88 protein-coding genes, 1 tRNA gene and 1 pseudogene (1 of these 90 only partly in view) are annotated in these 100,267 nt (G+C 70.0%); 50 read left to right on the top strand and 40 right to left on the bottom strand.

Annotated elements, in window-relative coordinates; all coding sequences use genetic code 11:
* The first annotated feature begins 184 nt into the window (after positions 1-184).
* Positions 185-520, top strand: coding sequence for a DUF1491 family protein (locus ABE438_RS09455; protein WP_346502341.1), 336 nt, complete (start codon positions 185-187; stop codon positions 518-520).
* A gap of 39 nt (positions 521-559) precedes the next feature.
* Here the strand turns inward: ABE438_RS09455 and ABE438_RS09450 are convergent, their stop codons facing one another.
* Complete coding sequence (locus tag ABE438_RS09450) at positions 560-1,690, bottom strand: DUF2336 domain-containing protein (RefSeq protein ID WP_346502340.1); 1,131 nt, start codon at positions 1,688-1,690, stop codon at positions 560-562.
* 373 nt (positions 1,691-2,063) lie between these two features.
* On the opposite strand from ABE438_RS09450, the gene ABE438_RS09445 reads away from it, so the two are divergent.
* On the top strand, positions 2,064-2,825 hold the full coding sequence (locus ABE438_RS09445; RefSeq protein ID WP_346502339.1) for a hypothetical protein: 762 nt from the start codon (positions 2,064-2,066) through the stop codon (positions 2,823-2,825).
* Between the two features lie 7 nt (positions 2,826-2,832).
* Here ABE438_RS09445 and ABE438_RS09440 read toward each other — a convergent pair whose 3' ends face one another.
* The 7 genes from ABE438_RS09440 to ABE438_RS09410 form a co-directional block, all read right to left on the bottom strand.
* Positions 2,833-3,480, bottom strand: a complete 648-nt coding sequence (locus ABE438_RS09440) for a DUF1254 domain-containing protein (protein WP_346502338.1) — start codon at positions 3,478-3,480, stop codon at positions 2,833-2,835.
* Positions 3,477-4,052 (bottom strand): DUF1214 domain-containing protein, encoded by a 576-nt coding sequence (locus tag ABE438_RS09435; RefSeq protein WP_346502337.1) that lies wholly within the window; start codon positions 4,050-4,052, stop codon positions 3,477-3,479. Before ABE438_RS09435 ends, ABE438_RS09440 begins: the two co-directional genes overlap by 4 nt.
* A 75-nt stretch (positions 4,053-4,127) precedes the next feature.
* Positions 4,128-6,359 (bottom strand): transglycosylase domain-containing protein, encoded by a 2,232-nt coding sequence (locus tag ABE438_RS09430; RefSeq protein WP_465248590.1) that lies wholly within the window; start codon positions 6,357-6,359, stop codon positions 4,128-4,130.
* A gap of 176 nt (positions 6,360-6,535) precedes the next feature.
* A complete protein-coding gene (locus tag ABE438_RS09425) occupies positions 6,536-7,312 on the bottom strand; it encodes a class I SAM-dependent methyltransferase (RefSeq protein WP_346502335.1) in 777 nt (258 codons plus the stop codon).
* A 55-nt stretch (positions 7,313-7,367) separates the two neighbouring features.
* Entirely contained in the window at positions 7,368-8,162 is a 795-nt protein-coding gene (locus ABE438_RS09420; protein ID WP_346502356.1) for an ABC transporter ATP-binding protein, read from the bottom strand.
* Entirely contained in the window at positions 8,159-9,235 is a 1,077-nt protein-coding gene (locus ABE438_RS09415; protein WP_346502334.1) for a FecCD family ABC transporter permease, read from the bottom strand. Before ABE438_RS09415 ends, ABE438_RS09420 begins: the two co-directional genes overlap by 4 nt.
* Positions 9,232-10,374, bottom strand: a complete 1,143-nt coding sequence (locus ABE438_RS09410; protein WP_346502333.1) for an ABC transporter substrate-binding protein — start codon at positions 10,372-10,374, stop codon at positions 9,232-9,234. The genes ABE438_RS09415 and ABE438_RS09410 overlap by 4 nt, the downstream gene beginning before the upstream one ends.
* A 180-nt stretch (positions 10,375-10,554) precedes the next feature.
* Here ABE438_RS09410 and ABE438_RS09405 point away from each other — a divergent pair, with 180 nt between their 5' ends.
* Both ABE438_RS09405 and ppdK read left to right on the top strand, forming a co-directional pair.
* On the top strand, positions 10,555-11,049 hold the full coding sequence (locus ABE438_RS09405; RefSeq protein ID WP_346502332.1) for a YcgN family cysteine cluster protein: 495 nt from the start codon (positions 10,555-10,557) through the stop codon (positions 11,047-11,049).
* Between the two features lie 154 nt (positions 11,050-11,203).
* Positions 11,204-13,888: a pyruvate, phosphate dikinase gene (gene ppdK, locus ABE438_RS09400; RefSeq protein ID WP_346502331.1), complete on the top strand. Its 2,685-nt coding sequence runs from the start codon at positions 11,204-11,206 to the stop codon at positions 13,886-13,888.
* Positions 13,889-13,906: 18 nt separating this feature from the next.
* Here the strand turns inward: ppdK and ABE438_RS09395 are convergent, their stop codons facing one another.
* Positions 13,907-16,654: a bifunctional diguanylate cyclase/phosphodiesterase gene (locus ABE438_RS09395; protein WP_346502330.1), complete on the bottom strand. Its 2,748-nt coding sequence runs from the start codon at positions 16,652-16,654 to the stop codon at positions 13,907-13,909.
* Between the two features lie 304 nt (positions 16,655-16,958).
* Here ABE438_RS09395 and ABE438_RS09390 point away from each other — a divergent pair, with 304 nt between their 5' ends.
* The 4 genes from ABE438_RS09390 (at position 16,959) to ABE438_RS09375 (ending at position 19,416) form a co-directional block, all read left to right on the top strand.
* Positions 16,959-17,168 (top strand): cold-shock protein, encoded by a 210-nt coding sequence (locus ABE438_RS09390; protein WP_346502329.1) that lies wholly within the window; start codon positions 16,959-16,961, stop codon positions 17,166-17,168.
* A 191-nt stretch (positions 17,169-17,359) separates the two neighbouring features.
* Complete coding sequence (locus ABE438_RS09385) at positions 17,360-18,787, top strand: DEAD/DEAH box helicase (protein ID WP_346502328.1); 1,428 nt, start codon at positions 17,360-17,362, stop codon at positions 18,785-18,787.
* An 83-nt stretch (positions 18,788-18,870) separates the two neighbouring features.
* Positions 18,871-19,140, top strand: a complete 270-nt coding sequence (infA, locus tag ABE438_RS09380) for a translation initiation factor IF-1 (RefSeq protein ID WP_346502327.1) — start codon at positions 18,871-18,873, stop codon at positions 19,138-19,140.
* Between the two features lie 6 nt (positions 19,141-19,146).
* Positions 19,147-19,416 (top strand): hypothetical protein, encoded by a 270-nt coding sequence (locus tag ABE438_RS09375; protein ID WP_346502326.1) that lies wholly within the window; start codon positions 19,147-19,149, stop codon positions 19,414-19,416.
* A 111-nt stretch (positions 19,417-19,527) separates the two neighbouring features.
* Here ABE438_RS09375 and ABE438_RS09370 read toward each other — a convergent pair whose 3' ends face one another.
* Both ABE438_RS09370 and ABE438_RS09365 read right to left on the bottom strand, forming a co-directional pair.
* Positions 19,528-20,109, bottom strand: coding sequence for a hypothetical protein (locus tag ABE438_RS09370; protein WP_346502325.1), 582 nt, complete (start codon positions 20,107-20,109; stop codon positions 19,528-19,530).
* A 288-nt stretch (positions 20,110-20,397) separates the two neighbouring features.
* A complete protein-coding gene (locus ABE438_RS09365; protein WP_346502324.1) occupies positions 20,398-20,826 on the bottom strand; it encodes a hypothetical protein in 429 nt (142 codons plus the stop codon).
* A gap of 649 nt (positions 20,827-21,475) precedes the next feature.
* Here ABE438_RS09365 and ABE438_RS09360 point away from each other — a divergent pair.
* Positions 21,476-21,760, top strand: a complete 285-nt coding sequence (locus ABE438_RS09360; RefSeq protein ID WP_346502323.1) for a hypothetical protein — start codon at positions 21,476-21,478, stop codon at positions 21,758-21,760.
* 62 nt (positions 21,761-21,822) lie between these two features.
* On the opposite strand, the gene ABE438_RS09355 is transcribed toward ABE438_RS09360, so the two are convergent.
* Positions 21,823-23,094 carry a cell wall hydrolase gene (locus tag ABE438_RS09355; RefSeq protein WP_346502322.1) on the bottom strand — a complete coding sequence of 424 codons (1,272 nt, stop codon included), beginning with the start codon at positions 23,092-23,094 and terminating at the stop codon, positions 21,823-21,825.
* A gap of 238 nt (positions 23,095-23,332) precedes the next feature.
* On the opposite strand from ABE438_RS09355, the gene ABE438_RS09350 reads away from it, so the two are divergent.
* Both ABE438_RS09350 and acuI read left to right on the top strand, forming a co-directional pair.
* Positions 23,333-24,571, top strand: a complete 1,239-nt coding sequence (locus ABE438_RS09350) for an MFS transporter (RefSeq protein ID WP_346502321.1) — start codon at positions 23,333-23,335, stop codon at positions 24,569-24,571.
* 106 nt (positions 24,572-24,677) lie between these two features.
* Positions 24,678-25,663, top strand: a pseudogene (gene acuI, locus ABE438_RS09345) (acrylyl-CoA reductase (NADPH)).
* Between the two features lie 4 nt (positions 25,664-25,667).
* Here acuI and ABE438_RS09340 read toward each other — a convergent pair.
* From ABE438_RS09340 to ABE438_RS09320, 5 genes are all read right to left on the bottom strand, one after another.
* Complete coding sequence (locus tag ABE438_RS09340) at positions 25,668-26,696, bottom strand: amino acid ABC transporter substrate-binding protein (protein ID WP_346502320.1); 1,029 nt, start codon at positions 26,694-26,696, stop codon at positions 25,668-25,670.
* A 20-nt stretch (positions 26,697-26,716) separates the two neighbouring features.
* Complete coding sequence (locus ABE438_RS09335; RefSeq protein WP_346502319.1) at positions 26,717-27,346, bottom strand: L,D-transpeptidase; 630 nt, start codon at positions 27,344-27,346, stop codon at positions 26,717-26,719.
* A 17-nt stretch (positions 27,347-27,363) separates the two neighbouring features.
* On the bottom strand, positions 27,364-27,873 hold the full coding sequence (locus tag ABE438_RS09330) for a hypothetical protein (RefSeq protein ID WP_346502318.1): 510 nt from the start codon (positions 27,871-27,873) through the stop codon (positions 27,364-27,366).
* A 246-nt stretch (positions 27,874-28,119) separates the two neighbouring features.
* A complete protein-coding gene (locus ABE438_RS09325; RefSeq protein WP_346502317.1) occupies positions 28,120-29,454 on the bottom strand; it encodes a sensor histidine kinase in 1,335 nt (444 codons plus the stop codon).
* Complete coding sequence (locus ABE438_RS09320; RefSeq protein ID WP_346502316.1) at positions 29,451-30,113, bottom strand: response regulator transcription factor; 663 nt, start codon at positions 30,111-30,113, stop codon at positions 29,451-29,453. Before ABE438_RS09320 ends, ABE438_RS09325 begins: the two co-directional genes overlap by 4 nt.
* 152 nt (positions 30,114-30,265) lie before the next feature.
* Between ABE438_RS09320 and ABE438_RS09315 the strand changes: the two genes are divergently transcribed.
* The 7 genes from ABE438_RS09315 (at position 30,266) to ABE438_RS09285 (ending at position 34,931) form a co-directional block, all read left to right on the top strand.
* Positions 30,266-30,892: a DsbA family protein gene (locus tag ABE438_RS09315; RefSeq protein WP_346502315.1), complete on the top strand. Its 627-nt coding sequence runs from the start codon at positions 30,266-30,268 to the stop codon at positions 30,890-30,892.
* Positions 30,889-31,566 (top strand): L,D-transpeptidase, encoded by a 678-nt coding sequence (locus tag ABE438_RS09310; protein WP_346502314.1) that lies wholly within the window; start codon positions 30,889-30,891, stop codon positions 31,564-31,566. The genes ABE438_RS09315 and ABE438_RS09310 overlap by 4 nt, the downstream gene beginning before the upstream one ends.
* A gap of 120 nt (positions 31,567-31,686) precedes the next feature.
* Complete coding sequence (gene blh, locus ABE438_RS09305) at positions 31,687-32,982, top strand: bifunctional sulfur transferase/dioxygenase Blh (RefSeq protein WP_346502313.1); 1,296 nt, start codon at positions 31,687-31,689, stop codon at positions 32,980-32,982.
* Positions 32,976-33,314, top strand: coding sequence for a sulfite-sensing transcriptional repressor BigR (gene bigR, locus ABE438_RS09300; RefSeq protein WP_346502312.1), 339 nt, complete (start codon positions 32,976-32,978; stop codon positions 33,312-33,314). Before blh ends, bigR begins: the two co-directional genes overlap by 7 nt.
* Positions 33,311-33,715: a YeeE/YedE family protein gene (locus tag ABE438_RS09295; protein WP_346502311.1), complete on the top strand. Its 405-nt coding sequence runs from the start codon at positions 33,311-33,313 to the stop codon at positions 33,713-33,715. Before bigR ends, ABE438_RS09295 begins: the two co-directional genes overlap by 4 nt.
* Positions 33,715-34,155 (top strand): YeeE/YedE family protein, encoded by a 441-nt coding sequence (locus ABE438_RS09290; protein WP_346502310.1) that lies wholly within the window; start codon positions 33,715-33,717, stop codon positions 34,153-34,155. Before ABE438_RS09295 ends, ABE438_RS09290 begins: the two co-directional genes overlap by 1 nt.
* A complete protein-coding gene (locus tag ABE438_RS09285; RefSeq protein ID WP_346502355.1) occupies positions 34,152-34,931 on the top strand; it encodes a sulfite exporter TauE/SafE family protein in 780 nt (259 codons plus the stop codon). The genes ABE438_RS09290 and ABE438_RS09285 overlap by 4 nt, the downstream gene beginning before the upstream one ends.
* Before the next feature lie 33 nt (positions 34,932-34,964).
* Here the strand turns inward: ABE438_RS09285 and ABE438_RS09280 are convergent, their stop codons facing one another.
* Entirely contained in the window at positions 34,965-35,603 is a 639-nt protein-coding gene (locus ABE438_RS09280; protein ID WP_346502354.1) for a TetR/AcrR family transcriptional regulator, read from the bottom strand.
* A 347-nt stretch (positions 35,604-35,950) separates the two neighbouring features.
* On the opposite strand from ABE438_RS09280, the gene ABE438_RS09275 reads away from it, so the two are divergent.
* The 9 genes from ABE438_RS09275 to ABE438_RS09235 are packed head-to-tail and all read left to right on the top strand — an operon-like array spanning position 35,951 to position 44,782.
* The gene (locus ABE438_RS09275) at positions 35,951-36,814 is read left to right on the top strand and encodes an FAD binding domain-containing protein (RefSeq protein WP_346502309.1); all 864 of its coding nucleotides are present in this window, start codon (positions 35,951-35,953) and stop codon (positions 36,812-36,814) included.
* Entirely contained in the window at positions 36,811-37,302 is a 492-nt protein-coding gene (locus tag ABE438_RS09270; RefSeq protein ID WP_346502308.1) for a (2Fe-2S)-binding protein, read from the top strand. The genes ABE438_RS09275 and ABE438_RS09270 overlap by 4 nt, the downstream gene beginning before the upstream one ends.
* Positions 37,299-39,671 carry a xanthine dehydrogenase family protein molybdopterin-binding subunit gene (locus ABE438_RS09265; RefSeq protein ID WP_346502307.1) on the top strand — a complete coding sequence of 791 codons (2,373 nt, stop codon included), beginning with the start codon at positions 37,299-37,301 and terminating at the stop codon, positions 39,669-39,671. The genes ABE438_RS09270 and ABE438_RS09265 overlap by 4 nt, the downstream gene beginning before the upstream one ends.
* 38 nt (positions 39,672-39,709) lie before the next feature.
* On the top strand, positions 39,710-40,954 hold the full coding sequence (locus tag ABE438_RS09260; protein ID WP_346502306.1) for an ABC transporter substrate-binding protein: 1,245 nt from the start codon (positions 39,710-39,712) through the stop codon (positions 40,952-40,954).
* Between the two features lie 34 nt (positions 40,955-40,988).
* Complete coding sequence (locus ABE438_RS09255) at positions 40,989-41,861, top strand: branched-chain amino acid ABC transporter permease (protein ID WP_346502305.1); 873 nt, start codon at positions 40,989-40,991, stop codon at positions 41,859-41,861.
* Between the two features lie 10 nt (positions 41,862-41,871).
* Positions 41,872-42,870, top strand: coding sequence for a branched-chain amino acid ABC transporter permease (locus ABE438_RS09250; RefSeq protein ID WP_465248589.1), 999 nt, complete (start codon positions 41,872-41,874; stop codon positions 42,868-42,870).
* Positions 42,867-43,622 carry an ABC transporter ATP-binding protein gene (locus ABE438_RS09245; protein ID WP_346502304.1) on the top strand — a complete coding sequence of 252 codons (756 nt, stop codon included), beginning with the start codon at positions 42,867-42,869 and terminating at the stop codon, positions 43,620-43,622. Before ABE438_RS09250 ends, ABE438_RS09245 begins: the two co-directional genes overlap by 4 nt.
* Positions 43,615-44,319 (top strand): ABC transporter ATP-binding protein, encoded by a 705-nt coding sequence (locus ABE438_RS09240; protein ID WP_346502352.1) that lies wholly within the window; start codon positions 43,615-43,617, stop codon positions 44,317-44,319. The genes ABE438_RS09245 and ABE438_RS09240 overlap by 8 nt, the downstream gene beginning before the upstream one ends.
* A gap of 22 nt (positions 44,320-44,341) precedes the next feature.
* The gene (locus ABE438_RS09235; protein ID WP_346502303.1) at positions 44,342-44,782 is read left to right on the top strand and encodes a CoxG family protein; all 441 of its coding nucleotides are present in this window, start codon (positions 44,342-44,344) and stop codon (positions 44,780-44,782) included.
* Positions 44,783-45,224: 442 nt separating this feature from the next.
* On the opposite strand, the gene ABE438_RS09230 is transcribed toward ABE438_RS09235, so the two are convergent.
* Positions 45,225-45,299 (bottom strand) — tRNA-Val (locus ABE438_RS09230).
* Between the two features lie 137 nt (positions 45,300-45,436).
* Complete coding sequence (cpdR, locus tag ABE438_RS09225; RefSeq protein ID WP_038363805.1) at positions 45,437-45,796, bottom strand: cell cycle two-component system response regulator CpdR; 360 nt, start codon at positions 45,794-45,796, stop codon at positions 45,437-45,439.
* 286 nt (positions 45,797-46,082) lie between these two features.
* Here cpdR and ABE438_RS09220 point away from each other — a divergent pair, with 286 nt between their 5' ends.
* Positions 46,083-47,003: an N-formylglutamate amidohydrolase gene (locus ABE438_RS09220; RefSeq protein WP_346502302.1), complete on the top strand. Its 921-nt coding sequence runs from the start codon at positions 46,083-46,085 to the stop codon at positions 47,001-47,003.
* 325 nt (positions 47,004-47,328) lie between these two features.
* On the top strand, positions 47,329-48,114 hold the full coding sequence (hisN, locus tag ABE438_RS09215) for a histidinol-phosphatase (protein WP_346502301.1): 786 nt from the start codon (positions 47,329-47,331) through the stop codon (positions 48,112-48,114).
* Here hisN and ABE438_RS09210 read toward each other — a convergent pair.
* A complete protein-coding gene (locus ABE438_RS09210) occupies positions 48,016-49,074 on the bottom strand; it encodes an alpha/beta hydrolase (protein WP_346502300.1) in 1,059 nt (352 codons plus the stop codon). The genes hisN and ABE438_RS09210 overlap by 99 nt on opposite strands.
* A 175-nt stretch (positions 49,075-49,249) precedes the next feature.
* Here ABE438_RS09210 and ABE438_RS09205 point away from each other — a divergent pair, with 175 nt between their 5' ends.
* Complete coding sequence (locus ABE438_RS09205; RefSeq protein WP_346502299.1) at positions 49,250-49,726, top strand: Hsp20 family protein; 477 nt, start codon at positions 49,250-49,252, stop codon at positions 49,724-49,726.
* A 125-nt stretch (positions 49,727-49,851) separates the two neighbouring features.
* Here ABE438_RS09205 and ABE438_RS09200 read toward each other — a convergent pair whose 3' ends face one another.
* Entirely contained in the window at positions 49,852-50,727 is an 876-nt protein-coding gene (locus ABE438_RS09200; RefSeq protein ID WP_346502298.1) for a hypothetical protein, read from the bottom strand.
* A 642-nt stretch (positions 50,728-51,369) separates the two neighbouring features.
* Here ABE438_RS09200 and gltB point away from each other — a divergent pair.
* Positions 51,370-56,097 (top strand): glutamate synthase large subunit, encoded by a 4,728-nt coding sequence (gltB, locus tag ABE438_RS09195; RefSeq protein ID WP_465248588.1) that lies wholly within the window; start codon positions 51,370-51,372, stop codon positions 56,095-56,097.
* Between the two features lie 4 nt (positions 56,098-56,101).
* Complete coding sequence (locus tag ABE438_RS09190; protein ID WP_346502296.1) at positions 56,102-57,526, top strand: glutamate synthase subunit beta; 1,425 nt, start codon at positions 56,102-56,104, stop codon at positions 57,524-57,526.
* Positions 57,527-57,774: 248 nt separating this feature from the next.
* Here the strand turns inward: ABE438_RS09190 and mutT are convergent, their stop codons facing one another.
* The 4 genes from mutT to ABE438_RS09170 all read right to left on the bottom strand — a co-directional run bounded on the left by mutT (position 57,775) and on the right by ABE438_RS09170 (position 61,017).
* Positions 57,775-58,179 (bottom strand): 8-oxo-dGTP diphosphatase MutT, encoded by a 405-nt coding sequence (gene mutT, locus ABE438_RS09185; RefSeq protein ID WP_346502295.1) that lies wholly within the window; start codon positions 58,177-58,179, stop codon positions 57,775-57,777.
* Between the two features lie 13 nt (positions 58,180-58,192).
* Positions 58,193-58,717 (bottom strand): carboxypeptidase-like regulatory domain-containing protein, encoded by a 525-nt coding sequence (locus tag ABE438_RS09180; protein ID WP_346502294.1) that lies wholly within the window; start codon positions 58,715-58,717, stop codon positions 58,193-58,195.
* Positions 58,718-58,805: 88 nt separating this feature from the next.
* Positions 58,806-60,056: a bifunctional glutamate N-acetyltransferase/amino-acid acetyltransferase ArgJ gene (gene argJ, locus ABE438_RS09175; RefSeq protein ID WP_346502293.1), complete on the bottom strand. Its 1,251-nt coding sequence runs from the start codon at positions 60,054-60,056 to the stop codon at positions 58,806-58,808.
* A 97-nt stretch (positions 60,057-60,153) separates the two neighbouring features.
* A complete protein-coding gene (locus ABE438_RS09170; protein WP_346502292.1) occupies positions 60,154-61,017 on the bottom strand; it encodes a peptidylprolyl isomerase in 864 nt (287 codons plus the stop codon).
* 378 nt (positions 61,018-61,395) lie between these two features.
* Here ABE438_RS09170 and secA point away from each other — a divergent pair, with 378 nt between their 5' ends.
* Both secA and ABE438_RS09160 read left to right on the top strand, forming a co-directional pair.
* Entirely contained in the window at positions 61,396-64,236 is a 2,841-nt protein-coding gene (secA, locus tag ABE438_RS09165; protein WP_346502291.1) for a preprotein translocase subunit SecA, read from the top strand.
* Positions 64,237-64,308: 72 nt separating this feature from the next.
* Positions 64,309-64,560, top strand: a complete 252-nt coding sequence (locus ABE438_RS09160; RefSeq protein ID WP_346502290.1) for a hypothetical protein — start codon at positions 64,309-64,311, stop codon at positions 64,558-64,560.
* Between the two features lie 37 nt (positions 64,561-64,597).
* On the opposite strand, the gene ABE438_RS09155 is transcribed toward ABE438_RS09160, so the two are convergent.
* The 9 genes from ABE438_RS09155 to ABE438_RS09115 all read right to left on the bottom strand — a co-directional run bounded on the left by ABE438_RS09155 (position 64,598) and on the right by ABE438_RS09115 (position 74,882).
* A complete protein-coding gene (locus ABE438_RS09155; protein ID WP_346502289.1) occupies positions 64,598-65,125 on the bottom strand; it encodes an acyloxyacyl hydrolase in 528 nt (175 codons plus the stop codon).
* 173 nt (positions 65,126-65,298) lie between these two features.
* The gene (locus ABE438_RS09150) at positions 65,299-65,487 is read right to left on the bottom strand and encodes a twin transmembrane helix small protein (RefSeq protein WP_346502288.1); all 189 of its coding nucleotides are present in this window, start codon (positions 65,485-65,487) and stop codon (positions 65,299-65,301) included.
* Between the two features lie 90 nt (positions 65,488-65,577).
* Positions 65,578-66,861, bottom strand: coding sequence for a glycosyltransferase family protein (locus ABE438_RS09145; RefSeq protein ID WP_346502287.1), 1,284 nt, complete (start codon positions 66,859-66,861; stop codon positions 65,578-65,580).
* Positions 66,836-67,744 (bottom strand): polysaccharide deacetylase family protein, encoded by a 909-nt coding sequence (locus tag ABE438_RS09140; RefSeq protein WP_346502286.1) that lies wholly within the window; start codon positions 67,742-67,744, stop codon positions 66,836-66,838. The genes ABE438_RS09145 and ABE438_RS09140 overlap by 26 nt, the downstream gene beginning before the upstream one ends.
* Positions 67,741-68,871 (bottom strand): glycosyltransferase family 4 protein, encoded by a 1,131-nt coding sequence (locus tag ABE438_RS09135; RefSeq protein ID WP_346502285.1) that lies wholly within the window; start codon positions 68,869-68,871, stop codon positions 67,741-67,743. The genes ABE438_RS09140 and ABE438_RS09135 overlap by 4 nt, the downstream gene beginning before the upstream one ends.
* A 10-nt stretch (positions 68,872-68,881) precedes the next feature.
* On the bottom strand, positions 68,882-70,060 hold the full coding sequence (locus ABE438_RS09130) for an ABC transporter permease (RefSeq protein ID WP_465248587.1): 1,179 nt from the start codon (positions 70,058-70,060) through the stop codon (positions 68,882-68,884).
* Positions 70,057-71,055, bottom strand: a complete 999-nt coding sequence (locus tag ABE438_RS09125) for an ABC transporter permease (protein ID WP_346502350.1) — start codon at positions 71,053-71,055, stop codon at positions 70,057-70,059. Before ABE438_RS09125 ends, ABE438_RS09130 begins: the two co-directional genes overlap by 4 nt.
* Positions 71,056-71,061: 6 nt before the next feature.
* Positions 71,062-72,996, bottom strand: a complete 1,935-nt coding sequence (locus tag ABE438_RS09120) for an ABC transporter substrate-binding protein (RefSeq protein ID WP_346502284.1) — start codon at positions 72,994-72,996, stop codon at positions 71,062-71,064.
* Complete coding sequence (locus tag ABE438_RS09115; protein ID WP_346502283.1) at positions 72,996-74,882, bottom strand: ABC transporter ATP-binding protein; 1,887 nt, start codon at positions 74,880-74,882, stop codon at positions 72,996-72,998. The genes ABE438_RS09120 and ABE438_RS09115 overlap by 1 nt, the downstream gene beginning before the upstream one ends.
* A gap of 229 nt (positions 74,883-75,111) precedes the next feature.
* Here ABE438_RS09115 and ABE438_RS09110 point away from each other — a divergent pair, with 229 nt between their 5' ends.
* The 3 genes from ABE438_RS09110 to ABE438_RS09100 are packed head-to-tail and all read left to right on the top strand — an operon-like array spanning position 75,112 to position 80,161.
* Positions 75,112-77,853, top strand: coding sequence for an ABC transporter ATP-binding protein/permease (locus ABE438_RS09110; RefSeq protein ID WP_346502282.1), 2,742 nt, complete (start codon positions 75,112-75,114; stop codon positions 77,851-77,853).
* Positions 77,850-78,365 (top strand): cyclic nucleotide-binding domain-containing protein, encoded by a 516-nt coding sequence (locus ABE438_RS09105; protein WP_346502281.1) that lies wholly within the window; start codon positions 77,850-77,852, stop codon positions 78,363-78,365. The genes ABE438_RS09110 and ABE438_RS09105 overlap by 4 nt, the downstream gene beginning before the upstream one ends.
* Before the next feature lie 41 nt (positions 78,366-78,406).
* The gene (locus tag ABE438_RS09100; RefSeq protein WP_346502280.1) at positions 78,407-80,161 is read left to right on the top strand and encodes an adenylate/guanylate cyclase domain-containing protein; all 1,755 of its coding nucleotides are present in this window, start codon (positions 78,407-78,409) and stop codon (positions 80,159-80,161) included.
* Between the two features lie 21 nt (positions 80,162-80,182).
* On the opposite strand, the gene ABE438_RS09095 is transcribed toward ABE438_RS09100, so the two are convergent.
* On the bottom strand, positions 80,183-80,785 hold the full coding sequence (locus ABE438_RS09095; RefSeq protein ID WP_346502279.1) for a hypothetical protein: 603 nt from the start codon (positions 80,783-80,785) through the stop codon (positions 80,183-80,185).
* A gap of 25 nt (positions 80,786-80,810) precedes the next feature.
* Here ABE438_RS09095 and ABE438_RS09090 point away from each other — a divergent pair, with 25 nt between their 5' ends.
* The 7 genes from ABE438_RS09090 (at position 80,811) to ABE438_RS09060 (ending at position 88,412) form a co-directional block, all read left to right on the top strand.
* Positions 80,811-81,467, top strand: a complete 657-nt coding sequence (locus tag ABE438_RS09090) for a class I SAM-dependent methyltransferase (RefSeq protein WP_346502278.1) — start codon at positions 80,811-80,813, stop codon at positions 81,465-81,467.
* Positions 81,464-82,732, top strand: coding sequence for a glycosyltransferase (locus ABE438_RS09085; protein ID WP_346502277.1), 1,269 nt, complete (start codon positions 81,464-81,466; stop codon positions 82,730-82,732). The genes ABE438_RS09090 and ABE438_RS09085 overlap by 4 nt, the downstream gene beginning before the upstream one ends.
* Positions 82,729-83,877, top strand: coding sequence for a glycosyltransferase family protein (locus ABE438_RS09080; RefSeq protein ID WP_346502276.1), 1,149 nt, complete (start codon positions 82,729-82,731; stop codon positions 83,875-83,877). Before ABE438_RS09085 ends, ABE438_RS09080 begins: the two co-directional genes overlap by 4 nt.
* A 132-nt stretch (positions 83,878-84,009) precedes the next feature.
* Entirely contained in the window at positions 84,010-84,999 is a 990-nt protein-coding gene (cobS, locus tag ABE438_RS09075; RefSeq protein ID WP_346502275.1) for a cobaltochelatase subunit CobS, read from the top strand.
* A gap of 13 nt (positions 85,000-85,012) precedes the next feature.
* Entirely contained in the window at positions 85,013-85,318 is a 306-nt protein-coding gene (locus tag ABE438_RS09070; RefSeq protein ID WP_346502274.1) for a GFA family protein, read from the top strand.
* 78 nt (positions 85,319-85,396) lie between these two features.
* Complete coding sequence (gene cobT / locus ABE438_RS09065; protein ID WP_346502273.1) at positions 85,397-87,292, top strand: cobaltochelatase subunit CobT; 1,896 nt, start codon at positions 85,397-85,399, stop codon at positions 87,290-87,292.
* A 103-nt stretch (positions 87,293-87,395) separates the two neighbouring features.
* Positions 87,396-88,412 carry an esterase-like activity of phytase family protein gene (locus ABE438_RS09060; RefSeq protein WP_346502272.1) on the top strand — a complete coding sequence of 339 codons (1,017 nt, stop codon included), beginning with the start codon at positions 87,396-87,398 and terminating at the stop codon, positions 88,410-88,412.
* Positions 88,413-88,802: 390 nt separating this feature from the next.
* Here the strand turns inward: ABE438_RS09060 and rpmB are convergent, their stop codons facing one another.
* A complete protein-coding gene (gene rpmB / locus ABE438_RS09055) occupies positions 88,803-89,090 on the bottom strand; it encodes a 50S ribosomal protein L28 (protein ID WP_346502271.1) in 288 nt (95 codons plus the stop codon).
* Positions 89,091-89,348: 258 nt separating this feature from the next.
* On the opposite strand from rpmB, the gene ABE438_RS09050 reads away from it, so the two are divergent.
* The 6 genes from ABE438_RS09050 (at position 89,349) to ABE438_RS09025 (ending at position 96,605) form a co-directional block, all read left to right on the top strand.
* A complete protein-coding gene (locus ABE438_RS09050; protein WP_346502270.1) occupies positions 89,349-90,176 on the top strand; it encodes a DUF3108 domain-containing protein in 828 nt (275 codons plus the stop codon).
* A gap of 94 nt (positions 90,177-90,270) precedes the next feature.
* On the top strand, positions 90,271-91,158 hold the full coding sequence (locus tag ABE438_RS09045) for an alpha/beta fold hydrolase (RefSeq protein WP_346502269.1): 888 nt from the start codon (positions 90,271-90,273) through the stop codon (positions 91,156-91,158).
* A gap of 300 nt (positions 91,159-91,458) precedes the next feature.
* Positions 91,459-94,773 carry a helicase-related protein gene (locus ABE438_RS09040; protein ID WP_346502349.1) on the top strand — a complete coding sequence of 1,105 codons (3,315 nt, stop codon included), beginning with the start codon at positions 91,459-91,461 and terminating at the stop codon, positions 94,771-94,773.
* 30 nt (positions 94,774-94,803) lie between these two features.
* Entirely contained in the window at positions 94,804-95,115 is a 312-nt protein-coding gene (locus ABE438_RS09035; RefSeq protein ID WP_346502268.1) for an RNA-binding S4 domain-containing protein, read from the top strand.
* A gap of 154 nt (positions 95,116-95,269) precedes the next feature.
* Positions 95,270-95,605: a ferredoxin FdxA gene (fdxA, locus tag ABE438_RS09030; RefSeq protein WP_346502267.1), complete on the top strand. Its 336-nt coding sequence runs from the start codon at positions 95,270-95,272 to the stop codon at positions 95,603-95,605.
* A gap of 406 nt (positions 95,606-96,011) precedes the next feature.
* Positions 96,012-96,605, top strand: a complete 594-nt coding sequence (locus ABE438_RS09025; RefSeq protein WP_346502266.1) for a CarD family transcriptional regulator — start codon at positions 96,012-96,014, stop codon at positions 96,603-96,605.
* A 132-nt stretch (positions 96,606-96,737) separates the two neighbouring features.
* Here ABE438_RS09025 and ABE438_RS09020 read toward each other — a convergent pair whose 3' ends face one another.
* The 3 genes from ABE438_RS09020 to ABE438_RS09010 all read right to left on the bottom strand — a co-directional run.
* Complete coding sequence (locus ABE438_RS09020; protein WP_346502265.1) at positions 96,738-98,162, bottom strand: M48 family metalloprotease; 1,425 nt, start codon at positions 98,160-98,162, stop codon at positions 96,738-96,740.
* Positions 98,163-98,216: 54 nt separating this feature from the next.
* Positions 98,217-99,017 (bottom strand): hypothetical protein, encoded by an 801-nt coding sequence (locus ABE438_RS09015; RefSeq protein WP_346502264.1) that lies wholly within the window; start codon positions 99,015-99,017, stop codon positions 98,217-98,219.
* A 150-nt stretch (positions 99,018-99,167) separates the two neighbouring features.
* A protein-coding gene (locus ABE438_RS09010) for a type I restriction endonuclease (protein ID WP_346502263.1) crosses the window boundary here: on the bottom strand, positions 99,168-100,267 show its 3' portion. The gene runs 16 nt beyond the window's last position; only the last 1,100 of its 1,116 coding nucleotides appear in the window; the start codon falls outside the window, past its right edge; the stop codon is at positions 99,168-99,170.

The raw sequence follows: 100,267 nt of genomic DNA, 5'->3' as shown, positions 1-100,267 counted from the left end.
ATGCCGCCCCGCGCGAGGCGGCGCCGCGCCCGGCCGCCGCGATCCCGGCGCGTCAGGTCCAGCCGGCGGCTGCGCCGTCGCGGCCGGCGCCAGCCCGCGATCCGATCGCCGATCTGATCAACGGCACCGACTTCCGCCCGCCGGCCGAGATCCGCGGCCGCGCTCCGGGCCGCTGAGCCCGATCTTGGCCCGCCTGACCAGCGATTTCTGGGTGTCGGCCTGGCTGCGCCAGGCGGCGCATGACGGCCTCGTCGCGGTGCTGCGCCGCCGCGGCGCGCAGGAGGCCGGCGCGATCTTCGTCAAGCTCGACAGGCTGGACGGCACGGCGCGGCTCTACGGCCCCGCGCCGCAGGCGCTGGCCGAGGACGATGGCGAGCGGCGCTTCCAGATGCTTCTCGAGGCCGATCCGCTGACGGTCGAGGATCGCGTCGCGACGGAAGTGCGCTTCGACGGCGATCTCTGGCTGGTCGAGATCGAGAACCGCGCCGGCGATCCGCGCATCCCGCTCGCCGCGGATTGAGCGGGCGCAGTCGCGGCGCCTAGCCTCGAAAATCCGCTCTCAGCCGCGCCCGCCGAGCCGGCGCGAGATCTCCGGGCCGGCGCTGCGCGCAGCAGCGCGCTCGCCGCTGGCGCGCGCCGGGGTGCCGCTCGGGTCCATTGCCGGCTGGAGGGCAGGGCGCTGGGTCTCCTCCTCGCTCAGCCCGCCGATCTGGAGCGCCAGACGCCGCGCCACGCCCGGCGTCAGCATGCGCATCAGCTCCACCAGCCCGTAGATGCGGTTGACCGAGCGCGCGGTGTCGTCGCCAAGGCCGATCAGGAAGCGCGTCGCGGCCTCGGGGCTGGCGCCGCAGGCGATCAGCGTCAGGGCCGAAAGCTGGCGGGTCTGGTCCTGCGCCAGCCTTTCGGCGAAGGCGGGGCCGGCGCCGAACAGGGCGGCCAGCCGGGCGAAGCCCTCGGCCTGATCGGTCATCGCCGCCGCCGCAAGTTCGGTCAGCTCCTCGGCCGAGGCGGCCGAGGCGGCCGGGCGGCGGGGCGCCGGGCTGACGCCCTCGATCGCGGCCGTGGCATCGACCATCGCCAGCCGGCGTGCCAGGCTCGCCTGGAGGAAGAGCGGCGTGAGCGCGTTGGCCGGCAGGTCGACCCGGCCCAGGATCGCGGCGCCGAGCGCGGGGCGTCCTGTGGCGCGCGGCACCAGCAGGTCGAGCGCCGCCCGCGGCAGCTCGACGGCCGTGTTCGCCACCAGCGTCTGGTCGATCAAATCGTCATCGGCCCCGGCGAGCAGGGCGCAGGCGGCCGCGGTCAGGTCGGGCCGTGCGGCGAGCGCGCGCCTGGCGTCGAGATTGCCGTCGGCCGCGATCTCCTCGATCTCGGCCGGGGCCAGCGGCATACCGTGGCGGATCAGCATGGCGAAGACCGCGCCGCCATGGGCGCGCAGCGCGCACAGCACCTCGGGCGGCACGGCCGGCCAGCCCGCCAGCCTGCGGGCGAGCACCAGCGCGCTCGCCTCGTCGAGGCCGGGAATCAGCGCCGCCGCCATGTCGCGGAACACGGCGATGTCGGCCGGCGGCGGATTGGCGGTCGACATCAGCAGGTCGGCCTTCACCCGCAGCGCGACATGGCGCAGATCCGGGCCGCCATCGCTGGCGAGCCGGGCGAGCTGCGCGAGATCGGCTGCAATTTTCGACGGCATGGCGAGCCCCGGGGCGGGAAACGAGCGAACTTTCTGCTGATTAGACCGGATCCGTTAGCACTGCGTTAACCATCGACCCCTCCAGATGGTTTTGCGGATGGCGATGCGGGTTGGCGCAGACGAGCCCGGCCCCGACGCTTTCGCGATATCGACGCAGGCGCCAACAGGGGAGGCGCATCATGGCAGACGTGATTCCTTTCGCGCAGCGCAGGCGCTTTTCCCGGTCCGTGAGGCCCGGCGACGGGGTGACCGGCCAGATTCTCTTCTTCACCGGCGTGCGCTACGAGCGGCAGGCCGAGGCGCCCGCGCAGAAGCCCGGCCGGCGGCCGCGGCCGGCGGGCGGCCGGAGCGAGACGCGCAGCAGGCGGCCGGGGTGAGACGCGCCGGCCTACCGGCGGTCCTGACCGGATTCCTTCTCGCCGGCTGCAGCACGGCCGGCGATTTCGGCCGGCCGGCGCCCAGCGTCTTCGACGACCTGCTGTCGAGCGCGGGAACGGTCTCGGCCGCCGCGCGTGGCGAGGCCGCCTCCTGGTTCCACCTCACCGACGACGAGCAGCGCCTGCGGGACCGGGCCTGGCGGCTGGTCATGCCCTCGCACGAGCGCAACCATGTCGAGCGGCTGATCTCCGATTTCGCCCATCGGCGCATTCTGCCGGCCGAGGCCCAGTCCGGCGCCGTCGCCGATTATCATCGGGCGCTGGTCGGCGGCTCCTTCGCCTCGCAGGCTTCGCGCTACAACCGCCTCGCCGACGACGCGCTCTCCGACCGCGAGCTGATCGGCGAGTTCCATGCAACCGCGCTGCGCGTCATCGCCGCCGACCGGGCAAGGCTGCGCACCATGGAAGCCTCGCCCCGCATCGCGCCCGAGCGGCGCGACCCGGCTTATGACCGCGTCGTCGAGAACGAGGGCATAATGCTCTGGGTCTGCGAGCGCATGGGCTTCCGGCTGGCGAGCTATCGCTATGCGCTCGACAATCTCGTGGTCGAGATGCCGTCGCGCGATGCGGTTCGCGCTGAGCGGGCTATCATGGCGCTGGAGGCGGCGATCGGCCCGGCCTGCCGGCTGCCGCTGATCGGCGTGTTCCGCGACGGTGGCGCCGGGCGCTCGGAGCGCCCGGTCAGCTACAAGGGCTGAAGCCTGCTCAGTCGGCGAGGCCGCAGGCCACCGCCGTCGCCAGCGCTTCCGCCTCGCCGCGATCATAGGGATGGCGGGCCATCACGCGGGCCACGACCAGCCCCTGCGTCGCGTCGGAGACGATGCGCAGTTCGCGTGCGGTCTCGCCGTCCTCGTCGCGGGCGAGGCGCTCGTCATATTGCTCCTGCGTCATCACCACGAATTCGAGCACGCCGCGAATGGCGGCCCGGTCGGTCACGGCGTAGATCACGCCGCCGCCGTCGCGGTGGAGCGTCAGCCCGAGCGGCAGCGTGCCGGCGCGGGCGGCCACCCGCAGCGGCCCGTGCGACAGGTCGAAGGCGCAGACCGCGGTGGCGCTGTTGGGGTCGGCGTCGCGCATCGCCGGCAGGCCTTCGGGAGGCGGGGTCACCAGCGTCGCGTGCCCGTCCTGGCCGAGCCCGGCATAGCGCGTCGCCGCGTCGTGCACGGCGAGGCGCGGGATCAGCAGGACGGTGACGATGTGCACGATGCCGGCCAGCACCAGCCCCATCAGCGTCAGCAGCACGAGGCGCTTCACGCCGAGGCCGAGCCAGGCCAGCCAGCCGGGGCGCGGCAGCCGCCAGGGCTGGCGCGCCTGCGCCGGGGCGCGGCCGGGCGTGGCGGGCGCGGCGCTCATCGGCAGTCGATCCGGGCGATGCGTGGCAGCGCCTCGCGCCGCAATTCGGCGGCGTGGCTCGAAATCGGCGTGTCGTAGAGGCGCAGCCGCAGCCGGAAGCCGCCGGAGGCGGGCAGGGGCAGCCAGTTGCCCGGCTCGGCACCCGTCGCCGCGACGATCGACAGCGCGCCGTCCTCGCCCCGGACGATCTCGGCATCGGTGAAGCCGCCGCGCGGCACCGCGGTGGCGAGCGTCTGCCCGGCTGCGTCGGTCGCGATCAGCGACCAGCCGCGGGCCGGCGGCGTCGTGCCGGTGATCGCATAGCGGCAGCGCGCGTCGAGCGCGCGCCCGTCATCGTCACGCTCGGCCAGCAGGTCGAGCCCCTCGCCGGCGCCGAGCGGCAGATGCGGCCCGCGGGCGAGATAGGCGCGCATATAGGGATCGCTGTCGCGGGCGCCGCTCTTGGGCCACACCGACCAGGCGCCGATCTCGGCCCGGCCGATCCACGGCCGCCCGGCTACGGCGTAATGCGCCGAGGCGAAGCCGAGCCCGGCGCCGAGCGCGATCACATAGGCCAGTTCGAGAACGCGCATGGCGGCTGGTTCGGTCGCTTCCTGATGCTTCGCGGCTATCTTAGGCCGAGACGGGCGCTGGCGGAACCGTCGCCCTCAGCGGATGCGGGCGCTGGGCGGCGGCATCTCGGTGATTCCGGCCTGGCGCGGCGCGCGCGGTGCCTCGCCGGCCTCGACCGCCTTGAACATCGAGCCGACCGCCGAAAGCACCTCGAAGGACTGGCGCGGCATGTGCGCGGAGGCGCCGGCCGGCCGCGCCGGCCCGGCCGCCCTGGCGATGGTCGCCTTCGGATCGCTGGCTGGCGTCAGCCCCGGCAGCGGCCGGATCTCCAGCCCCTGATGCGCCACGCTCATGATCTCCTTCCAGACCATGGCGGGCAGGGCGCCGCCGGTGAGGTTGGCCGTCTCGGAGGAGTCGTCGTTGCCGAACCAGACCGCGCCGACGAGGTTGCCGGTGTAGCCGACATACCAGGCGTCCTTGTAGCCGTTGGTGGTGCCTGTCTTGCCGGCGCTGACGATGCCGTCCAGCGCCGCGCGCCGGCCGGTGCCGGAGGTCGGCACGGTGGAGAGCATCTGGTTCATCTCCATCGCGACCTGGGCGCTCAGCACCTGCGCCGGCGGCGGCTCGTCGCGGTCGTGGCGATATATCACCTCGCCCTGCGAGTTGCGGATCTCGATCGCCGCATAGGGCGCCGCCCGCCGCCCGCCATTGGCGAACACCGAATAGGCCGCCGCCTGGTCGATCACCGTGACCTCGGCCGCGCCGATTGGCAGCGAGACCGTGTCGTTGAGCGGCGTGGTCAGGCCCATGGCGCGCGCGGTCTCGACGATCTTCATGCGGCCGATGCGGGCGGCCCGCGCCTGGTGCGTCTCGCCGGTGGCGCGCCCGATCGCGATCGACATCTGCACCGGGATCGTATTGATAGACTTCGCCAGCGCCACAGTCAGCGGCATCGAGCCGGAGAAGGAGCGCCCGTAATTGTTCGGGCACCAGTTGCCGATGCAGACCGGGCGGTCGGTGACGATGGTCGAAGGCTTGTAGAGCCCGGCGCTCATCGCCGCCGCGTAGACATAGGGCTTGAAGGACGAGCCCGGCTGGCGAAGGCTCGCGGTGGCGCGGTTGAACTGGCTCGTGCCGTAGTCGCGCCCGCCGACGATGGCGCGCACCGCCCCGTCGGGGTCCATGACCACGGTCGCCGCCTGCCGGACGCGATAGGCCTGACCATGCTGGCGCAGCAGGGATTCGATCGTCTCGTCGGCCTGTTTCTGGATCACCGGATCGTGCGGCGTCTTCACGGTGAGGACGCGCTCGGGGCCGATGCGGCCCTCGTCGGCCAGCTTGCGGATCTCGTCGAAGGCCCAGTCGAGATAATAGTCCGGGCTGCTCTCGCGCCGCCGGTCGACCGGCTTTGCCGGGTTGCGCCGGGCGGAATCGATCTGGCCCGCGGTCATGAAGCCGGCATCGACCATGGCGCCGAGCACGTCGTTGGCGCGGGCGCGCGCCGCCGGCAGGTTGACGTGCGGGGCGAACCGCGTCGGCGCCTTGAACAGCCCGGCCAGCATCGCCGCCTCAGCCAGGGTGATGTCCTTGGCCGACTTGCCGAAATAATACTCCGCCGCCGCCGCCACGCCGAAGGTGCCGCCGCCCATATAGGCGCGGTCGAGATAGAGCTTGAGGATCTCGTTCTTGGTCAGCCGGTATTCCAGCCAGAGCGCCAGGAAGGCTTCCTTGATCTTGCGGTCGAGCGAGCGCTCGTTGCTGAGGAAGAGGTTCTTGGCGAGCTGCTGGGTCAGTGAGGAGCCGCCCTGGACGACGCCGGAGGCGCGCGCATTCACCGTCACCGCCCGGAAGGTGCCGATCACGTCGATGCCGAAATGCTCGTAGAAGCGCCGATCCTCGGTGGCGAGCACCGCCTTGATCAGATGGTCCGGCAATTCCTCCAGCTTCAGCGAGTCGTCATGGCGCGCGCCGCGATGGCCGAGCTCGGAGCCGTAGCGGTCGAGGAAGGTGACCGCGAAGACCTGGTTGCGCAGCAGCTCCTCGCGCCCTTCGCGGAAGGCGGGGATGGCGAGCAGCAGCAGCAGGATCGCGCCGGCGATGCCGACGTTCAGCCCCTCGCTGGCAAATTCGGTGGCGAGCCGGCGCGGACCCGAGACGGTCAGCCGGTCGGTGATGCTGCGCAGGCGCTCATAGGCGTCGGAGAGGCGCCGCCCGGCGGCGTAGAGCGTGTCGTCCAGCCAGGAATCCGCCGCCAGCGCGGCGCGCTTCAGCCTGACGGTCCAGCGAGGCTTTCCGAACTCGATCACCGACGCAGACACCCCGCCCATGCCGGACCGGCGGTCACGGCGTCGGGCTGGCCCGATCACGGCCGCCCGCTGTTCCAGATAAGCCCCGCTTCATCCTAACGAAAGATGAGGCGGGGGGACAGCGGGCGTCCGAGCAGCATTTCGGGCCAGCGGCACCTGTGCCGTTCCGGGACGGCAAGGGTGCACGGCCGGCCGGTTCAGCCCTTGGTCGCCAGCAGCGCGAAGCGGGTCGCGGCCCCGATCCTGAGCGCGTCGGCCAGCGGCGCGTTGCGCTGCATCGCGCGCAGCACCGGCGTGTAGTTCGCCGTCTCGATCCGCGCGAAGCCGGCCTCACGCAGCATGGCGGCGAGGCGTTCGAAGGTCAGCCCGTCGCGGAAGTGGAAGCGTCGCGCGATCGAGTCGAAGCTCTCGCGGTCGCGGACATGCTCGTCCCCCTTCGGCGCCAGCAGGCTGCCGGCCTTGTGCATCAGCCGCTGCAGCCAGGTCCGTGTCATCCAGTTGCCGTCGACGATCAGCAGCCGGCCGCCGGGCTTCAGCACCCGGAACCATTCGGCGAAGGCGGCCTGCGGGTCGGTCAGCGTCCAGACGAGATGGCGGGTGACCAGCGCGTCATAGCTCGCATCGTCCTCGAGCAGGCGCTCGGCGTCGCAGGCGACGAAACGCGCCTGCCGGCCGAGCTTGGCGCGGGCCAGCGCCAGCATGTCGTCGGAGAAGTCGATGCCGGTGACGCGGTGGCCCAGCCCGAGCAGGGCGCGCGAGATCTCGCCGGTGCCGCAGGCGAGGTCGAGGACGGTCAGAGGCTCAGCGCCGAGCGAGCGGCGCAGGAAGGCCTGCATCGCGGTGAGCTCGGCCGGCGAGCGGAAGGCGTGGCCGACCTGGCTGTCGAAGTTCGCCGCCCGCTTCGACCAGTAGGCGCGGATCTCGTCCTTCAGGGTGTAGTTCGCGCCATGGGCGCGCGTCGCGTCGTCATTCATGCCGTGCCGCCCGTGACATCCCGCCGTCCTGCGAGCGGCTCCAGAACCACGCCGCTCAGCCGGCCGCAAGCGCCGGGGCGAGGGCGGCGTCGCTCCGCGGCCGCCGCGCCGAGCCCTGCACCACCACGAAGGGCGCCTCGGCGTCGCTGACGTCGACGCGGGCGACGACGCCGTAGACTTCCTCCAGCAGCGCCGGGGTGATGATCTCGCGCGGTTCGCCGAAGGCGACGAGACGCCCGCCGGCCAGCACCAGCACCTTGTCGGCGATACGCAGCGCCTGGTTCAGGTCGTGGATGGCGATCAGCACGCAGATCGACTGCTCGCGGGCGAGTCGCGTCACCAGGCTCAGCACCTCGAACTGGCGGTGCAGGTCGAGCGCGCTGGTCGGCTCGTCGAGCAGCATGATCTCGGGCCGGCGCACCAGCGTCTGGGCGATCGAGACCAGCTGGCGCTGGCCGCCGCTGAGCTCGCCGAGGCCGCGGAAGGCCAGCTCTGCGATATCGAGATCTGCCAGCGCCTTGTCGATCGCCTCCAGCTCCTCGTCGCCGACGCCCCAGGCGCCGCCCTGCTTGCGGGCGAGTAGGATCGACTCGTAGACGGTCAGCACCGCGTTCACCGCGCTGTCCTGCGGCAGGTAGCACGGCGCCTTGCCGGTCTCGCTGGCGACATGGACCGTACCGGTGCCGGCGATCAGCCCGGCGATGCGACGGAACAGGCTCGACTTGCCGGCGGCGTTCGGCCCGATCACGGCGATGACCTCGCCGCCCTTCATCTCCGGCGTGGTGATGCCGGCGAGGATGGCGCGCTTGCCATAGGCGATGCCGACATCCTCGAGCGCGAGGCGCTTCACCATGACCGTCTCCTGTTGGTGAGGATCAGGCTGAAGAAGAACGGCACCCCGACCAGCGCCGTCACGATGCTGATCGGGAAGATCAGCCCCGGGATCAGTGTCTTGCTGACCACGGAGGAGGCCGAGAGCAGGGCAGCGCCCGCCAGCGCCGAGGCCGGCATGAAGAAGCGCTGGTCCTCGCCGATCACCATGCGGGCGATATGCGGGCCGACCAGGCCGATGAAGCCGATCGTGCCGACGAAGGCGACCGGCACGGAGGCGAGCAGCGCCACCAGCAGCATGGTCTCGAGGCGCAGCCGCTTCACGTCGATGCCGAAGCTCGCCGCCTTCTCGTCGCCGAGGCGCAGCGTTGTCAGCGCCCAGGCGCGCCGCATGAACAGCGGCAGGCAGACCGCCAGCACCACGGTGGTGATCGCGAGCTTGTGCCAGTTCGCCTTGGTCAGCGAACCCATGGTCCAGAACACCACCGCGCCCAGCGCCTGCTCGGAGGCGAAGAACTGCAACAGCGAGAGCAGCGCGTTGAAGGTGAAGACCAGGGCGATGCCGAGCAGCACCACCGTCTCGGTGGTGACGCCGCGGCGCTGGCTGAGCAGGTGGATCAGCAGCGAGGCGCCCATCGCCATGACGAAGGCGTTGAGCGGCACGACATAGTCGATCGCCAGCGGCACGATCGCCACGCCGAAGACCAGCGCCAGAGCGGCGCCGAAGCTGGCGGCCGCCGAGATGCCGAGCGTGAACGGGCTCGCCAGCGGGTTGTTGAGCACGGTCTGCATCTGCGCCCCGGCGATGGCCAGCGATGCGCCCGTCACCGCCGCCATCAGCGCGACCGGCAGGCGGATGTCCCAGATCACCACGCGCAGCGCCGCCGGCACCGTCGACGGCGAGAGCAGCGCCGAGAGGACCTCGCCCGCGCTGTAGCGCGCCGGGCCGAGCATCAGGTCGACCACGAGGCAGACCACCAGCGCGACGGCGAGGCCGGCGAGGATCAGCTTGCGGCGGAAGGCGAGCGCGCGGTAGGCGCTCGCGCCGCGCTCCTGCGTCGCCGCGGCGGGCGCGGCCGAGACCAGCGTCATTTTCCGGCCCCGAGCGAGACCCACAGGCCGGGGCGATAGGGCAGCGGCAGGAAGCGCTCGTGCAGCGTCTTCATCGTCGCGTCGGGGTCGAGATCCTTGAACAGCTCCGGATGCAGCCAGGTCGCGATGCGCTGGATCGCCACGAACTGGTAGGGGCTGTTGTAGAACTGGTGCCAGATCGCGTGGACGCGGCCGTCTTTCACCGCCTGGGTCTGGGCGAAGGCCGGGCGCTTCGTCAGGTTGACCAGCTTGCGACGCGCCTCCGTCATGTCGGCGCCCTCGCCGAGCCCGACCCAGTTGCCGCCCGGCACATAGGCGTCCCAGTTGCCGCCGGTGACGATGACGACGTCGGGATTGGCGGCAACGATCTGCTCGGGATTGACCGTGCCGAAGGTGCCCGGGATCAGCGGCGTCGCCAGGTTGCGGCCGCCGGCGATCGCCGTCATCCGGCCGAAGTTCTCGTCGCCAAAGGACATGCAGCAATCGTCGGAATAGCCGCCGGCACGCTCGACCATCACCAGCGGGCGCTTCACATCGCCGGCCTTGGCGAGCACGTCGGTGACGCGGGCGATCTGCTCGGCGCGGAAGCGGATGAAGTCCTCGGCGATCTGCTCCTTGCCGAACAGCTTGCCGATCAGCCGCATCGACGGCTCGGTGTGCTCGAAGGGCTTCTCGCGGAAGTCGACATAGACCACCGGGATGCCGACCGAGGCGAGCTTCTCGACCAGCTTGGCCTCGTCGGAGGCGACCTTGGCCTCGATGTTGAGGAATAGCACGTCGGGCTTGAGCGAGATCGCCTGCTCGACGTCGAAGGCGCCTTCCTTCATGCCGCCGAAGGTCGGCAGCTTGGCGATTTCGGGATAGCGGGCGAGATAGGCCTTGTAGCTGTCCGGGTCGGCCTTGCCGAGATCGTCGCGCCAGCCGACGACGCGCTTGAACGGCGCATCGCGATCGAGCGCCGCGACGAAGTAGATCTGCCGGCCTTCGCCCAGGATGATTCGCTTCACCGGCGCCTCGACCTTGACCGTGCGGCCGATGATGTCGGTCACCGTGATCGTCTCGGCGGCGGCGGGAAGGGCGAGGCCGACGAGCCCGGCAAGGGCCGCGACGGCGCGCAGGAAGAGGCGACGTGTGTGCATCGGGAGTACTCGTCGATGATGAGGTCGCTTTCCGGATAGTAGGATATAAGTAGAGGGTCAATTTATACAGATTTGAATAAGTCTAATGAGAGAACAGATGTGTCCCTGCGTCAGTTGCGGGTGTCGGGCCGGCTCCGCGCGGGCCTTTGCCTAAGGCGTCGCCGCCGGGCATAAGCGGCCATGGCCACCGACACTCCCGACGCGATGCCGTTCTGGCGCGCCAAGACGCTCGAGCAGATGAACGCTGCCGAATGGGAGTCGCTCTGCGACGGCTGCGGGCGCTGCTGCCTCGTCAAGCTCGAGGACGAGGATAGCGGGCGCATCTTCGCGACCGATGTCGGCTGCCGCCTGTTCGACGCCGGCACCTGCCGCTGCCGCGACTATCCCAACCGCTCGACCATCGTGCCCGACTGCGTGACGCTGACGCCGCAGGAGGTGCGCAGCCTGCCCTGGCTGCCGCCGACCTGTGGCTATCGGCTCGTCGCCGAGGGCCGGGACCTGCCCTGGTGGCATCCGCTGGTCTCCGGCGATCCCGAGACGGTGGTCGCGGCCGGGATCTCGGTGCGCGGCCGCGTCCATGCCGCCGAGGACGAGATCGACGAGGAGGATCTGGTCGAGCGCGTGGTCAACTGGCCGCTGCGCTGGCCGAAGGCGGCGCGTACACCGCGCGGATGAGCGGGCGGCAATCGCTGCGTGCTCATTGATTGTTCATCCGCTTTTCGGCATGACCTCCCGGCACTGGTGCGGCGCAGCAGATGGCGCCCGCAGGTGCGAACCATTCCGGCGCGAGGGCGTTTCCGCCGTCGACGACATGGGAAGAGGCTGGGCCATGGCAGGCGAGAAGTGGGTCTACACCTTCGGTGACGGCAAGGCCGAGGGCGAGGCGGGGATGAAGAACCTCCTCGGCGGCAAGGGGGCGAACCTCGCCGAGATGAGCAATCTGGGCCTGCCCGTGCCGCCCGGCTTCACGATCACCACCGAGGTCTGCACCTGGTATTACGACAACGGCAAGAGCTTCCCGCCGGCGCTGGAGGCGCAGGTCAAGGCCGCGCTCGCCGAGATGGGGCGCCTCACCGGCAAGACCTTCGGCGACGCCGCCAACCCGCTGCTGGTCTCGGTGCGCTCGGGCGCCCGCGCCTCGATGCCGGGCATGATGGACACCGTCCTCAATCTCGGCCTGAACGACGAGACGGTCGCGGCGGTGGCGGCGGCCTCCGGTGACGCCCGCTTCGCCTGGGACAGCTATCGTCGCTTCATCACCATGTACGCGAACGTCGTGCTCGACATCGATCACGGACTCTTCGAGGAGGCGCTCGAGGACTACAAGGAGCGCAAGGGCCACCATCTCGACACCGATCTCTCGGCCGACGACTGGAAGGTGCTGGTCGGGCGCTACAAGGAGATCGTCGGCAAGCAGCTCGGCAGGGACTTCCCGCAGGATCCGCAGGAGCAGCTCTGGGGTGCGGTCGGGGCGGTGTTCTCCTCCTGGATGAACGCCCGCGCCATCAAGTATCGCGAGCTGAACGCCATTCCCGCCTCCTGGGGCACGGCGGTCAACGTCCAGTCGATGGTCTTCGGCAACATGGGCGAGACCTCGGCGACCGGCGTCGCCTTCACCCGCAATCCCTCGACCGGCGAGAACGCGCTCTATGGCGAGTTCCTGATCAACGCACAGGGCGAGGACGTCGTCGCCGGCATCCGCACCCCGCAGGATATCACCGAGGTGGCCCGCATCGCCGCCGGCTCCGACAAGCCTTCGATGGAGAAGGCGATGCCGGAGGCCTATGCCGAGCTGGTCCGGATCTACGGCATCCTGGAGAAGCACTATCGCGACATGCAGGACATGGAGTTCACCATCCAGGAGGGCAAGCTCTGGATGCTGCAGACCCGGTCCGGCAAGCGCACCGCCAAGGCGGCGCTGCGCATCGCGGTCGATCTCGCCCGCGAAGGCCTGATCAGCGAGAAGGAAGCCGTCGGCCGTGTCGAGCCCGGCGCGCTCGACCAGCTGCTGCATCCGACCATCGACACCAAGGCCGAGCGCAAGGTGCTGACCACCGGCCTGCCGGCCTCGCCCGGCGCCGCCGCCGGCGAGATCGTCTTCACCTCCGAGGCCGCCGAGGCGGCGAAGAAGGCCGGCCGGAAGGTCATCCTCGTCCGGGTCGAGACCAGCCCCGAGGACATTCACGGCATGCACGCCGCCGAGGGCATCCTCACCACCCGCGGCGGCATGACCTCGCATGCGGCGGTGGTGGCGCGCGGCATGGGCAAGCCCTGCGTCTCCGGCGCCGGCCAGATCCGGGTCGACTACGCCAACGGCACGATGAGCGTCGGCCAGACCGTGCTCAAGGGCGGCGACGTCATCACCATCGACGGCGGCAACGGCCAGGTGCTGCTCGGCGAGGTCAAGATGCAGCAGCCGGAATTCTCCGACGAGTTCCGCACGCTGATGGGCTGGGCCGACGGCCTGCGCCGCCTCAAGGTCCGCGCCAATGCCGAGACCCCGCGCGACGCCAAGGTGGCGCGCGAATTCGGCGCCGAGGGCATCGGCCTGTGCCGGACCGAGCACATGTTCTTCGACGCCGGCCGTATCCTGGCGGTGCGCGAGATGATCCTCTCCGAGGACGAGGCCGGCCGCCGCGCTGCGCTGGCCAAGCTGCTGCCGATGCAGCGGCAGGATTTCGTCGAGCTCTTCACCATCATGCACGGCCTGCCGGTGACGATCCGCCTGCTCGATCCGCCGCTGCACGAGTTCCTGCCGCAGAGCGAGGAGGAGATCGCGGAGGTCGCGGCCGCGATGGGCACCAGCCCGGAGAAGCTGCGCCGCCGGGCGGCCGAGCTGCACGAGTTCAACCCGATGCTCGGCTTCCGCGGCGTGCGCCTCGCCGTCGCCTATCCCGAGATCGCCGAGATGCAGGCCCGCGCTATCTTCGAGGCGGCGATCGCCGCCGCCAAGGAGACCGGCAAGCCGGTCATCCCGGAGGTGATGGTACCGCTCGTGATGGGCTCGCCCGAGCTCGACCTCGTCAAGGCGCGCATCGACGCCATGGCCGAGGCGGTGCGCCAGGAGACCGGCGCCGCGCTGACCTACCAGGTCGGCACCATGATCGAGCTGCCGCGCGCCGCGCTGCGGGCGGCCGAGATCGCGGCCAGCGCCGAATTCTTCTCCTTCGGCACCAACGACCTGACCCAGACCACGCTGGGCATCAGCCGCGACGACGCCGGCTCCTTCCTGGGCTCCTACACGGCGCGCGGCCTGCTCGAGGCCGATCCCTTCGTGACGATCGACCAGGAAGGCGTCGGCGAGCTGGTGCGGCTGGCGGCGGAGCGCGGCCGCAAGGCCCGGCCCGGCATCAAGCTCGGCATTTGCGGCGAGCATGGTGGCGACCCGGCCTCGATCGGCTTCTGCGAGAGCGTCGGGCTCGACTACGTCTCGTGCTCGCCCTTCCGCGTGCCGATCGCCCGCCTCGCCGCCGCCCAGGCGGCGCTCGGCGCGATCAAGGCCAAGGACGCCTGACGGCGTCCGGCGCTTTCCTCACTTGGCGATGTGAAGGGGCGGGCGCGGCAGCGCCTGACCCGTCCCGGCCGCGAGAAGCTGCGGCACCTGCGACGCCGGCTGCGGCTCGCTGAACAGGAAGCCCTGCATCTCGGTGCAGCGCTCCGCCGTCAGGAAGTCGCGCTGCGCCGCGGTCTCGACCCCCTCGGCGGTCGTCGCGATGCCGAGGCTGTCGCACAGCCCGGTTACCGCGCGGATGATGGCGCGGCTTTCCTCCTCCTCGCCGAGGCTGCGCACGAAGGAGGCGTCGATCTTGATCTTGTCGAACGGGAAGCTGCGCAGGTAGCCGATCGACGAATAGCCCGTGCCGAAATCGTCCATGGTGACGCGCACGCCCATGGATTTCAGCCGGAACAGGGTCGCGGACACCGCTTCGAGATCGGCGGTGAGCGCGTTCTCGGTGATCTCGATCTCCAGCCGCGACGGCTCGAGGCCCGAGGCCTTGAGCGCGCGGGCGGCGGCGTCCGGCAGGCCGCGCTGCGTCAGCTGGGACGGCGCGACATTGACCGCGACCTTGATGCGGTCCGGCCATTTCGCGGCGTCGGCGCAGGCGCGCGCCAGCACCCATTCGCCGATCGGCAGGATCAGCCCGATCTCCTCGGCCAGCGGGATGAACTCCGCCGGGGCGAGCAGGCCGCGCTCCGGATGGCGCCAGCGCAGCAGCGCCTCGAAACCGGTGATCTCGCGGGTCTGCGTCCGCACCTGCGGTTGGTAGAGCAGATCGAACTGCTCCTCTGCGAGCCCGCGCCGCAGCGCCAGCTCCATGGCGCGACGCGCCTGCATGCGCGCATCCATCGCCGGCTCGAAGAAGAAGAAGCGGCCGCGGCCCTCCTCCTTGGCGCGGTAGAGCGCGATGTCGGCGTTCTTCAGCCCGGTGTCCGGCTGGTCGCCCGGGCCGATCAGCGCGATGCCGATGCTCGCTCCGATCACCACCTGGTGCCCGTCGAGGTCGAAGGGCTGCGCCAGCACCTCGACCAGCCGGGCAGCCAGTGCCGCGGCGCCGTCCGGCTGCGGCACGGCACCCTGCGCGATCGCGAACTCGTCGCCGCCGAGCCGGGCGACCACGTCGCCGTCGCGGACCTGGCCGCACAACCGCTCGGTGACGGCGCGCAAGAGCGCGTCGCCGGCCGGGTGGCCGAGCGTGTCGTTGACCTCCTTGAAGCGGTCGAGGTCGATGCAGAGCACCGCCTCCGCCGGGCCGCGCCCGGTGCCGGCCGCGGCGAGCTCCAGCCGCTCGCGGAAGCTCAGCCTGTTGGGCAGACCGGTGAGGCCGTCGTGATGCGCCATATGGGCGATGCGGGCCTGCGCTTGCCGTCGCGCGTCGATATCCTCGAAGACGCCGACCCATTCGGTGATGGTGCCGCCATCGACCATCGGCGTGCCGCGGGCCCGCACCCAGCGCCACTGCCCGTCGCCGCCGGCGATCCGGAACTCGATGTCGAGCGGCAGCTGGTGCGAGCGGGCTTCCGCGAGCACAGCCGTCACCATCGGCCGGTCGGCCGGGTGAACGCTCGCTGTCCAGCCCGAGCCGAGTGCCGCCGCCTCGGGCTTGCCGGTCAGCTCGGACCAGCCGCCGGCCTCGGTCACGGCGCCGTCGCCGGTGCTGCGCCAGAACACCAGCGCGCCGAGTTTGGCGAGCGCGCGGTAGCGTCGCTCGCTCGCCGCCAGCGTCTCGGCGGCGCGCCTTTCGACCTCGGCGCTGCCGACCAGCGCGCTCTCCGCGGCGTCGAGGCTGTGCCGCAGCGCCTCGAACTCGGCGATGGGGGAGGGCGGGATCGCGCTGGCGGGGCCGGATGCGCGGCCGGCGGCGACCGCGGCGGCATGGGCCGCGAGCGCGCGGACCGGCGCCAGGATCAGCCGGGCGATCCGGCCGGCGACGAGCAGTGCGAGCAGGATGGCGAGCCCGGCGCCGACCGCCAGGCCCAGAAGCGGCTTCTGCCAGCGTGCGTCGAAGGCGGCGGAGTGTTCGCCGGCGACGACGACCCAGCCCGGCGTGCCGCGCACCTCCTGGAAGGCGAAGACGATCGGCTCGCCCTCCTTGGTCAGCGCCCGGAAGGTGCCGGAGGAGGTGCCGAGCGCCTTGAGCTTCGCCCATTCGGGCACGGGCTGGCCGATATGGCGCTCGGGATCGACGGAGCGGGCGATGACCTGGCCGGCCCCGTCGGTCACCGCGAAGAGCAGGCCGGGCGAGGCCTGCGTCCGGCTCTGCAGCGAGGTGATCAGACTGGCGGGCTCGATCGTCAGCATGGCGACGCGGGCGCGGTCGCGCTCCTGCGGGTGGGGCACCGCGATCGCGACCCGGACGCGCCCGCCGGGTTGGTGGCTGAACAGGTTGGAGACGAGCGGACGGTCCGCCCGCGCCGCCGCCCCGGCGAGATCGCCCTCCGCCGGCTCGGCGACGGCGCCGCTGCGCGGCCGGTCCTCGATCGAGATCTGCCCGTCGATCGGCAAAGGCGGCGTGGCGTTGCCGGCGGGCGCGCTGCGCGCCGTGACCCGCAGCAGCGTGACCATGCGGTTGACCTCGCCCTCGACCGCGCGCGACAGCGCCTGGGCGGTGTCGAGCAACTGGTCGGCCGAGGCGTCGCGGAAGGCGGAGCCGGCGCGCCAGACCGCTACGCAGGCCGAGACGATCACCGGCAGCAGCGCCACCAGCACGAGCGCTGTCAGGTAACGGCGCAGGGGCCGCCGGGCCGTCCGGGCCGCGGGGGCGGGCTGCTGCATGCTCATGCGTCTTCTGCTTCTCGGCTGTGTCGGGCGGCCGCAGCATCCCGACGAAAGATGTAGATTCGCCCAAGTCGGATGCTGCAATCCAGCCCGTCCGGCCGAACTGGACCCGGCTCTGGATTTCTGTTATCAAGAGGCCTGTAAGACGAGATGCGGCCGGGTTCTGGCCAATCCTCCGCGCGGTGAAACCGGTCGGCGGGCCAATTCAGATCCACCACACATCGCTACAAGATCATGGCAGGGCGTCCGCGCGCCGTGGCGTGAGTCTCACCGATACGCGGATCTGTACAAGCAGGATCGACCTTCCATGAACAAGGGCATCGTCAAGTGGTTCAACACCACCAAGGGCTACGGCTTCATCACGCCGGACGCCGGTGGCCAGGACGTGTTCGTCCACATCAGCGCTGTCGAGCGCGCCGGCCTGCGTGAGCTGCGCGAAGGCCAGAGCGTCGGCTACGAGCTGATCGCGGACCGCAAGACCGGCAAGTCTTCCGCCGGCAACCTCGTCGTCAGCTGAGGCGGACGACCTTCGGGCGGACCGCTACGGCCCGCCCGCTCACTCCGGCGGACCATGCGTCCGCCCCGTCCTCCGGTGCAGTGGCTAGCGGTTCACCGGAACGACAGATTCAGATCGACCCGATCCGGCAGGGTGCGGCGCTTCCGTTCTCCACGTGCGCCCCCTGCGGTCCGGTCCAGGAAAACCAGATTTTGACCACATTCAACGACCTCGGCCTGGCCGAGCCCCTTCTCAAGGCGCTCGCTGCCGAAGGTTACGAGACGCCCACGCCGATCCAGGCCCGGGCGATTCCCTCGATTCGCGACGGGCGTGACCTGCTCGGCGCCGCCCAGACCGGTACCGGCAAGACCGCGGCCTTCGCGCTGCCGATGCTGAACCGCCTGCTGTCCCAGCCGCGGCGGACCGCGACGCGCAGCGTGCGCGCCCTGATCCTGTCGCCGACCCGCGAGCTCGCGGCCCAGATCGAGGCGAGCATCCGCAGCTACGCCCAGTTCACCACGGTGAAGTCGCTGGTGATCTTCGGCGGCGTGCCTGTCGGCAAGCAGGTGCGCGCGCTCGGCCAGCCGGTCGACATCCTCGTCGCCACGCCCGGCCGCCTGCTCGACCTCGTCGACCAGCGCGCCGTCTCGCTGCGCGAGATTGAGTTCCTCGTTCTCGACGAGGCGGACCAGATGCTCGACCTCGGCTTCATCCACGCGCTGCGCCGCATCGCCAAGCTGATCCCCGAGAAGCGGCAGACCCTGCTGTTCTCTGCGACCATGCCGAAGCAGATCCGCGAGATCGCCGACGCCTACCTGACCGACCCGGTCGAGGTGGCGGTGACTCCGGTCGCCAGCACGGCCGAGAAGATCGAGCAGCGCGTCGTCTTCACCGAGCAGGGCCTGAAGCCGGCGCTGCTGGCCAAGACGCTCTCGGTGCCCGAGCTCGAGCGCGCCATCGTCTTCACCCGCACCAAGCACGGGGCCGACCGCGTCGTGCGCCAGCTCGGCCAGTCGGGCATTGAGGCGGCGGCGATCCACGGCAACAAGAGCCAGGGCCAGCGCGAGCGCGCACTCGGCGCCTTCCGCGACGGCTCGCTGCGCATCCTGGTGGCGACCGACATCGCCGCGCGCGGCATCGATGTCGACGGCGTCAGCCATGTCGTCAATTTCGACCTGCCGAACGTGCCCGAGACCTATGTCCACCGCATCGGCCGCACCGCGCGCGCCGGCGCATCGGGCCTGGCGATCGCCTTCTGCACGCCGGAGGAGCGGGGTGACCTCGCCGCGATCGAGAAGCTGACCAAGGTCGCGCTGACCCCGGTGGGCGACGTGCCCTATTGGGACGGCCGCACCCCGAAGAAGCAGCCCAATGGCGGCAACCGCGGCGGCCAGCAGCCCTCCGGGCAGAAGCCGCGCCGCGACGGCCGGCCGGCCGCACAGAACCGCGACCCGCGCCGCGAGCGCCCGCAGCAGGAGCGTCCGCGCGATGGTCAGGCCCAGCAGGGCCAGCCCCGCCAGACGGCCGCAACCGCGCGAAAAGACTCGCCTTCCGGCAAGGAAGGACTTGGCGGCGTCGCCTTCTTGCAGCAAAGAACGGGTCAACGACGCAGCGACAGTCACAAGCGCCGCGCGAACTGACGCGTGACGCCCGCGGGACCGGGACATCGGCGGGGGCCGAGCGGCCCGGTCCAGCAGCCGCATAGAGAATGAAGGATCGGCGAATGGCGAAGGAAGAACTGCTCGAGTTCGACGGGACGGTGATCGAAGTCCTGCCCGACGGCAACTATCGCGTGAAGCTCGACAATGATCATCTCATCCTGGCCTACGCGGCCGGTAAGATGAAGAAGAACCGCATCCGCACCATCGCGGGCGACCGCGTGGTGGTCGAGATGTCTCCCTACGATCTCGATCGCGGCCGCATCAACTTCCGCCAGAAGACCGCGGGGCCGGGCCCGATGCCGCCGCGGCCGCAGAACTTCCGCAGGCGCTGAGCGGCGATGCGCTTCAGCCGCGCCGAGCAGGTCTTCGTGGCGGCCGGCATCGGGCTGGGCGCGCTCGCCTCGCTCGCGACCAATGCGGGCTGGATCGCGCGGGGCGGGAATTTCCCGCCCTTCATCTTCGTGCTGCTGGCGCTGGCCGTCGTCGAGATCGTGGCCAGCCTGGTCGCCCGCCAGCCGCCCGGCGCGCTGTTCTCGATGCCGGCGCGCATCCTCGCCTTCGTGCTCGGCGTCGGCGTGCTGGCGCTCCTGACCGGCGGCTTGGCCTGAGCGCCGCGCGCCCGCTGTCCCAGCGCCCCTATCCCACATAAAAAAGTCCCGGCCGAAGCCGGGGCGCAGGTGGCTGTCCGTGACGACAGGAACGTTCGGAAGGGGCGTGCCTCAGTAGCCCGCCCAGTACTGCTTGCCGGGGCTGACCATCACCTGGCGATGGCGCGTGGCGTATTGCGCCGGCACGGTCTCGTGCACGACCTGCGTGGCGCGGACCATGACGCGGCGGCTGCGCTCGCCATAGACGGCGGGCACCACGTCATAGGCGACGCCGCCGGGCGAGACCTCGACGGTGCGCTGCTGCCAGCCATAGCGCGCCGGCACTTCGACCCAGCAGCCGCTCACATTGCCATAGGCGTCGCGGCTGACCTCCCAGCGCTTGCTCGCCGGCGAAATCAGAACCTTCTCCGACACGGTCTTGTAGCGCGCCGGGATATGGCGGGCGATGCGGCGCTCCGGGCGCAGCATCACGCGCTCGGACACGGTCTCGTATTCCGCCGGGACGACCCGCGAGAAGGTGCGCTCCGGGCGCACGACATAGCTCTCGGCGACGGTCTCGTAGACCGGCGGCTTCTCGACCAGCCGGTAGCAGGCGGAGCCGTTGCAGTTGCGCCCGCCGGCCTGGGCGAGGCCGGCCGTGGCGACGACGGAGGCGGCGGCGAGCGCCGCGACGGTGAGGACCCTGGATGTCATGTCTGGCGCAAACCCTGTTGCCGCGGCTCTACGGCCGCATCCATGGCGAAAGGAAGCACCAAACCCATTCGTGAACGCAAGGTTAACAACAAAACAAGGTAAAATTAACTATGCCGGGGAAGCTGCGAGACCTTGGGTGATCGCCTAGTGATCGCGCTCCTGGATGGCCGGTGTCGGCCAGTTGTTGATGTTGGGCAGGGCTTTGACGAGGTCGTCGGGATCACTGAAGTAATACAGGATATGCGACGGGCGATAATCTCCCGTGAGAAGTGCCGCCCGTCGGGAACCTCAGCGAGGAGCAGCCAGGCCGGGGCGCACATATCCCTCCGGGCCATACATGTCAGCGAGCTTGGCGCATGCACCCTTCCGCCTTTCGGCATGCGGCACACCCGCTTGAGCCGCGACGCCATCCATCACCTTCATGGTCTTCATCTGATCGATGACGCGCGCCTTGAATGCGGTGTCGGCCTTCATGTCGGCTTCCCGCAAGCCTTCAGCCTTCATCGCCCGCAGAAACGCAGCGTTCGGCATCGGCGCTATCCCGCAGCGCTCGACCAGTCCGATTACCGATCCGATTTGTCCTGCGAGTTTGAGCTGGGTTTCGGTGTAGCGCGATTGGGACTGCGCATGTGTGGCGGCGGCCAAACAGCAGAACAGCGCAAGCCCGACGACGATCGGCTTGCTCGAGCGATCTACAGACCTCACGCCCAGCATCATATCGTCCCCCGCTGAAAAATTTCCGTCTGCAGTCGGCTAGTTTCAGCCATTCTTCCGTCAGACAGCCAAATACATCCGCTCATTCTCACCGATCAGCACTATAAGCCTTCTCATCCTCTACCAGATCCTCTGGGTACGGAACCGCGGTGAGTGGCCCTGCCTGTATCAGGCAGTCCGAAGCGCGATACTGTGCGTGTGGGCCTCTGCCGGAGTCTGGGGAGCATGCGTCGGTGGCGGCATCCGTCGTTGAGACCGGCGGCAGCGCTCTTCGGGCGTGCCCACTTCGCCGAGTGCAGCGCCGCTTTACAGGCCCTTCAAGGCCGCTTCATCCTGTATTTGAACAACGAGCCCGCGGTGCGCGCGCTGTTCGCATGGGCCTCGATCAAGACAGTCGAGCTTAGTTGCGAGGCGGTAGAGCTAGAAAGATAGTGCGGGTTCAGGAAGTCAGGTCCGACGAAAGGACATAACGTGGACGGCAGCTCACTGTTTGGCCCAGCCATCGGTGCCCTGATCGCGATCGGCGGCATCCTGGTCAACAATCATCTGTCTCATAGGCGAGAGCGTGCAGTGCGCCTCTGGGACGTTCGCCGCGTCGCCTATTCAACCATCTTGCACAACCTCAAGCAGTTGCGGCACGTGTACGCCAAGCATGCTGGATTATGCGATCGAAGATGAACAGCGGTGCACCTACGGATCTGCGTATACGGACTTAGAGAAGAAGGCGTTGGAATTACGAGCTTCCCTTTCGCAAACATATGGAGAAAGCGTCCTGATTATCTCCCGTGAATTCAGTTCCGCCTTCGAGCGGTTCGACAACAACGCGGCGCGCGGTGACGACCGGACGCTGAACGACCGATTACTGCACCTTGTCGAAGCATGCGATCGGGGCGCTGCTGAACTCCGGGCTGCCGCCTTATCCGACCTTGAGGTTTAACCTTTCCGCGTGGGCTTGCAGCCTCCGCACCTGCTGCCATTTGATCTTTCGCGCTACACCCCTCACGTCTGCCCGGGGCGGAGCTTGTAGAAGACGTGGCGGCCGATCGTGTCCATTTTCTTCAGCTTGCGGGACCACTGAGGCCGCACATAGTCGGCGTGGTAATGGGTCGAGGCTCCGACATCGGCGAGGTAGGTCGTGCCCTCGTAGACCTCGCGGGCGATGCGCACCGCGTCGCGCCAGGGGCCAGGCTCGGTGATGCGCAGCGCCTTGCCTTCGCAGGCGAATGTGAACTGGCAGGCGAGATGGCGGTTGCGGTTCTGGTAGACCGTGCCGCAGACGGTGTTGGGATAGAGCCCGCTCTTCACCCGGTTGAGCACGACCTGCGCCACGGCGGCGCGGCCCTTGTCGGATTCCGAGCGCGCCTCGAAATAGACCGCCTCGGCGAGGCAGCGCTGCTCCTTGGCCATCGCGGCCGGCGCGATCAGCCCGGCATAGCTCTGGCGCTCGCCCGGCGCGGCGAGGCGCAGATCGGTCGGGCGCGGCGCCGGCACCTTGGCGACGAGGCTGCCGTTCGGCGCCGGCGGCTCGGCTCCGAAGGGCGAGGGCGTCAGCGAGGCGAGGGTGGCGTTCGCCCCGCCGCTCGCAGGCGTCGTCGAGGACTGCGCGCTGCGGTCGGAGACGAAGGGCGTCGAGCCGTCCATGCTCTCCAGAGTGAGCTCGGCCTGTCGTGCGGTGCTGAAGACGTGGGGCACGGCGGCCGGTGAAGCGTCGGACAGCGCCGGATCGGTCAGCCCCTGGTCGGGCACGATCGGCTCGAAGCCGACCTGCGGGCCGTCATAGCCCTCGGCCGCCTCCATCGAGAAACCGCCGGAGATCAGCCCGTCCTGCGGCGCGCCGAAGACGACGCTCGCCAGCTCGGTCGGCGGCGTGGCGCGGCTTAACGAAGGGCGCAGCGCCGGGAGCTGGTCGCCCTTGCCGGCGCGCTCGACGCGCGGGAAGCCGGCGGCGGTGCGCTTCATGTCCTCGCGGGGCGGGAAGGGGTTGGCCAGTGCGGCATCGCTGCGCGGCGGCTGCGAGGCGCGGCGGAACACCTCCTGCGGCAGATGGAAGGCGCTCGCGGCGACCAGGACGGACGGTCCTTCGGCGAGGGCGGAGAGCGGGCCGGGCGCCAGGCGCGCGATCGGCGAGGCAGGCACGCCGGGGTCGTCGTGGTTCTGGCCGGCGGAGGCGGTGAACGAGATCAGCATGCCGGCCGAGAGCGCCCAGGGGGCGACGGTCGACAGCGCCCAGCGCAGGCCGGGGCCACGGTTTCGCTTCGATCGCCGACGCAACTGACTCAAGGCACTCGTACCCGCAACAACCGGAGCCCTGCGCGAACCGCCTGATGCAAATTCGCGACAATCGAATCATCTCTCGTCAGGGTTGAGCGGCGGTTAACGGCGACGCTTTCGGGGCGCGGCCAGGCGCGCCCATGCATCCGCGTGATGCGCCGCTTCACCCGAACGCGATGGCGCGCGGCGTGGCGCGCGCTATAGTGCAGACACACGATTTTCTCCGGAGACCGTCGTCATGTCCGCACCCGCGAGGCGCAGCTACGCGCCGGAGATCATCGTCGCCGCCGGCTGTCTGATCGCGCTGATCAGCTTCGGCCCGCGCGCCAGTGCCGGGCTGTTCCAGATCCCGATGACGATGCAGTTCGGCTGGGGGCGCGATACCTTCGGCCTGGCGCTGGCCATTCAGAACCTGCTCTGGGGGCTGGGCGCGCCTTTCGCGGGCGCGATCGCCGACCGGTTCGGGCTGGTGCGCGTGCTCTGCGTCGGCGCGCTGCTCTACGCGGCGGGGCTGGTGACCATGGCCTATGCCTCGACGCCGATGCAACTGCATCTCGGCGCCGGCGTGCTGATCGGCTTCGGCCTCTCCGCCTGCTCGTTCAACCTGATCCTCGCCGCCTTCGGCAAGCTGCTGCCCGAGAGCTGGCGCCCGCTCGCCTTCGGCGCCGGCACGGCGGCCGGCTCCTTCGGCCAGTTCCTCTTCCCGCCGATCGGCAACATCCTGATCGAGACGCTGGGCTGGCAGCAGGCGCTGACGGTGTTCGCGCTGACGCTGCTGCCCGTGCTGCCGCTCTCGGTGATGCTGGCGACGCGCGGCACCGCGTCGCCGGCCACGACCACCAGCGCCGCCGCGCCGGTGCCGGGGCAGACGATCATGCAGGCGCTGCGCGAGGCGCTCGGCCATCGCAGCTATGTGCTGCTGGTGCTCGGTTTCTTCACCTGCGGCTTCCAGCTCGCCTTCATCACCGTGCACATGCCGGCCTATCTCAAGGATGCCGGCATGCCGGCCTGGGTCGGCGGCTGGACGCTGGCCGCGATCGGGCTCGCCAACGCGGTCGGCTCGCTCGGTTCCGGCTGGCTCTCGGCGCGCATGCCGAAGCGACATCTGCTCGCCTGGATCTATCTCGGCCGTGCGGTCGCGATTGCGGTCTTCATCATGCTGCCGCCGAGCCCTGCCTCGGCCATCGTCTTCGGCGTCGTCATCGGCATGTTCTGGCTCTCGACAGTGCCGCCGACCTCCGGGCTGGTGATGCTGATGTTCGGCACGAAGTACATGGCGATGCTCTATGGTTTCGCCTTCTTCTCGCACCAGGTCGGCGGCTTCCTCGGCGTGCTGCTCGGCGGCGTGCTCTATGAGCGCTTCGGCTCCTATGACGTGGTCTGGTGGCTCTCGGTGCTGCTCGGCGTCGCGTCGGCGGTGATCAACCTGCCGATCGTCGAGAAGCCGGTGGCCCGCCCGGTGGCGCAGCCCGCCTGAGGCGGACGAGGCCCCCCGCTCTTGCGATCGCGGCCGGGGCGAGGTCATCTGCCCTTCGGGCGCCATCGCACGGCGCCGGACCGATCCAAGGCTCAGGGAGAGACGCATGTCGAGCTTCAAGGCGCTGATCGCCACCAAGGGCGAGACGGGCACGCAGACCGCGCTCGGCAGCTTCGACGAGGCCGATCTGATGGAGGGCGACGTCACCGTCCGGGTGACCCACTCCACCGTGAACTACAAGGACGGGCTCGCGGTGACAGGCCGTGCCCCGGTGGTGCGGCGCTGGCCGATGATCCCCGGCATCGACTTCGCCGGGCGGGTCGAGACCTCCTCCCACCCCGATTTCAAGCCGGGCGACCTCGTCATCCTCAACGGCTGGGGGACTGGCGAGACCCATCTCGGTGCCTATGCCCAGAAGAGCCGCGTGAAGGGCGACTGGCTGGTGCCGCTGCCCGAGGGCATGACGCCGGCCGAGGCGATGGCGATCGGCACCGCCGGCTACACCGCCATGCTCTCGGTGATGGCGCTGGAGCGGCACGGGCTGAAGCCCTCCGACGGCCCGGCCGTGGTGACGGCGCCGCCGGCGGGGTCGGCTCGGTCGCGATCGCGCTCCTCGCCCGCGCCGGCTGGCACGTCGTCGCCTCGACCGGCCGCGCCGAGGAGGCGGAATATCTGACGAGCCTCGGTGCTGCCGAGATCATCGACCGCGCCGAGCTCTCGGCCCCGGGACGCCCGCTCGGCAAGGAGCGCTGGGCCGCCGGCGTCGACGCGGTCGGCTCGCACACGCTCGCCAATCTGCTGTCGATGACGCGCTATGGCGGTGCCGTCGCCGCCTGCGGGCTGGCTCAGGGCATGGACCTGCCGGCCTCGGTCGCGCCCTTCATCCTGCGCGGCGTCGCGCTGCTCGGCATCGATTCGGTGATGTGCCCCAAGCCGCGCCGGCTCGAGGCGTGGTCGCGGCTGGCGCGCGACCTCGATCGCGACAGGCTGGCGGCGATGACCACGACGATCCCGCTGGAGGACGTGGTCGAGACCGGCCGCGCCATCCTTGACGGCAAGGTGCGCGGCCGCGTCGTGGTCGAGATCGGCTGAGGTCTCAGCGCATGGGCGGCGCGTAGAGCACGCCGCCCATGTTCCAGAGCTGGTTCAGCCCGCGCGGGATTGAAAGCCGCGAGCCCGTGCCGAGATTGCGCTCGTAGATCTCGGCATAGTTGCCGGTCGCCTTGACCGCGCGCAGCGCCCAGTCCGGCGCCAGGCCGAGCGACTTGCCGAAATCGCCCTCGGCCCCGGTGAAGCGGCGCACGTCCGGCTTCTGCGAGGCCTGGGCCTCCTCCACCGTTTCCCTGGATATTCCGAGCTCCTCGGCGTTGATCAGCGCGAAGTTCACCCATTTCACGATGGTGAACCAGCGGAAGTCGTCGGCCCGCACCACCGGGCCGAGCGGCTCCTTCGAGATCACGTCCGGCAGCACCACGGCCTCGCCCGGCCGCGTCAGGCGCAGCCGCTCGCCATGCAGGGCCGACTGGTCGCGGGTCAGCACGTCGCACTGGCCCGACTGGAAGGCGGAAAACGCTTCGGCGGCCGTCTTGAATGGTTTCTCTTCGTAGCTCATCGCATTGGCCTTGAAGAAGTCCGCGAGGTTGAGCTGCGTCGTCGTGCCGGTCTCGACGCAGATCTTCGCCTTGTCGAGTTCGAGCGCGCCATCGACGCCCAGTGTGCGCTTGGCGAGGAAGCCCTGGCCGTCATGATAGGTGATGCCGGCGAAGGCGAGGCCGAGCCCGGCCTCGCGCGACAGTGTCCAGGTCGAGTTGCGGGCGAGCAGGTCGACCTTGCCGGAGGTCAGCGCCTCGAAGCGCTGGCCGGCCGCCAGCGGCGTGAAGGCGACCTTCTCCGGATCGCCGAGCACGGCGGCGGCGACCGCGCGGCAGAAATCGACGTCGAAGCCGAACCATCGCCCTTGGGCATCCTGGTCGGAGAAGCCGCTCAGCCCTTCGCTGACGCCGCAGTTCAGCGTACCGCGCTCGCTGACGCTCTCCAGCGTGCCGGCCTGCGCCGGGGCGAGTGCGACCAACGCGAGCAGGCCGGCCGCGGCGAGGCGCAGGGACCGGCGGGCGAAAACGGTCATGGAATCCACTCCTGTCGCGCTCACAGCGCGGTCTTGTGCCGGATGATCACCTTGGTGCCGACCGGGATGCGATCGTACAAATCGATCACGTCGCCATTGGCGAGGCGGAAGCAGCCCGACGAGATCGCCTGGCCGATGGTCTCGGGCTGGTTGGTGCCGTGGATGCGGAACACGGTCGAGCCGAGATAGAGCGCGCGGGCGCCCATCGGATTGCCCGGTCCGCCGGCCATGAAGCGCGGCAGATAGGGCTGGCGCTGCAGCATGTCCGGGGGCGGGCGCCAGTCCGGCCACTCCGCCTTGCGGCTGACCTTGACCTGGCCCGACCAGGTGAAGCCGTCGCGCCCGACGCCGATGCCGTAGCGCAGCGCCCGGCCATTGCCCTGAACCACATAGAGGAAGCGCTCGGCGCTGTGGATCACCACGGTGCCCGGCGGCTCGCTGGAGCGGAACAGCACCATCTGCCGAGCATAGGGGCCGTCAGTGATGCGCACCTCTTCCGTCGAGATGCGGCCGGGCTCGTCGCCGGGATCGGTATCGCCGCCCGCGCCGATCGCGGCGGGCGGGCGCGGCTGGGCCGGCGCCGGCCCTGCCAGGGCCAGGAAAGCGGCGGCGAGGCCGGCGAGCGCGGCCGTTGCGGGGCGTGGGCGCATATCCGTCCTCCCCCGCATCAGCCGCAGCGCGCGAAGATGAAGGTGCCGTAGCGCCGGTGCGCGTCGGGATCGACGAAGCGCGTCACCAGCATGGTCTTCGAGACCGAGAGCAGCTCGCGATCCTGCGGATCGCCCGCCGGCGCCTCGAAACCGAGATAGGTCTTGCCGCCGGAGCCCGCCTTGAGCCGCAGCTCGTAGCGCTTCGGGTCGTCAGCGACATGCATCATCACGCCCTCGTTCGGGCCGGCGGTGATGGCGTAGGGCTGGCCGCATTGCGCCTTGGCCTGCGCCTCGGTGCGCTTGCGGTCCTTCTCGGTGTGGAAGGAGGCGATGCCCCAGCGGCCGATCAGCGCTTCGCGGCTGACATCTGCCGGGGCGGGCGCCCGCGCCGTGGCGCCGGGCGCGCCCGACGAACCACCGCCGGCGCAGCCGGCGAGCAGCAGGGCGGCCGCGGCGGCTGCGAGCAGGGGCAGACGGTGCACGGGCCGGGCGCAGGCGGCAGCGCGATAGAGCATCAATTCAGTCATCCGTCCTCCCGCCGACCGGCCGTTCCGCGTCTCGTGGCGCGAAGCTATAGCATCGGATGAATCGGGCGCCAGCGCCAAGCCCGCCGCGCCCGCGAGCGATCTGCCGGGCGCCGGGCCAGCATAGCGACGCGTACAACACCGGGCGCTGGCCACGATGATCCTGCCTCGTCATGGCGCGGGCGCCATGGTCGCGGCTGCAAAGCCGGTCGTCTTGGTCCACGACCTGGCGAAATCTCGTCGCGCCGCTCAGCTGCGGCTCTCGCCGGCCGCGTTCCAGCCGAGGCGGCAGCGCAGCCCGCTGCGGTCGCTCCGGTTCTCGAGCGACAGCACCGCGCCGATCCGCCCCGCCGCCATCTCGGCGATGGTGAGCCCGAGCCCGGTCCCGCTGGTGCCGCGCGTGCTGCCGCGGAAGAAGCGCTGCGTCACCTGCGGCAGTTCCGGGGCGGGAATGCCCGGCCCTTCATCCTCCAGCAGCAGGCCCGCGCCATCGGGTGCGAGCCGCCAGCAGATCCGGCCCGGCCCCGTCATATGGCCGAGCGCATTCTCATGCAGGTTGCGCAGGATCAGGCTCAGGCTGAGCGGCTCGGTCGTCAGCATGCACCCGTCCAGCGCCGGGTCGATCGCGACGACGACACCGTCGCGCTTCGGAGCCGCCTCGTCGACCTCGCGCAGCGCCGCGCCGAGATCGACCGGCTCGCGCGCCGCCGCGTCCGGCATCGCCTCCAGCCGCGCCAGCGCCAGCAATTGCCGGGCGAGGCGGTTGGTGCGGTCGACAGAGACCAGCGTCTGGCGCAGCGCCTTGTCGCGCACGGCCGGGTCGCTGGCGGCGAGCGCGACCTGCACCTGCGTCTTCAGCCCGGCGAGCGGCGTGCGCAGCTCGTGCGCGGCGAAGGCGGTGATCTCGCGCTCATGGCGGCGCGCCGCCTCGACCTTGCCGAACAGCCCGTTCAGCGCCGCGATCAGCGGGCGGACCTCGGAGGGGGCCTCGCCATCGGCTATGGCGCTCATGTCGTCGCCCCGGCGCAGGGCGATCTCGCCGGCTATGGCATTGAGCGGCTTGAGGCCCCGTCCGAGGCTCAGCCAGATCATCAGCCCGAGCAGCGGCACGATCAGCAGCGCCGGCGCGACCAGCCCGGCGACGAGGTCGCGCACCAGCTGGTTGCGCAGGCCGACCCGGTCGCCGACCGAGACGCGCACGTCCTTGGCCTTGTCGACGATGGTGTAGACCCGCCAGATCTCGCCGGCGACCATGTGCTCGACGAAGCCCTCGCCGTCGCGCGCGAGGTTCTGCATCGGCGCGCCGCTGGAGCGCGCGAGCAGGCGCCCGCCCAGCGACCAGATCTGGCAGGAGAGCTGGCGCGAATAGCTCGTTTCCTCGAAGGCCGGTGCGTCTGCCGCCGTCGCCATGTTGCCGGCCGCGACCAGCGAATGGACCATGCGCGCCGCCTCCTGCAGGCGGGTGTCGAGCACGCGCTCCAGCTCGGCGCGGCTGCAGATGAAGGTCCAGGCGACGGCGCAGAGCCAGATCGCGCCGGTGGCGGCGGCGAGCAGCAGGAAGAGGCGGCGGCGCAGCGAGCTCATGACGGCCGCCGCATGCGGTAGCCGACGCCGCGCACCGTCTCGATCGCTGCGCGGCCGATCTTGGCGCGCAGATTGTGGATGTGCACCTCCACCGCGTTGCTTTCGACCTCTTCCTGCCAGCCATAGAGCCGGTCCTCCAGCTCGGCGCGCGAGCGGATCACGTCCGGCCGCTCCATCAGCGCCGAGAGCAGCGCGAATTCGCGGCGCGACAGCGAGACCGGCCGCCCGTCGAGCGAAGCGCCGAGCGTCGCCGGGTGCAGCACCAGCCCGCCGAGGCTGAGACTGGCCTCCGAGCGGCCGGCGCCGCGCCGCGACAGGGCGCGCAGCCGGGCCGCCAACTCGTCGAGGTCGAACGGCTTGCCGAGATAGTCGTCGGCACCGGCGTCGAGCCCGCGGATGCGGTCCGGCGTCTCGTCGAGCGCGGTGAGCAGCAGCACCGGCGTCGCGTCCCTGGCACGGCGCATCTCGGCCAGCAGGTCGAGGCCGGAGCCGTCCGGCAGCATCAGGTCGAGCACCAGCGCGTCGAAGCCGCCCACGGCGATGGCGGCGCGGGCCTGCTCGCAATCGCCGACCTGGTCGACGGTCCAGCCGGCGAGGCCGAGACCGGTCTTCAAGCCTTCGGCCAGTATGGGGTCGTCCTCGACCACCAGTATGCGCATCGTCGCGTCCGTTCCCGGTTCGGTTCGCGCCTGATCCTGCGGCCCGAGCTTAAGGCTGGCTTAAGCTGGGCGGCGAGGCTGGCGCTCATGGCTTACCACCGAACCGCGCCGCCCCGCAGGGCCGGCCACCGTGCTCGACAAGGACGAACCCGATGAATCGCAGGAGCTTTCTCGCCGCGGCCGCGGCCGCGGCCGCGCCGCTCTCCGTCATGGCGGCGCGCAGTGCGCAGGCGCAGGGCGTCGACGTGCAGGGCATCCTCAACGATCCCGAGGCGCCGACCGGCGGCAACCCGAAGGGCGACGTCACGGTCGTCGCCTTCTTCGATTACAACTGCCCTTACTGCAAGGTCGCCGCGCCCGTGCTCGCCCGCGTGGTGAAGGAGGATGGCAGGGTCCGGCTCGTCTACAAGGACTGGCCGATCCTCTCGGAGGCGTCGGTCTATGGCGCGCAGCTCGCGCTCGCCGCGAAGCGCCAGCGCCAGTACGAGCGCGCCCACCACGCGTTGATGGGCATCACCGGCCGCCGCGCCACCAAGGAGGCGATGCTGGCCGCGGTGCAGGCCTCCGGCATCGACATGGCCAGGCTCCAGAGCGACCTCACCGCCGGGGCCGACGCCACCCTGACGCTGCTGCGCCGCAACCATGCCCAGGCGGATTCGCTCGGCCTGCAGGGCACGCCGACCTATCTCGTCGGGCCGTTCCGCACCTCGACGCTGGACGAGGCCGGCTTCCGGCAGGCCATCGCCGATGCGCGCGAGAAGCAGGCGGCCGGCCAGTGACGGAACGCCTCCTGCCGCGACGCGCCGTCCTCGGGCTCGCGCTGTCCACCTCCCTGCTCGCCGCCTGCGCCACCATGCCGGTCCAGCCTCCGCCACCGCCCGCGCCGCCGCCGGATCCGCGCTACGGCGCCATCGAGGGCGAGCCCTTCAATATGCCGGCGGTCTCGCTCGACGATCTGCAGCCGCGCTTCCGGCGCCAGCTCGTCGCCGATCCGACGGGTGAAAAGCCCGGCACCATCGTCGTCGATCCGGCCAACCACTTCCTCTATCTCGTGCAGGAGAACGGCATGGCGCTGCGCTATGGCGTCGGCGTCGGCCGCGAGGGGCTGGCCTGGTCCGGCACCGCCAATGTCGCCTACAAGCGCGCATGGCCGCGCTGGACGCCGACGCGCGACATGATCCGGCGCGAACCCGAGAAATATGCGCGCTGGGCCGGTGGCATGGACGGCGGCGAGAGCAATCCGCTAGGTGCCCGCGCGCTCTATCTGTTCCAGGGCGGCAGGGACACGCTCTACCGCATCCACGGCACCAACGAGCCCGAGACGATCGGCGAATCGGTCTCGTCCGGCTGCATCCGCATGACCAATCAGGACGTGATCGACCTGCATCGGCGCGTCGCCGCCGGGGCCAGGGTCGTGGTCCTCCCGGCCGGGCCGGACAGCGCCGGCGGGTGAGGGGAGGCAGGCTCCGCCCGCCCCGCGCTGCGGCGACCTGCCGCGCGGGGGCGGGGCTGGTCGTCCATCAATATACAATATAATAAAACGTATATTGATCGAGCGCGAGAGGAGCCTCCGATGACCAGCGTCAAGATCAGCGATCGCCTGACGGTCGCCAGCCAGCCGACCCTGGATGCCATCCCGGCCCTGGCGGATAACGGCTTCGCCGCCGTGCTGAACAACCGGCCGGGCGGCGAGGAGCGCGACCAGCCCGACAGCGCCGGCGAGAAGGCTGCCGTCGAGCGCGCCGGCCTGGTCTATGGCTTCGTCCCCGTCACCGGCGCGACCATCACCGAAGCCGATGTGCGCGCCTTCCAGCGCTTCGTCGCCGCCGCGCCCGGGCCGGTCTACGCCCATTGCCGCAGCGGCACCCGCTCGACCACGCTCCATGTGATCGGCGAGGTGCTCGACGGCCGGATGAAAGCCGACGAGGTCGAGGCCTTCGGGAGGGCACGCGGCTTCGACCTCTCCGGCGCGGTGCGCTGGCTGGCGCGTCACGCCGCGCAGTCGCCGCGCGTCACGGGCTTCCACGATCCGCGCACCGGCAGCATGCAGTACGTCGTCGCCGATCCCGCGACGAAGCAGTGCGCTATCATCGATCCCGTCTACGATTTCGACGAGAAATCGGGCGCGACCGGCACGGCGCATGCCGACGAACTGCTGGCCTATGTGGCGCGCGAAGGGCTGAGCGTCGCCTGGATCCTCGACACCCATCCCCATGCCGACCATTTCTCGGCCGCGCATTATCTCAAGCAGAAGACCGGCGCCCCAACCGCGATCGGCGCCCATGTCGTAGACGTCCAGAGGCTCTGGCAGGGCTTCTACAACTGGCCCGAGCTCAAGACGGACGGCTCGCAATGGGACCGGCTCTTCGCGGACGGGGACAGCTTCGCGATCGGCGGATTGACCGGGCGGGTGATGTTCTCGCCCGGCCATACCCTGGCCTCGGTCACCTATCTGATCGGCGACGCCGCCTTCGTCCACGACACCATCTTCATGCCGGATTCCGGCACGGCCCGCGCCGATTTCCCCGGCGGCAGCGCCGACGCGCTCTGGTCCTCGATTTCGGCCATCCTCGCTCTGCCCGACGAGACGCGGCTCTTCACCGGCCATGACTACGAGCCGGGCGGCCGCGCGGCGAAATGGGAGAGCACGGTCGGCGAGCAGAAGCGCGCCAACCCGCACCTCGCCGGCATGACGCGCGAGCGCTTCATCGCCCTGCGCGAGGCGCGCGACCGCACCCTGCCGATGCCGAAGCTGATCCTGCACGCGCTACAGGTGAACATTCGCGGCGGGCGCCTGCCGGAGCCCGAGGCCAACGGCAAGCGCTACCTCAAATTCCCGCTCGACGTGCTGGAGGGCGCGACATGGTGAGCGTCGCCGAGGCGGCGCGCGCTCTGCCGCCGGCCGAGATGGAGGCGCGGGCCGGCGAGGTCGCCGGCCTGCTCAAGACGCTGGCGCATCCGGCGCGGCTGATGCTCGCCTGCACGCTGGCGGAGGGCGAATATGCGGTCGGCGAGCTGGAGGAGCGGCTGGGCATCCACCAGCCGACCCTGTCGCAGCAGCTCGGCGTGCTGCGCGAGGCCGGCATCGTCCAGACGCGCCGAGAGGCCAAGCAGATCTTCTATCGCCTGAGCGAGGAGAAGGCCGCGCGGCTGATCGAGGCGCTCTACATCATCTTCTGCGCCCCGGAGGCGTCGTCATGAACTCCTACTGGCCATCCCTCGCAGGCGGCATGCTGCTCGGCCTCTCCGCCGGCCTGCTGCTTCTGCTCAACGGCCGCATCGCCGGTATCAGCGGCATCGTCGGGCGCCTGCTCGGCGGCGACCGGCTCGCCCTGAACGGCGCCTTCGTCCTCGGGCTCCTCTGTGGGCCGCTGCTCTATCGTCTCGCCTTCGGCGGGCCGCCCGCGGTGACGATATCGACCTCCTGGCCGGTGATCGCGCTGGCCGGCCTGCTCGTCGGCATCGGCACGCGCATGGGCTCGGGCTGCACCTCGGGTCACGGCATCCTCGGCTTGGCCCGCTTTTCGAAACGCTCCTTCGCCGCGACGGCGAGCTTCCTGCTCGCCGGCATGGCGACGGCCACGCTGGCGGGGCTGCTCTGATGAATACGCGCGCCATGATGCGGATCGTCGTCGCGCTGGGCTGTGGCGCGCTATTCGGCTTTGGCCTCGCGCTTTCGGGCATGGCCGATCCCGCCCGCGTGCTCGGCTTCCTCAACCTCGCCGGCGACTGGGACCCGAGCTTGATCTTCGTGCTTGGCGGGGCGGTGGGCGTCGCCTTGCCCTGCGTGCTGCTGCAGCGCCGGCTGCGCCGCCCGCTGCTCGATGCCGGCTTCCATCTGCCGGAGAAGACCGGGATCGACCGCCGCCTCGTCGCCGGTTCGGCACTGTTCGGCGTCGGCTGGGGCCTAGCGGGCTTCTGCCCCGGTCCCGCGATCGCGACGCTCTCGCTCGGCCTCGCCCCGGTCGTCCTGTTCGTCGCCACCATGGCGGCCGGCATGGTCCTGTTCGACCGGGTGATCGCGCCGAGGCTGCCGTGCTGAGCGCCACGCTGCTGCCGGCACTCGGCTCGGGCGGGCTGGTCGGCTTCAGCCTCGGCCTCGTCGGCGGCGGCGGCTCGATCCTGGCGACGCCGCTCCTGCTCTATGTCGTCGGCGTCGCCGATCCGCATGTCGCGATCGGCACCAGCGCGCTTGCGGTCTCGGTCAATGCCTATGCCAACCTGATCGCCCATGCCCGCAAGGGCCATGTGCGGTGGCGCTGCGCCGCGGTCTTCGCCCTGGCCGGCACGCTCGGCGCGCTGCTCGGCTCCAGCCTCGGCCTCGCGGTGGACGGGCGGCGCCTGCTGCTGCTCTTCGGCGGGCTGATGGTCGTGGTCGGCCTGCTGATGCTGAAGCCGCGCGCCGCCGGCGCCGTGGCCGAACGGCCGGCCGATGCGCGCACCTGCGCCGTCACCGGCGGCGCGGCGCTGCTCACCGGTATGGCCTCGGGCTTCTTCGGCATCGGCGGCGGCTTCCTGATCGTCCCGGCGCTGGTCCTCGCCACCGGCATGCCGATGATCAACGCGATCGGCTCGTCGCTGCTGGCGGTCGGCACCTTCGGCTTGGCGACGGCGCTGAACTATGCCCGCAGCGGCCTGGTCGACTGGGGCATTGCGGCGCAGTTCATCGCCGGCGGCGTGGCCGGGGGCATTCTCGGCATGATGCTGGCGACGAGGCTCTCGACCGGCAAGGCGACGCTCAACCGGATCTTCTCGGCCCCGATCCTGACGGTGGCCGCCTATGTCATCGTCCGCAACCTGCCCGCCGCGCTGGGCTGAGGGCAGGGGCGGGGAGGGCGGTGTGGTGAGGGCTCAGGGCGTCGCGGCCGGCAGGCGCCCGGCCACCAGCTCGCGCGAGAGTTCGCGCGCGCCGATGAAGAAGCCGCGCACCGCGTCGCCGACCACGTCGTCGAGTTCGGCCGGCGTCGCCGTCTGGTACACGAAGCGCCGGATCGCGATGTAGAAGATGCGCCCGTGCAGGCCCCAGAACATCTCGGTCTCGCGCTCGGTCAGCGGCAGGATCGCGATGTCCGGCAGGCCGAGCTCCTGGCGCAGCTCCGCGCAGGCCGGCTCGATCACCTCGCGCCGCACGATGTCGAGATAGCGCCCGGTGATGTCGAAGGAGCGCAGCCCCGAGAACACGAAGATGCGCACCCAGTCATGGTCGAAGACCTGGGCGGCGTACTCCCGGTAGAACTGGCCTAGCCTGGCTTCCAGCGGGCGCGAGCGATCCTGAATCAGCGGCCCCCAGCCCGGCTGCCAGCGGCTGAGATAGACCTGCTCGTAGACGCGCTCGATCAGCGCCTCCTTGCTGGGGAAATGCCGGTAGATCGCCGAATGGGTGATGCCGAGGCGCTTGGCGAGCTCGCGCGTCTGCCCCTCGAAGCCGTGCTCGGCGAAGAAGCGGATCGCCTCGGCGAGGATGGACTGCTCGCGATCCGTCGCCCGCATGTTGCGCCGGCGCGGCCGCGTCTCGCCATCGTCGGATGTGGGCATGCCTCGTCCTGTCCCCCAGGTCGCGTCGCACCGTCGCGAGTCGCGCCCGAATTTGCGACCGATCGGTCATTTTGGCTAGACCGCCTGCACCTCTCCCGGCACGCCATGCCATCGTCTAGGCCGCTTCTTGGCGAAACGCCGGGTCCTTCGTTATTCCCATTTGGATATAACCTTCTGATGGTTCAGCGCAATTTTGTGACCAGTTGGTCATTTTATCTTGACGCCCGAGCGAGTGCGTGCACTTAGTTTGAGACCAGATGGTCACAAAATCTGGTCGGGAAACGCACACGGAGTTCGGCGCCTTGAAAGCCCGGGCCTTCAGCTATCTCCGCCCCGCCTCCGTGGCGGAGGCGCTCGCCGCCTTCGCGGCGGCGGATGGCGACGCCAGCTACATCGCCGGCGGGCAGAGCCTCGTGCCGGCGCTGGCGCTGCGCCTGCAGGCGCCCGAGCGGCTGATCGACATCGCCCATATTCCCGAGCTGCGCGGCATCGCGCTGGCGGACGGAGTGCTGCGCCTCGGCGCGCTGACAAGGCATGTCGAGGCCCATGACAACCCGCTGATCGCGGCGCATGCGCCGCTGCTCGCGCTGGCCGCGCCTTTCGTCGCCCATCCGGCGATCCGCAATCGCGGCACGCTGGGCGGCAGCGTCGCGCTGGCCGACCCGGCCTCCGAGTTTCCGGCGATGATGCTCGCGCTCGAGGCCGAAATGGAGATCGCCGGCCCGGACGGAACGCGCCGGGTGCCCGCCGCCGCCTTCTTCCAGGACCTCTACCAGACGGCGATCGAGCCCGGCGAATTGCTGGTCGCCTTCCATATCCCCGTCGCCGGCCCGCATCATCGCTGCGCCTTCGACGAGCTGGCCCGCCGCCGCGGCGACTATGCGCTGGTCGGCTGCGGCGTGATGCTCGGCTTCGACGATGCCATCGTCGCGGAGGCGCGCATCGCCTTCCTCTCCGTCGGCCCGGTGCCGCAGCGCGCGGCCGCCGCCGAGGCGGCGCTCACCGGCCGCGCCCTCGATGCCGAGGCCATCCGCGCGGCGCAGGCGGCGCTCGCCGACGATCTCGATCCGCAGGACGACGAGCAGGTTCCGGCGGCGATGCGGCTGCATCTGGCGCGCGTCCTGCTCGGCCGCCTGCTCGGCCGCATCGCGGGAGACGCCGCATGACGACCGTGCCCGTGACCCTGACCGTCAATGGTGAGACGCTGACGCGGGCTGTCGAGCCGCGCGAGACGCTCGCCGATTTCCTGCGCCGCGATCTCGGCCTCACCGGCACCCATACCGGCTGCGAGATGGGCGTCTGCGGCGCGTGCCTCGTCATGCTCGACGGCGTGCCGGTCCATGCCTGCCTGACCTTCGCGGTGCAGGCCGGCGGCGCCAGGGTCGAGACCGTCGAGGGGCTGAGCGAGAGCGCAGCCATCGCCGAACTGCAGCGCGCCTTCCACGAGCGCAACGCGCTGCAATGCGGCTTCTGTACCCCGGGCATGCTGGTCACCGCGCACGGGCTGTTGCAGCGCGCGTCGCTGCCGAGCCGCGAGGAGATCCGCGACGCGCTCTCCGGCAACTACTGCCGCTGCACCGGCTACGAGGCGATCGTCGACGCCATCGAGCAGGTCGCCCGCAGCCGTGCCGTCGCCGAGGAGGAGCCGGCATGAACGCGCCGCTGGGCAGCCTCGATCGCCCGAACTCCTATATCGGCCGCTCGGTCCCGCGCCCGAACGCCAAGCGCCTGCTCGCCGGGCGCGGACGCTACGTCACCGATCTGGTGCTGCCGCGGATGCTGCACGCCGCCTTCCTGCGTAGCCCGCACGCCCATGCCCGCATCGTGTCGATCGATGCCACCGAGGCGCTGGCCATGCCGGGCGTGCGCCTGGTCGCGACCGGCGCTGACCTCGCCCGGATCTGCACGCCCTGGACCGGCACGCTCGAGCATTTCCGCGGCATGAAATCGGCCCCGCAGCTGCCGCTGCCGGTCGACGAGGTGCTGTGGGCGGGGCAGGCGGTCGTCGCGATCGTCGCCGAGACCCGCGCCCAGGCCGAGGACGCGGCGGAAGCGATCCTCGTCACCTTCGAGGACCTGCCCGGCGTCGTCGACATCGACGCGGCGCGCGCGCCGGGCGCGGTACCGGCCGCAGGCGAGGCGGGCGACAATCTCTGCTTCTCGGCGAAGCTCGACACCGGCGGCATCGACGCGATCTTCGCCGGCGCCGCCCATGTCGTGGAGGAGGAGTTCGTCTTCGGCCGGCACACCGCCGTGACGCTGGAGCCGCGCGCCATCGTCGCCGACTGGGACGAGAGCGAGGGCAAGCTCACCGTCCATCACGCCACGCAGACGCCCTACCAGTTCCAGGACCTGTATTCGCGCCATTACGGCATTCCGGAAGCCAGCGTGCGCGTGATCGCCCCGGATATCGGCGGCTCCTTCGGCATGAAGCTGCACGTCTATCACGAGGACATGGCGGTCGTCGGCCTCAGCCTGCTCTGCGGCCGCCCGGTCAAGTTCGTGGCGGACAGGATCGAGGCCTTCGTCTCCGATATCCATGCCCGCGACCACCGGGTGCGGGCGCGCATGGCGGTCGACGCGGCCGGGACCATCCTCGCCATGGACGTCGACGACGTCACCGCGATCGGGGCGTTCTCGAGCTATCCGCGCACCAGCGCCGTCGAGGGCAACCAGGTCATCCGGCTGATGGGCGCGCCCTATCGCTTCCGCGACTATCGCGCGGGGCTCTCGGTCGTCTTCCAGAACAAGGTGCAGACCAGCCAGTATCGCGCGGTCGGCCATCCGATCGCCTGCGCGGTCACCGAGCGGCTGGTCGACATGGCGGCGGACAAGCTGGGCCTCGATCCGGTCCGCATGCGCGAGAAGAACCTCATCCCCGACGACGCCTATCCGTGCGAATCGCCGACCGGCTACAAGTTCGAGGCGCTGTCGCATTGCGAGAGCCTGGCCCGGCTCAAGGCGCTGATGGACTATGACGGGCTGCGGGCCGAGCAGGCGCGGCTGCGGGCGCAGGGCATCCATCGCGGCATCGGCATCGCCAGCTTCGTCGAGATCTCCAATCCGAGCCCGGCCTTCTACGGCATCGGCGGCGCGCGCATCTCGGCGCAGGACGGCGCGGTGCTGGCGGTGACGCCGTCGGGCGAGATCCGCTGCCAGATCTCGGTCACCGAGCAGGGGCAGGGCACCGAGACGATCATCGGGCAGGTCGTCGCCGACCAGCTCGGCATCGCCCGCGAGCGTGTCCGCGTCATCACCGGCGACACCGAGACGACGCCGCATGGCGGCGCGACCTGGGCCTGCCGCGGCGCCGGCATCGGCGGCGAGACGGCGCTGCAGGCGGCGCGCAAGCTGCGCGGCAACATCCTCTCGCTGGCGGCACAGGTGCTGCAGGCGCGTGCCGAGGACCTCGCCATGCGCGACGGCGTGGTCGTCGACGCCGCGGGCGCCGAGCGCATCAGCCTGGCCGAGATCGCCCGTATCGCCTATTTCCGCTCCGACACCCTGCCGAAGGAGGCGAGCGCGCAGCTCACCGTGGCGCATCATCATGCGCCGCAGGGCTATCCCTTCGCCTTCACCAACGGCGTGCAGGGCTGCCTCGTCGAGCTCGACGTCGAGACCGGCTTCGTCAAGATCCTGAAGCACTGGGTCGTCGAGGATTGCGGCCGCATCATCAACCCGCTGCTGGTGGACGAGCAGGTCCGCGGCGGCGTGGTGCAGGGCCTGGGCGCCGCCTTCTTCGAGGAATGCCTCTACGACGACAACGGCCAGCTGACCAACGGCTCGCTCGCCGACTATCTCGTGCCGATGGCCGGCGAGATGCCGGACATCGTCGTCGCCCATGTCGAGACGCCGACCGCCGACACCGTGCTCGGCGCCAAGGGCTGCGGCGAGGCCGGGACGGCGGCGGCATCGGCTGCGGCCCTCAACGCCGTCAACGACGCCATGGCGCCCTTCGGCGCCACGATCGCCCAAATCCCCATGACGCCCACGCGCCTGCTCAGGGCGCTGGGAACGATATGAACAACGACAACAACAAAGACCACGCGGAGGAGACGACCATGACAGACGAGAGCAAGGGCCTGCCTTTCCTCACCCGCCGCGCCGCGCTGGCCGGCATCGCCGCCGGCGGCGCCACGCTGGCGATGCCCGGCATCCTGCGCGCGCAGGGCGAGACCATCCGCATCGGCTTCCCGACGCCGCTGACCGGCCCCTTCGCCGCCGAGGCCAAGGACCAGGTCAAGAGCGCCGAGCTCGCCGTCAAGCTGGTCAACGACAGGGGCGGCGTCGCCGGCCGCAAGGTCGAGCTGCTGGTCCGCGACGACAAGCTCAACGCCGGCGAGGCAGCGACGCGCACGCTCGAGCTGATCGAGAAGGACAAGGTCCACGCCATCGTCGGTGCGCTCTCCAGCGCGGTGCAGCTCGCGGTCAACGAGGTGACGCGGGCACGCGGCGTGATCTACGTCTCGATCAGCCAGTCGGACACCATCAACGAGAGCAAGGATTTCAGCCGCTTCACCTTCCACGAGGCGCTCAACCCGCACATGACGACCGCCGCGGTCGCCAAGCACACCTTCACGAAGGACTCCAAGGTCGCCTATCTCGTCGCCGACTACGCCTATGGCCACGAGATGCTGCGCGGCTTCAAGCGCGCCCAGGCGGCCATCGGCGCCACCAGCGTCGGCGAAAGCCTGCATCCCTTCGGTGCGGCCGACTACTCGACCTTCATGCCGCGCCTGCGGTCGATGCGCCCCGACATCCTCTGCATCTGCAATTTCGGCCGCGACCAGGCCAATGCGGTCAAGCAGGCGGTCGATTTCGGCATGAACCGCCAGGCGAAGATCGTCGTGCCGGTGCTGCTGCACAACCAGCGCCTCGCCATCGGCCCCGACGCCTTCGAGGGCGTGGTCGGCGGCGCCAATTACTACTGGGGCCTCGAGGACACGGTGCCGAGCGCCAAAGCCTTCAACGACGCCTTCAAGGCGGCCAATGGCGGCGCCTATCCCACCGATTACGGCGCCTATGGCTTCACCGGCGTCTCGTCGCTGCTGCTCGCCATGGAGAAGGCCGGCGGCACCGACACAGACAAGGTGATCGCCGCGCTCGAAGCCCTGAAATACGACGTCGCCAAGGGCCCGCAGCACTACCGCGCCTGCGATCACCAGTCGGTGCAGTCGGTGCTGGTGCTCGAATCGAAGAAGAAGGCCGAGATGAAGAACGAGGCCGACCTCTTCAAGGTGCTGGCCAGCGAGCCGGCCTCCGAGACGATCCTGCGCAGCTGCTCCGAGCTCGGCTTCCCGGCCTGAGCCACGACGAACCACGCCTCGGGGAGGGGCCTTGATGGACGCCGAACTCATCGCGATGCAGCTCTTCTCGGGCGTCGCGCTCGGTGCGATCCTGATCATGGTCGCACTCGGCCTGTCGATCATCTTCGGCATGCTGGGCGTGGTGAACTTCGCCCATGGCGCGCTGTTCATGATCGGGGCTTATGCCGGCCTGTGGGTCGCATCGCTGACCGGCAGCTTCTGGTGGGGGCTGCTGATCGCCCCCATCGCCATCGGCGCCTTCGGCATGCTGATCGAGCGCGTCCTGATCAGGCCGCTCTACAAGCGCTCGGTCGACGATCCGCTGCTGCTGACCTTCGGCCTCGGCTATGTGCTGGTCGAGGCGGTGCGGATCGTCTTCGGCAGCGACGGCATCCCCTTCCAGACGCCGCCGCAGCTGGCCGGTGTCGCCGATCTCGGCATCGGCTTCTTCCCGGTCTACCGGCTCTTCGTGGTCGGCGTCGTCGCGGTGGTGCTCGTGCTGCTCTGGCTCGGGTTGGAGAAGACCCGCTTCGGCCTGATCGTGCGTGCCGGCGCCAAGGACCCGCAGATCATGCGCGTGCTCGGCGTCGATATTGCCACGGTCTGGCTGCTGGTCTTCGGCCTCGGCATCGGCCTGACCGCGCTCGGCGGCGTGCTCGCCGCCCCCATGCGCAACGTCAATCCCGAGAGGGGCTCGCTGGTGCTGGCCGAGGCCTTCGTCGTCACGGTGATCGGCGGCATGGGCTCGCTGATCGGCGCGGTGGTCGCCGGCCTGCTGGTCGGCGTGGCGATCAGCATGACCGCGCTGTTCGCGCCGGAAATGGCGACGATCGTGATGTTCGCCCTGATGGCGCTGGTGCTGCTGGTGCGGCCGCACGGGCTGTTCGGCAAGCCGGTGCGCGGCTGAGGAGATGACGATGACCGCCTCCACCTCCTCCGTCGCCGACGTGATGGGCGGCCCGGCCGGGCAGCGCGGCTGGCGCGCGCGCCTGACGGCCTGGCGCGTGCCGCTCTCCATCCTGGCGCTGTGCCTGCTGCCCTGGGTCCTGCCCTCGCAGGCGCTCGCGGTGAACGTGCTGATCTACGGGCTCGTCGCCGTCGGCTACAACCTGCTCTTCGGCTATACCGGCCTGCTCTCCTTCGGCCACGCCGCCTTCTTCGGCGCCGGCGCCTATGTCACCGGCATCGCCATCGGCCAGTTCGGCGTGCCCTGGTACGCGGCGGTGGCGCTCGGCATCCTCGCCGGCGGGGCGCTCGCCTTCGTCATCGGCGTGCTGTCGATCCGCACGCGCGGCATCTACTTCTCGATGGTGACGCTCGCGCTGTCGCAGCTCGTCTACTACAGCGCGCTGCAGGCCTCCTCGCTCACCGGCGGCGAGAACGGGCTGCGCGGCTTCACAGTGGCGAAGATCGACCTGTTCGGCTGGACCATCGACTTCCTGAACCCGCTGAACAAGTACTACGTGATCATGGTGTTCGCCGCGGCCGCCCTCTGGCTGGTCTCGCGCATCCTGAACTCGCCCTTCGGCGCGGTGATCGAGGCCATCCGCGAGAACGAGACCCGGGCCCGCGCCTGCGGCTACGATGTCGAGCGCACCAAGCTGATCTCGTTCACCCTGTCGGGGCTGATCTGTGCGCTGGCCGGCACGCTCTCGGCGCTGCATCTCGCCATCGTGCCGCTCGATATCCTGCACTACCACACCTCGGGCATGATCGTGATGATGACGCTGCTCGGCGGCGCCGGCAGCTTCTTCGGCCCCTTCGTCGGCGCGCTCGCCTTCCTGCTGATGGAGGACGTGGTTTCGCTCTGGACCTCGCACTGGCAGATCGTCGTCGGCACCGTCTTCATCCTGTTCGTGCTCTTCCTGCCGCGCGGCATCTGGGGCACGGCCCTGGCCTGGAGGGCCGGCCGATGAGCGCTCCCCTGCTTGCGGTCGAGAATATCGGCCGGCGCTTCGGCGGCTTCGTCGCGCTGGAAGGCGTCACCGCCGCCTTCGCGCCCAACAAGGTCACCGCGATCATCGGCCCCAACGGCGCCGGCAAGAGCACCTTCTTCAACGTGCTCTCCGGCGTGCTGCCGCCCTCCGCCGGCACGATCCGCTTCAAGGGGCGTGACATCACCGGCACGCCGCAGCACCGCTTCGCGCATCTCGGCATCGCGCGCTCCTACCAGATCACCAACATCTTCCCGGAGCTCTCGGTCCACGAGAACGTGCGCGTCGCGGCGCAGGCCTTCCGCGCCCGCTACGACATCTGGCGCGACCGGGCCGCGATGACCGAGCTGGCCGAGCGGGCCGACGCCGCGCTGGCCGCCGTCGGGCTGACCGCGCGCCGGGCCGAGACGGCGAAATTCCTCGCCCATGGCCAGCAGCGCGCGCTGGAGATCGCCATCGCGCTCGCCGCCGATCCCGAGCTGCTGCTGCTCGACGAGCCGACCGCGGGCATGGGCCCGGAGGAGACCAAGGACATGGTCGCCCTGCTCGAGCGCCTCGCCGCCGAGCGCACCATCCTCCTGGTCGAGCACAAGATGAAGATGATCCTGGGCCTGTCCGACCGGATCCTGGTGCTGCATCACGGCCGCCTGATCGCGGACGGCAGCCCGCAGCACATTCAGACGGACCCAGAGGTTCGCCGCGTCTATCTGGGGCAGAACGATGGCTATGCTTGAGATCGAGGGGCTGAACGCCTGGTATGGCGCCAGCCACGTCCTGCACGGCATCTCGCTGTCGGTCGAGCCCGGCGCGATCGTCGCGCTGGTCGGCCGCAACGGCGCCGGCAAGACCTCGACCATCCGCTCGGTGATGGGGCTGATGCCGAAGGCGACCGGGTCCGTGCGCTTCGACGGCGTCGAACTGCTGCGGCTGCCGGCGCATGGCCGCTTCCGGCTGGGCCTGGCCTATGTGCCGGAGGAGCGCCGGATCGTGCCCGGCCTCACCGTGCGCGAGAACCTGCAGCTCGGCCTGGTGGCGACCGACGGCTCGATCGACGAGCGCAGCGCCATCGACGAGATCGCCGAGAGCTTCCCGCGCCTGAAGGAGCGGCTCGACCAGCAGGCCATCACCATGTCCGGCGGCGAGCAGCAGATGCTGGCGATCGCCCGCGCCATGATCGCCAAGCCGCGCATGATCCTGCTCGACGAGCCGTCGGAGGGCATCATGCCGGTGCTGGTCGAGGAGATGGGCGTGCTGTTCCGCCGGCTGCGCGACCAGGGCGTCACCCTGCTGCTGGTCGAGCAGAACGTCGAATGGGCGCTGAAGCTCGCCGACCATGCGGTGATCATCGACCAGGGCGAGGTCGTCCATCGCAGCACGGCCGCGGCGCTGCTCGCCGACAAGGACATCCAGGAACGCTACTGCGCCGTCTGAGCACGGGCACCGGAGGCAAGAGATGGACATCAGCGGCGAACACCGCATCGCGGCCCCGCGCGACCGCGTCTGGGCGGCGCTCTTCGACGTCGAGACGCTGAAGGCCTGCATCCCCGGCTGCAAGGAGCTGGAGCAGACCTCGGACACCGGCTTCGCCGCCAAGGTGCAGCTCAAGGTCGGCCCAGTCTCGGCGACCTTCTCCGGCACCGTCGAACTGCAGGACATCGATGCGCCCAACGGCTGCCGCATCGTCGGCCAGGGCAATGGCGGCATCGCCGGCTTCGCCAAGGGCGGCTCTCTGGTCATCCTGGAGGCCGATGGCGACGAGACCATCCTGCGCTACGACGCCAAGGCCGAGATCGGCGGCAAGCTCGCGGCCCTCGGCAGCCGGCTGGTGCAGGCGACCTCGCGCAAGCTCGCCGACCAGTTTTTCACCGCCTTCACCGCCCGCCTGGCAGGATAGCGTCGAGGCGAGGGGAGAGGCCCGCGCCGCCGCGCCCGCGCAAGGGGGCGGCGTCTGATCGCTCTGCGAGCGCGGCCGGGCTCACATGCCTCGCGCCGCGGCCTCCGCACGCCAAGGCTTCCTTTGTACGTGCCCACACCCGCCCGGCCGTCCGTCGCATCGCGATAGCCGCAGGCGGCCCCGACTGCGGACCCGGCGTTCTCCCTGATGTCCTGATCGGTGACGCCGTTGGCGACCGCCTGCGCCGGCAGGCCTCCGCTCAAGCCGGCCGCCTCAACTTAAGTCGGCATCGGAGCCTAGGTCCGGCCCCAAAGATGAGCCTCGAACAGGATCGCCGCGCGCCGCAGCCATCAGGGGTGCATCGCGCCGGCCCTGGCGAGTCCCAAAGCAAAAAGGCCACCCGCGAGGGTGGCCTTAAGTCTCTGACTGACCAGAGAGAAAATGGTGGGCGCGACAGGGATTGAACCTGTGACCCCTACGATGTCAACGTAGTGCTCTCCCGCTGAGCTACGCGCCCGATCGCCTGTTCGGCGTCGGCAACGAGGCTTGCCCGAAGGCCGCTTCGTTGCGGGTGAGGGGGCTATAGCGAGTCGCGCGGCGCCTTGCAAGGCGCTTCGTCGGCTCGACGACGCCCGATGTGGAAATCTCTTCGCCTCAGGCAGCGAGCAGCTTTTCGACCTCGTTCACCAGCTCGCGCAGATGGAAGGGCTTGGACAGCACCTTGGCGTCCTTGGGCGTCTGCGAATCCGGGTTGAGCGCCACGGCGGCGAAGCCGGTGATGAACATCACCTTGATGTCGGGATCGAGCTCGGTGGCGCGGCGCGCCAGCTCGATGCCGTCCATCTCCGGCATGACGATGTCGGTCAGGAGCAGCTCGAACGGCTCCTCGCGCAGGCGGTTATAGGCCGACAGGCCGTTGTCGAAGGAGGCGACGTCGTAGCCGGCGTTCTGCAGCGCCTTGACCAGGAAGCGGCGCATGTCGTTGTCGTCTTCGGCGAGGAGAATCTTCGTCATGGCGCCTGCTTCGTCCGTGGTTCCGCGCTCGGCCGCGTCCGGCGCGATCCTTCCGGATGTCGCCCGATCCGCCCGCCGTATCCCTGTTCCGGCCGGCCATGTCCGCCGCGCCGGGCCCCGCCGGTCGCGAGAGCGTCCACGGCTCCGTGGGGCCGGTCTACGCCGATCGCGATCATGCCTTTGTATTTGCGCCGCTTACGGTAAACAAGCGATGAACGCCTGTGGACGGCGGAGCCGCGCGCAAGCGCTTCATCCGGGCCGCGCTTTGTGCTTGAGTCGCGCCAGCATGACGCCAGCCCCCGCAGACGCCCCGCCGCATCCCGACACTGTCGTCGCCGAGATCGAGCGGCCGTTCACCCTGTTCCAGCCGCCGCTGCAGATCGTGCCGGTGGTGGTCGACGTGCCGCATGCCGGCCGGCGCTATCCGGCCGCCTTCGTCGACGGAGCGCGCCTGCCGCTGCGCCTGCTGCGCCGCTCCGAGGACGCCTATGTCGACCTGCTGTTCAGCGGCACGGTGGCGCTCGGCGCGCCGCTGCTGGTCGCCGAGTTCCCCCGCGCCTATCTCGACCTCAACCGCGAACCCTACGAGCTCGATCCGCGGATGTTCGAGGGGCGGCTTCCCGGCCATGCCAATACGCGCTCGCTGCGGGTCGCCGGCGGCCTCGGCACCATCCCGCGCATCGTCGGCGACGCCTGCGAGATCTATCCCGGCCGGATCCCGGTCGAGGTGGCGCTGGCGCGGATCGAGGAGCTCTACCGGCCCTATCACGCGGGCCTGCGTCATCTGGTCAGCCGCACGCAGGGCTGCTTCGGCACCTGCGTGCTGGTCGATGCGCACTCCATGCCCTCGACCGGGCTCGATCGCGACGGGCTGGCCAAGCCGGACATCATCCTGGGCGATCGCTTCGGCTCCAGCGCCGCCGGTTTTGTCGTCGATGCGGCGGAGGCTGCCTTCCGGCGGGCGGGGCTGAGCGTCACCCGCAACCGCCCCTATGCCGGCGGCTTCATCACCGAGCATTACGGCGTGCCGGCGGCCGGCGTGCACGCGCTGCAGATCGAGATCAACCGCGGCCTCTACATGAACGAGCAGACGCTGGAGCCCAATGGCGGCTTCGCCCCGCTGCGGGCGGTGATCACAGCGGCGATGGCGGAGTGCTTCGCGCGCTGGAGCGGCTGGATCGACGAATGGCGCCAGGCGGCCGAATAGGGGGGGCGGGCCGTTTCGCGGCTCGCGCCGGGCGCCAGACAAGAAAAAGGGCCGCTCACTGGCGTGGCGGCCCAAGTCTAGGGAGGAAACGCCCAAGGAGGGCAACGAAGGCTTGATGTCATCTCCCCTTCGCAGTGCACAATAAAACGATGCACCGCAAAAACGCAAGCCCCCGCGGGGCGCTTTCGCAGGGGGTATGCATCAGGTGCATGGGTAGAGCGGTTTGGGGCGTTCGTTGCGCTTGTCAGGCCGGTGACTGCCCATCAAGAAGGCAGATGCGCGGCCGGCTCGCTCTCGCGGGCGCGGCGCCGACCAAGGAGCTTGCATGACCGCGGTGGATTTCTCGGGCTTCGTCGATCGTCTCGCGACCCTGTCGGGACAGGCGATCCTGCCGTTCTTTCGCGCCAAGCACGTGGCGGAGGACAAGTCTGGCGGTGCCGCCTTCGATCCGGTTACCGAAGGCGACCGGGCCGGCGAGAGCGTGATGCGCAACCTGATCGCCCAGACCTTCCCGGCCCATGGCATCTTCGGCGAGGAGTTCGGCACCGAGCGGCCGGACGCCGAGTATGTCTGGGTTCTCGATCCGATCGACGGCACGCGCGCCTTCATCTCGGGGCTGCCGGTCTGGGGCACGCTGATCGGCCTCACCCGCGCCGGCGTGCCGGTCTACGGCATGATGAACCAGCCATTCACCGGCGAGCGCTTCTCAGGCGACGGCCGCAGGGCGCGCTATGAGGGGCCGGGCGGACCGCGCGAGCTGCGCACACGCGCGGTGACCAGCCTCGCCGAGGCGACGCTGATGACGACCAGTCCCCATCTCTTCGCCGAGGAGCTGAAGCCGGCCTATCAGCGTGTCGAGCAGGCGGTCCGCATGGCCCGCTATGGCTGCGACTGCTACGCCTACTGCATGCTCGCGGCCGGCCATGTCGATCTCGTCGTCGAGAGCGGGCTGAAGCCCTACGACATCGTCGCGTTGATCCCGATCATCGAGGGCGCCGGCGGCGTCGTCACCTCATGGGACGGCGGCAGCGCCGCCGGAGGCGGCACCATCCTCGCCGCCGCCAATGAAAGCCTCCACCGCGCCGCCCTGGCTCTCCTCGCCGGCGGCTGACAGGCCGGCGAGCGGGTCCTCGCCCGGAACGAAGGCGTCGAACGCCGCCCAGAACTGGGCGCGGATCGTGTCGTCTTCCATCAGGATCTCGTGCCGCGCCGTCGGCAGGACGAGCGCCGGGCCGGTCTTCAGCCGCGCGGCGAAGCGCTCGATCGCCGGGGTCGAGACCACTGGGTCTTGGCCGGCGGCGATGATCAGCGTCGGGATGCGGATGTCGAGCGGGGCGCGCGGCGTCGCCAGCCGGTCCATCAGCTGAAAGGCGACGCGGACCCAGGCGATGCTCGGATCGCCGATGGCGAGTTCGCGTGCCGCGGCCGCCAGCGCGGCGTTGCGGGCGTAGCGCACCGGATCGCCGGTCAGGCGGTTGCCCTCGAAGGGCTTGGTGCCGATCGCGGTGTCGCTGCCGCCGGGAATGAAGGCGCCGCCGAAGCCGAACAGGTTGAGGAAGCGCGACAGGATGCGCGCCTGGCCGGGATGGTCGATCATCGCGATGCCGAGCATAGGCGCGAGCGCGACCAGCCGCTCCACCGGCAAGGCGTCGCGTCGCGCGGCGTCGAGGCACAGCGCCGCCCCCATCGAATGGGCGAGGGCGAAATGCGGTGCGGGCAGCCGCTCCTGCAGCTGCGAGACCGCGAGCGCCAGGTCCTGCTCGTATTGCGCCAGGCTGTCGATATGCCCGCGCCGCGGCCGCTTGCCGAGGCGCTGCGAGCCGCCCTGGCCGCGCCAGTCGAAGGCGAGCACGTGGAAGCCGCGCCGGCGGAGTTCCACGATGGTCTCGCTGTAGCGCTCGATGAACTCGGCCCGGCCCTGGGCGATCAGCACCGAGCCGCGCACCGGCCGCGTCGTCGGGTGCCAGGAGGCCAGGCGCAGGCTGGCGCCGTCGCCGGTCACGGCCGACCAGACCTTGCCGTGGCCCGGCACGGGATAGTCCGGATGGTGGAAGAAGGCGGCGTCTGTCATCGCGTCATTTGCCCGTGGCGGCTCGTGATCATCTGCTGCCGGAAAGGTCTTGAAAAGCCGATAAGGGTTCCCAGATCATGTCTGCGCAGGCCGGAACGGCTGCGCATCACCAAGACCGGGTCCGCGCTCGAGGCGAGGCGGGCCGCCCATTGTCGCTTCCTCTGGAGGACACAAAATGCGTCATTTCGATCTTTCCCCGCTCTACCGCTCGACCGTCGGCTTCGACCGTCTGTTCTCGCTCCTCGACCAGGCCGCGGGTGTCGAGAATGCGCCGAGCTATCCGCCCTACAACATCGAGCGCACGGCCGAGAACGCCTATCGCATCACCATCGCCGTCGCCGGCTTCTCCGATGCCGATCTCTCGATCGAGAGCAAGGAGAACGCGCTGACCGTGCGGGGCGAGAAGCAGGCGTCGGAAGAGGACGGGCAGCGCGAGGTCCTGCATCAGGGCATCGCCGCACGTGCCTTCGAGCGCCGCTTCCAGCTGGCGGACTATGTGCAGGTGACCGGCGCCAGCCTCGAGAATGGGCTGCTCCATATCGACCTGGTCCGCGAGATCCCCGAGGCCAAGAAGCCGCGCCTGATTCCGATCGGTGCCGGCGCTGCCAGCAAGGTGATCGAGGCCAAGGCCGAGGGTCGCAAGGCCGCCTGAGCGACGCTTCGCGGAGGATCGGCCGGCGCCACGCGCCGGCCGGCAGTCCCTGACGATGACAGCCTTCCCGGCACCGGCCGGGAAGGCTTTTTCGTTGGTTGCTGTCGCCCGCCCGTGCCGTCCGCTCAGTTGTCGGTCGTGCCCGGCGCGCGGGCGTCCTTGTCGCCGGCGATGCGCGGCGGCGGCAGCGTCAGGTCGGGCAGCGGGATCGCCGCCTCGCCGCGGGCCTGCGGCGGCGGCCTGTGGAGCCCCTCGGGCGTCCGCACATCCTGCGGATTGATGAAGCGGGGCTTGTCGGGCGAGGGGGCGCCGACCGCCGGGCGCTCGACCGGGGTCTTCGCGTCCGGCATGCCAGCGCCCGGCAGCGCGGCAGCGGGAGCGTTGACGGTCGGAGTCTCGGCAGCCGGGGTCTTTGCCGCCGGCGTCCTGGCGGCGGGCTCCGGTGGCTGCGGCGTCGCGGGCGGGGCCGGGCGCGCAGGCGCCTCCTGCGCCGGGGCCCGTGCCTCGCCGGCCGGGCGCGGTACCCCGAGATCGGCAGGGCGGGCCGGCGGCGGCGGCGCGAGCTTGAAGCGCTTCGGACGCGTCTCCTCGCGCGGGTCGAGCCTGGCGGTGCGGGAGGGCGGCGCCGGCCGCAGCACGATGCGATCGACCACGCCGCCGTCGATCCTGTCGACCACCAGCCGCACGCGGCTGCCGTCGCGGGCAACGCCATCGATCACCAGCACCGGCCCGCGCCGGACCGTACGCTCGATCCGGGCCAGCCCGTAGCTCGCGGCCGGGGCGACGGCACGCGGCCGGTAGGCGCGGGGCGGCGGCGGGGCCGCCTCCTCGTAGCGATAGCCATAGGCATAAGGTGGCGGCGGCTCGTCCCAGTAAGGGCCGTAGCCATAGGGCTGGGCCGTGGCGGCGGTGGTGAGCGCCGCCAGCGCGGTGGCGGCCAGCGCCGGAAGCGCGATGCGGCGCAGCGTGCCGCCGACGGGGCGGGAAGCGAAGCGTGCCATGAACGGATCCTCGCGGGACGGTCTGTCCGGCAGGTTTTCGGTAAGGAATGCGGCATGCTCGCGGCGGAATTTCCGCCAGCTGCCGCGTTTGCGGGCATGATCATGGCCGGGAGAGGGCCGGCGGGCCGCCGATGGGCGCCGTCGCGGCGAACCGCCCGAGGATAACTTCCGGGCTCCTTCTGCGACGATGTCGTTGCTAAAATGTCCGCTTCATTCGCTAAAACGCAACAAGATTTCTTTTGGGGCTCGATTCGACGCTTGTGCGAAGATTGGAATTCTGGCAATGTCGGGTCATTAGGACAGTGATGCTGTCCCATTTCACAGGGCGAGGCGGCGACGCCGGCACCTCGCCAAGCCGATGGAGCGGAGCATGATGGAAGGCATGGCCAATATCGCCGAAGCCGTCCGCGCGCGCGCCGCCCGTAAAGCGACGACGACCTGACAGGCGCGACCGGGCTTCGACGCCCTCGCGCCTGAGGAGGGTGCGAGCGCGGGACGATCAAGGCGCCAGCGACCCTCCGAGCGAACCGAGACGAGACCGGGCAGGTCGCGCCGCAAGCGCATGCCGAGCCGGTCTCGGTGGGGACCATATGACATTTTGACGGGCGTATCGGTGCGAGCCGGAACCCCTGGGCAGCGGAGTTGACGATGCACGAACGCAGCGGAAAGACCCTTGCGGCGCCGGCGCAGGCCGGCCATGAGCGCGACGGTTTCCCGATAGTGGTGCGCGACCCGGCCATGCCGGAGCGGCAGGGGCTCTACGATCCGTCCTACGAGAAGGATTCCTGCGGCGTCGGCTTCGTGGCCGACATGAAGAACCGCAAGAGCCACGCCATCGTCGAGCAGGGCCTGCAGATCCTGCGCAATATCGACCATCGCGGCGCGGTCGGGGCCGATCCGAAGCTCGGCGACGGCTGCGGCATCCTCACCCAGATCCCGCACGGCTTCTTCGCGGCGCAGTGCGCCGAGCTCGGCATCACGCTGCCCGAGCCCGGCCATTACGCCATCGGCCAGTTCTTCATGCCGCAGGACGAGGCGGACCGCGCGATCTGCGAGGACCTCGTCGTCCAGACGATCGCGGAGGAGGGGCTCGTCCTGCTCGGCTGGCGCGACGTGCCTGTCGACAACACCGATCTCGGCGAGGCTGTGAAGCAGACCGAGCCGCGCCATCGCCAGGTCTTCGTCGGCCGCCCGGCCGAGATCGCCAGCGAGGACGAGTTCGAGCGCAAGGTCTATGTCCTGCGCAAGTCCGTCTCCAACAAGGTCTATCGCCACAAGGACCGCGCGACCGCGACCTATTATCCGGTCTCGTTCTCCTGCCGCACGATCGTCTACAAGGGCATGGTGCTGGTCACCCAGCTCGGCGAGTACTTCAAGGACCTGACCGATCCGCGCTTCGAGAGCGCGCTCGCGCTTGTCCACCAGCGCTTCGCCACCAACACCTTCCCGTCCTGGCGCCTCGCCCATCCCTACCGGATGGTGGCGCATAACGGCGAGATCAACACGCTGCGCGGCAACGTCAACTGGATGGCGGCCCGGCAGGCGAGCGTCGATTCCGAGCTCTTCGGCGCCGACATCTCCAAGCTCTGGCCGATCTCCTATGAGGGCCAGTCCGACACCGCCTGCTTCGACAACGCCCTCGAATTCCTGGTTCAGGGCGGCTATTCGCTCGCCCACGCCATGATGATGCTGGTGCCCGAGGCCTGGGCCGGCAACCCGCTCATGGACGAGAGCCGGCGCTCCTTCTACGAGTACCACGCCGCGCTGATGGAGCCGTGGGACGGCCCGGCCGCGATCGCCTTCACCGACGGCCGCCAGATCGGCGCGACGCTCGACCGAAACGGCCTGCGCCCGGCGCGCTATCTCGTCACCGATGACGGGCTCGTCGTGCTCGCCTCCGAATTCGGCGTGCTGCCGATCCCGGAGGAGAAGATCGTCGAGAAGTGGCGCCTGCAGCCCGGCAAGATGCTGCTGATCGACCTCGACGAGGGCCGCATCATCGGCGACGACGAGATCAAGCAGTCGCTCTGCCAGGCCAACCCCTACAAGGACTGGCTGAAGCGCACCCAGATCGTGCTCGAGGAGCTGCCGCCGGTCGAGGCGCGCGCCCAGCGCACAGACGTGCCGCTGCTCGATCGCCAGCAGGCCTTCGGCTACACCCAGGAGGACACGACCCTCCTGATGGTGCCGATGGCGATCACCGGCCAGGAAGCGGTCGGCTCCATGGGCACCGACACGCCGATCTCGGCGCTCTCGTCGAAGTCCAAGCTGCTCTATACCTATTTCAAGCAGAACTTCGCCCAGGTCACCAACCCGGCGATCGACCCGATCCGCGAGGAGCTCGTGATGAGCCTCCTCTCCTTCATCGGGCCGCGGCCGAACATCCTCGATCTCGAGGGCACCTCGCGCCGCAAGCGCCTCGAGGTGCGCCAGCCGATCCTGACCAATGACGATCTCGAGAAGATCCGCTGCATCGGCCATGTCGAGGACCGCTTCGACACCAAGACGCTCGACGTCACCTATCCGGCGCGCGAGGGCGCGGCCGGCATGGAAGGCGCGATCGAGCGGCTGTGCGAGCGCGCCGAGGCCGCGGTCCATGGCGGCTACAACATCATCATCCTGTCCGACCGTCTGGTCGGGCCCGACCGCATCCCGATCCCGGCGCTGCTGGCGACCGCGGCGGTGCACCACCACCTGATCCGCAAGGGCCTGCGCACCTCGGTCGGCCTCGTGGTGGAATCGGGCGAGCCGCGCGAGATTCATCACTTCGCGCTGCTGGCCGGTTTCGGCGCCGAGGCGATCAACCCCTATCTCGCCTTCGAGACCATGGAGGCGCTGTTCGAGGCCGGCGAGTTCCCGCCGGAGGTCGACCGTTACGAGGTGGTGAAGCGCTTCATCAAGTCGATCGGCAAGGGCCTGCTCAAGGTCATGTCCAAGATGGGCATCTCGACCTACCAGTCCTATTGCGGCGCGCAGATCTTCGACGCGGTCGGCCTGCGCAGCGACTTCATCGAGAAGTACTTCACCGGCACGATCTCGGCGATCGAGGGCGTCGGCCTGGCCGAGGTCGCGGAGGAGACGGTGCGCCGTCACCGCGATGCCTTCGGCAACTCGCCGGTCTATCGCGAGGCGCTCGATGTCGGCGGGGAGTACGCCTTCCGCTTCCGCGGCGAGGCGCATGCCTGGACGCCGGACAGCGTCGCGCTGCTGCAGCATGCGGTGCGCGGCAATGCCCGCGACAAGTTCACCGCCTATTCCGAGCTGCTGAACGACCAGAGCCAGCGCCTCTATACGATCCGCGGCCTGTTCGACATTCTCGACGCCGACGCGCTCGGCCGCGCGCCGGTGCCGCTGGAGGAGGTCGAGAGCGCAGCCTCGATCGTCAAGCGCTTCTCGACCGGCGCGATGTCCTTCGGCTCGATCAGCCACGAGGCGCATTCGACCCTGGCGATCGCGATGAACTCGATCGGCGGCAAGTCGAACACGGGCGAGGGCGGCGAGGAGCCGGAGCGCTTCAAGCCGCTGCCGGACGGGCGCTCGATGCGGTCCGCGATCAAGCAGGTCGCGTCCGGCCGCTTCGGTGTCACCACCGAGTATCTCGTCAACTCGGCGATGATGCAGATCAAGGTCTCGCAGGGCGCCAAGCCCGGCGAGGGCGGCCAGCTGCCCGGCCACAAGGTCGATGCGCGCATCGCAAAGGTCCGCCATTCGACCCCGGGCGTCGGCCTGATCTCGCCGCCGCCGCATCACGACATCTACTCGATCGAGGATCTGGCCCAGCTGATCTTCGACCTGAAGAACGTCAACCCGGCGGCCGACGTCTCGGTCAAGCTGGTCTCGGAGCTCGGCGTCGGCACGGTCGCCGCCGGCGTCGCCAAGGCCCGCGCCGACCATATCACCATCGCCGGCTTCGAGGGCGGTACCGGTGCCTCGCCGCTGACCTCGATCAAGCATGCCGGCTCGCCCTGGGAGATCGGCCTGGCCGAGACCCACCAGATCCTGGTGATGAACAAGCTGCGCGGCCGCATCGCGCTGCAGGTCGATGGTGGCTTGCGCACCGGCCGCGACGTGGTGATCGGCGCGCTGCTCGGGGCCGACGAATTCGGCTTCGCCACCGCGCCGCTGATCGCAGCCGGCTGCATCATGATGCGCAAGTGCCATCTCAACACCTGCCCGGTCGGCATCGCCACCCAGGACCCGGTGCTGCGCAAGCGCTTCAAGGGGGCGCCCGAGCACGTCGTCAATTTCTTCTTCTTCCTCGCCGAGGACGTGCGCGAGATCATGGCCTCCATGGGCGTGCGCAGCTTCGACGAGCTGGTCGGCCGCTCCGACTGGCTCGACAAGAAGAAGGCGATTGACCACTGGAAGGCCAAGGGGCTCGACTTCGGCCGCATCGTCCACAAGCCGGCGCCCGGCCCCGGCGTCGCGATCCGCAATGTCGAGCGCCAGAACCACCCGATCGACGATGTGCTCGACCGCAAGCTGATCGCGGGGGCGACCGATGCGCTCGAGACCGGCGCGCAGGTGGTGCTCGAAAGCACGATCCGCAATGTCGACCGCTCGACCGGCGCGATGCTCTCCGGCGAGATCGCCAAGCGCTACGGCGCGGCGGGCCTGCCCGAGGACACCATCACGGTGAAGCTCACCGGCACCGCCGGCCAGAGCTTCGGCGCCTGGGTCGCCGGCGGCCTGACGCTCGATCTCACCGGCCAGGCCAACGACTATGTCGGCAAGGGCCTCTCCGGCGGCAAGCTGATCATCCGCCCCGACGCGAAGGCCAGGGCACTCGCCGAGAACGCGATCATCGTCGGCAACACGGTGCTCTACGGGGCCATCGCCGGCGAGTGCTACTTCCGCGGCGTCGCGGGCGAGCGTTTCGCGGTGCGCAATTCCGGCGCGATCGCGGTGGTCGAGGGCACGGGCGACCATGGCTGCGAGTACATGACCGGCGGCGTCGTCGTCGTGCTCGGCCAGACCGGGCGCAACTTCGCGGCCGGCATGTCGGGCGGCATCGCCTATGTGCTGGACGAGGACAAGAGCTTCGCCCGGCGCTGCAACCTGTCCATGGTCGATCTCGAGCCGGTGCCGGAGGAGGAGGAGCTGACCCAGCGCCTCTACCACCATGGCGGCGACATGGAGACCAAGGGCCGCATCGACGTGCTCGCCAACATGTCGGGCTACGATGCGGAACGCCTGCATCAGCTGATCGCGAACCATCTGCGCTACACCGGCTCGGCCCGGGCGCAGGCGATCCTCGACAATTGGGCGGACTACCTGCCCAAATTCGTGAAGGTCATGCCGGTCGAGTACCGGCGCGCGCTACAGGAGATCGAGCGGGCCCAGGCCGGCGTCTCGGTCGCGGCGGAGTGAGACGATGGGCAAGGTAACCGGCTTCCTCGAAATCGACCGGCGCGACCGGAAGTATCTTCCGGCCTCGGACCGGATCCGCAACTACAAGGAGTTCGTGATCCCGCTCGGCCGTGAGGCCACGCGGGACCAGGCGGCGCGCTGCATGAACTGCGGCATTCCGTACTGTCACAACGGCTGTCCGGTGAACAACCAGATCCCGGACTGGAACGACCTCGTCTACAACGACAAGTGGCGCGAGGCGCTCGCCAACCTGCACTCGACCAACAACTTCCCGGAGTTCACCGGTCGGGTCTGCCCCGCGCCCTGCGAGGCGTCCTGCACGCTGAACCTCGAGGACACGCCCGTCACCATCAAGACGATAGAATGCGCGATCGTCGACAAGGGCTGGCAGGAGGGCTGGATCAGCCCCGAGCCGGCCGCGCACAAGACCGGCAAGCGCATCGCCATCATCGGCGGTGGCCCCGCCGGCCTGGCGGCCGCGCAGCAGCTCGCCCGCGCCGGGCATGAGGTGCATGTCTACGAGCGCCAGAGTCATGCCGGCGGCCTGCTCCGCTACGGCATCCCGGACTTCAAGCTCGACAAGTCGCTGGTGCAGCGCCGCGTCGAGCAGATGCAGGCCGAGGGTGTCACCTTCCACTACGGCGTCAATGTCGGCGTCGACCTCGACGCTTCGGAGCTGCTCGCGGACTACGATGCCGTCGGCCTGACCGGCGGCTCCGAGAAGCCGCGCGACCTCGCCATCCCCGGTCGCGAGCTCGACGGCGTGCACTTCGCCATGGACTTCCTGCGTCAGCAGAACCGTCGCAATGGCGGCGAGGCCGCGACGCTGGGCAACGCCCAGCCGATCCTCGCCGGCGGCAAGCATGTCGTGGTGATCGGCGGCGGCGACACCGGTTCCGACTGCATCGGCACCTCGGTGCGCCAGGGCGCGCTTTCGGTGACGCAGCTCGAGATCATGCCGCAGCCGCCGGAGAAGGAGAACAAGCTGCTGACCTGGCCGAACTGGCCGCTGAAGCTGCGCACCTCCTCCAGCCACGAGGAAGGCGCCGAGCGCGACTTCGCCGTGACGACGGTGCGTTTCGAAGGCGCAAAGGGCAAGGTGACCAAGCTGATCTGCGCCCGCGTCGACGCGCGCATGCAGCCGATCCCGGGCAGCGAGTTCGAGCTGCGCGCCGATCTCGTCACCCTCGCCATGGGCTTCGTCTCGCCGGTGCATGAAGGGCTTCTCGCCTCGCTCGGCGTCAAGCTCGACGGGCGCGGCAATGTCGAGGCCAACCAGCTCGCCTACAAGACCTCGGTCGAGAAGGTGTTCGCGGCGGGTGACATGCGCCGCGGCCAGTCGCTGGTGGTCTGGGCCATCCGCGAGGGTCGTCAGATGGCGCATGCCATCGACAAGCACCTGATGGGCGAGACCGTCCTGCCGCGCTGAGCATTTTCGAGCGAATTGGACGCCGGTTCGCGTGAAGAAAATGCGATAAAATAGAAATTTAGATCAGTTCCGGCGAACCTGATTTCGCCGGAACTGCTCTAAGCGGCAGGAGCCAGCTACTCCGATCGCGACGTGATGCTCGCCCTGGTGGCGAGCATCCGCGTGTTGAACGCTACGGACGCCGGGTGAAGACGTGGCTGGTCGGGATCGAGCCCGGCCAGCACGGGCGTTCGCCCGGCGCCGGTCGCTCAGGCGCCCAGAAGGTCGATCAGCGGCGGGATCAGCGGCTCGTCGGCCGGCGGCATGGCGAGATCGCGCAGGCGGGCCGGGCGGACCCATTTATGCGCCTGCCCCTCCTGGGGGGCGACGATGCCCTCCCAGCGCCGGCAGATATAGAGCGGCATCAGCAGGTGGAAGTCGGGATAGGCGTGGCTGGCGAAGGTCAGCGGCGCCAGGCAGGCCTCCTTCACCGTGATGCCGATCTCCTCGGCGAGCTCGCGGATCAGCGCCGCCTCGGGGCGTTCGCCGGCCTCCAGCTTGCCGCCGGGAAACTCCCACATGCCCGCCAGCGCCTTGCCCTCCGGGCGCTGGGTGACGAGGACGCGGTTGTCGGTATCGACCAGCGCGCAGGCGACGACGAGCAGCAGTTTCACGAGGCGGTCTCGGCTATTTCCCGGAGAGGATGACCTCGACCGGCTTTGTCTCGCGGCCGGTCAGGGTGACCTCGTCATAGACCGAGCCGCCGTCGCGGAACAGGGTGTTGCGCTCGTTCCAGACCACCTGCGTGGTGACGAAATAGCGCCCGGGCGCGACATCCTCGAAGCGGAAGCGGCCGTTCGCCGTCGTCTTGGTGCTGCGGGTGTACTCGACATAGCGCGGATCCGGCTTGTCCTCGGGATAGCCGTCGGCCGGGATGAAGCGGCCACCGCGATAGAGCCGGTTGAAGCGCTCGCTGGCATAGGCGGTCGCCGGCACCAGCCGCACCACCTCGCCGGCGGCGTTGACGACCTGCCCGCGCGGGCGGGTGCGGAAGGCGTGCCCGGTGATGACGCCGCTGCCGCTCTTGCGGATGAAGGCCGCTTCCTCGGGCGAGAAGGGCGGGGTGCCGGGCGGGGCCGGCGGTGCGCTGGCGAGGCAGCCGCCGAGCACGAGGGTGACGGCCGACAGGCTGATCCAAGCGTGAGCTGACATGATGTGGCCCCCCGACCGCGCCTCGTCATGGGCGCTTTCGGGGGATCATGGCGCTGCCTGCGCCCGCCCGCAACCGGGCGACTATCGCTCAGGAGCGATAGTCGCCGTTGATCTCGACATAGGCCTTGGTGAGGTCGCAAGTCCAGATCGTCGCCTTGCCGCGGCCGATGCCGAGATCGGCGGTGACGACGATGTGCTCGCCCTTCATGTAGTCGGAGACGGCCTGCTCGTCATAGCCGGCGGCGCGCGCGCCGGCCTCGGCGACCTTGATCGCGCCGAAGGAGATGTCGAGCCGGTCGCGCTCGGCCGGCTCGCCGGCCTTGCCGACCGCCATGACGATGCGGCCCCAATTGGCGTCCTCGCCGGCGATGGCGGTCTTGACCAGTGGCGAATTGGCGATCGACAGCGCGACGGCGCGGGCCGAGCGGGCCGACTTGGCGCCGGCGACGCGGACCTCGACGAACTTGCGGGCGCCTTCGCCGTCCTTGCAGACGAGATGGGCGAGCTCGAGCAGCAGCGCGTTCAGCGCCCGCTTGAAGCCCGACAGGCGCGGATCGGCCGGATCGGTGATCGCCGGCACGCCGCGCGCCGCCGCCTTGCCGGTCGAGAACAGCATCAGCGTGTCGGAGGTCGAGGTGTCGCTGTCGACCGTGATCGCGTTGAACGAGCCCTTCACGCCCTTCGAGAGCAGGGCCTGCAGCACGGGGGCGGCGATCGGCGCGTCGGTGAAGACGAAGGAGAGCATCGTCGCCATGTCGGGGGCGATCATGCCGGCGCCCTTGGCGATGCCGGCGATGACGACCTCGTGCCCGTCGATCTTCGCCTTGCGCGAGAGTGCCTTGGGGAAGGTGTCGGTGGTCATGATCGCCTTGGCGGCGTCGAGCCAGCGGCCGTCGGCGACGCGCGCGGCGCAGTCCTTCAGCACGCCCTGGAACTTGCTCGCGTCGAGCGGTTCGCCGATCACGCCGGTGGAGGCGATGAACACCTCCTCGGGCCGGCAGCCGGCCGCCTCGGCGGCGATTGTCGCGGTCAGCGCGACCGAGTCGCGGCCTTTGCCGCCGGTGAAGGCGTTGGCGTTGCCGGAGTTGACGACGACGGCGCGCGCCTTGCCCTGCGCCAGGTTGGCGCGGCACCAGTCGACCGGGGCCGAGGGGCATTTCGAACGGGTGAAGACGCCGGCCGCCTGGCTGCCCTCGTCGAGCAGGACGAGCAGCACGTCGGTGCGGCCCTTGTAGCGGATGCCCGCCTCGGCGGTGGCGAAGCGCACGCCCGGCACGGCCGGGACCTTGGGCTGGCGCTTGGGCGCGAGCGGGGAAACGGGGACATCCTTGCCGGCCATCGGGCGCACTCCTCGGAGAAGGTGCCCCGATGTGCCGCAGCCGGGCGACGATGACAAGACGGCAGCGCGGGCTTCGCGCCGCCGTCTCGTGCGCCGGTCAGTTCTTCTTGGGCTCGGTCGCCTCGGGCTTGGCCGGGGCGGGGGCCGGCGCCTCGGCCGGCTTGTCGAGACGCTCGACCTTGGCCTTGTCGCGCAGGCCGACGATCAGGTCCTGCTGGGCCTTGCGGATCAGGTACTGGTCGATCTGCGGGCGCACGTCCTCGAAGGAGGGCAGCGGCTTGGTGCGCTTGTCCTCGACCTTGATGACGTGCCAGCCGAACTGGCTCTTCACCGGCTCGGAGACCTGGCCCTTGCCGAGCTTGAAGGCGGCCTCGGCGAATTCCGGCACCATGCGGTCCTTGGTGAACCAGCCGAGATCGCCGCCCTCCTTGCCCGAGCCCGGGTCCTTGGAGAGCTCGGCGGCGATCTTGGCGAAGTCGTCGCCCTTCTTCAGCCGGGCGATGGCGGCCTTGGCCTGCGCCTCCTCGGGCACGAGGATGTGGCGGGCGTGGACCTCCTCTTCCGGCTTCATCGCCTTGGTGGTCTCCTCGAAGAGCTTGCGGGCGGCCTCCTCGGTCGCGGCCTTCTTCGATTCCACGGTGAGGTACTGGTCGAGCAGCAGCTTGTCGCGGGTATAGGCGAGGCGCTTGGCGAATTCCGGCGTGTCGCCGACCTTGGCGGTCTGCGCGGCGCGGGCGCCGAGCTTGAGGTCGGCCACGAAGTTGATCAGCTCCTCGCGCTTGCGGTCCTCGGGCATCTGCGCCATGCGCTCGCCCATGTCCTCCTCGGCGAGCGCGAGATCGCCCTCGGTGATCTCGATGCCGTCGACCTTGGCGACGACCTTGTCCTGCTGCGCGAGGGCCGGGACGCTCGCGGCGAGCACCAGGCCGAAGGACAGCGCGGCGAAACGGGTAAGCTGCATGGGGGATGAGCCTTTCGGTCGAATGGCGCAGGCGATTGGCGTGGCCGTGTGCCCGGCTCACTGCCAGCAGAACGCGGCGTTGGCAAGGCGAAGGCGCGCCCGCCCGTAACGGTCGCGTGAGCGCCCGCGGGCGAGGCGCCATCCGCTGCGTCGTGGTGCCGCCGCCGCTCTCTCCTGCTCTTCGCCGCTCTTGGCAGCGCCCGGCGCGCTCCCCACATGCGCAGGCGATCCACAGAAGGACCGCATGCCGCGGCCCAAGCCGTGCTGGACCGCGCGCCCACGCGCGTCTAAACACGCGCGTGATTTGCAGAATTGTTCGCTTGCGACCGAGCCGGTCCCGACCGGTGCGGCGGATGCAAGCCGATGGAAAGGCCAGACATGCTTGGCGCGCTCGCAAAGAAACTCTTCGGCTCGTCCAATGATCGGCGGGTCAAGGGCTACGGTCCCCGCGTCGCGGCGATCAACGCGCTCGAAGCCGAGATGAAGGCGCTCACCGACGAGCAGCTCCAGGCCCGCACCGTCGCGTTCCGCGAGCAGATCGCCAACGGAACCAAGCTCGACGATCTGCTGGTCCCGGCCTTCGCCACGGTGCGCGAGGCGGCCAGGCGCGTGCTCGGCCAGCGCCCCTACGACGTGCAGCTGATCGGCGGCATGGTGCTTCACGAGGGCGCCATCGCCGAGATGAAAACCGGCGAGGGCAAGACCCTGGTCGCGACGCTGCCGACCTATCTCAACGCGCTGGAAGGCAAGGGCGTCCACGTCGTCACGGTCAACGACTACCTCGCCAAGCGCGACGCGGAATGGATGAGCCGCGTCTACAACTTCCTCGGCCTCAGCGTCGGCATCATCGTGCACGGGCTCGACGACGAGGAGCGCCAGCGGGCCTATGCCTGCGACATCACCTACGGCACGAACAACGAGTTCGGCTTCGACTATCTGCGCGACAACATGAAGTACGACGTCGCGCAGATGAGCCAGCGCGGCCACCATTTCGCGATCGTCGACGAGGTCGACTCGATCCTGATCGACGAGGCGCGCACCCCGCTGATCATCTCCGGCCCGCTCGACGACAAGTCCGAGCTCTACGTGATGATCGACAAGGTGATCCCCGGCCTGGTCCAGGGCGATTTCGACGTCGACGAGAAGCAGCGCACCGTCGCGCTGACCGAGGCCGGCAACGAGCACATCGAGGAACTGCTGCGCCAGGCGGACCTGCTGAAGGAGGGCGATCTCTACGACGCCGCCAACGTCACGCTCGTCCACCACGTCAACCAGGCGCTGCGCGCGCATGCGCTGTTCACCCGCGACAAGGACTACATCGTCCGCGGCGACGAGGTGGTGATCATCGACGAGTTCACCGGCCGCATGATGCCGGGCCGACGCTATTCGGAAGGCCTGCACCAGGCGCTCGAGGCCAAGGAGGGCGTCACCGTCCAGCCCGAGAACGCCACGCTGGCCTCGATCACCTTCCAGAACTATTTCCGCCTCTACACCAAGCTCGGCGGCATGACCGGCACGGCCTCGACCGAGGCCGACGAGTTCGAGCAGATCTACAAGCTGCAGGTCGTCGAGATTCCGACCAATGTCCCCGTCGCGCGTATCGACGACGACGACGAGGTCTACCGGAGCTTCGAGGAGAAGGTGAAGTCGATCATCAAGGAGCTGGAGCGCGCGAGCGAGCGCCTGCAGCCCGTGCTGGTCGGTACGGCCTCGATCGAGAAGTCCGAGCTGATCGCCGAGATGCTGGTCAAGGCCGGCTTCACCATGATCGACTTCAGCCAGCCCAACGCGCTGGAGGGGCTCTACGCCGCCGCCCGCGCCGGCAAGAGCAGCAAGCAGTTCGCCGTGCTGAATGCCCGCTTCCACGAGCAGGAGGCGTTCATCGTCGCCGAGGCCGGCGTGCCCGGCGCGATCACCATCGCCACCAATATGGCCGGCCGCGGCACCGACATCAAGCTGGGCGGCAATGTCGACATGCGCGTCTCGATCGAGACCGCCGGCATGGAGGACGGCCCGGAGAAGCAGGCGCGGATCAAGGCGATCGAGGAAGAGGTCGCGCGCTTCAAGGACATCGTCCTCAATGCCTCCGAGACTATCGAGATCGAGCCGGCCAAGGGTTCGCGCCCGGCCAAGACGATCACCCGTCCGGGCGGCCTCTACATCATCGGCACCGAGCGCCATGAGAGCCGGCGCATCGACAACCAGCTGCGCGGCCGCGGCGGCCGCCAGGGCGATCCGGGCCGCTCCAAGTTCTTCCTGTCGCTGCAGGACGACCTGATGCGCATCTTCGGCTCCGACCGCATGGACGGGATGCTGCAGAAGCTCGGTCTCCAGGAGGGCGAGGCGATCGTCCATCCCTGGATCAACAAGGCGGTCGAGAAGGCGCAGGGCAAGGTCGAGGCCCGCAACTTCGACATGCGCAAGAACATCCTGAAATACGACGACGTGATGAACGATCAGCGCAAGGTCGTCTTCGAGCAACGCCGCGACTTCATGCGCGCCGCCAGCGTGCGCGAGACCATCGACGACATGCGCCACGGCGTGGTCGAGGACGTCATCGCCCGACGCATCCCGGAAGAGGCCTATCCCGAGCAGTGGGACGTCCAGGGCCTGCGCGAGGACGTCGCCAACTTCTTCAACCTCGACCTGCCGGTCGAGGATTGGGCCAAGGAAGAGGGCATCGCCGATACCGAGCTGCGCGATCGCATCCGCAAGATCGCCGACGAGGACTACACCGCCCGCATCGCCCGCAACACCGACGAGGTCATGACCTATGTCGAGAAGCAGGTGCTGCTGCAGACGCTCGATCATCTCTGGCGCGAGCATCTGGTCACGCTCGACCATCTGCGCCAGGTCATCGGCTGGCGCGGCTATGCCCAGCGCGATCCGCTGAACGAGTACAAGCAGGAGGCGTTCGAGCTGTTCGACAGCCTGATCGGCCGCCTGCGCGAGCAGGTCACCGGCAACCTGATGCGCATCGAGGTCCGCTTCGACGCCCCGGAAGACGAGAACGGCCTGATGCAGGCGGGCGGGGAACTCCCGCCGCCGCCTCCGGGTTTCCTCGGCGGTCCCTCGCCCTTCGCGGCGGTAGACGGCGATCTGGCGGTGGCGCAGCGCGACCCCACCGATCCCGAGAGCTGGGGCCGTGTCGGCCGCAACGAGCCGTGCCCCTGCGGCTCGGGCAAGAAGTACAAGCACTGCCACGGCCAGTTCGTCTGAGCCGTCGGCGGGGCTGACGGGCAATCGGGCCCGGCGCGTCCGCGGGCCGGGCCGCAGCGACGGAGACGATCGATGCGTGCGAGATGGTTGGTGCCCTTGATCCTCGCAGCCGCACTCGGCGGTTGCGTCACCCCGGCCGAGCAACGCGCCGCCGATGAGCAGCGCTGCCGCTCCTACGGTTTCCGCCCCGGCAGCGAAGGTCTGGCGACCTGCCTGATGGAGGTTGATCTCGACCGCTCGGCCTCGCGCCGCGCACGGCTCGAATCCTCGGCCTTCTACGGTCCCGGCCCCGGTTGGGGCTTTGGTCCCTATCGCTACTGGTGAACTATCGTCAGCGGGGCTTCGGCCCCGGCGTGGCCGATCAGAAGCTGTAGCCGAGGCGCGCGCCGATATTGGCCGGGCCGCGGGGCGAGCCGGCCGCGACGCTGCTGGAACAGCCGGCGGCGCTGAAATGCTCCAGCGTGGCGATCAGGCTCCAGCGATCGTTGATGCGATAGCCGAGCGAGGCAGCGCCGCGCGCGCCCATGTCGCAGCCGAGATTGAGCCGGTCGGTCGGCACGACGCCGCGGGTCTTGCCGTTGTTAACCGCGGCTCCCAGTGCCGCCTCCACGAATACCTTATCCGAAAGATCGAAGGTCCAGCTCGCGCCGGCATAGGCGAAGGCCGTGCCGTTGAGGTTGAGGCTGGAGCCGATGTGGAAGCGCGGCACGAAGGCATTCGCGATGCGGTCGTTCAGCGTGGCGATGCGCGGGGTCAGGAGCTCGCCGCCGAAGTTCAGGAGCCCGCCCTCGCGCCCGCCCGGATTGGCCGCGCCGAGCCCGAGCCGCGCCTCCCAGGCGCCCTCGGCCGTCTGGCCGGAAGGCGGCGCATAGCCCAGCGCCGAAGGCACCCCGCTCCCCGTCTGGGCCGATGCCGCGCCGGCACAGGCTAGAGCGATGAGGAGAGGCGTGAGGCGACAAAGCATGGGATGCGGCGAGGCTTCTGATCTCTGGGCTGGGCGTTAGTGAAACGCAGAGAGAGATGGCCGGATTGTGACGGGGGCGGCCATCGCCCGGGTTATGCTCAGCCGGCTCGCCACCACAGCACGCCGAGGATCACCAGGATGGCGATGAACTGCAGCACGACGCGCAGGCGCATCAGCTTCTGCGAGCGATCGGCACTGCCGCCGCGCAGCATGTTGACGAGCCCGAGCAGCAGGACGACGGCGACGGCGCCGACGGCGATCGGAACGAGAGTGGACGAGACGGTCATCGCTGCTGGTGTAGTCCTGCGCGGGCGGCTTGGCCAGCGGCGAAGCGCCACAGGCCGGCTGCGGTGGACAAAAGGCCGGCCGGACCGGCCTCAGCCGGCCACCATGGCCGGGCGCGGCTCACGGCGCCGACGCACCGGTGCCGACAGCTCGTCGGCGAGGAAGCGGCTGATCGTCGGCAGCCCGTCGAGCAGGTCGGGCAGGAAGGCCTGGGAGGGCGGCAGGCGCTTCGGCAGGGCATGGAGGGCCTTGGCCATCTGCAGCGGATCGCGGCTGGCGGCGCCGGCCTCGACCGGGTCGTGCAGCATGTCGACCAGCTTCAGCCTGTCGGCCCGCTCGGCCCGGATCGCCTGCTCGAGGCGCGGCTTGACGCGCGGCACGATCAGCGCCGGCTTGTCGAAGGACAGGATCTCGCAGAACGTGTTGTAGCCGCCCATGGCGACGACGCAGTGGGCCCGGTTCATCAGCAGTTCCAGCCTCGGCTCGAAGCCGATGCTCTCCAGCTTCGGCAGGCGCGCGATGCGCTCGCTGAACTCCTTACGCTTTTCGCGCGACATGAACGGGCCAAAGACGATCAGCGCCGGCAGCTCGATGCTGCGGTCGGCCTCATAGGCCGAGATCACCCAGTCGATCACCCCGGCGCCGTCGCCGCCGCCGCCCGGCGTCACCAGGATGAAGGGCCCCTTGGTGATGCGCGGATGCCGGTTGGGCGGCACGGGCGAGGGCACGGCGCGCTTGAGATAGCCGGTATAGCGCACCTTGCCGGCAAAGAGCTGCGGGTTCGGCAGGCCCTCCAGCGGGCGATAGACGCTCTCCAGCCCGTAGACCAGGATGTCGTCGTAGATCGTGCCGAGCGCATCGAGCGCGCCGTTTTTGCACCATTCCTCGGCGAGCTTGGCCGGCTCGTCGAGCACGTCGCGCACGCCGAGGACGATGCGGGCACCGCGTCGGCGCAGCAGGTCGAGCGCCGGAGCCAGCTCGCCGCGCAGGCCGAGCGGCTCCTTGTCGACGATCACCACGTCGGGGTCGAAGGATTGCGCCACCTGCTTGATGATGTCGGAGCGCAGCCGGATCGTGTCGTCCAGCTCGAGGCTGAGATGATGCGGCTGGTAGCGCCCGTCGCTCTGCTTCTCGACGCCCGGAATGCGGACATAGTCGACGCCGTCGCCGAACTGGAAGCTCGAGATCATCGAGGAGCCGGAGACGATCAGCACCGAGATATGCGGATAGCTGGCGACCAGCGAATTCGCGATCGCCCGGCAGCGCCGGATATGCCCGAGGCCGAAGGTGTCGTGGCTGTAGATCATGACGCGCGGCGCATGCGCGCTGCGCGGCGGACGGCGCTGCCCGCTATCGTCGATCAGGCTGAGCGGCATGCGACGCGGCGTCCTCTGGTGGAAGGTCGTTCAGCCTTCCGGAGGCCGAGGACGCTCCGGGGCAGTCAGCCATGATAGCGGCCCGCGCGCCGCCTTCCAAGCTCGGAACCGCTCCAAACAGCGCATCCGGTGCGAGGCGAACGATGGCGGGATGGGCCAGCAGCGCGGCGAGCAGCCGGTCGAGCAGGCGCCAGAGCGGCGGATCATGGTCGCGATGATGCAGCAGCAGGCCGAGTGTGTCGTCCCCTTGGTCCGCCTCGCGCCGCGCGGCGAGCAGGCGCGTGGTCTCGGCGAGGATATCGGCATCGCGGCGGCCGATGCGCCCGCCCTGCCAGTCCATCACGTCGACATCGCTGTTGGCGATGGCGAGCCCGTCCGGCTGCACGGGTTCGAAGCGCCGGAAGCAGGAGAGCCCGCTGAAGCCGATGGTCGGCAGCGCCGGCAGCAGCGCGGGCGCGATGCGGTTCCAGGGCGGTACCAGCACGGGCAGGGCATTGTCGCCGAACAGCGTCCTCATGCGCTGCCGGCCCTCGGCCAGCTCGGAGAGCACAGCCGAGGCCGGGCGATGCGAGCCGAGCTCGGCCTTCTTCTCGCCGGCCGGCGCGTGGCTCAGATGCCGCGCTCCGTGCTGGCAGGGGCGCAGCAGCGGGCAGCGTGCGAGCCGCGCAGGCAGGTTCTCCTGCGCCAGAAGCGGGATCACGGCGAGCAGCACGGGCAGGTTGGCGCGTGCTGCCATCGCCTCCAGCCGGTCGAGCTGGTCGCCCGGCGCGATCGCGTCGTCGTCCCGCAGCCAGAGCCGGACCCGGCGGCCCTGCGCCGCCCAGAGATCCAGCTCGCGGCCGAGCGCGTCCCAGGGATCGTCGGTGGGGATGATCGTGCTCACGGCAACGCATCGGCGCGCGCGGCGGCTTCCTCCGGCACGAGGCGCGCGAGCACCTCGCGCAGGATGGCGCAGGCGGCGCGTCCGTCGCGCTCCTCGCGCACGAAGCGCGCCGCGGCGGCGCCCATGCGGGCCCGTCGCGCCGGGTCGCCCATCAGCGCGGCGATCGCCATCGCGAGCGCGGCCGGATCCTCCTCCGGCACCAGCAGGGCCGTCTCGTCGCGGTGAACCACAGCCGGCACGCCGCCGCTGTCGAGCGCGGCGACCGCGAGCCCGGCAGCCTGTGCCTCGAGATAGACCAGCCCATAGGCCTCCCGCAGGCCGGGCCAGACGAAGAGATCGTGCTCCCCGAGCGCCGCCAGGATGGTGCGGTTGTCGCGCAGGCCGGCCCATGTCACCCGCCCGGCCGGCAGGGGGGAGAAGGCGGCCTCGATCGCGGCGCGACGCGGCCCGTCGCCGATCAGCGTCAGCGTCCACGGCCTGTCGGCGATCAGCGCCAGGGCCCGGGCGAGATGCCGGTAGCTGTTCTCCTTGGTGCCTTCGCGCATCATCGCCACCGCAATCAATCGCGGAATGCCGTCATCGCTGCGCGGGGCGGGGAGCGGCGCCTCGTGCGCGGTCAGCAGGAAGGGTGGCAGGTCGACGAGGCGATCGGGTTCGACAAGGGCGGCGAGCCCGGCGCGGTCGCGCGGCGTCATGCACAGATGCAGGTCGGCGGTGCGGATCGCCTCGCGCGCCAGCCCCGCGGCCTGCGCCCAGGGGCCGTCGAAGCGCTTCGGCGCGTCGCTGGCTTCCGCGATCACCAGCGGCAGGCCGAGACGCCGCGCCAGCGGGGCGCCGACGAGATCGGGCGCGCGGTAATGGCAGTGATAGGTGAAGACGAGGTCGGGCCGGGCCCCCGGCAGGCGCCAGCGCCGCGCCTGCCGCTCGCAGACCTTCTCGGCCGCCAGCCGGTGCGCGGCGAGCAGCGCCGGGTCGGGCTCGCGCATGAAGCTGCGCGGCGCGTCGATCACCTCGACCGCGTGGCCGAGCCGTTCCAGCAGGGCGACGAGCTGGCGCGCCATGCGCCGGTCGCCCGAAACGGCGCCGTCGCCATAGCGGTTCAGCGGGGTGTGGAAGGCGATCCGCACCGGGGCGGAGTCAGCGATAGGGGTCGGCCGCGTCGCGCAGGCCGTCGCCGAGGAAGTTGAAGGCGAGGATGATCACGATCACCGGCACGCATGGGTAGAGCAGCCAGGGATAGAGCGCGACGACGTTGATGTTCTGCGCCTCGTTGAGCATCACGCCCCAGCTGGTGATCGGCGGGCGCAGGCCGAGCCCGAGGAAGGACAGGGCCGTCTCGCCGAGGATGGTCTTGGGGATGGTGATGGTGGCGGCCGCGATCAGATGGCTCATGAAGCCCGGGACGAGGTGCAGGCCGATGATGCGGGCGGGCTTGGCGCCCATCAGCTGGGCGGCGACGACATAGTCCTCCTCGCGCAGCGCCAGCAGCTTGGAGCGCACGGCGCGGGCCAGCCCGGTCCAGTCCATCAGGCCGAGGATGACCGTGATGCCGAAATAGACCAGCACGGGGCTCCAGGAAGGCGGCATCACCGCGGCCAACGCCAGCCAGAGCGGGATATGGGGCAGCGACTGCACGATCTCGATCAGCCGCTGCACGAAGAGATCGACCTTGCCGCCGTAATAGCCGGCGATGCCGCCGATCACGACGCCCAGCACGAAGGAGACCATGATGCCGAGCAGGCCGATGGTCAGCGAGATGCGCCCGCCATAGAGGATGCGCGAGAACATGTCGCGCCCCAGCCGGTCGGTGCCGAGCAGGTAGAGCGTGCCGCCCTCCGGCGGGCAGAACAGGTGCAGGTTGCCGGGAACCAGCCCCCAGAACAGGTAGTCGTCGCCTCGGCAGAAGAAGCGGATCGGCTGCGGCTTGCTGCGGTCGACATCGTATTCGCGCTTCAGGTTCTCCATGTTGAGGCGCTGGGTATAGGGATAGACGAACGGCCCGACGAAGCTGCCCTCGTGGAACAGGTGTACCGGCTGGCGCGGGGCGCGGATGAAGTCGGTGTTGCGCGTGGTGTAGTGGTAGGGCGCGAGGAACTCGGCGAAGGCGACCGAGAGATACATCAGGATGATGACGACGCCGGAGATCACAGCGAGCTTGTGCTTGCGGAACTTCCACCACATCAGCTTCCACTGCGGTGCCAGATAGACGCGCTCCTGCTCCGCCGACATCGCCTCGGCGGCATAGGGCTCGAACGGCGCGCTCGACCAGCGGTGCGGCAGCGGCTCGGAAGCCTGGGGTGCGGGAGGCGTCGTCACTTCGTCGCCGCCCCCTGCAGCCGGATGCGCGGATCGAGGATCGCCAGCGCGATGTCGGAGATCAGCACGCCGATCACCGTGAGGAAGGAGAGGAACATCAGGAAGGAGCCGGCGAGATACATGTCCTGGCTCTGCAAGGCGCGGATCAGCAGCGGGCCGGTGGTCTGCAGCGAGAGCACGATGGCGACGATCTCAGCGCCCGAGACGATCGAGGGCAGGATGTCGCCGATGTCGGAGATGAAGAAGTTCAGCGACATGCGCAGCGGGTACTTGCGCAGCGCCTTGCCGGGCGGCAGCCCCTTGGCGCGGGCGGTGACGTAATACTGCTTCTGCAACTCGTCGAGCAGGTTCGCCCGCAGCGAGCGGATCATCCCGGCCGTGCCGCCGGCCCCGATGATGATCACCGGGATCCAGAGATGCTCGAGCACCGATTTGAACTTGGCCCAGCTCATCGGCTGGTTAAGGTATTGCGGGTCGACGAGCCCGCCGATCGAGGTGCCGAACCAGACATTGGCGAAGTAGAGGAAGACCAGCGCCAGCAGGAAGTGCGGCACCGCCAGCCCGATCAGCCCGATGAAGGACAGGCCGTAATCGCCCCAGCTGTACTGGTGCGTGGCACAGTAGATCCCGATCGGGAAGGCGACGATCCAGGTGAAGATGATCGTGAAGAACGAGACGATCATCGTCAGGAACAGCCGGTCGCCGACCACGTCGCGCACCGGCAGCTGGTATTCGAAGGAATAGCCCATGTCGCCGCGCAGCAGCCCGCCGACCCAGCGGGCGTAGCGTTCGAGCGGCGGCTTGTCGAAGCCGTACTCCTTCTTGAGGAACTCGACGCGGCTGAGATCGGCCCGCTCGCCCTGGGCCTGCATCTCGGCGACCATCGTCTCGAAATAGTCGCCTTCGGGCAGGTTGATCACGGTGAAGATCAGCGCGCTGGTGACCAGCAGCGTCGGGATCATGATCAGGACGCGCTTGAGGATGTATCGCAGCAGCACGCCTCAACTCTCCCGCGGCAGGGCCGGCCGCTCGTCGAACCAGAACGTGTCCGGCATGTAGCGGCCGAAGAACGCCCCCGGCTCGAAGCTGTAGAGGCCCTTTTCCGGCACGTTGCGCAAGGTGCGCGCCACCACCACCGGCTGGAGCGTGGCGTTGATCACCCCGATAGTGAAGAGCTGCTCGGCATTGATGCGCAGCATCGCCTGCCAGATCGCCTTGCGCTCGTCATGCGTGGTCGAGCGCCGCCAGGCCCGGTAGAGCGCCACGAGCTCGGCCGCCTCGGCGACATCGGGCGCCTCGCCCTCGCGGCCGCCGCTCTCGAAATACTGGCCCCAGCGCGGCCAGTTGAACTGGCTCGGCGAGGTCGGCGCCAGCGCGTCCGGCTCCATTTCCGGGGCGACCAGCGCATTGTCCATGCCGGTCCAGACCGACATCACCGTCTGGCCGGCGAGGATGCGGCGGCGGAACACGTCGAGCTGCGAGGAGCGCGGGTGCATCTTCAGCCCGATCGCCCGGAAATCCTCCTTGATCAGGTCGAGGATGTCGGTCTCCTCGGTCGAGGCGCCGGCGGTGTCGATGGTGAATTCCAGCCGGCGCCCGTCGGGGAACAGGCGGATGCCTTCGGAATCCCGCTTCGACAGGCCGATCTCGTCGAGCAGGCGCTCGGCCTCGCGCTTGTCGGGTCGGGTCCACATCGCCGCGAGTTTGGCGTCGTAGAGCGGGCTCTCGGGCAGGGCGGTGTTGCCGCTCTCGGTGGCGAGCCCGAAGAAGATGACGCGGTTGATGTCCTTGCGGTTGATCGCCAGAGACAGCGCCTTGCGCCAGCGCAGGTCGCGGTTGAGGTCGCGCCAGACCGGGTCGATCGCGTTCAGGTTCGGCATCAGCGCGAACCAGGCGCCCTCGGCCCGCTTCCACAGCCGCACGTCGAAGGCCATGCGCTTCGAGGCGTCCTTGAGGAAGGTGTAGTTGTCGAAGCGCAGATAGCGCGCCTGCAGGTCGCTCTCGCCGGCCGCCGTCTTGGCCGGGATCAGCGTGTTCGAGCCGATCGTCAGCGTGACCTCGTCGATATAGGGCAGCTGCCGCCCGTTCTCGTCGATCCGGTGGAAGAACGGGTTGCGCCGGAAGATGAACTGCTCGGCCGGGATCGCGGTGGTATTGCGCCAGGGGTCCAGCGTCGGCAGGTCGGGATTCTCGGGGCGATACTGGCGCGAGAAGCGCTCGTGGAGGGCGCCCCAGTCGCGCACGCGCACCGCCTTGATCCGTGCCGCCAGCGCCGCCTTGTCGGCATAGCGCTCGTGGAACTGCTTCAGGTAATGCGCCGGCATCATGATGTAGAGCGGCTGCGCGCTCGCCAGCGCCGGCAGGAAGACCGGGTTGGGCTGCGACCAGCCATAGCGGATGGTCAGCGGGTCGAGCACCTCGACGCGCGGCGCCTCGCCGGCGATGATCAGGCTCTGCGGCGGGCCGCCGGGCGAGAGCCGCGGATTGTTGGCGACGTCCTCCCACCAGTAGCGGAAGTCCTCGGCGGTGAAGGGATGCCCGTCGGACCAGCGATGGCCCGGCCGCAGCCGCAGCGTGAAGCGCCGCCCTTCCTCGACCTCGACGCTCTCGAGAATGTCCGGCACGAGGTCGAGATCGTCGTCATAGACCACCAGCCGGGTGTAGCCGTAGAGCGTCATCATCCGGATGTCGCGCTGGTCGCCCATCAGCATGCGCATGCTGCCGCCGTGCAGCCCGGGCTCGCGGCCCATCTTGCCGACATGGATCACGCGCGGCACGCTCGGCAGGCGGTGGACGAGCGGCGGCAACTCGCCGGACATCACGCGCGCGGCCGTGACGGCGCTCTCGCGTGACGGCGGCGGCGGCTCGGCGAGCGCCGGGCTCGCCACCGCGGTGGCCAGTGCCCCGAGCAGGAATTCCCTGCGGTCGATCCCCATCAGGCGAACTCCCTGACGTCGGCGCCCGGCCGTGCGAGCACGAGATGGCCGGAGCCGAGATCGAGATGGCGCAGCGGCTCGCCGCCGGGCTCTGCCCGGAAGCCGGCGGGCCAGTAGCGCATGTCGGAGGCGCCTCCCGGCGCCGCCAGCTTGAAGTCGAGCCTGCGGTCGAGATCGGCGAAGGGCACCGATTTCAGCAGCGCTTTGGTGTAGGGATGCGCCGGGGCGGTGAAGATGCGGTGGCGCGGGGCGAGCTCGACGATGCGCCCGTTTGCCATCACCGCGATGCGGTCGGCCATGTAGTTCACCACCGCGAGATTGTGCGAGATGAACAGGAAGGTCAGCCCGCGCTCGGCCTGCAGGTCCTTGAGCAGGTTGAGCACCTGGGCCTGGACCGAGACGTCGAGCGCCGAGACCGGCTCGTCGCAGATGATCAGCTCGGGATCGAGCGCCAGCGCCCGGGCGATGCCGATGCGCTGGCGCTGCCCGCCCGAGAAGGAATGCGGGTAGCGGTTGAGGAAGCGCGGGTCGAGCCCGACATCCTCCATGAGTGCGCGCACGCGCTCCTTCTGCTCGGCCGGGTCGCCGCGGCCGTGGATCGCCAGCGGCTCGCGCAGGATGCTCATCACGGTCATGCGCGGCGACAGCGACGAGACCGGATCCTGGAAGATCATCTGGACCCGCGGGCGGAAGCGGCGCAGCGCCTCGCCGCCCAGCCCGAGCACGTCGATGCGCTCGCGCCCGTCGTCGAAGACGATCTCGCCGGCATCGGGCGTCACGGCCCGCATCACGATCTTGCTGACCGTGGTCTTGCCGCAGCCGCTCTCGCCGACCAGGCCGAGGCACTCGCCGCGCCTGATGTCGAATCCGACATCGTCCACCGCCAGCACGCTGGCGCTCGATCCGCCGAAGAAGCGGGTGGAGGAGGTGGTGTAGGTCTTGCGCAGGCCGCGCACCGAGAGCAGCGGCGCCTCCTGCGTGCCGGCCGGGCGCGGAGGCACGCGTGCCGGGAGCGCCTCGGCGCCGGAGCGCGGGCGCGCCTCGCGCAGCGCCACCAGCCGCTCGCCCTCTTCCATGTCGAAATGCGGCGAGGCGTTGAGCAGGGCCTTGAGATAGGGATGCTGCGGGCGCCGGAAGATGTCCTCGGCCGTGCCGCTCTCCATGATCTCGCCGTGATAGATCACCACCACCTCGTCGGCCATGTTGGCGACGACGCCCAGATCATGGGTGATCAGCAGGATCGCCATGCCCATCTCGGCCTGGAGATCGCGCATCAGGTCGAGCACCTGCGCCTGGATGGTGACGTCGAGCGCCGTCGTCGGCTCGTCGGCGATCAGCAGCGCCGGCTTGCAGATCAGCGCCATCGCCAGCATGGCGCGCTGCCGCAGCCCGCCCGAGAGCTCGAACGGGTAGAAGTCGAAGGCGCGCACCGGGTCCTTGAAGCCGACGCGGGCCAGCATCGCCTCGATCAGGCCGCGGGCCTCCGGCTTCGGCATCGGCCGGTGCAGCAGCAGCGCCTCCTCGATCTGGTTGCCGATCGTGTGGACCGGCGAGAGCGAGGACATCGGCTCCTGGAAGATCATGCCGATCCGTCCGCCGCGCAGCGCCCGAATCTCGCGCCCTTCCGCCGGCAGCCCGGCGATGTCGATCTCGCTGCCTGGGGTCCGCGGATCGCGGAACAGGATGCTGCCGCCGGTGACGCCGCCATTGCGCGGCAGGAGGCCCATGATCGCCTGCGAGATCACCGACTTGCCGGAGCCCGATTCTCCTACCAGCGCCACGGTCTTGCCGGCGGGCACGCGCAGCGACACGCCCTTCACGACGTCGCGAGCGAAGCCGTGGACGGTGAAGCCGATGCGCAGGTCGCTGATCTGCAGAATGTCCATGGGTGGCGGCTGCCGTGTCGTCCTGTGGTCCTGGCCGGCTTGGCGCTGGCGGTCGGGCCCGCCCGCCATGCCGGCGAAGCGGGCCGGCGCGGATATTCTCTGCGCTCCATGACGCCGGCGCAACAGCTTCCGCTCGCCGTGCCTGGCTCATTGCGCGCGAGGGGGGAGTGCGCCCATATGGAGACGCCCGCCGCGCCGGCGGCGCCGCAACGACCACCGGGATGATCCCTTGGACAGAAGTCTCTTCCGTTACATCTGGCAGAAGAGTCGCGCCGAGCAGATCTTCGTCCTGTTGATCATCCTGGTGTCGATCCCGTTCAACTGGGCTTCGTTCGACGTGCCCAAGCGCATCGTCAACGATGCGATCCAGGGCGGTGCCTTCAAGGACGGACGCGCCACGACCACGGTGTTCGACTGGTCGCTGACCCTGCCGGACCTGCTGGGCGGCGCCAGCTTTCGCATTTCCGACGGGATTCAGGTCTCCCAGCTCGGCCTGCTGCTGGCGCTGAGCTTCTATTTCCTCGCGCTGGTGCTGATCAACGGCGCCTTCAAATACGTGGTCAACCTGCGCAAGGGCATCCTCGGCGAGCGCATGCTGAGGCGCATGCGCTACGATCTCTTCGGCCAGCTCATGCGCTTCCGGCCCGAGGACATCCGCTCCGCCAAGCCGGCGGAGGTGGCGAGCATGATCAAGGACGAGGTCGAGCCGATCGGCGGCTTCGTCGGCGACGCCTTCATCCAGCCAGCCTTCCTGCTCAGCCAGGCGCTCACCGCGCTCGCCTTCATCATGATGCAGAGCATCTGGCTCGGCTCGATCGCGCTGGTGATCGTGATGGCCCAGGCGATCATCATCCCGATCCTGCGGCGCGAGCAGCTGCGCCTCGGCCGCGAGCGCCAGCTCGCCTCGCGCCAGCTCGCCGGCCGCATCGGCGAGATCGTCGACGCCGGGCCGACCATCCAGGGCCATGGCGCCACCGCCTTCATCCAGGCCGACATCGCCAGCCGCCTCGGCAAGCTCTTCGACATCCGCTACGCGCTCTACAAGCGGAAGTTCGCGGTCAAGTTCCTCAACAACCTGCTGGCGCAGATCACGCCGTTCTTCTTCTACGCGGTCGGGGGCTTCTTCGCGCTGCAGGGGCGGCTCGACATCGGCCAGCTCGTCGCGGTGATCGCCGCCTATCGCGACCTGCCGCCGCCGATCAAGGAGCTGATCGACTGGGACCAGCAGCGCAACGACGTCACCATCAAATACGAGCAGGTCATCGCGCAGTTCAGCCCGCGGGAATCGGTGGCGCTCGAGGATCGCGAGGAGCCGAGCCATCTGCCGGAGACCGGCACGATCCGCTTCGACAAGGTCGAGATGTCGGATAATCGCGGCCGGCCGCTGCTGCTGCCCTTCAGCTTCTCGATGGAGCGGCCGGCGCGCGTCGCGCTGATCGGGCCGCAGGGCAGCGGCCGCGACGCGCTGGCCCGCATCCTCGGGCGCCAGAACATGGCCTATGGCGGGCGTGTCCTGATCGACGGCCAGCCGCTGGACGGCTTCAGCGTCGCCCGCGCCAGCCATCTCATCGGCTATGCCGGTTCGGAGGTCGAGCTGATCAACGGCTCGCTGCGCGACAACATCCTGCTGCCGCTGCGTCGGCGCCGGCCCAGCCTGCCGACCGACCGCAAGCTTGACCTCGCCGAGCATCGGCGGGTGATCGAGGCGCTGCGCGCCGGCAACACGCCCTTGCCCTTCGAGGCGGACTGGACCGATTACGAAGGTGCCGGGCTCGATGGCGACGGCGCCCTCGACGCCCATCTGGTCGCGCTGCTGACCATGCTGCAATGTGCCGACGAGGTCTACGAGCTCGGTCTCGACGCCAAGGTGATGGCACCGCTCTCGGAAGGGGCGGCCGAGCGTATCGTCGAGGCGCGGCGCGTGGTGGCGCAGGAGATCGCGCAATCCGATCTCGGCGGGCTGATCGAGCCCTTCGATCCCGACCGCTACAACGCCAATGCCACCATCGCCGAGAACCTCGTCTTTGGCGCGCTGCGCAGCGGCCTGCGTCCGGCCGACCTTCTGCTCGACAATCCCTATGGCCGCTCGGTGCTCCAGGCCGAGGCGCTGGAGGAGCCCCTGGCCGAGATCGGCGGGCGCATCGTCACCACCCTGGTCGAGGTCTTCTCCGGCATGCCGCAGGGCCATGTGCTGTTCGAGCGCTACGGCTTCGGCGGCGGGCTCGATCTCGAGCGGCTGAACGAGCTCTCGGAGGAACTCGCCCGCCACGACATGCGCGGCCCGCTCGATCCGGCCCTGCAGCGCGAGCTGATCGGCCTGGCGCTCGGCTATGTCGAGCCCAAGCACCGGCTCGGCCTGCTCGACCCGGCGCTGCGGCGCCGGGTGCTGCGGGCGCGCGAGACCTTCCGCGTCTACCTGCCGGGCGAGACCGCCGAGGAGATCGAGTTCTACGATCCCGAGGGCGTGATCCACGGCGCCAGCGTGCGCGACAACGTGCTCTTCGGCCGTATCGGCTTCGGCATCGCCGATGCCGGCGCCAAGATCGGCGCGATCGCGCGAGCGGCGATCGCCCGTGCGGGTCTCGAGGGCTCGGCCTACCGCCTCGGTCTCAACACCGATGTCGGTCTGCGCGGGCGCTACATGCCGATGCGGCTGCGGCAGATGGTTCCCATCGCCCAGGCCCTGATCAAGCGCCCCGACATCCTCGTGCTCGATCTCGACGGCTTCCTCGCCAGCTCGCCCGATCCGGACGGGCTGGTCGGGAACCTGCTCGACCACTGCGCGCGCCAGACGGTCTTCCTGCTCTTGACCGATGCCTCCCATGCTGCCGATATCGAGTGCGAGATCGTCTTCGATGGCGCCGCCGGACGGCTGCCGGGCGAAGACGCCGTGGAGGAGAGCGGGGGAGCGGAGACCTTGCCGCCATTGCCGGTTCCCGGCGGTGGCCTGCCGATGGAGGCCAGGACATGACGCTCGAGAGCGATATCGGCTGCCTGAAGTCCATCCCGCTGTTCCAATCGCTGCCGCCGCCGCGGCTCAAGCTGCTCGCCCTGATGGGGGAGCGTCTGCGCTTTTCCGCCGGCAGCGTGATCAGCCGCGAAGGCCTGAAGCCGCAGGAGGTGTTCTGCGTTCTCGAGGGCCAGGTCGAGATCAGCAATCCGCAGGCGGGCGAGGGGCATGAGAGCCTGTCGCTGTCCACCGGCAGCATGCTGGGCGACGTGCCCTTGCTCTGCGGGCGCGTCTCTGCAGGGCGGGTGACGGCCAAGACCGACGTGGTCGTGCTACGCCTGCCGCGCGAGCTGTTCTTCGAGCTGCTCGACAGCGTGCCCGAATTCGCCATGGCCCTGACGCGCGATCTCGCCTGCCGGCTCTACCGGCTGGCCGGCGCCGTGCTCCAGCGCGAGGTCGCGGCGCGGGCGCCGCAGGACGAGGCGGGCCCGGCCGGGACCCCGTCGGCAGTGACGCCCCGGGGGCAGGCATGAGTTCCATTCCCTCGACGGGGGCCTCGTCAAGCTTCGCGCGGATGTCGTCGCTCAGCCGCGACGTCCGGCTGGTCTCCGGCTGCGTGCTCATGCTCTTTGCCGGCACGCATTTTCTCAATCACGCCATGGGCATCTTCGGCGTCGGCGCGATGGAGGCCGGGCAGGTCTGGCGCAGCTGGTTCTGGCAGAGCCTGCCGGGCACGATCGCGCTCTACGGCTCGTTTCTCGTCCATCCGACCTTCGCGCTGATGCGCGCCGCCCAGCGCCGCACCTTCCGCATGCCGGTGCGCGAGATCGTGCAGATCGCACTCGGCCTCGCCATCCCGCTGCTGCTGATCGACCATATCGTCGCGACGCGGGTGCAGGGCATCCTGTTCGCGCAGGACCAGAGCTATCACGCGGTGCTGCGCCGACTCTGGCCAGGTCTCGCGCTGTCGCAGAGCCTGTTGCTGGTGGTGGTCTGGGTGCACGGCGTCATCGGCCTGCACTTCATCTTCCGCTCGCGCCCCTCCTATCCGCACTGGCGCGACGCCTTCATGCTCGCGGCGGTGCTGGTGCCGCTGCTCGCCATCATCGGCTTCTCGGTCGGCGGGCGCGAGGCCAAGCTGATGGCGCTGCCGCCGGAGCTCTACACGCCGCAGCAGGTCGATTCCTTCAACCAGCACGTCACCTGGGCCAAGATGGGCTTCTTCGGCCTCGTCGCGGGCTTCGTCGGCTTCGTCGCTCTGCGCGAACTTAGGGCGCGTGCGCTTGGCGAGATCGTGGTGCGCTTCGTCGGGCACGGCTCGCGCAAGGTCGTGCCGGGCTTCACCCTGCTCGAGATGTTCCGCCGCTTCGGCATTCCCCATGCCGCGCTCTGCGGCGGGCGGGCGCGCTGCGCCACCTGCCGGGTGCTGGTGCTCGACGGTCTCGAAGGCTTGCCGCCGCCCGGCCCGAACGAGGCCAGGCTGTTGCGCCGGATTTCGGCCGGCGACCGGGTGCGTCTCGCCTGCCAGCTCAGGCCGACGCATGATCTCCAGGTCCAGATATTGCTGGCGGCGCGCCAGCGTGGCGCCGGGCCTTCCGGCGCGCTCGCCGGCGAGCCGGGCATCGGCCGGCGCGGCATCACCGTGATGGTCGCCGATCTGCGCGCCTTCACGGCGCTGTCGCAGCGCCAGCTGCCGCATCAGCTGATGACGCTGCTGAACCGCTTCTACGACGAGATGTCCCAGGCGATCGCCGCCCATGGCGGGCGCATCGAGGCGATCTATGGCGACGGGCTGATGGCGGTGTTTGGGCTGGAGACCCCGCCCGCCCGCGCCGGCGCCGAGGCGATCGCCGCCGCCGGTGACATGGTCCGCGCGGTCGAGGCGCTGAACCGCGAATATGCCGCGGCGCTGCCGCTGCCGCTGCGGATCGGCATCGGCATCCATGGCGGCGAGGCGGTGATCGGCGCGGTCGAGACCAAGGCCACCGGCCGCCAGGAGATCACGGTCGGCGAGACGGTGATGATCGCGAGCCAGCTCGAGGCCGCGACGCGCCGCCTGCTGGCGGACGTGCTGGTCTCGGCCGAGACGATCAAGGCGACCGGCCGCAGCTTCCCCGGGCTGGTGCCGCACCGCATCGCCATCAAGGGGCGCGACGCGCCGGTGCTGGTCTATGCGCTGGGCGGCGACATCGAGCCCCGCCGCCGCGATGGCGGCGAGGCCGCGCCGCAGGCGGATGCCAAGTCGCCCGAGGTCAAGTCTGGCGACACGAAGCCGGCGAAGGACGAGGCGGCTTCGACGGCGCCGCCGGCCGGCAACGGCGCCGGCTGAGCCGAGGCCGTCCCGTCCGGCTCAGCGCGAGAACACCAGGAAGCGGCGCCGGTCATAGCCGGCCGCGGCGAGGGCAGCGTCGTTGATGCGCAGTTCGAGGTCGATCAGCGGCGCGCCGCCGCGCGCGGCGAGGATCGGCCCGATCTGGCCGAGCGCCCGGTCGAGCGCCAGCGCATGGTCGATCACCATGACCTCGGCGCGGCGGATCAGGCCGAGCAGCGTCTCGTCGACCGCTTCGCCGCGCCCGAACGGCTTCAGCGACAGGCCGAGCAGCACGAGCCCGAGCCGGCCCTCGGGCGGGGAAGGCGGCGCCTGCTGCAGCTTGGCCCGGACGTGCCGGACGCGGCAGGGCGCGCCGTTCAACGTCTGCGCCTCATGGTCGGGAATCTTCGGGTCGATCACCGTCACCGAAAGGGGGCGGTGCGTCAGGAAGCCGGTGATCGGCAGGCCGGCGCCGCCGATCTCGACGATATGCGCGCAGTCGCGCAGGGCATGGGCGGCGAGGACCTGGCGCAGCTCCGCCGCCGGCCCGGCCAGATGGGGCAGGCGGGTGCCCTCGAGCGCCGCGTCCTCGCGGTTGGCGTCGGCCTCCGACTGTGCATAAGGTCCGGCCCGTTCCGTCATCAATCCCGATCCGATCCCGTCCGCAATGACCAGCGCGCTGCCCGCCGACGCACTCTATGACATCCTGCGCGGGGTCGCAGCCCTGACGCGCGATCCCGTGGTGGCCGATCTCGCCCGCCTCGTCGGCAAGGCGCCGCCGGACGATCTCTCCATCGCCTTCAACCACAAGCAGATCGGCTCCAAGCGCTGGCTGGTCGACGCGCTCGCCGAGGTGTTGCCGGCGCCGGGCGGCCCGGTCTGGGTGCTCGGCGCCTGGCATGGCGTGCTCGGCGCGATGCTGCTCGCCGAGCCGCGGCTGACCATTCCGCAGGTGGTCAGCGTCGATCGCGATCCGCGCTGCGCGGCGGTTGCCGAGACCCTGAACCATCGCCATGTCGCGGATGGCCGCTTCCGCGCGCTCACCGCCGATATGATGACGCTGGACTTCGCGGCCGAACGGCCGGGCCTCGTCGTCAACACGAGCTGCGAGCATCTCGACGACGTGCCGGGCTGGCTGGCGACGCTGCCGGCCGGCCTGCCGCTGGTGCTGCAGTCCAATGACTACGAGCGCGAGCCGGATCATCGCAGCTGCGTGCCCTCGCTCGACGCCTTCCGCGCCCAGGCCGGGCTGTCCGAGATCCTGTTCGCCGGCGCGCTGCCGACGAAGAACTATACCCGCTTCATGCTGATCGGCCGGCGATGAGCGTGCCCGAGCCGACCGGCCCCGCGATCGCGATCGCGATGAAGGGCTATCCGCGCCTGTCGGAGACCTTCATCGCGCAGGAACTGCTCGGCCTGCAGCAGCGGGGGCTCTCCTTCGCGATCTGGTCGCTGCGGCGCCCGACCGATGCGGCGCGGCACCTCATGCATGCCGAGATCACCGCGCCGCTGCATTACCTGCCGGAATATCTCCATGACGACCGCTGGCGCGTGCTGCGCGGCGTGGCGCGCGCGCTGCTGCGGCCGAGCGCGCCGCGCCTGCTCGCCACCGTGGCGCGCGACCTCTGGCGCGATCCCACGCGCAACCGCCTGCGCCGTTTCGGCCAGGCCTGCGTGATGGCGCGCGAACTGCCGGCCGGCACGCGCCATCTCCACGTCCACTTCCTGCACACCCCGGCCTCCGTGGTGCGCTATGCCGCGCTGAGCCGCGGCATCGGCTGGTCGTTCTCCGCCCATGCCAAGGACATCTGGACCACGCCGGACTGGGAGAAGCGCGAGAAGATCGCCGATGCGCGCTGGGGCGTCACCTGCACCGCCGACGGCCATGCCGAGCTGGAGCGCCTGTCGCCGACATCCGGGAAGGTCACGCTGCTCTATCATGGGCTCGATCTCGCCCGTTTCCTGCCCCCGCCGCAGGACCGGCCGGCGCGCGATGGCAGCGACCCCGCCGCTCCGGTCGCGATCCTGACCATCGGCCGCGCGGTCGCCAAGAAGGGCTTCGACGACCTGCTCGCGGCGCTCGCGGCCCTGCCGCCCGGCCTGCACTGGCGCCTCGTCCATATCGGCGGCGGCGAGCTCCTGCCGGCGCTCAAGGCGCAGGCCGAGGCGCTGGGTCTGGCCGATCGCATCGTTTGGCGCGGGGCGCTGGCGCAGGACCGCGTCGTCGCGGCGCTGCGCGAGGCCGATCTCTTCGTGCTGCCCTCGAAGCAGGCCGGCGACGGCGACCGCGACGGCCTGCCCAATGTGGTGATGGAGGCCGCCAGCCAGGCGCTGCCGATCGTCGCCACCGATTTCGCCGGCATCCCCGAATTCGTGCGGCAGGGGCGCGAGGGCGTGCTGGTGCCGCCGGGAGACGTCGCGGCGCTGGCAGCGGCGCTGGCCGGGCTCGCCGCGGATCCCGCCCGCCGGGCCGCGCTGGGGCAGGCGGCCTTCGCCCGGCTCGCGGCCGACTTCTCGGCCGGCGCCGGGCTGGCGCGTATCCATCGCGCGCTGGCCGCGGCGGCTTCGGGCGAGGTCCGGGCGCCGTGACGGCGCGGGTCCTGATTGCGGTCACCCATCTGCTCGGCATCGGCCATCTCGTGCGGGCGCGACATTTGGCGCAGGCGCTGGCGCGGGCCGGTTACGCGGTGACGCTGGCGAGCGGCGGGATGCCGGACGGCGCGCCGGACGCCGGATATCGCGTCGAGCAGTTGCTGCCGCTGCGCGTCCAGGGCACCGATTTTCGCAGATTGCTGGACGAGCGGGGCGAACCGGCCACGCCCGAGCGGCTGTCGGCCCGGCGAGACGCGCTGGCCGCTCTGGCCCAAGAGATCGCGCCGGATGTCGTCGTCACCGAGCATTTTCCCTTCGGTCGCCGCCAACTGGCCCAGGAGTTCCTGGCGCTGATCGCGGCGGCGCGCGCGGCAAGGCCGCAGGTGCGCGTCCTCGCCTCCATCCGCGACGTGCTGGTCGTGCCTTCGGGTCCCGAGCGCGTGACCGAGGCACATCGTCGCGTCGCGGCCCTGTTCGACGCGGTTCTCGTCCATGGCGATGCGCGGCTCCTGCCGCTCGACGCCTCCTGGCCGGTGACGCCGGAGCTCGCCGGCAAGCTGGTCTATACCGGCTATCTCGCAGCGGCCCCAGCGGGCGAGACCGCCGCGCCGGTGGAGGCCCGGGAGGGCGGTTCCGTCCTTGTCTCCGGCGGGGGATCGGCCGCGGCGCTGCCGCTGTTCGAGGCTGCGCTGGCGGCTGCGCGACTGCTGCCCGACCAGCGCTTCCACCTCCTCGTCGGGGGCGGCGTTGCCGAGGCGGCCTTCGCGGCGCTGCGTGGCAGTGCACCCGAAAATGCGCGCGTCGAGCGGGCCCGGCCCGATTTTCCGGCCTTACTGCGGGCCTGCGCGCTCAGCGTCAGCCTGGCCGGCTACAACACCGTGCTCGATCTCGTGCAGGCTGGGCGGCCGGCGCTGCTGGTGCCGTTCGACGCCGGCAACGAGACCGAGCAGGCCTTGCGCGCCGCGGCGCTGGCGCGGGCGGGGCTGGCGGCCGTGGTCGCGCCCGAGCCGGCGGCCCTTGCCGCGGCGATCCGCGCCCGGCTCGCAGCCGGCGCGCCGCCGGCGCTGGCGGTCGATCTCGACGGGGCGCAGGGCACGGTCGCGGCGATCGCGCGGCTGCTGGCGCGCGATCTCCCGGCATGACGCTTGCGTATACCGCCTGCGAATTGCCGGTACGTGTCTTTCCCTTTAATGAGAAAACCCATGCCTCCCATTCGGTCGGCTTCGAGGACAACCGGCAGTTCCCGGCCCCTGTCCTGCGCCCGGAGATGAACGATGACGACGACGCCCGCCTCCACCCCCGGCCTGCCGGACACCAAGCTCTCGGTGCGCCAGGTCTTCGGGATCGACAGCGATCTGGAGGTGCCCGCCTATTCGCAGACCGACCCGCACGTCCCGGATCTCGATCCCGACTATCGCTTCGATCACGACACCACGATCGCGATCCTCGCCGGCTTCGCCCATAACCGCCGCGTGATGATCTCGGGCTATCACGGCACCGGCAAGTCGACCCATATCGAGCAGGTCGCGGCCCGCCTCAACTGGCCCTGCGTGCGCGTCAACCTCGACAGCCACGTCTCCCGCCTCGATCTCGTCGGCAAGGACGCGATCGTGCTGAAGGACGGCAAGCAGATCACCGAGTTCCAGGACGGCATTCTGCCCTGGGCGCTGCAGAACAACATCGCGCTCGTCTTCGACGAATACGACGCCGGCCGCCCGGACGTGATGTTCGTGATCCAGCGCGTTCTCGAGCAGTCCGGCAAGCTGACGCTGCTCGACCAGAAGCGCGTCATCCGCCCGCATGCGGCCTTCCGCCTGTTCGCCACCGCCAACACGGTCGGCCTCGGCGACACCTCGGGCCTCTATCACGGCACGCAGCAGATCAACCAGGGCCAGATGGACCGCTGGTCGATCGTCACCACGCTGAACTACCTGCCGCACGACAACGAGGTCGCGATCGTTCTCGCCAAGTCGAAGCACTATCAGACGCAGGCCGACGGCAAGGACATCATCAACAAGATGGTGCGCGTCGCCGACATGACCCGCAACGCCTTCATGAACGGCGACCTGTCGACGGTGATGAGCCCGCGTACGGTCATCACCTGGGCCGAGAACGCCGCGATCTTCGGCGATGTCGGCTTCGCCTTCCGCGTCACCTTCCTCAACAAGTGCGACGAGATGGAGCGCATGCTGGTGGCCGAGTTCTTCCAGCGTTCCTTCGGCAAGGAACTGCCGGAGAGCGCGGTCAACGTCGTGCTGAGCTGAACGGAGGCCGGCCGTGGCGCGGTATGAAGGAGGCTGCCATTGCGGGCGTGTCGCCTACGAGGTCGATGTCGACCTCGGCAGGACGGTCACCTGCAACTGCTCCTACTGCCAGCGCCGCGGATCGGTTCTCGCCTTCGCCCCGGCGCAGAGCTTCGCCCTGCTCAAGGGTGAGGATGCGCTGAGCGAGTACCGCTTCCACACGCGGCAGATCCAGCATCTGTTCTGCGAGACCTGCGGCATCGAATCCTTCGCGCGCGCCGCCATGCCCGACGGCACGCCGACGGTCGCGATCAATGTCCGCTGTCTGGACGGCGTCTAGCCTGCCGCGCTGAACCCGACCATGTATGACGGGCGCTCGCGCTAGCCGTGCGCCGGCCGTGAAGGGATTGCGAAAGCCTTGTCCATCTCGAACCGCAAGCCCGGGACCCCGAAGGAAGCCCCCGTCGAGCCGCTGAAGCGCGCCGTTTCGGGGGCGATGAAGGCGATCGCGCGCCGGCCGGAGATGGAAATCGTCTTCGCGACCGACAAGCCGTCCCTCGTCGGCGAACGCGCCCGCCTGCCGGAGCCGCCCCGCAAGCTCTCCGCCAACGACGTCGCCGTGCTGCGCGGTCACGCCGATTCCATGGCGCTGCGCCTCGCCTGCCACGACGCTGCGATCCATCGTCGCGCCGCGCCCGAGGGCGACGCCGCGCGCGCCGTCTTCGACGCCGTCGAGCAGGCGCGCGTCGAGAGCGTCGGCACCCGGCGGATGAGCGGCATGGCCGGCAATATCGGCGCCATGCTGGAGGACCGCTATCACCGCGGCGGCCGCTATGAGGAGATCACCGACCGCGCCGACGCGCCCCTCGAGGATGCGCTCGCCCTGATGGTGCGCGAGCGGCTGACCGGGCTGAAGCCGCCCAAGGCGGCGGAGAAGCTGGTCGATCTCTGGCGCGAGCAGATCGAGGCCAAGGCCGGCGGCGACCTCGACCGGCTGAGCCAGTCGATCGAGGATCAGCGCGGCTTCGCCCGGACCGTGCGCGACATGCTGGTCTCGCTCGACATGGCCGAGCAGTCGAGCCAGGGGGACGAATCCGAGGAGGACGAGGACGATCAGGACCAGTCCTCCGATGATCAGGAGCAGCAGGACGGCGAGGCCGAGCAGCAGAGCCAAGGCGAGCGCACCGAGACCGAGGTGAGCGAGGACGCCACCGAGGAGATGGAGGAGGGCGCTTCCGAGGCCTCCGACGCTCCCGCAGGCGACTGGGACGAGGAAGACGAGAACTCCGAGGCCGAGGAGGCCGGCGAGGCGCCGCGTCCGCGCGATCCGCGCGCCAATGACCGGCCGCAGACCGATTACAAGGCCTACACGACCAAGTTCGACGAGACGATCACCGCCGAGGAGCTTTGCGACGCGGAGGAGCTGACGCGGCTGCGCGCCTATCTCGACAAGCAGCTGGCGCATCTCCAGGGCGTGGTGGCGCGCCTCGCCAACCGCCTGCAGCGGCGGCTGATGGCGCAGCAGAACCGCTCCTGGCAGTTCGACCTTGAGGAGGGCGCGCTCGATCCCTCGCGCCTGCCGCGCATCATCCTCGACCCGTTCCAGCCGCTCTCCTTCCGGCAGGAATCGGACACCAATTTCCGCGACACCGTCGTCACCCTGCTGATCGACAATTCCGGCTCGATGCGCGGGCGGCCGATCACGGTCGCCGCGACCTGCGCCGACATCCTGGCCCGCACGCTGGAGCGTTGCGGCGTCAAGGTCGAGCTGCTGGGCTTCACCACCCGCGCCTGGAAGGGCGGGCTGTCGCGCGAGGCCTGGCTGCAATCGGGCAAGCCGGCCAATCCCGGCCGCCTGAACGATCTGCGCCACATCATCTACAAGGCCGCCGACGCCCCCTGGCGCCGGGCCCGCAAGAATCTCGGGCTGATGATGCGCGAGGGTCTGCTCAAGGAGAATATCGACGGCGAGGCGCTGGACTGGGCGCATAAGCGCCTGCTGGCGCGCTCCGAGCAGCGCAAGATCCTGATGGTGATCTCCGATGGCGCGCCGGTCGACGATTCGACGCTTTCGGTGAATGCGGGCAGCTATCTCGAGCGGCATCTGCGCCATGTCATCGCCGAGATCGAGACCCGCTCGCCGGTCGAGCTGATCGCGATCGGCATCGGCCACGACGTCACGCGCTATTATCGCCGCGCCGTCACCATCGTCGACGCCGAGGAACTCGGCGGGGTGATGACCGAGAAGCTGGCCGAGCTGTTCGAGGAAGATGCCGGCGGCGCCGGCAAGCGCGGCGCGCGCCGCGGCCAATGAGGCGTGAGGCCGCGCCTGCAGGCGTCGGTGCTGCGGCGTCTCCCGAATCGGGGGATGGCGGCTGCATCGGCTTCGCGCGCGCCCGCATGACCGGCTCCGCTCGATGACCCTGTCGCGTCTGACCCGCCGCGGCCTTATCGCCGGGCTCGGTGCGACGGCGCTCGCCCCCGCGGCTCGGGCGCAGAGCCTCGAGCCGGCGCGTGTGCCGGTCGCGATCTCGGCCCGGCCGATCGCCAGCTTCGAGCCGCGCAGTCCCGCGCGCACCCGCTTCGGTGCGCTCGACTATCGCGGCGGGCTGGTGCTCACCGGCAGCCATCCGCGCTTCGGCGGCTTCTCGGGACTCTGGCGCTCGCCGGACGGCGAGCGGCTCGTCGCCGTCACCGACAACGCCTTCTGGCTGACCGCGCGTATCGTTCGCCGCGACGGGCGCCTCGCCGGGCTGGAGCAGGCCGAGATGGCACCGGTGCTCGGTGCCTCGGGCAGGCCGCTGCACCGCTCGCGCCATTTCGACACCGAGGCGCTGGCGATTAGCGACGGCGTCGCCTGGCTGGCGGTCGAGCGTACGCACGACATCCTGCGCTTCGACTGGGCCCGCCACGGCGTCGAGGCGCGGGCCAGGGCGGTGCCGGTTCCGCCGGCGGCGAAGCGGCTGCCGCGCAATCGCGGCATGGAGGCGCTCGGCGTGCTGCCGCCGGGCCATGCGCTGGCGGGTGCGCTGGTCGCGATCTCCGAGCGTTCGGGCGGCGAGGACGAGCCGACGCAGGGCTTCATCATCGGCGGGCGCCGGCCCGGCAGCTTCCAGATGCTGCGCCGCGACGGCTACGACATCACCGACCTCGCTTTCCTGCCGGAGGGCGACATGCTGGTGCTCGAGCGCTGGTACCGGCCGCTGCGCGGCGTCGGCATGCGCATCCGCCGTATCGCCGGCGCCTCGATCATGCCCGGCGCGCGACTCGACGGCCCGGTGCTGATCGAGGCCGATCTCGGCCAGGAGATCGACAATATGGAGGGCATGGCGGTGCATCGCGAGAACGGGCGCACCATCGTTACCCTGATCTCCGACGACAATTTCTCCCATTTCCTCCAGCGCACCATCCTGCTGGAATTTGCGCTGGGCTGAGGGAGGGCGCCGGGCGGATTGGTGGCTAGCCAGTCTGTACCCGGCCACTCGGCTTGCTGGCCGGCTGCCGGTACTCGCGCTCCTCTGCGACCTCGCCCGCAGCCCGGGGCGCTGGACGAGCTACCGTGTCCCGGGGAACGACGGCGGCCGGCGTCGTCGCTGCGTTGGGTGCGATCGCTGGCGGGATGGCGTGGTCATGTGTTCAAGGCCCGGGCCTTCGGCCCGCCCCGGAATGAGGGGGCGGTTCCGGGGCGCGATGTGGCCTGCCGAGCATGAGCCAGGATGCCTCAGCTGTGCCCCACTGCCGGACGGGCCTTGCCGCTACCTTGCGCCCAAACGAAAAAAGCGGCCTCGCGGCCGCTTCCTTCCGTCCCGATCAGGGCTCTCCGCTCAGTTGGCGGCGAGCTTCTTCTCGAGGTCGCGCTTCAGCGCGAGGGCGCCCGTCGACAGGTCGCCGGCCGGGGCCTTGAGCAGGAAGGCGTCCAGGCCGCCGCGATGGTCGACCGTGCGCAGGGCGTTCGCCGAGACGCGCAGGCGCACCGAGCGGCCGAGCGCGTCCGACTGCAGCGTCACATTGACGAGGTTCGGACGGAAGACCGTCTTCGTCTTGCGGTTCGAATGGCTGACGAGGTGCCCGGTCTGGGTGGCTTTCCCGGTCAGTTCGCAACGGCGGGCCATGATCTCGTTCCCAAAATCTCCGGACGCCCAACACGAAATGCCGACACGCGACGTGCCGGCAGGCGAGCACCGGAAGTCAAATTGAAGTGGGCGGTCTATAGCCAAGGGGGGCGGGCGCGTCAAGGCGGAGTCCAAAACGCGCCGCTGGAAAGGTCTCGGTAACCTTCTGGCGGCAGATTTCGTTAATCAAGCCACGATTCGGACCGAATCGGAGTGCAACGAGCATCGACCAAGGCTTGCGTCGCCCGGAGCATCGAGATGAAGCCCGTCCCATCGCCGATTCTGCCCGGCCTCGGTCTGGCCACCGCCCTGCTGCTGGCCGCGTCTCCTGCCGGCGCCGCCTCGCTCGACGCGACCTATGACGTCTCCCTGCTCGGCCTGAGCTTCGGCACCGCCACGCTGAGCGGCCAGGTCGAGGACAGCGCCTACAAGCTCGACGTGACCGCGCGCCTTACCGGGCTGGTCGGCGGCTTCACCGGCGGCCGCGGCTCCGGCGCCGCCACAGGCAGCTTTGCCGGCGCCAAGCCCTCGCCCGCGACCTTCGCCGTCTCCTCCGCCAGTTCGTCGGAGAGCCGCACCGTGCGCATGGCGCTGGAGCGCAATGCCGTGCGCGCGCTCGAGATCGAGCCGCCGATCGATGCCAAGCCCGACCGCGTCGAGCTGAAGGATGGCCATCGCCGCAATGTGATGGACCCGATCAGCGCCTTCCTGATGCCGGTCGAGGGCGGCAGCAAGGGCGGCGGCGCCGCCTGCAACCGCACCTTGCCGATCTTCGACGGCGCAGCGCGCTACGACATCAAGCTGAGCTATGCCGGAAGCCGCGAGATCGCGATCGACGGCTATCGCGGCCCGATCTCGATCTGCAAGGCACGTTATGTCCCGATCGCCGGCCATCGCGCCCTGCGCCCCTCGACCAAGTTCATGGCGGAGAATCGCGAGATCAGCACCTGGCTCGCCCCGGTCTCCGGCACCAGCCTGATGGTGCCGGTGCGCATCTCAGTGAAGACGATGATCGGCACCGCGGTGATCGAGGCGACCAGCCTCAAGGTGGATCCCGGCACCACGGCGAGCGCGCGCCGGGACTGAACCGGCCGGTATCCGGCACGGCTGCGCCGGCGGCCATTGCCGCCGGCTCCCGGCCGGGGCTAGCCTCGCTTGGGAATCGGACCGGGGAGGGGCCATGTCCAGCGATTTCGCCGTGCCGTCGGGCATCAGGCATCGTCATCTCGCCGTGCGCGATACCAGTCTGCATGTCGTCGAGATCGGTGACGGGCCGCCTGTGCTGCTGCTGCATGGCTGGCCGGAGTTCTGGATGAGCTGGCTGCCGCTGATGAACCGGCTCGGCGACGCGTTCCGGCTGATCGTGCCGGATTTGCGCGGCTTCGGCGACAGCGGGAAATCGCCCGAGCCCCGCAGCGATGTCGGCGCCAACAGCCATGCCGACGACATGGCCGCGCTGGTCGAGGCGCTGGGCCTCGGGCCCGTCGGCGTGGTCGGGCACGATGTCGGGGCCTATGTCGCGCAGGGCCTCGCCCGCCGCCATCCGCAGAAGGTCGACCGGCTGCTGTTCTTCAACTGCCCGACGCCCGGCGTCGGCCAGGCCTGGGTCCGCGACGGCCATGTCAACGAGATCTGGTACCAGTCCTTCCAGCAGCTGGCGCTCGCCGAGCAGTTGGTCGGGAGCAGCCGCGAGACCTGCCGGCTCTATCTCTCGCATTTCCTCCGGCACTGGTCGCACCGCACAAACGCCTTCGACCCGGTGCTCGAGCTCTGGGTCGACAATTTCCTCAAGCCCGGCACCCTGCGCGGCGGCTTCGACTGGTACCGCAGCCAGAACGCCGCCCGGCTCGCGGCGATCGACGGCCACCCGGCGCCCTCTGTGCCGATCCACCAGCCGACCCGCGTGCATTGGGGCCGCCACGACCCTGTGCTGCCGGTCGCCTGGAGCGCCTTCGTCCCGGATTTCTTCGATAAGGTCGCTGTGACGGTCTGCGAGAGCGCCGGCCATTTCGTCCATGTCGAGGCGCCCGACGAGGCGGCGGAGGTCTTCCGCGAGGTCTTCGGCTGACCCTGCCGCCGCCGCCGGCCCTTCCGCCGGCGGAAAAAGCGCCTAGATGAGGGGTAGGGTCCACATCCGGCGCGTGGAGGCGGCGCGGACGGGCCCCGAGGGCCGGCGAGCCGCGGCAGTTCCGCCGCGAACGAAACCGGATTCGTCCCGAGTCAGCGATTCGCCCCCGTTTCGTTCAGGGCTCGTTCCGCTCGTCCCGTCCGGCCGGCGCAGGGTCTCGCGCCGCCGCCGGGGCGTTCCGCCCTGGCGGAGCCCGCCAACCGGGCCCCGCCGCACGCCGCAGGAAGTGCCAGCGTCTTGATCCCGCCCCGCTCCCTTCCGCCCTCTCTCCGCTCGCGCGGCGTGACGGCCGTGCTCGGCCCGACCAATACGGGCAAGACGCATCTCGCCATCGAGCGCATGGTCGCGCATCCCACCGGCATGATCGGCCTGCCGCTGCGGCTGCTGGCGCGCGAGGTCTATGCCCGCGTGGTCGAGCGGGTCGGCCCCGAGGCGGTGGCGCTCGTCACCGGCGAGGAGAAGATCAAGCCGGAGCGGCCGCGCTTCTGGGTCTGCACGGTCGAGGCCATGCCGCGCGACCTCGCGGTCGATTTCGTCGCCATCGACGAGATCCAGCTCGCCGCCGATCTCGACCGCGGCCATGTCTTCACCGACCGGCTGCTCAATCATCGCGGCCGCGCCGAGACCATGCTGATCGGCGCCGGCACGATGAAGCCGCTGATCGAGCAGCTCCTGCCCGGCGCCACGCTGGTCAGCCGGCCGCGCCTGTCGAATCTCTCCTTCGCCGGCGACCGCAAGCTGACCCGGCTGCCGCGCCGCTCGGCCATCGTCGCCTTCTCGGCCGAGGAGGTCTATGCGATCGCCGAGCTGATCCGGCGCCAGAAGGGCGGGGCGGCGGTGGTGCTCGGCGCGCTCAGCCCGCGCACCCGCAACGCCCAGGTCGAGATCTACCAGTCGGGCGACGTCGACTACCTGATCGCCACCGACGCGATCGGCATGGGGCTCAACCTCGACGTCGATCACATCGCCTTCGCCGGCGACAGCAAGTATGACGGTCACCATTACCGCAAGCTACATCCGGCCGAGTTCGGCCAGATCGCCGGGCGCGCCGGCCGCCATCTCCGCGACGGCACCTTCGGCACCAGCGGCCGGGCCGAGCCCTTCGACATCGGCCTGGTCGAGGCGATCGAGGAGCATCGCTTCGCGCCGGTGCGCCAGCTGCAATGGCGCAATTCCGACCTCGACATGCGCTCCGTCGCCGGCCTGCTCGACAGCCTCAACCTCACGCCGCAGGAGCCGGGCCTGACGCGCGCACTGATCGCGGAGGACATGACGACGCTGGAGATCCTGGCTCGCGATCCGGACGTGGCGCGCCTCGCACAGGGGCGCCCGGCCGTGCAGCGGCTCTGGGAGGTCTGCGGCCTGCCGGATTATCGCAAGATCGCGCCGCTGCAGCACGCCGACCTCGCCACCACGCTCTATCTGCGGCTGATGCGCCATGGCCGGCTGGATCCGGACTGGTATGACCGCCAGCTGGCGGTGCTCGACCGCACGGATGGCGAGATCGACACCCTCTCCGCCCGCATCTCGCAGGTGCGCACCTGGACCTATGTGGCGAACCGGCCCGACTGGTTGCCTGATCCGGAGCATTGGCAGGGGGTGGCGCGTCTTGTAGAGGACAAGCTGTCGGACGCGCTGCACGAGCGTCTCGCCAGCCGATTCGTCGATCGGCGTACGAGCGTGCTGATGCGTCGCCTGCGGGAGAATGCGATGTTGGAGGCCGAAGTCACCGCGACGGGCGATGTGCTCGTCGAGGGCCAGCATGTGGGGTTGCTGCAAGGCTTCCGCTTCACTGCCGACCCCAAGGCGGGCGGCCCTGAAGCGAAGGCGCTGAACGCGGCCGCGCTGAAGGCGCTGGCGAGCGAGCTGGAATCGCGCGCCTCGCGCGTCGTGCTGGCCGGCGACGATGCCTTCGTGCTGTCGCATGACGGGCTGATCCGCTGGATCGGCGAGCCCGTCGCGCGCCTCGTCGCGGGCGAGAAGGTTCTGGAGCCGCGCCTGCGCCTGATGGTCGACGATCATCTGCCGGGCCCGGCCCGCGAGCAGATCGAGACCCGTCTCGCGCTCTGGCTGAAGAATCACGTCACGCGCCTGCTCGGCCCGCTCCAGCTGCTGGAGACGGCCGAGACGCTGACCGGCATCGCCCGCGGCATCGCCTATCAGGCGGCCGAGTCGCTCGGCGTGCTGGAGCGCAGCAAGGTCGGCGAGGAGATGAAGACGCTCGAGCAGAACGGCCGCGCCGCCCTGCGCCAGCTCGGCATCCGCTTCGGCGCCTTCCATCTCTACGTGCCGGCCCTGCTGAAGCCGGCGCCGCGCGCCCTGGCCGCCCAGCTCTGGGCGCTCAAGGAGGCCGGTCCCGAGACCGGTGGCCTGGACGACATCGCGCATCTGGCGGCGTCCGGCCGCACCTCCTTCCCCGCCGACAAGGCGGTGCCCAAGGGGCTCTATCGCGCCGCGGGCTATCGCGTCTGCGGCGAGCGCGCCGTGCGCGTCGATATCCTCGAGCGCCTGGCCGACCTGATTCGCCCGGCGATCGCCTATCGCCCCGGCGTCACCGCCGGCCAGCCCCCGGCCGGCGCCGCCGACCAGGACGGCTTCGTCGCCACCGGCGCGATGACCTCGCTCGTCGGCTGCGCGGGCGAGGACTTCGCCTCGATCCTGCGTTCGCTCGGCTATGTCTCGCAGAAGCGTCCCGGCCCGGCGATCACCGTGCCGCTGCTCGCCGCCGCGAGCCAGGAGCCCGTCGTGGCGACGCCCGCCGCCGATCCGAACGCGCCTGCCGACGCGGCGGAGCGTGTCGAGGCGCTGAACGCCGATGCGCCCGAGAGCGCGGAGGCCGCCCCTGCGGAGGCCGAGGCCGCTCCCGCCGCCGAGACCGCCGAAGTGCCGGTGCTGACCGCGCCGGAGCTTGCCGAGCAGGCCGAGGCCGCTCCGGCCGAAACCGTCGCGCCCGAGGCCGAGCCTGCCGCTGACGCGCCCGAATCTGCTGAAGTCGCTGCATCTGAAGCGTCCGGCGAGGCCGAATCTCTCGATGCCGCCGCCTCCGACGTGGCTGCCGAGGCCGTCGCCGAGCCGGCGGAGCCGGCCGCGCCCGAGGAGGTCGAGATCTGGCGGCCGCATCGCCATCAGGGCGGGCGTCGTCCCGAGCAGGGCCAGCGGGGCCGCCGTCCCGATCGCCGTGGCGCGCCGGCCGGCCAGGGGGGAGCCGAGGGCGGCGACGCCCAGAAGCAGGGTGGCCGCAACCGTCGCCATGACGGCGGACGCCCGGGCCAGCGCCCGGCGGCCGCACAAGACGGCGCCGGCGGCCAGCCGCGTGAGCCGCGTGCCGAGGGTGGCGGACGTCCCGAGCGCGGGCCGCGGCCCGAATTCCGGCGCGAGCGCGATCGCAACCGGCCCGAAGGCGGCAGCCGCCGCGAGGACCGCGGCCGCGAGCAGCGCTTCCAGCAGCCGCAGCGCCCGCGTCCGGCCGAGCGCCAGCCCGATCCCGATTCGCCCTTCGCCAAGCTGCTCGCCCTCAAGGCGCAGCTCGAGGGGCCGGACGGGCGCAAGGGCTGAGCGGCGTCGGGCGGGACGGGGACCGAGCGCTTGCGCGAGGACCGGCAGCGCCTCGACAAATGGCTCTGGTTCGCGCGTTTCGCGCGGACGCGCTCCGCGGCCGTGCGGCTGGTGGAGGAGGGGCATGTCCGCCTGGCGGGCCGCCGCCTCCTCAACCCCGCCCACGGGCTCAAGCCAGGCGACGTACTGACGCTGGCCCTGCCGCATGCGACCCTGGTGGTGCGGCTCGTCGCCTTTGCCGAGCGCCGCGGCTCCTATGAGCAGGCGCAGGCGCTCTACGAGGTTCTTGAGGGGCCGGGGCGCGGCGATGCGTCGCTTGCACCGTTCGACCCGACCGGATAGAGCGCTTGGCCTGCGCGATCCGCACCGGCCTGCCTGAGGCAGCCCGCCCGTCGCGTACCGGCGGGCCCGTCGCCCGTCGCGGCCGGCCGCGAGCCTTGAACCCCGCCCCCGGCGGTTCTAAGGAGTTGGCCGCCCGATCGGAAGGACAGCGCCCATGACCTATGTGGTCACCGAGAACTGCATCAAGTGCAAGTACATGGACTGCGTCGAAGTCTGTCCGGTGGACTGCTTCTACGAGGGCGAGAACTTCCTGGTCATCCATCCGGACGAATGCATCGACTGCGGCGTCTGCGAGCCGGAATGCCCGGCCGAGGCGATCAAGCCGGATACCGAGCCGGGCCTCGATTCCTGGCTGCAGCTGAATGCGAAATTCGCGTCGAGCTGGCCCAACATCACCCAGAAGAAGGAGTCGCCCGCCGACGCCAAGGCGTTCGACGGCGTGCCCGGCAAGCTGGCCATGCTGTCGCCGGAGCCGGGCGAGGGCGACTGAGCCCGCGCGAGGCCGCCGCACCGCCGCCTCACCCTGCGTCAGAGCGCTCGCGGAACCCTGCCGGAAACCTCCGGCGGGGGTGTCGTTTTTCGTTTACCTTTGATTCGGCGCGGTTTTTGTGATATCCACAAGCCACAGTCGAGCCCATTCCGCATGCCCCTGCGCGTTTGACACAAACGGGGCACCTCCAGCGACGAAGTCACCGAAGGCGGCCGGACAGAACATCCGGACCCTGCCCTCGTTTCGTCGCCCGGATGCATGAGACGGGAAGACTGCGGGAGCGTGTCGCGCTCCGCGGACGGCAGAAGCCGCCGGCGGACGCGTCAGGCAGAGGGTCGCCGGCCATCCGGCCTGCGGCTGCAAGTGGCGTCTCCGCTTCGGCGGAACGATCAGGAGTCGAAACGGCATGACCACCGCGAAGAAAGCTGCTGCGCGCCTGGGCTTCAAGACGGGCGAGTTCGTCGTCTATCCGTCCCATGGCGTGGGCCAGATCACGGCGATCGAGGAGCAGGAGGTCGCGGGCTTCAAACTCGAGCTCTTCGTGGTCAGCTTCGCCAAGGACAAGATGACGCTGCGCGTGCCGACCTCGAAGGCGGCCAGCGTCGGTCTGCGCAAGCTCGCCGACACCGATATCGTCGGCAAGGCGCTCTCGACCCTCACCGGCCGCGCCCGCGTCAAGCGCACCATGTGGTCGCGCCGCGCCCAGGAATACGAGGCGAAGATCAATTCCGGCGATCTGGTCGCCATCGCCGAGGTCGTGCGCGATCTCTACCGCTCCGAGGCCCAGCCCGAGCAGTCCTACTCCGAGCGCCAGCTCTACGAGGCCGCGATCGATCGCATGACCCGCGAGATCGCCGCGGTGGACGAGATCACCGAGACCGAGGCGCTCAAGAAGATCGAGGGCCAGCTCGCCAAGTCGCCGCGTCGCGCCGGCAAGGGCGAAGCCGCCGCCGAGGCCGAAGCCGAGGGCGACGAGGACCTGCAGGAAGAGGCGGCCTGAGCGCCGCGCTCCACCAAGGTCCTGCACAGGACGATAAAAGACCCGGCGGAGCGGTCCGCCGGGTTTTTGCGTTTCAGGTGCGGTTTTCGCGTTCCGGGGACCGGGATGCTGCGCCGCGAGGGCGCGGAGAGGTCACTCGCTGACGATCTTGTACTGCGCGCCCGGCGTCAGCCTGGCGCCGCGCTCCAGCCCGTTCAGGATCAGGAACTGCTCCTGCGCGCGGTCCTGCACCGCCATGCGGGCGGCCATGGTCGCCGGCGTGTCGCCGGCGCCGGCCGTGACGATGCGCAGTTGTGGCGCGCGCACGGCCTGCGCCTCGCCGGGAGCGAGCGTGCGGAAACTGTCGAGCACGGCGCGCATCGCCCGTTCCGGGTCGCTGCGGCCCTTGGCGGCGAGGATGAAGCGGTAGACGCGCGGACCGGCCTGCACCGCCGCGAGGCGGAAGCGCCAGTCCGTGCCCTGGCCGCTGGTCACGGCGGCGGGCAGGCCGGCGACCGTCAGGCTCTGCACCGCATCCGTGGTGACGCCGTCGATCCAGCCCGAGGCGACATAGGATTCCAGCGTCTGCCCGGCCCGCAGCGCCACCGAATCGAAGCGCAGCGCCTGGGCGCCGTCGGCACTGACGCCGACCACCATCTCGCGCGCCGCCTCGAGCTCGAAGCCGTCTGGCGCGGAGAAGGCGATGCGCAGCGCGCTGTTGATGTAGCGGCGGCCGCGCACGATGCCGTCGGCCGGATCGTCGCCGAAGGCGAGCCCATCGATCGCCGCCAGCCATTGCGCGGCATCGCGCTCGCCGATGCCCGGCGCGCCGATCTGGCGTGCTGCGCCGAGCACGGCGGCGATGCGCTCCGGCGTCGAGGGATGGCTCGACAGCATGTCGAGCTTGCGGTCGCTCTCGCTTTGGCGCCCGGCCCGGAAGGCGGTGTTGCGGCCGAGCGAGGCGAGGAAGCGCCCGGCGCCATAGGGATCGTAGCCGGCGCGCGAGATATTGCGCACGCTGATCTGGTCGGCCGCGAACTCCTGCTGCCGCGAGAAGCGGGCCAGCGAGAGCTTGGAGCGCGCCTGTACCGCCGCGCCCGTCGCCGGGTCGTTCAGGACCTGCGACACCACCTGGCTGACCAGGGCGGTCTCCAGCTCCATCTCGGCGCGCTCGCTGGCGTGCCGGTCGGTGACATGGGCGATCTCGTGCGCCATCACGGACGCGATCTCGGAGGTGTCGTTGGCCAGCGCCAGCAGGCCGCGCGTCACATAGAGCCGGCCGTTCGGCAGGGCGAAGGCGTTGACGATCGGCGAGTTGAGGATGGTGATCTCATAGGCGCCCATGCGCCCCTCGCTCGCCTTGGCGAGGCGGACGACGATCGCGTCCAGCGCCGCGCGGGTCTTCGGCGCGCGGTACTCGCCGCCGAAGGCCTGCAGCAGCCGCTCGTGCTCGCGGTCGGCCGTGCGCTGCACGGCGGCGACGCGCGGCGCGGTCTCGCCGCCCGGCTGGCTGAGCGGCGACAGCAGGGAGCTCTGGTCGCCGGAGCAGCCGCCGAGCAGCAGGGCCGGCAGCGCCATGGCGGCCAGAAAGCGGGCCCGGCTCCGTCGATGTCGCTGCGTTGCCTGCATGGTCTAGTCGATCATCTCCAGGGCGCCGCGGGCGTGGATGGCGACGAGCAGCCCGTCGCGCCCCTCGACCACGCCGCGGGCGCGGACGCGTTTACCCGCCAGCCCGGACGCGGTCCAGCCATCACGCTGCAATTCCCGCCACAGCACCGACTGCAGGATGAGGCTGCCGCCGGCGCCGCGCCGTCGCTCGAAATTCAGATAGGTCCGTCGCGTCCGTTCAGCCACCGTCGCGATTCTGCCCTCGACCGTCACGATGCGTCCCGCGTGCCTTCGCATCGCGGCGGGATCATGGCCGTCCACGACGGCGAAGGCGAGGGGCTTTTCCTCACGCCCGGTCGCGGCCCCCGCCACGGGTGCGTGCGCGCGGGCCGCGGCCTCGCGCCAGAGCCGGTTGCAGCCGGGTTGGCCGGGCTCCGGCAGATGCTGGGCCGCCCCCGCTGCGAGCAGCGCTACGGCGAGATCCTGCGCAGCCTCGCCCTCGCGCTCGGGCGGCACCAGCCGGGCCGGCAGGCGCCCCCAGCGATCGGGCGCGCCGAGTACGGCGAGGCGGAAGCGCTTGCCGCGATGGCCGGTAAGTCCGCTGGTGAAGCGGTCGCGCTCGGCCGCGTCCTGCCGGGGCGCCAGCCCCGCCAGGGCCAGCACGCGCCCATCGGCCAGCAAAAGGTCGCCATGGCGGTCGGCGCCGGCCAGAACCACCGCCTCGGCCGCCTCCGGCACCGGGCAGTCCTCCTCGGCGGCACGCGCCGTCCCCGCCGCGACGAGGGCGGCGAGCAAGAGCAGGCTGGCGCGAAAGGCGATCCGCATCGGCGCATGCTAGCGCATCGCCCGCCGAAATCGACAAGCGAGCATTAGCGCGTCGGCAAGGCCCGCCCTTCACTGCGGATCAACGCGCCGCGACGCCCTTCCCCGAACGCCGCTTGCCGTGCGCCCTGGGCCTGTGCGGATCCGCCCCGATCAGAAGTCGGCGATCCGTCGCTCGAAGAGAGCGAGCAGTCTTGCTCCGAGTTCGGACAGCTCCGAGACCGCTGCGATGTCGCCGCCGTCGATGAGACTGTAGCGGATCGCCGAGTCTCGCCCTTCGAAGATATCGATGAGCCGGCCTTTCCGCTCCTGCTTGTAAAAGACGACCATCTTGCCCTGGTAGTCGCGGAAGCGAATGTCCGACACCGCCTCGAACAGGACGCGATTGCCGGACGAGAGGAAGGCCAGGAGACGCCGTACGCTCTCGAACGCGGCGAGCTCTGCTTCGGTCGTCACGATCTGCGGCTGCGGAGCGACGGGGGCTGCCGGCACGGTATCCGGCGTATTTTCAGCCCGCGCCGCAGGCTTGAGCGCGGGCGCCGGGATGTCGAGACGCTTGAGCACGTTGGATGTGAAGACATCGTTGAAAGCCGCCTTGGCGATCGCCTTGTAGCCGTCCATGGCGTTCGCGCGAACGTGCTTGATGTCGTTTTCCTTGAGCAGAAAGCGCGTGAAGTCGATGGACGGATCGGAAAATTGGGCCGAGAGGTAGTCGTAGAAGGCCTTGTGGGTCAGGCTTCGTCGCGCATTCTCGGAAATGGTCTCAGGGTCGAAGCGCTGTTTCGAAAGCGCATAGAGGCCTTCGATCTCGGTGTCGGAAATCTGCGCCTTGCTGATCTTGTCGAAGTCGATGACCAGAAATGGATCGTCGTCCATCATGTTCGGCTGCTCGGAGTCGACGAAGAACTCGTAGAGGATTCCGTCTGTCAGGATGCCGAGTTTGACGGTCTTGGCGGCATTGAAATAGCTTTTCAGCTGTCCGCGGTCGTCGCGGCGACCATTCCCCATATTCTTGCACTCGATGGCGATGACGGGGATGAGGTCTTTCAGGATAGCGTAGTCGACCCGGTTTCGGTATTTTTCGGAGAAGTCTGCCGCATGCTCTGCCGCGACTTCTGTCGGGTCTCTGTCGTCATAGCCGAGGAGCGCGATGAACGGCAGGACGAGCGCGACCTTCGTCGCCTCCTCGTTCTTGATGTGATCGCGGATGCGTTGAACGCGTTCGGCATAGGACACGAGTTTTTCGCGAAACT

This window comes from Allobosea sp. TWI1241 (assembly GCF_039673065.1).
Lineage (GTDB): Bacteria > Pseudomonadota > Alphaproteobacteria > Rhizobiales > Beijerinckiaceae > Allobosea.
Note: the sequence above shows the minus strand (reverse complement) of the source record. Positions and strands in the feature narration are given on the sequence as shown.

Bases quoted from the DNA above. Each gene is read 5' to 3' on its own strand.
- blh (WP_346502313.1), top strand. From the start codon at position 31,687: ATGACCAGCGTCAAGATCAGCGATCGCCTGACGGTCGCCAGCCAGCCG.
- argJ (WP_346502293.1), bottom strand. From the start codon at position 60,056: ATGGCCGGCAAGGATGTCCCCGTTTCCCCGCTCGCGCCCAAGCGCCAG.
- ABE438_RS09425 (WP_346502335.1), bottom strand. From the start codon at position 7,312: ATGAATGACGACGCGACGCGCGCCCATGGCGCGAACTACACCCTGAAG.
- bigR (WP_346502312.1), top strand. From the start codon at position 32,976: ATGGTGAGCGTCGCCGAGGCGGCGCGCGCTCTGCCGCCGGCCGAGATG.
- ABE438_RS09145 (WP_346502287.1), bottom strand. From the start codon at position 66,861: ATGCCGCTCAGCCTGATCGACGATAGCGGGCAGCGCCGTCCGCCGCGC.
- ABE438_RS09095 (WP_346502279.1), bottom strand. From the start codon at position 80,785: ATGACGGAACGGGCCGGACCTTATGCACAGTCGGAGGCCGACGCCAAC.
- ABE438_RS09190 (WP_346502296.1), top strand. From the start codon at position 56,102: ATGGGCAAGGTAACCGGCTTCCTCGAAATCGACCGGCGCGACCGGAAG.
- ABE438_RS09280 (WP_346502354.1), bottom strand. From the start codon at position 35,603: ATGCGGGCGACGGATCGCGAGCAGTCCATCCTCGCCGAGGCGATCCGC.
- ABE438_RS09100 (WP_346502280.1), top strand. From the start codon at position 78,407: ATGTCGTCGCTCAGCCGCGACGTCCGGCTGGTCTCCGGCTGCGTGCTC.
- ABE438_RS09320 (WP_346502316.1), bottom strand. From the start codon at position 30,113: ATGCGCATACTGGTGGTCGAGGACGACCCCATACTGGCCGAAGGCTTG.
- ABE438_RS09205 (WP_346502299.1), top strand. From the start codon at position 49,250: ATGCGTCATTTCGATCTTTCCCCGCTCTACCGCTCGACCGTCGGCTTC.
- ABE438_RS09180 (WP_346502294.1), bottom strand. From the start codon at position 58,717: ATGTCAGCTCACGCTTGGATCAGCCTGTCGGCCGTCACCCTCGTGCTC.
- ABE438_RS09335 (WP_346502319.1), bottom strand. From the start codon at position 27,346: ATGCGCCCACGCCCCGCAACGGCCGCGCTCGCCGGCCTCGCCGCCGCT.
- ABE438_RS09365 (WP_346502324.1), bottom strand. From the start codon at position 20,826: ATGATGCTGGGCGTGAGGTCTGTAGATCGCTCGAGCAAGCCGATCGTC.
- ABE438_RS09260 (WP_346502306.1), top strand. From the start codon at position 39,710: ATGACAGACGAGAGCAAGGGCCTGCCTTTCCTCACCCGCCGCGCCGCG.
- ABE438_RS09410 (WP_346502333.1), bottom strand. From the start codon at position 10,374: ATGCACACACGTCGCCTCTTCCTGCGCGCCGTCGCGGCCCTTGCCGGG.
- fdxA (WP_346502267.1), top strand. From the start codon at position 95,270: ATGACCTATGTGGTCACCGAGAACTGCATCAAGTGCAAGTACATGGAC.
- ABE438_RS09415 (WP_346502334.1), bottom strand. From the start codon at position 9,235: ATGACGCTGGTCTCGGCCGCGCCCGCCGCGGCGACGCAGGAGCGCGGC.
- ABE438_RS09390 (WP_346502329.1), top strand. From the start codon at position 16,959: ATGAACAAGGGCATCGTCAAGTGGTTCAACACCACCAAGGGCTACGGC.
- ABE438_RS09015 (WP_346502264.1), bottom strand. From the start codon at position 99,017: ATGCGGATCGCCTTTCGCGCCAGCCTGCTCTTGCTCGCCGCCCTCGTC.
- ABE438_RS09115 (WP_346502283.1), bottom strand. From the start codon at position 74,882: ATGGACATTCTGCAGATCAGCGACCTGCGCATCGGCTTCACCGTCCAC.
- ABE438_RS09370 (WP_346502325.1), bottom strand. From the start codon at position 20,109: ATGACATCCAGGGTCCTCACCGTCGCGGCGCTCGCCGCCGCCTCCGTC.
- ABE438_RS09245 (WP_346502304.1), top strand. From the start codon at position 42,867: ATGAGCGCTCCCCTGCTTGCGGTCGAGAATATCGGCCGGCGCTTCGGC.
- ABE438_RS09210 (WP_346502300.1), bottom strand. From the start codon at position 49,074: ATGACAGACGCCGCCTTCTTCCACCATCCGGACTATCCCGTGCCGGGC.
- ABE438_RS09375 (WP_346502326.1), top strand. From the start codon at position 19,147: ATGCGCTTCAGCCGCGCCGAGCAGGTCTTCGTGGCGGCCGGCATCGGG.
- ABE438_RS09085 (WP_346502277.1), top strand. From the start codon at position 81,464: ATGAGCGTGCCCGAGCCGACCGGCCCCGCGATCGCGATCGCGATGAAG.
- ABE438_RS09340 (WP_346502320.1), bottom strand. From the start codon at position 26,696: ATGACCGTTTTCGCCCGCCGGTCCCTGCGCCTCGCCGCGGCCGGCCTG.
- ABE438_RS09220 (WP_346502302.1), top strand. From the start codon at position 46,083: ATGACGCCAGCCCCCGCAGACGCCCCGCCGCATCCCGACACTGTCGTC.
- ABE438_RS09045 (WP_346502269.1), top strand. From the start codon at position 90,271: ATGTCCAGCGATTTCGCCGTGCCGTCGGGCATCAGGCATCGTCATCTC.
- ABE438_RS09060 (WP_346502272.1), top strand. From the start codon at position 87,396: ATGACCCTGTCGCGTCTGACCCGCCGCGGCCTTATCGCCGGGCTCGGT.
- ABE438_RS09170 (WP_346502292.1), bottom strand. From the start codon at position 61,017: ATGCAGCTTACCCGTTTCGCCGCGCTGTCCTTCGGCCTGGTGCTCGCC.
- ABE438_RS09405 (WP_346502332.1), top strand. From the start codon at position 10,555: ATGGCCACCGACACTCCCGACGCGATGCCGTTCTGGCGCGCCAAGACG.
- ABE438_RS09450 (WP_346502340.1), bottom strand. From the start codon at position 1,690: ATGCCGTCGAAAATTGCAGCCGATCTCGCGCAGCTCGCCCGGCTCGCC.
- ABE438_RS09160 (WP_346502290.1), top strand. From the start codon at position 64,309: ATGCGTGCGAGATGGTTGGTGCCCTTGATCCTCGCAGCCGCACTCGGC.
- ABE438_RS09440 (WP_346502338.1), bottom strand. From the start codon at position 3,480: ATGAGCGCCGCGCCCGCCACGCCCGGCCGCGCCCCGGCGCAGGCGCGC.
- ABE438_RS09200 (WP_346502298.1), bottom strand. From the start codon at position 50,727: ATGGCACGCTTCGCTTCCCGCCCCGTCGGCGGCACGCTGCGCCGCATC.
- ABE438_RS09255 (WP_346502305.1), top strand. From the start codon at position 40,989: ATGGACGCCGAACTCATCGCGATGCAGCTCTTCTCGGGCGTCGCGCTC.
- ABE438_RS09120 (WP_346502284.1), bottom strand. From the start codon at position 72,996: ATGGGGATCGACCGCAGGGAATTCCTGCTCGGGGCACTGGCCACCGCG.
- ABE438_RS09250 (WP_465248589.1), top strand. From the start codon at position 41,872: ATGACCGCCTCCACCTCCTCCGTCGCCGACGTGATGGGCGGCCCGGCC.
- ppdK (WP_346502331.1), top strand. From the start codon at position 11,204: ATGGCAGGCGAGAAGTGGGTCTACACCTTCGGTGACGGCAAGGCCGAG.
- cpdR (WP_038363805.1), bottom strand. From the start codon at position 45,796: ATGACGAAGATTCTCCTCGCCGAAGACGACAACGACATGCGCCGCTTC.
- ABE438_RS09430 (WP_465248590.1), bottom strand. From the start codon at position 6,359: ATGGGCGGGGTGTCTGCGTCGGTGATCGAGTTCGGAAAGCCTCGCTGG.
- ABE438_RS09020 (WP_346502265.1), bottom strand. From the start codon at position 98,162: ATGGCGCTGCCGGCCCTGCTGCTCGGCGGCTGCTCCGGCGACCAGAGC.
- infA (WP_346502327.1), top strand. From the start codon at position 18,871: ATGGCGAAGGAAGAACTGCTCGAGTTCGACGGGACGGTGATCGAAGTC.
- ABE438_RS09295 (WP_346502311.1), top strand. From the start codon at position 33,311: ATGAACTCCTACTGGCCATCCCTCGCAGGCGGCATGCTGCTCGGCCTC.
- ABE438_RS09315 (WP_346502315.1), top strand. From the start codon at position 30,266: ATGAATCGCAGGAGCTTTCTCGCCGCGGCCGCGGCCGCGGCCGCGCCG.
- ABE438_RS09360 (WP_346502323.1), top strand. From the start codon at position 21,476: ATGCTGGATTATGCGATCGAAGATGAACAGCGGTGCACCTACGGATCT.
- ABE438_RS09025 (WP_346502266.1), top strand. From the start codon at position 96,012: ATGACCACCGCGAAGAAAGCTGCTGCGCGCCTGGGCTTCAAGACGGGC.
- ABE438_RS09150 (WP_346502288.1), bottom strand. From the start codon at position 65,487: ATGACCGTCTCGTCCACTCTCGTTCCGATCGCCGTCGGCGCCGTCGCC.
- ABE438_RS09105 (WP_346502281.1), top strand. From the start codon at position 77,850: ATGACGCTCGAGAGCGATATCGGCTGCCTGAAGTCCATCCCGCTGTTC.
- ABE438_RS09395 (WP_346502330.1), bottom strand. From the start codon at position 16,654: ATGAGCATGCAGCAGCCCGCCCCCGCGGCCCGGACGGCCCGGCGGCCC.
- ABE438_RS09350 (WP_346502321.1), top strand. From the start codon at position 23,333: ATGTCCGCACCCGCGAGGCGCAGCTACGCGCCGGAGATCATCGTCGCC.
- ABE438_RS09330 (WP_346502318.1), bottom strand. From the start codon at position 27,873: ATGACTGAATTGATGCTCTATCGCGCTGCCGCCTGCGCCCGGCCCGTG.
- rpmB (WP_346502271.1), bottom strand. From the start codon at position 89,090: ATGGCCCGCCGTTGCGAACTGACCGGGAAAGCCACCCAGACCGGGCAC.
- ABE438_RS09435 (WP_346502337.1), bottom strand. From the start codon at position 4,052: ATGCGCGTTCTCGAACTGGCCTATGTGATCGCGCTCGGCGCCGGGCTC.
- ABE438_RS09270 (WP_346502308.1), top strand. From the start codon at position 36,811: ATGACGACCGTGCCCGTGACCCTGACCGTCAATGGTGAGACGCTGACG.
- ABE438_RS09090 (WP_346502278.1), top strand. From the start codon at position 80,811: ATGACCAGCGCGCTGCCCGCCGACGCACTCTATGACATCCTGCGCGGG.
- ABE438_RS09325 (WP_346502317.1), bottom strand. From the start codon at position 29,454: ATGAGCTCGCTGCGCCGCCGCCTCTTCCTGCTGCTCGCCGCCGCCACC.
- secA (WP_346502291.1), top strand. From the start codon at position 61,396: ATGCTTGGCGCGCTCGCAAAGAAACTCTTCGGCTCGTCCAATGATCGG.
- ABE438_RS09240 (WP_346502352.1), top strand. From the start codon at position 43,615: ATGCTTGAGATCGAGGGGCTGAACGCCTGGTATGGCGCCAGCCACGTC.
- cobS (WP_346502275.1), top strand. From the start codon at position 84,010: ATGACGACGACGCCCGCCTCCACCCCCGGCCTGCCGGACACCAAGCTC.
- ABE438_RS09235 (WP_346502303.1), top strand. From the start codon at position 44,342: ATGGACATCAGCGGCGAACACCGCATCGCGGCCCCGCGCGACCGCGTC.
- ABE438_RS09265 (WP_346502307.1), top strand. From the start codon at position 37,299: ATGAACGCGCCGCTGGGCAGCCTCGATCGCCCGAACTCCTATATCGGC.
- ABE438_RS09050 (WP_346502270.1), top strand. From the start codon at position 89,349: ATGAAGCCCGTCCCATCGCCGATTCTGCCCGGCCTCGGTCTGGCCACC.
- hisN (WP_346502301.1), top strand. From the start codon at position 47,329: ATGACCGCGGTGGATTTCTCGGGCTTCGTCGATCGTCTCGCGACCCTG.
- ABE438_RS09290 (WP_346502310.1), top strand. From the start codon at position 33,715: ATGAATACGCGCGCCATGATGCGGATCGTCGTCGCGCTGGGCTGTGGC.